This is a genomic window from Flavobacterium sp. B183 (genome assembly GCF_023539155.1).
GTDB classification, from domain to species: Bacteria; Bacteroidota; Bacteroidia; order Flavobacteriales; family Flavobacteriaceae; genus Flavobacterium; species Flavobacterium tructae.
This window is the reverse complement of record NZ_CP097434.1, coordinates 2363241-2478583: the sequence shown is the minus strand read 5'-3', so window position 1 is coordinate 2478583 and position 115343 is coordinate 2363241. Positions and strand designations below refer to the sequence as shown.

The window sequence follows — 115343 nt, the reverse complement described above, 5'->3', positions numbered from 1 at the left end:
CGCATTATTTATCAACCTACCACATTTGAAAAAGAAAGTTTCAACAAATAGCAATAAGAACATTTTAGCTTGGGATGAACATAATTAATGTCAATTTTTTTTAATTATTTTTTTTGCATATGAAAACACCGAAAGAATTATATAGAGAGCTTCAATTATTGAGTTTGGGTTCAATGAGAAGCTATACCTGCATGCTTCTCACTGATACCTCTAATTATAAAGTTCATGGGACAGGTGTATTTATTCAGATTCAAGACCACTATTTTCTTGTTTCAGCTGCCCATGTTTTTGATAGGTACAGAGATTTATTTATTTTTATATCAGAAGACTATGAAACCATTAGACCTGGCGGGACAACTTTTTATATTGGTCCAGCAAATAGGGAAAGGGATGGAGTGGATGTGGCGGTTTTGAAATTAGATGACCATTGGGATGAAAATCTATTATCAAAAATGAAATTCAATTATCCGAATATAAATGTTGAAAAAGAAATCGAGGAAATATGGAACCAAATAAATGTAATAAGATATAGTTAAAACATTCGTACAATTTATAGTTCTGTTACAAATTTATAATCTTAATATCTTTTAATTTGAATAAAAGGTATCTATGAGAATAATATAAATATACCGAGTATTAAAACACAGCGGAATGACAAAAGACAATCAAATTTCGAAAATCATCATTGAACAACTTAATACAGTAGAGTTAAAAGAAAAATATTTAAACTTATTAAGTTCTAGAATTGACGAGAATAGAAAAACTTTAAATTCACTGTTGATAGTTATGGTTTTAATATCTTGTGCTTTTCCATTAATTGTCGAAACAAAAATTAGTGAAATTGCAGTGGGGGCCATTTAAACTTCGTGATAATTTATTTGCTATTTCAATAATACCTTCAATCTTTTCCTATAGCTATTACAAATATGCAGCAATATGGACTGAAGTAATTGAGCAAAAATTCATTCTAAAAAATCTAACATCCAAAATATTCTCAATCAAAGAAAACTCTTATTTAAATGAAAGACTTAAACCATTTTCATTTGCTGATCATATTATAGATCATAGCACAAGAGTTAAATCTAAAAATTGGGGATGCTTTTTAGGTCTTTTCTGGATTCCAACAATAATCGGATTAGTTTTTTTTCCTTTCTTATTTGAATATTACGCTGTAAAAACATTGTATTATAAAAAGGGATTAAATGATATTATTAATTGGATATTTTTTCTAACACCGATAATAACTGGGATATTTACCATTTTAATATATTATCAGGCAGGTAAAAAGTTAGATGAAACAAGAAAAACAGAAGAGTAAAAGTACTTCAATTTTATTCGTTTTTGCTGAAAATTATATAGAGCTTTAATTATAAAAGGTGAAAATTAAAAAGAATATTGTATCAGCTTTTTTCAAAGACAATTATATAAACTATCATAATAGATAATAAATAATATATTTATATGTCCAAAAATTTCAGAAGATTGGTCTGGACAATTTTATACTAGTTAATCTTGAAAAATTAGAACAGATCAGTATAATAAATTACAGTCAGAACCTGTAAATAGAATTTAGCATAAGAATCCTAATTATAATTAATATCCATAAAATTATCCTGATTTAAAATTGAAAAGATTAATAAATATCCGATGCCCACATAGAAGGAGATGCACTTTTGGGATTTAACATTATTAACTTGATTTAAATTAAAAACTTAAGACCTATTTTAAAATGACATTAGAAGAAGCCGAAGAACACAGAGTATTTTAATAGATGAGCTGATAAAGTATGGTTTTTCCTCTATTGTGGAGGAAAGTCCATTCCCAAATGCTTTTAATAAACGCTGGTTGGCTAACGAGTTAATCGAAATAAAAAATGTTATATTTGAAATGCTCAAGACCACCGCATTTTATTTTTTTTTTAAATTGCCATGTCTTCCTAGAATCTATAAAAAAATACAGGGACAGAACTCAATTGCAGATGGTTCGGTTTTAAAAAGAAATCTTTATGCCTTTAGTTACCTATGAACAGCCATTTGTTGCTGCCTTACTAGATGAGAACAAACCGATGTCTCCAGCCAATAAGTCTTTTCCATATAATCAGATAGCGGATCCCCGCCGTTTTGAACAGCTGTTATACTCCTTATACAGCATCCGCATAGGAGAAAGTAACTTTGAAAAGTTTGACAATATTAGTTTAATGTCAGGAGTGAGCGAGAAAGGACGTGACTGCGCTTTGTTTACATGCGGAAAAAGTACTGGACTTATTCAATGCAAAAAGCATAGCTCTAATCTTTCCATTGCCGCATTCGGAGAAGAGATTACAAAATTTGTGCTTTATAGTTTACTAGAACCCACCCTTATTGATGACCCTGATAATTTTACTTATTACATTGCCGTGTCCTCCGGATTTGTGTCAGCATGCAGTGATTTCATTGATAATTTTAACCAAAAGGTTATCCAGGAGCAGCAGGAGCTTCAAAACTGGATTACAAGTAATTTAAAAAAGCCGACCCTGCAGGATCTAAAACCTCAGCAGAATTCTCTGCTCTCCACGCTGCTGGATATTTTTTCGAGAATAAAAGTTAAGAAAATAGGCCCTTCTGATCTGGACTCGCTCCTAACGCTTCCTTCATGCTGCCATTTAATAAATTCTTTCTTTGAAGTCCGCACAGTCTTAAATGAGCAGGCCTCAGAAAAGGTTATCAATTACCTTGACAGAACCCTTGATGAGCCCAAAATAAAAGCTGCGCTGAAAAAAAGCTCTGCAGCTTTATCTTTGGAAAAAAACCATCTTGAGGAGGTAGCTGATTCCCACATTGAAAGAAATGAAACCCAGGCTCTTCTGAATTGGATAACTGAAGACTGCACTAGGGACGATAAAGGCAGACATTTGAATATTTGCCTTCTTGCAGGAAATGCGGGAATGGGAAAAACAGTCATTTTAAAAGATTTATATGACCAGCTTATTGAAGACGGAATTCCGGTTATGGGCCTTAAAGCGGACAGACTTGTAAGTGCCAGTATTGTCGAACTCCAGCATAAAATCGGACTGGCGGTCCCAATGTTGGATTTTATCGAACAGTGTAAAGAAAAATACCCGAAAACAGTAATCTTAATCGATCAGATTGATGCGCTTTCTCAGGCAATGTCTGCAGACCGCAATTACCTTCGGGTTTTTAAAAACATAATTGATTCCTATACTTATGACACCAACATAAGAATTGTGATCTCTGTTAGGATTTTTGATCTCCACTATGATCCTTCATTAAGAATTTACAAGCATTTAAAAACAGTCAATACTGAACTTTTTACTGAAGAGCAAGTAAAAAGCCTACTGGACAAAGCCAGCATTATATATACTGGCCTATCCAATAAACTTTTACAGCTTTTAAGAACACCAAACCACATTAATATATTTACCCGACTGCCCTCAGCGGTAAAATCAGGTAACTCGATTAAAAATCTTCAGGATCTTTACGCTGAACTTTACAAACTTAAAGTACTCTCCGTAGATGCCTCTGTACCTGTGCAACCGGCCGAATTAAAAAAAGTGCTTTTTAAAATCGCGGCAAAAATGTTTGACAGTCAAAGTATAACTGTCAGCGAACTGCAGTTTGAGGACTACAAAAAGCAACTAAATTATCTTGAAAGCGAACGGTTAATCAAAATTGAGGATGCACAGATACAGTTTTTCCACGAGACTTTTTACGATTTTATTTTCGCTAAACGATTTGTCGAAAAATCATTGAGTCTCTATAAATATATTCATAAAGAAGATCAGTCAATTTTTATCAGATCCGCCGTAAAAATGATATTTAATTACTTAAGGCAGTATGCCCCTGATATCTTTATTGATGAACTTCGAAAGATTTTTTGCGATAAAAAGATCCTTTTCCACATCAAGCAATTATGCTTCTCCCTACTACTTTTTCTGGAAGATGTCAACACTGAAGAAAAAACACTGGCATCAAAAATAATGCTCGAAAATACCGATTTTGAGCTTCTATTCTTCGAACACAGCAGATCCGAAAAGTGGCTTGAACTTGCTTTGGAAAAAAATATAATAAACAGTTTTTTAAATGCCCTGAAACAGACAGATTCCACAAAGATCAATGAAGAACGAAATAAAATCTACCAGCATTATGTTTCAGATTTTCTGCAGTCCTATCTTGAAAAAAATAATGCTGATGCGTGGGCATATATTTTGAAACTAAACAATTCTTACATCAAAGAGACTATCCTTAGCAGATTAAAAAACTGGAAAGACCATAATGCTTTTAAGCTTCTGGAGCAGTGCACTGATTTTTACAAAAATGATCCCTTCGGCTATTTTCTTGCCATGGATAAAATCGCTGAAATTAATCCTGAATACTGCCTAAAAATTCTTAAGGAAAGATTTCTTAGAAAAGAATGGATGGAGACAGCAAGGCAGACCGATCATCAAGAAAAAAAAGTATTCAAGACTTTATCGAAACTTATTCCCGAAAAAATCATTGATTTACTGCTTCCTATACTTATTAGGGAATTAGAAGCAAACAAGCATTCTAATTCTGAATTATATGATGATTATTTTTATTCTGATGTTAACCTTAAAAGTGATAATGAGTTACATGACAAAGGATATTATTACTGGCTTTTGGCACGCTGTCTGTGCCAGACAGCAAAGAAGCATGATTCAATGTTCTTAAGATTTGCCCAAGAGCACCGAAATTCGGAATTTGAAGCTGTGCTGCGACTTTTGGTACATGCCTTGAGCGGTTCTGAAAATACCTATCTAGACGAAATTTTTAAGCTTTTTAAGCATTTTTACAATATTAAAAGATTCATGACCTCTAGTGATCTGGGAGTCGAGTATCGTGAATTATTGCAAAAGAGTCTTCCTTTGTTCAGCCAGATACAGCTGAAGGAAATTACAGCAATGATCAAGAGTCTTAAAATCCCGGCAGAGGCAGCAGTTTACAGGGACCGGACTAAATATCTGAATATTGGCCATACTAAGCATGTGCTGCTGCAGCGTTTTCCGGATGAAATGATTGAACAGAATAAAGAACTTAGAATATTAAGACTTGAATTAAACCGGAAATTTAAACCCTACAAAGAAACATATCGTTCCCATAATCTATTGGCAGGTGTCGTGCACAGGCCATTGACAGATATCGCGTACGAGAGGATGTCTGCTGTACAATGGCTGAAATCCTTTAAAAAATATAACTCTGAGAGAGAACCTTTTCAAGGCGATTCAAGAAAAGGCGGACTTTATGAACACGTCAGGGCTTTTAAAGATTTTGCAAAAAAGTACCCAACCCAGGAAAAAGCGCAGATTATTGAAAAAGTAATCCAGGATGGTGAAATCAATCTGGAATACGCCCTATATGGACTTGAAGGTCTATGCGAAGCTGAATTTGACGCGGAAAAAATCCATCAATTGTTCAAAAAAATTCTGCCGTCCAGAGAAAAATTCCTGGATAAATATTCATTTTTGAATATTGCTTATTACCTATTAAAATCCAATATTGAAGATGCAGAAATATTGGATTATGTAATTTTAACCGGAAAGGCTGTTGAAGGAAAAAAAATAGACTATTCAAAATATGCCGAAACTTCTACCAGGGGTCTATTAACAGCAGGCATAAATACAATTTACGGGCGTGCGGCAAAAAATCTTATTTTTCTTCAGATTGATAAGTACGAAGATCTCATCTTCCCTGCGGTTCAAGATATGCTTCAAAATGGCCCTGATGAACAGAAAGCAACTATAGTCCACTATTTTGCATACTTAAACAAAATCAACCGTGAAAGATCTTTCAATATCTTTAGTGACCACTTAAAGAAGGAAGATAATGTTTATGTGCTGGCATCCGCAATCTGGTCGATGCAGTATATGGGCAATCATGATTTTAAAAAATTAGTTCCAATATACCGCAAACTTATTTCATGCAATTCACTTGGCAAGGAAGACTCGCGGTGGCTTTTTTCCATCCTGCATCTTTCTTATCTTCTACAAAAAGAAGGAGCGGAAGAACTGCTGTTTAACTTAATTGCAGTTAATTCTTCAGCAGGAAGTTCATCTTTTAATTTAATCTTTGAGCATTTTTACTTCAATGAAGAATCGCCTGACAGGTCAAATAAAGTGCTGATGTATATTTTAGAGGCTGATAAGGCGGATCCAGATGAAAAACTGCAGATCTTCTATTCAGAATTTGAAACACTAAAACTGGATGATATTTCTGAGTTTTTGGCTCATTACATTAAATCACCAAAATTTCAGTTTTCAGGTTCTCTTGTCCGCTACCTTACCTGGCAGTGTAGCCACAATCCTGTTCTCTGCATCAATCTTTTTAATATGGCCGTAGAATCGGATAACCATAATCTGCATCGCGATAGGGGCTATCAAAGGGATCATGAAACCACCCGATTTATTATTGGCGCCTTTAATTCTTTAAAAGAGTCCGGCAAAGAAAGCAAAAAGCTCAGAAAACAGTTGCTGCAGTCCTTTGATAAACTCCTCAGAGACTACAATTCCAGAAAAACATCTGAAAAAGTACTGGAAGAATTAATTTAGAAAGCACCTGTAATTTAAAATTACGGACGCTTTCTAAACCTGAAAAAAAAACTTGCATTTGCCCTCCTAAAAAGCGGCACAGAATATAGATTATTTTCTTAGAAAGTAAGGTCACCTGATTCTTTTGTTGTCTTAACCTGGATTCCCGGTCTTCTACTAAGACAGTCGATTACCTCCTGATCTTGATGTATGTATCCAGAACTATAGGCAATCGCCGGATTCATAATATCTATAAGCTCTCGTGAAATATTGTTGTTGCTTCCATGATGTGGTACTTTTAAAAATTTGAGATTGCGCAGTGATTCAGGATACCCCTCTGCTGCCTTAAATGATTCGATTCCGGCATCCCCCGTAAAGAGATATCCGCCATCCTCACAGTCAAATTTGATCACAGCGCTAACTTTATTGGTTTTGGTAATGCTGCTGGTCGTTTTAAGAAGTGTGCAGGGGTCAGCGCTGGTTTGTTTTTTTTCCCTTGCATTTTCCAGTATCATATACTCATATTCATCCTGAAAAATCTCTATCATGTTTTTAGGTTTTCCAATAATCTTATTGTAGTATTCCCTTGTCGGCCCTATGACTTTTATTTCATCCCAGCCATCCAGTGAACATTCCCCAGAAACTGGCTCTCTAGTGGATATATTATACTTTTTTATAAGACTAAGAAGGTTATTGAGTTGGTCAACGCTTTCTATAACTAATTTGTATTTATCAAACTGCGGAGCAGCAAGATAACTATGGTAAAGCCCATAGGAGTTCAAATCCAAAATGCTAGTATTATCTTGTATGTGTTCCAACACTAGAGGCGCAGCCCTCAGAGAATCTTTAAGCTGCCCATGGGGCTGGTGTACCCAAACTTGTCCTATTTCGGATTTATAATGTTCGATAAGAGTAATAATCCCTGCAATGTGATCACTGTCGTAATGCGTGCAGACAATCAGGTCTGGTGCCTTCTTGTTCATCTCCTGACAGTACTGTTTGACCTGATCTAATGTTTTGGACTTAAAATCTTTGTCTCCGCCATCAATTACAATCAAAAGTTTTTCTGACCCCTTCTCAGCCTGTATTATAATTGCATCTCCATCTTTTACATTTAGAATTTTCCCTTTTATTTTCATACTGATTATTATTTTTATTGGTTATATTGTTGATACTAAGATATAAAATTGTTAAATTGCTTTATTACAGAATTTTCTTATATATTAGCGGTACTATTTAACTCAACCGCATTTTTCCAGAAAAAATAACAGAAGTCACTTAACAAAAAGGGATTCAGAGAAATCTGCCTCTGCAAGAGACTGGAAGATGATCTTATTATCTTTTGTAAAAAAAATTATAAAGGAGAATACAAAAGATATGACATTTTTAATTTAGAAAACACGACTAAGTGTAGAAAATTTAATTAAAAGCTGGCTGATCTGAAAAGTAATTAATACTGAAAACCAAAATATTAAATTATCTATTACGACGGAAACAATACAGAGCAGCAACTTGTTGAAATGGAAAACTTATAAGCGATAAAACCAATGAATTTTTGCAAATTTTATCAGCCCTTTCTCGATTTTTTTCCTATATTTACGGAGGTTAATAAACCCAAGAATTTCAAGAGTGCCCTATTAGTGACCCTTCATTTTTGAAAAAATATAACACCCAGTGTTTGCTGGTGCTTATGATACAGGTGGCGGAGCCTCTTTCTCCGCGGAAGACAAAACCCTCAACAATGTTGAGGGTTTTGTTGTTTTATTTCCAAAGTGTTTTATTGTATTGTTTGATACTAGGGGCATCAAAACACAACCTCAAAATTTTACTTAATCTACGATCGTCGTATTCTGTTTTGGATCATAAAGCATGGCTGTACATAAACAATTTTTCTTGTCCTTGTTTATCAGTATTGGGCAGTTTACGCAGGATTTACAATTTTCCCAAAACATTTCGTCTGTAGTCAGTTCTGAGTAAGTGACCGGTTCAAAACCGAGTTCATGATTCATTTTCATGACAGCAAGACCTGTGCTCAGACTGAATATACGGGCATTGGGGTATTTCTCACGGCTGAGTTCAAAAATTTTTGTTTTAATTCTTTTAGCAAGTCCGGTGTGCCTGAACTCAGGAGCGACGATTAATCCGGAATTAGAAACATACTTTCCATTTTCCCAAGAGGAGATAAATGAAAACCCTGCCCACCTTCCGTCTGAGGTGAAGGCTATGACTGCCTCTCCTTTTTTCATTTTGGTTTCAAGAAACTCGGGAGAACGACCGGAAATTCCGGTTCCGCGAGCTATGGCAGATGCAAGTGTTACTTCGCAAATTTCTTTTATCCAAAAGGTATGAACAGGTCTGGCTTTTTCAATACTAAAATCCAGAATTTCTAGAGCTTCCTTAAGTGGTAAAGAAGCTTGTTGTTTTTTTAACAGGGTTGAAAACGTAAAATGTCTTTCAATAGGTTCTATTTTATAGGTCAAGGTTCTCATAGTCGTTTAGTGTAGATCTTATTTGTTACTGTTTTTATTCCTCAAAAAGAATAGAAATACAAAACACTACATCCAACTTGTATACCAATAATTCTTTATAATTTTTCAATTGCCATTAAAACCTTGTAAATCTTAGACATTAGATCCTAAATGATCTTTTTTGAGCACAAAAAAAACGCCTCAAAATGATATGTTTTTATCATTTTGAGACCGCTTTAAAAGGAATTTATTTTTCAGGTATTTTTTCATTCTCTACAAAGATCACTTTTGCTTATTACTAAATAGCTTCAATATAAGATTGAATGCAATCAGAAAACAAAGTGCTCCTAAAATAGCGATCCAAAAATTTGCCTTCTCGGTAGTATGTGTAACGATATCGCTTTTCTTCTTGATCGCAGCCATATTCAATTTTATAATGTGAAAAATATCCTGACGAATTTTACTTTTTAAATTTTCATCGTTCCAATTACTTTTTAGAGCATCAAAATTAACCTGAAGATCATATGTCACTTTTTGTTCGCCCACTTCAGTAATATTTTCCATCTGGCGGGCGAGATTATTCTGAAATACTAGTATTGCATTTTCTTTATCAGAATTCATTTTATCCAATGAAAGAAGCATATTTCCGGAATAATCAAGCGTGTTGTAATTCGCCTTCAGAATATCCTTAGTATCGTTTTCAATAGAAAAATTATAATAGGCACTAACCAATGAAAGAATAACGATCATTACTAGAAGTAGAGCTGCTCTGAGATTTAAAAGTATTTTCATTTTTAAGATTATTTAGGTTACACAAGAAACTTCGCTTACTAAATCATAAAAAACTAAATATCAAATATTTACAATTTACAAATTTTCATTTTCAAATCCTAATAAAAAACCTCAGACCTGCTCACTAGAATAATTCAGAACATCTCCATGCCTGCGTTTACTTTATACTGCTCTTGTTCATCCACATATACAAGGGAGGTATTAATATTGGTGCAAAAATTAATGTACTGGTTAATCCGCCAATAATAACTGTTGCTAATGGTCTTTGTACATCTGAACCTATACCGCTGGAAATAGCCGCCGGAATGAGTCCAAGAATGGCTAAAACAAGAATACTAAGAATCGCCCGTAGTTGTTCCTTCGCTGTCTGCTGAATGAGCGATTGTGAAATTGGACTCTTAAATGTTGCTCTGTGAAGTGCTGAAACCAATAACACACCGGCCATTACCGAAATTCCAAAAATGGAAACAAAACCAACTCCGGCAGAAACATTGAAATAATATCCTCTGACTAACAAGGCCATAATACCTCCGCTCAAAGCAAATAAAACACAGCTCGTTGTTATTATTGTATGCTTGAAATTTTTATAGAGCATAAAAAGAAACACAAAAACCATAATTAGTGTAAGCGGAATTGTCAAAGCCAATTGTTTTCCGGCTCTTTCCAGATTTTCATACTGACCTCCATAAACTAGTTCATACCCTTTTGGAATATTCACATCGGTTTTTATTCTCTTTTGCAATTCTTTTACAAAACCGCCCTGGTCTCTGCCTCTAATATTGGTTCTCACGGTCACCATTCGTTTATTATTGTAACGGTAAATGTTTGTCTGTCCCTCAGTAAAATTGATCTCTGCCAATTGTTCCATAGGAATAAGGGCTCCGTTTGCTGATGGAACGAGCAGTTTCTTAATCTCATCAATATTGTCTCTGAATTGTGGCAGGTAGCGGATAACAATATCATAACGTTTGGTACCGTCATACACTGTAGAAATATTTTTACCCCCAATTGCAGCCTCAATCATATTTTGAATTTCGGAAACATTAATGCCATATCGGGCAGCATATTCACGGTTTATCTTTATAGCAAGCTGTTCTTGTGTTCCCTCCTGCTCAATGTTTACTCCTTCACTTCCGGGCATCGATTTCATAATAGAAGCAATACTGTCTGCTTTTTTCCTCATCATTCCCAAATCTTCTCCTACAATAGAAACGGCTAAATCTGCTGCACTTCCGGTAACAATTTCCATTACCTGATCAATAATAGGCTGTCCTGATGTAAATTTCACACTAGGGAGCTCTCTTTCGAGCTCTAAACGGATATCTTTGACAAGTTCTTTTTTTGAAATGGTATCACTCCATAAATGATACTCTTTTAGTCCTACCAAAATTTCGTTTCTATTGGCCGGGAAAGGATCGGTTCCGTCATCATTTCGACCCGTTTGTGTAATCACAAAATCTATTTGAGGATATTTTGAAATGATACTTCTTATTTTAGGCGCATTTTTAGCATTTTCCTGTATGGTGATTCCTGCCGGAAAATTTCCTCTAAGAAAAATAGAACCTTCGTCTAATTCCGGTAAAAACTCTGTTCCTAATTTTAAACCAAATCCAATTAAAAGCAATACCAATCCAAACCCGATTACAACAGACTTTTTATAGTTCGTCAAAATTTTATGCAGGAATTTAGCATATAGCCGTTCAACAAACTCAAGCACCTTATTATTATGTTCCTTGAAAGATTCATCTTTAGCTGAAACTGCTTTATTGTAAACGAAAGAAATCAGAACCGGAATAAAAGTCAGTGCAGCTAACATCGAACCAACCACAGCGAAAGCTAATGTTAATGCCATTGGAGAGAACAATTTACCTTCAACTCTTGTCATTAGCAAAATTGGCATGTAGGCCAATATAATGATGGTAACAGAAAAGAAAATCTCACGTCCTACTTCCTGAGCTGACAGTAAAGTGATGTGCACAATGCCATTTTCTTTTTCTTCGGGTGTTGCTGTCCGGTATTTCCGGATTAGATGTTCTGCCATGACTACCGCGCCGTCTACAATGATTCCAAAATCGATTGCTCCCAACGATAATAAATTGGCCGGAATGCCTGTAAACCGCATGATGATAAATGCAAAAAGCAATGAAAATGGAATGGTCAAAGCTACCACTAAGGCACTCCTCATATTGCCCAAAAAGAAAATCAAAATAATGATGACAATACTTACACCTTCAAAAAGCGTTTTACCAACGGTATGAAGGGAATGGTCAATTAAAAAACTGCGATCATAAAGCGCTCTGATTTTTACTCCTTCCGGCAGTTCTTGGCCTTGTAAGTCTTTGATCTTCTGTTTCAGCTCTTTGAGTACTTCACTCGGATTTTCGTATCTGCGCAGCAAAACAATTCCTTCAACCCCGCTATTCACATTCACTTTCTCATTGGCAATTGTGTATCCCAAAACACCGCTTGGCGGAGGAGGGGCTATTTCGACACTTACGACATCACGAACAAATACCGGTACACCATTGACTGACTTCAATACAATGTTTTCAATGTCTTTCTCGTTTTTGATTGCTCCTAAACCGCGCACGGCAAATCCTTGCCCGCCTCGTTCGATGACATTTCCTCCCGTATTCTGATTGTTGGCTCTAATGGCATTTTCAACGTCAGCAATCGTTAGTTTATACTTTTGCAATTTATCCGGATATGCCAGAATATGAAATTGTTTTAGAGGTCCGCCAAAAGTTACAATATCCGCTACACCAGCGGTCTGCAACAGATAAGGTTTTATAACCCAGTCCTGCAAATCTCTTATCTGCATTGGTGAGAGTGTTGGTGGGGCTTCTACAACATATCGGAAAATTTCACCTACAGCCGTCGAAAGAGGAGCCAATTCAGAAGAAACTCCTTCAGGAAGTTCGGCTGTTGCCAGTCGTTCCATTACCTGTTGTCTTGCAAAATAATCATCGGTACCGTCTTTAAATGTAAGCTGTACCACTGACAAACCAAAAATAGTCCTGCTTCTTCTGTCCAAGACATTTGGGGTGTTCTGCAACGCTCTTTCAATAGGAACTGTAACCTGTTGTTCTACTTCTTCGGCAGCGCGCCCCTGGTACTGCGCCACTACTATAACATTTGTATCTGCGATATCCGGATATGCTTCAATTTTTAGCTGGGTAAAACAGATGTAACCAACAGCCATTAACGCGATGCTGATACCTACGACCAGCCAGCGATTTTTCAGAGAGAATATGAGTAAATTTTTAATCATGATTACCAGAGTTCAACAGAGTGGGTTATAATAAACCCGCCTCGGTATTGCTTTCTTAATTCAGTTAATACTTCTTTTATCTTTTTGTCCTCGTCGATAAACGTGAGGAGCATTGGTGTTTCATCAAATGAGAATTGTTGTCCCGGCTGCTTCAATCTGTTGTGTCTTCCAAAACCGGAATGACCTGTGAAAGAAGTTGCTCCCACAATACCATTTTCCAACAGTAAATGCATTATGAATTGATGTAGAGGCTTTCCTCCTTTCAATTCATCTTTGTCGATATAGATTTGTGCTTGTGTCATTTTTACTTTTTTAATAGCCAAACGATAATCCTTTTAGCTGCATTGCGCCTTCAACGACAACTAATTCATTATTGTTCAATCCTTTAAAAACAATTATTCGGTCTCCTACTTGCTGACCGGTCTGAATTTCTCTTCTTTTAAAGTTATTTTCAGATTCTTTTACAAATACATAATTTTTTCCATTGACTGTAACTAATGATGTTTTGCTTATGCTGATGAAATTCCCTTCCTTCAAACCAAAAGATACACTGGCAAACATTCCGGCTTTCAATTTGTTTGATGGATTATGCACTGAAATTCTAATTTTTATCATTCGTGTTTCAAGATCAACCCTATCTACAACCGCATCTATTCTGCCTTTGAATGTTTCGTTAGGAAATGAATTAAAAGAAATGTCTCCTGTACTGCCTGGTTTTACTTTGCTTATTTGATTCTCGGGAATATCACAAATCAGATAGGCTGTTCCAACTTTTGCATTTCTCAGCATATCCGGAGTGAAACCTGCCGAAATTAATCTCGATTCATGTTCTATCAGGGCTGCCTTTTCATTGGCCAAACTGGTTTGTTCTATGGATAAAGCGGTCTGTGCATTTAGTAAATCCTGACCTGTGGCTGCTCCGTGCCGATTTAAATCTTTAGTGCGCTCTAATTCTGATCGTTTTTGTTTAATATTAATGTTTTGAATTTGACTGATACTAATCCGGCTCTGCATAAGCTGTGTGTAACTGGCTGCCAGCTCAGAATTATCAAACAGCACAACAGGCTGCAAAGCTCCTTCTCCAGATGGTAACACGGTCGCCGCGATTTTTGCCGGTGCCGAAAACTGTGCTGTTATAGCGTTGGTACTGATGGTTTCTGTTTTAAAAAAATCAATCCCTTTTTTATCGGGAAAAAGAATAGACATTCCCTTATCTTTTATAATTGGTGCTGTTTCTTGTTCGGTTAGTTTATTCTCTTTTTTTCCGCAGGAAGTAAATACGATTACTACTGAAAATGCGCAAACTATTTTTTGTATCATAATGCTAATTGATTGATTAAACCCGTTGTATAAAGTAATTGAATGTGACTTTGTTTGTAAGACTGCATCGTATCGTAATATTGCTGCTGTGTCTCTAACCAACTGCGCTGTGCTTCTAAAAAGTCAACAATGGTGGTTCCTCCTTTTAGATAAGAATACTTGACATTATCTAAAATGGTTTTCGACTGTTTCAATAGTGACTCAAAATTTGCAATATTTTGTTTCTGCCTCTCATAGTTTTCATAAGCGATCTTAATTTCGGTTCTGACTTTTACTTCGAGAGCGGATAATTGATTTTCAACCTGATTTTTTACCAAAACCGATTTTTTAATTTCTCCCTGATTTCGATTAAAAATGGGCAAATCAATATTGGCATAAACCCCAAAGTACTGAACGGCATTTTGCGGATTCCAGATAACTCCTAATTCGGGCTGTGGAAAAGAAAGCGATTTCTGTAGTTTAATATTACTGTCAGAAACGTCTATTAATGATTTTACGGACTGTAAATCGCTTCTGTTTTGAAATGCCTTAGCAAGCAGATCATCAATAGTATTGGGCATTGCAAATAAAAAATCATCTGACATGTCGGCACTAACATTCTCCTGCGTACCAAGCAATAATTTCAATTCGCTTTGATGGTTGTTTACCTCCTGAAATGCCGTTTTAAGCTGAATATTGTATTGCTTTGACAGTAGTTCGGTTCTGTATAAATCGGTTTGGGTAATTACTAAATTTTTATACCGGTTTTGGTTTGTAAAAAGCAGACTGTCGATATTACTTTTAGCGGTACTGATAATCTCTAATCTTCTTTTAGCGGTCCAGACTTCCAGCCATTTATTAGCTACATCAAAAAAAAGATTGCGTTCCGTTTCACTATAGTTTTTTTCTGCAAACAAAACATTTTTGCCGGCCAGCTCAATTTTATTTTTACGCTGTCCTGCTATTTGGAAGGGTTTAGTCAATTGCCACCAGACCTGACGATTTTGCTTGTCGTGCCATTGTGTGTTTTCATGAAATCCAGAGGATTGCATCAATTGCAGGGTCTGATTGTTCAGGCTTGGATTGGGACGAAGTTTAGCCGTGACTATATCCGATTCTGCAATCTTTACATTTAATTGCTCTGTTTTAAGAAACGGATTATTGCTTCGTGCGGTTTGAAGTGCTTTTTGCAGCGTACAATTTTCCTGTGCCTGTGTATGAAAACAAAGCCCCAGGGAAAAGAGTAAAAAAATAAACTGTTGTTTTTGAATTTGCATCGCTAAAAATATTTGATGCAAAATTCGTCTGACTATTTATAAAACACCGTTAGAAAACAAATAGAAAAAAATTAGAATTCCATTAGAGACCCTCACAAACTCTCTAATATTATGGTAAAAGTTGTTCCTTTTGAAGGTGTTGAAACTGCGGTAATAGTACCGTTATGCAGCTGAATGATCTTGTGGGTCAGAGACAATCCAATACCGTTGCCTTCTGCGTATTTTTTGTTGTCACCTCTGTAAAAAGGTGTGAAGATGTTTTTTATATCGTTTAGTGGAATACCAATTCCTTTATCTGAAAATTTCAATATGATCTTTTTTCTGTCAAAGGAAACTGAAACCATGCTTTGGCGGTTCTCTGAAAACTTACATCCATTTTCGAAAAGATTGACAAAAGCAGTTTTTAATAAATATTCGTTCCCTTTTACTGAAATTTCACTGTCATCTTCAAATTCCTGTTCAAAATGAATGTCTACTTTATACTCTAAATTTGCCCTCTGTAATTGTTGTCTGGCATCCAAAAGAACCTCATCTATACGCACCTGCTTGAATGCTATTTCAGAAGGGTCATAACTTGCTTTGGCAAAATCCAGCAAACTATTTGATAATCGGGCTAATTTTCGGGCATCGCTTAAAGCGCTTTGTATGGCTAATTGATATTCGCTTATTTCTCTGTTTTTAGTAATCGAAAGTTCTAATTCGGTAATAATCGCAGCAAGCGGCGTGCGCAATTCATGGGATATATTGGAAACAAATTGTTTTTGGGCATCAAAAGAGTTTTCTAAACGATTAAGCATTTCATTAAACGTATTGGCCAATTCTGAAAGTTCATCTTTATTTTCATTATCATTTAAACGTAAATCAAGATTAGTAGCTGTAATATTCTTCATCTGATCTGTCATTTCCTTAACGGGTTCAAATGCTTTCCTGGAGAAATATCTTCCTGCCGCGTAAATGAATAAAATAGATAGTGTAAAGACAAAAATGATATTATGAAGCAGGTTGTTCAATTTACTGTAACCGTATTGATCATAAGAAGTAGCGGTAATAATGTAGCTCTTTTTTTCATAAGTATACCTCAACCCTATCACCTGCCAATCCTGCTGATAAAAACGTTTTTCGCCCTTTTGGTAAATTTCCTTAACCATTTCGGGGGTTTCTTTTACAAAATCAAGATCAACAGCATCATGGTAAAGAAGCTTGAAATTAACATCATAAATCGCAACTTCCACTTCATTAAGCACTTTACGGTTGTTTCGATAAATACTTTGCAGGGTTTTCACCTCTACTTTGGCATTAAAAAACAAATTGGCCTTGGTAATTGCTTCTTTTTTCAGAACGGCATAAAACTCTTTTTCCCGGTCTTCTTTGGCTGAAAAATAAATAATTGCTGCAAATACAAGCAAAATTGCAGCTGTCATGATACTGAATAATATGGTTAAGTGCGTTCTAATCCTCATTATTTAATTTCAGGATAAATCCCATCCCTGATTTGGTATGGATAAGTTTCTGGTCAAAATCTTTGTCAATCTTTTTTCTTAGATAATTGATGTAAACATCAATAAAATTAGTTCCGGTGTCAAAATGAGTATCCCAGACCTTTTCTGCGATTTCTACTCTTGACAAAACTCTTTCAGGATTCAGAAGCATAAACTCCAAAAGATTGAATTCTTTAGGCGTAAGATTAATTTCTTTTCCATTTCTTTTGACTGTTTTTTCATTGAGATTCATTTCAAGAGTGGCATATTTTAAAACATTTCCTGAATTATTTCCTATGTTTATATGTCTTTTGAGTAGGGCTCTTATGCGAACCAATAATTCTCGCATTTCAAAAGGTTTCACAAGGTAATCATCGGCTCCGGCATCAAAGCCTTCCACCTTATCGTCTGTGGTACCCAAAGCGGTCAGCATAATAATAGGCAAATTGGGCTGGTTTTCACGAATGACTTTGCACAAATCTAATCCGTCCATTTTTGGTAAAATGATATCGGTAATCATTAGATCAAACTCATTTTGCAGGGCCATTTTCTTTCCTGAAATTCCATCATAAACTAAAGTACAGATAAACCCCTGTTCTTCCAATCCTCTTCGGATAAGCTCAGCAACTCTTAAATCGTCTTCTACAATTAAAATTTTCATACTTACAAATTTAGATTTTATTTCACTTGCCAGTCCTTTTTACAAAATTTTTCTAATAATCCTCTTAGAAAAGTTCTGTAAATGTGCTTAAATAAACCTGATCGAATAAAGAAGCCGTCACAAAACAAATTCTGTGACGGCTTCTCTATTTTAAAACTTCCTGATGATACAAATTCGTGAAATTTTAAAAGATGTAATGTGATGTCTTTATTCAACAGTGTCTATACTATTTGTGAAATCATTAAAAGTGCAATAAAAAAAATCGTAGTAAATACCATTAAATTGATAACTCTGTCTTTTTGACGAACCGCTTTATTTGATATGCCTAATTTCTTTATTTTTTTCTTTCTTGTTTTATCTTCATTCATGGTTGCTCTAATTTATATTGTTTTACACCTGTTAGTATCGGTATTCCGATTAACATTTTAGAGACAATTGATATGCCAAAATATTTTTAACTAAACAAAACACTGACTAACAAACAACTAAAATAAAAAGCATATTTCTCCACTTACCAATCCCTATCAAAATGATACGATCACCCATCCAAAATGGAAGGATTAAATTACTTTTCTAAAAAAAAATCTCAACCTGAGTAAAATAAATCCCTAAACGGTAAAAACATCAAAATTATGGAGAGGCAATACTTGCAATATTGTTTACCACTTCGTTTATTCCATTTAATTTGTCGGTGGGTATAAACATTCCGTTTGCCAGAAGAATTATGGTCAGTTTTTTGTTGGTGAATTTCCTGAAAGCTGTGGACACGCCTCCGGAAAAACCATACGATACTTCTCCTTTAACTTTTATGAAGTCCAGTCCATAAGTAAAATCCCTTTTGACTTCGTAATCAAAGGGTTTTAACAATTGAACTTTTGTTTGCTCTGAGATAAATTCGTTGCTGTCCAGTTTCCTATTCCATTCTACAAATGCATCAAGCGTTAAATTCAGGGCAGCGGCTCCGTATTCATATTCCGGAAAGTTCCAGTTTCTTTTTAAAATCTGTCCACTATTTGCTGTATTGACATAACCATAGGTTAAATTTTCAACGACTTTTAAATTTTTACCTTCAAAGACGGCTTCTTTTTGTGATAAAGGAAACTGAGTATCCAGGATATATTCACTTAACTTTTTTCCGGTTACTTTTTGAACTATGCGATTTAAAAGCCAAAAGTTGGTTTGATTGTAATCAAATTGCTTTCCAGGGCTGAACTTTATGGTATCGCTATATACTTTTTGTTTTGCATCTTCTTCTTTACTGTCTGTGTACTCGACGATATCCGGTAATCCTGATGAATGTGTTAAGAGATTTTTAATTTTTACCTTCTTCCAGCTATCGGGTAAATCTTCTACAAAATCTGAAATAGTACTCTCCAACGACAGCTTGTTTTGTTCAATCAGTTGATAAACGGCTACAACTGACATTACTTTTGTGGTCGAAAATAAGGGAAATAGCGTTTTATCTGTTACCGGAACACTCATTTCGATATTTGCCAATCCGTAATTTTTTTTGTGAATCAGTACTCCATTCTTTATTACAGCCAAAGCCAAACCCGGAATATTGTACTGCTTTTTGATTTCTACTATATAGGCGTCAATTTTTTTGTTGCTTTTAACTTGTGCCTCTATATTTATTGCCCAAAATGAACCTACAATTAGGGTCAATAAAAATCTGTTTATCATCGGATCTGATTGTTTTTAGTTAGTTTTTGAACTATTTTCGGAGACCTCGTCTCTGTTATTATATAATACTTCCCACTGGTTGCAGTTTGCCCAAATAACGGTTTTCAGAATATTTAACTTTTTAATTTACCCCAATATATTTAATCGAAAAAAATCCTGATTTTTTCATTACCTTATTTGATCAAACTGCGGTTAGCGGATGTTTTTTATGGTTTATTCTTTTTTAGAAATAGCTCTCCAACTGTAGCTTTTATGTACTATTCTCCAGTTTCCTTCGTATTTAAGAATTAGAAAGTAATCTGTAAAAGTGCGCCAATTGGGTACTTTAATTTCTACTTTCGCAATTGCGGCATCTTTCTCCATATCAATCGCAAGAATGCGTCCGATTCTGTTTAATTTTTCCCCAGTTTTTATGTTACCGATATATTGTTTACCGGAACGTGTCCACAGCGTATCATTGGTTACTGTGTACAAATTAAAATTGGGATGGAAGGCTTTTCTAAGTCTTTCTGGCTGTCCTTCTGCCGTACCTTCAATATAATCTAACAGCACTTCGGTGATTTGATCAAAGTCGCTTTTTACCGTATTATTTCCTGTCTCATTATCGTTTTCCCTGATTAATCTGAGTACCTCATTGGCCACTTTCGTTCCTGAAGTAGGATCCTGCCCCGTTACAAACCTGCCATCTGTTACATAAAAAGCGTCTCTTCCTTTTTCTGAATAAACAAAGTTTCCTTTATTTGCTACAATTGCTTTATTCATCGAAAAGGGAAATGTTTTGTAATAGGCCATCTCTTTACTTTCAAATTCATCGGGAAAACCGGTGATTTTTCGTCCCGCATAGAGTGAAACTCCCTTCTCGTCTTTCAAATAAGCAATTCCCGCTGTTCCGTGACAAATCGTGGAGATAATTCCATTTTTTTTATAGATTGCTCCTGCTAATTTCTGAATGGCCTGGTTTTCGGCTACACCAAACATTGCGGCACCTCCACCCGTATAGAATATAGCGGAATAATCATTAGCCGTAACTTCTTCAGGTTTCCTGGTCTGTTTCAATTTACTCATAAACCAGCTGTCGTATAAGTATGTTTTTTGAATACTGTCGGAAGCGTTAATGTATCCAATAGGAATTGCTCCTCCCTTCGGACTTATAAAATCAACCTTGTAGCCTGCCTTTGTGAATATGTCGTACGGAATTACTATTTCTTCAAAGTGATTGGATGTACTTATTTTCGTATTGCCATAAAAATCCTGATTTGAGGTGACAAACAATATATTTTTTGCGCGTGAGTACTTTGCGGATACAGTCCCGTAAAAACTAGTGATAAAACGATTATTTTGAACATTTTTCTGGAGATTATCGGTTTTAGTTTGAACAAAAAGCACTGGATTATCCTTTTGGTTTTACTTCCGTTTCAACCATTTTGTGAGGAGTACGGGTTGAAATTTTATCCACAATAAACCAGCCCTGATCTGTTTTCAGAAGATTGAAATAGTCTACAAACAATAGTTTTGCAGTACTTATTTCTACTTTGGCACTGGCCGCATTATTGGTAAAATCAATAGAAACGATGCGGCCTGACCAATTATCAGGTTTAACATCACGCTTTTTATATCCTACCAGATACTTCGATTTGGGAACGACTACGAATTCTTTTTCTCTGAAGCCTTTCAGCTGCCAGGAACTGTGAAATGCCTGACCTACTTTAACGGAGTCGCCAGTGGCCTGACCGTCTATGTAGAGATTTAGTGTTTTTTGAATCAAACTCCAGTCATCAGTAGTATTTTGACTTTGGGCATTTGATTTAAAAAACAACAGACTTAATCCGATAAACAAAAACACTTTTTTCATTTTTAATTTTTTAGGTTATTAATAATGAATGCAAATGTCCGGTATCGTCTTAGTTTACAGGGTTTAGATTATAAAACTGAAGTCTCATTCTATAAATTAGAACTTATTTGGAGTAGCGTTTTTGATATTCGGTGGGGGTTAATCCGGTTTGTTTCTTAAAGGCGGTGAAAAAAGTTGATTTAGAATTGAAGCCGCTATCATAACCCAAACTTTCAATGGTATAGTTTTTTTCGGTTTCTAATAACTCTTTTGCTTTCTCGATTCTGTATTCTTTAATGAGACTGGAGAAGGATTTGCCTACTACTTCATTTACATATTGTGATAAAATATGTTTGGTTACTTTTAGTTCTTTTGCGGCTTCTTCCAAAGTGAAATTGGAATTTAAAAAAAGTTCTTTTTCTACTATAACAGAAAATTTTTGACTAATCAGATCTAATGTCTCTTTATCGATGCTTTTGTTTTTGTATCTCTCTTTTTCCTGAAAGAAAGTAGTTTCCTGGCTATTTCCGTAAATTAATAGTAAAATGATCAGATATAAAATAAAGGTAAAGGATAATGCTCCGACGATATAAGAAGTGTAAGCAGCGAAAGTATAGGCTGCCCAAACCAGAGCTACTCCAAAATAGATGCTAAGGAACCATACTTCTAACTTTTTTAAATTCTCCTTCTCTTTGATTTTCTTCAGAATTGGCTGAATATATTTAAAAGAAAAACCGATATAAACCAACCATTGAAGATATATAGCTTTTACAATCCACATACGCCAGATCTGAGGGTGCTCGACATAAGAATAAAGACTTCCCAGAATTGCCATGATCACCAAATAAGGTATTGTATGTGTAATCCAGACTGATTTGGAATAGGGACTGTAAGATCGGAGATATAAAAATAGAAAAGGGCCAATAAGTATGCAGGCCGAAAGTCCGATTTGAATAAAAGTATTCGATAAATGAGGATTAAAATAAAAGAAAACCGATTTTATAATTCTGATACTTAATACCAGTAACAGTAAGGATAAATAATAGTTTGCAAAAATTTTCTTTTTGGCATTTACCGCAAAATATAAGGAAAGCAGGAAACCATTAAAAGCTCCTAAGGCACTAAAAAAGAATAACAATTCATGTGATGATAACATTCTTATCTGTTTTTTGGTACGGTTTATTGTTTTATAATCTCTGATTTCAATGAATACCTTCAGGCTCTGTTATCAGCCGGATTTACAGAAGAAACAGACTCTATTTTCTCTGCCAAGATAAAGTTTTTTTGTGAAGAAAAAATGCAATCGCAGTAAAAACCGACAATTAAAAAGAGGCCCTATTTTTTGAATATTACGTCTTTTGAATGGTATTGAAAACTCTTTTTCTGTTCTAAACAATTACTGTTGCTGTAATCGCTTCCGAATAAAACAGATCGCATAAAAATCGTTACTGCGCATAAAAAAACCTCCAGAATCATACGATTTTGGAGGTTTCTATTTATTTTTTTTAGATGTTTCTTTTGGTATAAAAATAACTTTGTGCTGTTTTATTAGGAAGCAAGATTAATGACAATGTTTCCATATTCAACACTATTATCAAGCATTTTTTGATGTGCTAAAGGCAGTTCGTCCCAGGTAAACACATCAGATATAACGGGATGGAATTTTTTCTGTAAAATCAGTTGATTGGCATGATACAATTCAGACAGGGATGCAAAATGAGAGCCTTGTATTCTTTTTTGTCTCATCCAGACGAATGAGGCATCAAAAGACATATTAAATCCTGATGTAGCACCGCAGAAAACGACCATACCTCCTGATTTTACAACATAGGTACTTACGGGAAGGGTTTGTGAGCCAATGTGATCAATAACAATATCAGGATTCACTTTTTTGCCTAATATGTCCCAAATGGCGCTTCCAAATTTCCTGACTTCTTTTAAGTATTCTTTGTATTCTTCTTTATTACCAATGTCCGGTAAAGCTCCCCAACAATTGAACTTTTTTCGATTGATATAACCGACAGCTCCAAGCTCCAGACATTTTTCTCCGCGCTCATCACTTGACGTAACGGCAACCGCATTTGCTCCTGCCAATTTAATTAACTGAATGGCGGAAGCTCCCAAACCTCCACTTCCACCCCACACCAGTACATTGGTTCCGGGCTTCAAATCGTTTGGAGCAAATCCGTAGAGCATTCTCCAAACTGTGGCATAAGTCAGCATATAACCTCCTGCTTCTGCCCAAGTTAAGTGTTTGGGTTTTTGAAGTAATTGTTGTGCACGAACTTTGGTATACTGTGCAAAGGAACCATAAGGGGTTTCGTACCCCCATATCTTCTGAGATTCGCAAAGCATCGGATTACCGCCGTTACATTCCTGACATATGCCACAGGTTTGTCCGCAGTGTACAATGACTTCATCTCCAACTTTAAATTTAAATTCCGGATTATTCTTTAGTCCTTCTCCAATTTCCCATACTATTCCGGATGCATCACTTCCTGCGATATGAAAATCCTTACCGTGAAATGCAGTAGGCGAAGCTGGTTCTCCCAATCCGGCCCAAAGGCCATTGTAATTTACTCCGGCAGCCATCACTTTAACGAGAACTTCATTAAATCCTAATTTAGGGGTTTTAATCACTTCCTGCTGAAACGCCTGATAAGGAGTTCCATGATTTTCCGGTCGTATAACATAGGCATGCATTAAAGCGGGGGTATGTCCTAATGGCGGACATTCATCCATTTCATATAAGTCTTTTAAAAGTATTTCTCTTTCAAGTTCAAGTAATAATTTTTCCATAATTAGGTTCGTTTTTTATTTTTAATTATTTTCTTGCTGTAGTAGTTGTGCAGCCTTAAATTCCTTCTGCGATGACTACCATCAATTCGCAGAAGGTCAATTCTCTTTAAAGGCTGCTAAAAAAGGATGTGGGTTTGTCTGGATTTTATTTGATCGTACTTTGTGGTAATCGAACAAAACTTGTTATCAATTTTAAAACTCTTTGTATACCAGGTATCTTCACCGTAGGTTACATAGCCTTTATTGATTTCAATCTCCGTAAGCGGAATAGACATTCCTTTTCCTATTGCCTTAATTACTGATTCTTTTCTGGTCCAGAATTCATAAAACTTATCCAATCCATCACGATTGATTTCTGCAAATTCCTGAGTGGAAAATACATTTTCGAATAAGGAATAATTGATTTCATTGATTTCTTCAATATCAACTCCTATTTGCTGTTTGCTAAAAACACATACAACTGTATTGCCGCTATGTGAAATATTAAAGTTAAAACTGCTGTCTAACATATAAGGTTTCCCATAAATGTCTTTGACAATTTTATCGAATTCAAATGTGTTGTTTCCCAATATGTGAGATCCCATGCAAACCATTAGTTTTCCAAACAAACAGTTGTACCTGTCATCCCATCTTCTGTATTTAAGTACTTCCTGTCTAAACTTTTGAGGTAAAAATTCCAGGTAGTATTTTAAAATACCCTGATCAAGATTACTATCACTTGAATACTGAAATAAGTAATATTCATCTTCTTTTAAATCTATTTTAGGAATGGATTCAAAATCATTAAAGGCTAAGTAATGTGTCGAATTTTGCATCATACTATTAATGTATATAAAAATTTACAATGAGGTTTCTCACTGCATATTTTGCATTAGACTTTACCAATATTTTATATTTTTTTAATTTCAATGATACCTACGTATAATTGAATATTGCTCTCAGTACTGGTTACAATGCCATCCGTTGTTACTTCTAACAATGACACTATTTTTTTACTGTTTCATATTCTCATGGAATATCTACGGATCTGATTAAATCAAACTATTTTTAAACCTCTAAAAGGCTTTTTATAAACAATTTATTCCATTTTAATTGCCCTCTCCAAGGTCATATGGCGGTTTAAGAAGCAGAACTGAATATTGCTGCTTTTAAAGGACAAACTGCTTTACTTTTTGCCGTAGTGTCAGCTACTGATGCACCTTGTTTGATTAAACTCATCTTAAGTGCGCACATTACTCCATTTTTAGCACAGTTACATTTTGGCTTACTATCTTTCATCTTTTTGGTGTTTTTGGTTGTTAATAGTGTGTTTTTTAGTAAAAGAGTTTGACTTTAGGGTTTGGGTGAATTCTGCCAGCTTTTAAAACTCGTACTCCAATAGATAGCCGTCTCTTTTATAAAGAGACGGTCTGTATCTATCAGGATTGTAATCCTAAATAAAAACTGTCTGACATTGCAGTGCTCTTCAGCTCTTATCCGGCTTGTCTAAATTTTTCAAACTTCATTGAAAGCTTACGCCTGAAGGGCTCTTTTAAGTTTTCTTTCTAAAACCAGTGTACCAATTTTATAACCAAAAAAGAAAAGAATTGCGGTGTTTAAAGCATTAAACAGCGGGAAAAGAACGTAGATAAAAAGACTGGATAATCCGATATTTACGAGAAGTTCTTTTACATATTCTACTCTTGATTCATAGATAAGGAATACGGTAGTAGCTACCACGAGTCCGATTAGAAAGCACTTTAGAAAAACTCTTTTGTTTTCAATTTTAAAAGCTGCAATAAACCCCGTTACAATGGTAAGGATCAATATTACGGTATAGTTGTTTATTAAAAATTGTGCTAGTAATACAACTACATAAGGCAAGTAATTCAGTATATTTTTCATTAGTTAAATTTTATAGTGGTTATAATTTTTTCCAGTTTAGCAGGATTCGCAACAAATTGGCTTTTTTTGTACTCGCCTTTTCTCCAGGATTCGATTTGATCTTTGTAATGTGTAGAATTTATCAAACCGCTCTGACCTCCGGCCAAAATTGTATGTGCCTGTATGTTTCCGTTTTTTACTTCATATACTGCACGGAAGACCGGATGAAACTTTTCTGTATTAATATTAATGGTATTGACATTACCTCCGATATTATCAATTTTTTCTCCCAATCCCGGAATGAACATCATGTTGTTGATATCAAACTTAGATATCTTTTTGTAGGTAACTTTTTTCCATTGATCGCCATAACTTTGCGTTAGGGTGTCAAGTGTTCTCTTGAAAATAGCATCTACAATTTTTTGTTTGTCATCACCTCCCGGAAGGGTGTATTTTTTATCGTTTAAATATTTTAAGAAGTTCTGTAACGACGGCTCTTGTTTTACCTGCAGTCTGTTTTTTGCAAATTGCTTAGCTTCTTTTATAGAAACTTTTCGCAGCATTTCAAAAACTAATCCCTGATTTCCGTCGCCTTTCATATTTCCATCCCAATTTTTTAACTCTTTTACAATGCTATTGTATTTTTCTTTTTGCGGATAGTTATTCATTAATGTTTTAAAATCATTAAGGGAAATATCAACAACATCACTTTGCATTTTCTGAATTTCAGAAACGGACCAGTCTTTCTTTTCTTCTAACACCGAGTAAATACGTTTGGCTCTGTAATCGTCTTTTGAACCATGTGCTCCAAAATAAACATTGTTTTGAATTGGCTGCTGGTTTGCTGAAAACAAAAATCCGTTATCGGGATTGTAAGCCGACCAGAAAGCATCTAAAGCTTTCACTGGAATATACTTTTTGCTGCCGTCTAATACCTGACCGATATAATCGCTGCTTCTTGCCGGTAATTCGCCCGCACATACGATTCCAATATTATTGTCAACATCGCTGTAAGCAAAGTTTTGTGGAGGATAACTGTAGTCTTTTAAAGCTGTTGAGAAGCCATCCCAATTTTTACTTTTCATGACTTCATACATTGCTTTTACAGAGTTACTTTTTTCTGCAGCGTACCAATGCTGTGCATAATACTGTCCATTTTCTTCTTTTATAACTTTTCCATGTACCGTACTTCTGTACTTTTCGATAAAATCAGGTTTTCCTTTTACTTTGATCGTGTAATTTTTAATCTGGAAAGGAATCCATTTTCCTTCATATAAATACAGACTGTCATTTTTTACCTGAAGTTTGTATCTGTCTACCAGATCCCATTCACCATTGGTAATTCCCCACGAAATTTTATCATTGTGACCGCTCGCTATAACCGGAACACCAGGAATTGTGAAACCATATGCTTTAAAACTTCCGGTTACAATGTGAGCTTCATAAAAAGCTTCCGGAAGCGTCAAATACAGGTGAGGGTCATTTGCCAGAATATTATTTTTACTTTTTGTTTTGGTGTTGTTTACCACCCAGTTGTTACTTCCTACACCTTGATAGAACTTATGATTGGTCATCAATTTTGCTCCCAGATCAAATAACGACGGTTCTTTTTGAGCGTTCTCTACTGAGGCTGTCTCCAAAGAATGAGCTCCTAAATGAGGCAGATTAGTAGTAGAAGGTAGTAAACCGGAAGGCAAAATGGTGTTTATACCTTTTGGCTGTAAAGGATAAAAATAAGTGATCTCCTGACCCGGTAGTTTCTCCAAAATTTCCTGCTGATCAATATGGTGATCAAAATAAGTCAATGTATAACTCATATACCAAGTGAAAAGCAATGAATACTCGGTTTTCCATTTTCTCGGTGCTGTGCCTAACGCTTTATACAAAGGATCTGTATTCTCGTTATTGTTTAAGTAAGCATTTACACCGTCAGAATAAGCTTGTAAATAAGCATAAAATTCCGGGTTCTCTTTTTTGTAGGTTGCCAGTATCTCTTCTGATTTTCTTTCGAACTCATACGGCTTCCAGAACTTGTCCGATTTTAAGGTTCCGGACCATAAAAACTCTGATAATCTTCCCTGTACGATTCTTGAGATCATCTCCATCTGAAAGTACCTGTCTTTTGCATGCATGTACCCCAGTCCGTAAGCCGCTGCTGTTTTTGTAGCTCCATAAATATGCGGAATTCCAACATTGTCTACATAGATGTCTAATTTTTGATCACTTTTTATCTTTTGAATTCCATCACTTTGTAAAGGCACAGACAACAGACCTGTTTTATAGGTTGTTAATTTTCCCAGGGAGCCAAATGGACCCAAATTAAAGGTTGTGATAAATATCCAAACTAGGGACAATAACACAAAAGCACTACTTTGATTGTTTTGTTTCTTTTCATTTTTTTCAAGATTATATCTTTAGATAATAGATTTTATACGTTTAGTGGGTCTGTTCCTAATTTTTTCATTTTGTAAAGCATATAAGGCCCCTCTCTCTTTACCGGAAAATAAAAAGAGAGCTGTACGGGGCCAAAAAGGAAATTATTAGGTTATTTTAAACTGTTCTAAAAGATTTCGGCAAGTTCAGAAATGTTTGTTTTTTCTAATTTACCATACTCCATTTTAAGTAAAGTATCTGCAGTATTGTAATATTTGTCATCGTGTGTGATGGCTATGATTGTTTTATCTTCATCGCGAACCAGTGTGGCAATAATTTCGGTATAAAATTTATGTCTGAAATGCGGATCCTGATCTGCAGCCCACTCGTCCAGTACAATTATAGGTCTGTCTTCTAAAAGTGTATTGATTAAAGCGATTCGTTTACGTTGTCCGGTAGACAAGTGAGTGGTCGAAAAATAACCGTCTTTTATGTGCACTTTTCCTTCTAACTCAAACAATTTCAAATATTTATTTATTTTATCATAATCCACATTTGTTATTCCGTAGAATTCATCAAACAAATAAAAATCACTAAAAACGGGAGCAAAAAGGTTTTTTATTTTCTCTAATTCTTTTAGCGGAACTAATTCCCCATCGATATAAGCTTCTCCATTATCTAAATCGTAGAGATTTAAGACGGTATTAATAAAAGTTGTTTTTCCTTCTCCGTTACCTCCGTATACAAAGACAATCTCGTTTCTTTTAATGTCAAAGTTAATTGGCCCGACTGAGAATTGATTTTCTCCAAAAGAAAAGGCATAGTTTCGTATTTTTAAATTTGAAAAGTCTTTGTATTCTTCTTTATCATCAACCTCTTTCAATTTTTCAAGTTCTGTAAGTTCTTTTTTTAGTTTTTCCATTTTTTTCAGGGACACTAAGGCTCTGTTCATTACCGGAATAATAGACATTACACTTACAATTGGTCCCATTAAATACAATAAAACAAAGATGAAACTTATTTTAATTGCTATAGGCGTTTGAAATACTGGTCCTGCAAACACCAGAATAAATGTAATAAGGCTATAAAATAATAACTGACTTATTATTTCGCTATTTAGATATTTTAAAAGTGCCGTAACATATTTGTCTTCTCCGGTTGTGGCAATTTTCATTACTTTCTGATCGTAAATCTGAGTTCCTTTATCGCTGTTGATATTAATTTCTTTAGCTCCGTTGAGAATGCTGTTAAAAATTCCGATAAATACTTTTTCCAATTCTCGCACTTCTTTTATTTGTCGATTACTGGTTTTTGCCCTTAGTGTATATATGCATACTCCTATCGCAATAACAGCAAGACTGACTGCGAATAGTTTTAAAGACAAAAAGGCCATATAAACCAAACAGGCAAGTATTAGAATAATTGAAGAAAAAAAGGTAATAATCATTAAGGAAGCATTTGAAATATGATTTACGTCTGTCGCCAATGTTGTATATACTTCCTCTTTGTATTCCTGAAGTTTTCTGTAAGGTGCTTTAAGAATCAATTTTATTACATCTTTTCTAATGTCCCAGTATATTTTTTGAGACAATCGAATAATCCCTTCCGACAACCATCTGCGCGAAACAAAAAATACAACAATGGTTCCTGCAAAAAGGTACAGATAATTTTGCATGGATACTGTTTCGGTTGAGGTTATAGAATTGCTTATAATTTTATTAATTATGGTGATAAATGCAAATCCCGACAATCCTGAAACTATAGCCAGTAAAGAGTATCCTATCAAGGGTCTTAAAGGTATGAGTTTAAAGTCGCTAATTTCTGATATATTGTTTTTCATAGCTGTTTTTTAATAAAATTGTAAATAGTCCCCGGCCCCACTACGCAGGAGTTTCTATTTTACTGATTTAGTTTCCGGTGGGATGATTTTGCTTTCGCGAAAACAGAGCAATAAGTGTATATTTTAAAACTGCAAATACACACTTATCAGATGGCTTTTATCTTTTTTCTGTTAGGTACACACTGCTGAATAAGCAGCACATTCACTAATAATTTTTGCCAATGTTTTTACCTGATTGTGAATAAAGAAATGATTTCCGGGCAGTACCTGATAGTCAAATTTTCCACTGGTATATAGTTCCCAATTCTGAATGTCTTTGGATGTTTCTTCCTGATCTCCCATCACGGCATAAATTGGAGTGTTAATTACAAGACCTACTTCGGAAAGTTTGTTTTTTTCTAAAATTTCAAAATCGGCTCTCATGATAGGACTGAAATAATTGTAAAGATCTTCATCTTCAAGTATCTCTTCCGGAACTCCTCCCAGGGATCTCAGTTCTTCTTTAAATTCAGAATCAGCTAGGGAGTGCCTCACTTTATCATTATAAGAAGCACCTGGCCCCGGATTACCTGAAACAATTAATATATGGGGCGAATCCAGCTGTTCTTCCATTTTTTTTGTAACCGACAATCCTAAAGTTGCCCCCATACTATGACCATAGATAATATAGGGTTGGTTACTATTTCTCAATCTTTTAATTTGAGATACATAATCATCTACGGCATCTGTCTTTTTATGAAGATGTCTTTCGAGATTTCTTTTTCCTCTACCCGGAAGTTCTAAGGCATGATATTCAAAACTATTCTGAATATAGTTCTTTAGAAAATCAAAAGAGTAGCAACTTCCTCCTGCAAAATGCAGTAAAAATATCTGTATTTTTTGATTTGAATACATAGTTTGTTTTTTTAAGATGTAGCAATGGTAAGGGTGTTATTCTCTGTTACTTTTATGCTCTTTTCTACTTTTAGCTTTGTTAAATCTATAGTTGAAATTAAGGTTCCATCTCGCTGCATTAAAATTGGTCATCTGGTTTACAACAAAATCACTTCCAACGGTTGTTTCTCTTGTTTTTCGGGTATTAAAAATATTACTTACTCCCAGTGTTAATGTTGCATTATTATTAAACAGCGACTTTCCTAAAGCCATATTCAGATAGTAAAATGACTTGGTTCTTGTCTGAGCATCACTTACAGGTGCCTGATATTCGAATTTACTTTGTAATGTAAAGTTTTTAGGAAACTTAACCTGACCTAATAAAGTTGCTGTCCAGGTTTCATTAGAATAATCCAGATTCGTGGTTCCCACACTTCCTTTCTGATCAAAACTATAGGCATTAATTACTGCATTTAAAGACAGCCATTTTGCCGGAGCATACTGTGCTGAAAGCTCTACTCCAAATCGCGATTCTTCATCAAGATTGATTAAAACGGTTTCAAAAACATCGTCTGAATTTTGCGATGTAAAATATTGAAAGTTGTTTTGGGTTTTGGAGTAGTACACAGACGGATTAAGTACCCATTTTTTTGTTTTGCTTAAAAGACCTAATTCAATACCATCTGTTATAGAAGGTACAAGTCTGATGTTTCCAAAAATACGGGAGTTAAAATCCTGAAGTTCCGGAAAAGGGTTTAACTGAAATAAATTAGGCCTGTTGATACGCTGGCTGTAATTTAACTGAGCTGTTGTTTTGTCGGAAAGGGCATAGCTTAAATTTACAGATGGAAATAGTCTTGTATAGGTACTATCGATAAGAATATTTCTTGTGTTTTGATCTTTAATTTCGATACTGGTATACTCTGTTCTTAAGCCTAACTGGTAACTGAATTTGTTTATCTTATTTCCATACTGGACATACGCCCCAAGAATTTGTTCTTTGTAGTCTAATCCATTATTAAAACCATCTATTGGTTTTAAAGTTCCGTTAACCTCTTCATCAGCGGCAAAGTCTGTAGTAATTAATCTGTGTTCGACTTTTACTCCTGCTTCAAGATTTGCAGTTTCGCTTAAAGGGGTTACAAAATCAGATTGGACTACAATATCATCATTTCCTCTGTTGGATTTTGTATCGATAAGAGAACGGTCTCCGTTGTTAGGTGTAATCGTTCTTCTCTCAATGTTAAAGTCTTTTGTACTATTCCAAAAATCATACTGAGCGTCTATTGTAAATTTCCTGCCCGGTTTTTTGAACGTTTTGGTATAGTTAAATTCCAACTGATTGTAACTTCTCTTTTCCTGTGAATCAGCGATGGTTTGAATGTGTGAATTACCAACTCCGTCTCCTGAAAGATAATAGTTAAAAGTATTGGTATCTTTATCTTTGGTCTGATTTCGGTAAAATGCTGCTGTAATCGAATTGTCGTCATTTATAGCATAATCAAGTCCCAAATATACCAATCCACCATCATCATGTCTGTCCTGATCTTCGCGCTGGCTTAAGAAAAGATTCTTTCCGTCTGCAGTAGTCACCTGATCTCTGGTGTTAAGTCCAACGTAATCGGAATAACGAACTCCAAAATTAGAAAACAAATTAAATTTTCCTTTTTTATAATTAAGACTTCCCAATATTCTGTGATCCGCAGGTACTCCGGTTGAAAGGGTCATACTCCCGCTCAGGTCTTGCTTATTGTTCTTTTTTAGAATAATATTGATAATTCCGGCTGATCCGGCTGCATCATAGCGTGACGAAGGATTGGTAATAAGCTCGATCGATTTTATAGATTCTGCCGGAATTTGTTCCAATCCCTGAATCGATGTTAGTCCCGATTTTCTTCCGTTAATAAGAATAAGCACATTATTATTGCCTCTCAGACTGACAGAACCCGAAGGGTCTACTCTAACGGAGGGTACATTGTCGAGTACCTGTGTTGCAGATCCTCCTTTTGAAATCAGATCTTTACCTACATCAAATACTTTTTTATCCAGTTTTAATGCCAACTGAGAAGTCTCAGCGGTAACAACAACTTCGTTTAGAGAGGTTACATTCGACTTCAATTTAATCGTTCCAAGATTAATATGGGATTTAGAACCGTCTACATCTAGTGCCATTGTAGTAGTTTCAAAGCTAAGAAATTGAAATTCGACGGTGTACTTCCCTATTTTCATCCCTTCAACTTTAAAATCTCCTTTATCATTGGTAATCACCGTTTCGACAATTGATGCATCCTTTTTTATGATAACTGAAGCATAAGCCAACTTTTCATTAGGGTCTTCTCCTGTTATTGTTCCTGATACTTGGGTCAAAGATTGGGCAGATACAGAACACATACATAACAATACTAGTGCATATATGAATATTGATTTTATCATGATATTAATTATTATTTGGTTTGTTGATTTAAGAGCTTTTATTAAGCTTTCCTGATTTTTAACTCAGGACAAGATCATTTTTGTATTCGATAATTTTCTCTCCATAAAGTCTTTCCGGATCTATATCATTGGCAAGACAATATTCTAACAGTTTGTTTGACTCTACAATTGGAATAGATTCATCGGTGTATTTGATTGAACTGATATATTTAAGCCAAGGTTCCATTCCCATTGCATATACAAATACTTCGCTAGGTTTAAAAACATCTACCATTGCTTTAGCCTGTTCAAAATTACAGCCGGCCAATCGTCTGGATTCGTCTTTATCTCGTGCTAAAGTTTCCGGCATCAGAGGGCCATATAACCAGGATAATGGTGCTCCTTCGCATTCCATTCCTAAGAAAATAACATTGATGTCTCCCATTACCTTGTGAATACGCTCGTATAGTTTTGGGGATACGTTGCAGGAATCTGCCGCAAACAATATTTTTAATCCGTCTTTATAGGCAACATGGTGACATAATTTACTTCTTACATCCAAATCACAATGTTCTCCCACAAATGGTAATCCTGTAATAGAACAATCGTCAAAATGAATGGTTTCCATTTCTCCCAGCTCTATAATGTTTTTGAATCCTATTCTTTCAAACATTAATTTCAGGTTTGGATCCTGAAGGAAACCTCCGTTGCTTTTTGGAACTATAATGTTTTTGATCTTACGTCGAAGTCTCAGCAAGGTTTCGAAAAGAATATGATCCTGGTGATTGTGTGTTACCAATACATAATCGATAGATTCCGGCAAATCATCATAAGAATAACGTGATATATCCGATTCGTAACCGTAACTAACCAGAGGATCTGCAAGGATTGTTGTACTTTTGGTTTCGGTAAGAATACAGGCATGTCCAAAATATCTTGTTAGAACACCGTCTCCGCTGTAACGCTCGTATTTTTTAGATTTTTCTTTTGTGAAAAACGATTTAAATAAAGGAATGTCTTCTGCCTCAATTTCAAATATTCTGGCAATTTCTCCAAACGTTTTTGGATGGTCTTCCATTTCGAAAAGCTGATCTATTTTCTCGCTTTTCAAAGGCAAGTTTACTCTTAAAATATCCTCTCCCGGCAATTTTGGTGTGCTTAGTACAAATGATCTTGAATCATCGTCATGTACTAAAAATAAATTGAAACTTTGAAGCGACTCATTGTAAAACTCTGTTTCATACAATAAGGATTCAAAAAAGCGAAATGACGGATTGTTATTGATATCATATACCAATTCTACAAGACCTTGCAAACTCTCCGGTACTTTGTTATATAATTCTATAAGTGCATATCCTTTTGCCTCTTTTTTAAGCATGTCGTTAAGAGCGAATACATCTTCTCTTAATTTCAGAAGAGCTGCACATTGTTCTTTGGTGTTATCAATAAGTCCTTTGATTTCATCTACTCTTTTTCCATCATAATCGATGAAAGGTCCGCCTAACATTTTAGGGGTTTTAACTGCTGCTGCGTGAATCATCGGATTCTGAACATAAGAAGTCATAATTTTCAAATGTCTGTCTTTAATGTTCATTGCTGCCGTAGCCGGTGATATTAAGTGAGGCCATGCATACCAGTTGTCTACTAAAGGTTCAATAGCCAAATTCCTCTTAATGTATACTAAATCTTCATTTTGAATTTCCATTTTTTTCCGGTTTTATTTAATTAATTATTGTTGTTATTTGATTAAAAATGTGCATAAAGCAGCCGGGAATAGTATAAAGACTTACCCTAATTTCAGAGGTATTCTTTACCTATTCGCGCTGAGCAAAAAGTATTGCGTTTGTTTCTAAATCTTCTTAGATTAATTCCTGTGCAAGTTCAAACAGGTAATTTTTGAGATTAAAATCTTCAGAGAATAATGTCTTGTATTTTTCTAAGGAGCACGACATGCTTATTTCAACTGCGTTTGGATAGCTGCTGCAGATTAAGTCTATACCCTGAGTAAAATCATTGACCGAATGTTTTTTGTTGTTTTCGGCCACTGCGGCATCCAGCGGTTTTTCGCTTTCACTGCTAATAAAATTTAGCATACCTCCTATTTCACTTTTTACCGAAACCTCATAAATACGCTCTACATCTTCGCAGATCACCTCATAAGGAATCTGCTGATGCATAAGTGTTTCCATATAGAGACTGTAAACTTCTTTTACATACCTGTCTTTTGTGGTTTTTGAAGGATTCAAAACCGGTAAAGGCAGAAAATTATTTACAACCCCCAACACTTTATGACTTTCGATATCATTAGTTCCTAATTCTCTTGCCTGTACCAAAATCAGCTGCAAAGCTTTGTCAGTATGTTTACTAAGTATTAACTGGTGTAACGCTGTAAAGAAAGCCGAAGGAGTCAGACCAGTTGCATTTATGATTTTCGAAAGTGTTGCAAAATCATCGGCTGCTATCGTGGCCGTTTGCTGTACACAGTCGATCAATCCGGCAGAGTTTTCCTCTGTCTGCTCTTTTCGCACAACATCTTTTAAGGTTTCCAGCCAGTATTTTCTATGCTCATTTGCTTCTGCCGAGTGCAAATATGATTTTTGCCAGGCCGCAAACTCATAATACAAAGTATGATTGATTTCTAAAGGCTGCTCATTAAAATAAGCTCTCAGGTTTTTAAGCAAAATCATGTTGGTAAAAGCATCTGTAAGTGCGTGATGTATGCTTATAAAAACATAAGAGTTTTGATCTGACGCATTATTTGCCTCCTGTATCAAAAGTACTTTTACTAATGCTCCCTCTATTACATCAAAAGGCTTAGACAATAAAGCTGTAACCTGTTCTTTGTTTACTTTTGTTTCATAATAAACTTCAATTGGGACTTCTGATGAAGGCAGCATGCGCTGTTTTACATGTTCGTCTTCTTTATAAAATTGAGTTCTCAAAATTGGGAACAGCTCCATAAACGATTTAAACCTTTTTAAGAAATCTTCTTCTGAATCAAATTTAGAAGCGACTATTGGACCTATAATCCCCTGAGACATGGTCTTACTAAGTATAAAATTCTGATTTGGCGTGATCTGAAAATCTGCTGCTGTATTGATTTCAACATCCTCGTTCTGATGTGCCTGACTTTCGCTTAATAAGTTTAAATGATTTACCAGCGTAACCAAATGATTTTTAAAGGCACTGGACAATTCATCCATTGTTTCTTTTTCAAATAACAAAGAAGAATAGCCTATGTTCATTTTGAGTTCTCCGAGTGAGATCATCCCTACAACACTAAATCCAAGATTATTATGATTGGCTGCACTTGAATTTCCACCGATACTTTCCCTTCCATACCTGAACACCGAATCATTTTCTGATGAGACCTCATATCCAAAATCACCCAGGTAATTGTACTCCAAATCAAAGGTAGTACCGAGGTCAACGTCGTCATTTAGAAAATGTAAAACACTGTATCCTATACCTTTGTTCGGAATTTTCAACAAGTCTTCTTTTACTTTAACTAAATTTTCCAATGCATCATGCTTTGATACATTTAATACAAAAGGATAAAACGATGTAAAGTATCCTACAGTGCGGCTTATGTCTACGGTATCAATGATTTCTTCTCTTCCGTGACCTTCCATCTGTACGGTCACTTTGTCTTTATGCAGGGTATCTTTAATAGCCAGTCCAAGACAGGTTAAAATGATATCATCGATTTGTGTGTTCAGCAAAGCATGAGCAGAGGTCTGCAAAAGCGTTGTGGTTTCTTTATCTAAAACCATTGCGGTGGTGGTATCGCAATTGAGTTTGTAAGCTTCATTTTCTTTCAACTCGCATAAAGGGGTACCGCGCTGCCTGCATATTTCCTGCCAATAAGAAAGTTCTTCGGTTGTTTTTAGCTCTTGTGCATGTGCTTTCAACTCTTTTGCCCAGGTTTGATACGAAGTGGTTTTATAAGGAAGCTTATATTCGTTTCCGTCTTTACTATTCGCATACAAATCGGCAAAATCCTGTAATAAAATCCTCCAGGAAACCCCATCTACCACTAAGTGATGAATAATAAAAGCGATACGATCACCATCCTTTAATCTAAAATGAGCGATTCTTACCAAAGGTCCTGTTGCCAGGTTAAAAGAAGACTGTAATGCTATTCCGGTATTTCTGATCGTCGTCAGATGATCCTCATCTTCCCTTAAATCGTAAAAATGTATGGTATAACTTTCTTCTGTACTGCTTTTATTGTATTGCTTTCTGGTATTATTTTCTTCCGGAAAAGCCATTCTTAGTACATCATGGTGTTGCACCAGCTGATCGATACATGATTCTAAAACCTGCGGATCAACCTCATCCTGAGTCTGAAGTAAAACAGTGTGATTGTAATACTCCGGTGCATTAAAAATTTTGTTTCTCACTTTACTGAAGAAAAATTCCTGAATAGGAGTCAAAATCACTTCTCCTGTCACTTCTGACTGATCGAGTATCTGATCGTTCTTTTGTAATAATGGTAAAAGGTCTTCCAGTTTAGGCTTTGATATGATATCTCCTGCTTTAAGTGCAAATCCGTGTTGTTTGAGTTTGGAGACAATCTGAATCGATTTAATGGAATCTCCCCCAACGGTAAAGAAATTGTCCTTAATTCCGATACCTTCTTTCTTTAACACTTCTTCCCAAACACTTACCAATAATTTTTCTTCAAAAGTTGTGGCGGCCACAAAGGTATGATTATCGTCAAGTACCGCATTACTATGCAGTGCAGGCAATGCCTTTTTATCGATTTTTCCATTAATTGTAAGCGGCATCTGTTCGAGCTGCACATACTTTTGAGGAATCATATATTCAGGAAGAATTTTGGAAAGGAAAGATCTTATGTTTCCGGGATTGATGGTTTCCGATGCCACAATATAAGCTACAAGCTCCTTTGCTCCTTCGTATCCTTCTTCCACACCCACAACAGCTTCGAGTATCTGATCGTCAGTTAACAGCTGTTGTTCTATGGCAGAAAGTTCGATCCGATAGCCTCTTATTTTTACCTGTTCATCATTACGCCCTTCGTAGATGATGTTCCCTTCTTTTGTCCACTTGCCTAAATCTCCTGTTCGGTACAGATTCCCTTTCTCAGCAAAAGGATTTTTAATAAACTTACTGTTTGTTAATTCTTCGCGGTTTAAATATCCTCTCGCAACTCCTGTCCCCCCGATACATATTTCTCCTACTACTCCTACCGGAACCAGATTGTTGTGGTGATCCAGGATATGTATTTTAGCATTCGAAATTGGTTTTCCAATTGGAATATTACGGTAGGCCTCTGTATTGCTTTCGGGCATTTTAAAAACAGTTCCGCAAACACTGGCTTCTGTTGGACCATAAGCATTGTAATAGGTTCCGTATTTAAAATATGGTTTCATGATTTCATAATCCGGCGCCTCTCCTGCTGTGATGAGTGTTTCTAATGTCTTTAAATCATCTATGTCAACCAGGGCAATATAAGAAGGCGGTAATGTCGCAATATTAATTTTATTTTCTTTTATGAAAGCAGTAAGGGTATTGGCATCTTTTCGCTGTTCATCATTTGCCATATAAAGACTTCCTCCTGATAAAAGAATCATAAATGTTTCCCATACCGACGCATCGAAAGAGAAGGGTGCAAACTGCAATCCTTTGTTGCTCTCATTCAGTTTAAAATAATCGATTTGCGAAAGGATGGTATTTACGATCTGACCGTGTTCAATCATCACTCCTTTCGGAAGTCCTGTTGATCCCGAAGTATAAATTACATACGCCAGATCAGAAGGGGTTACCTCAATTGCTATCGAATCGCAGTCACTTACATCAAAACCTAAATCTACTGCTATTAAAGCTCCGGTATAAAATTCCAGATCAAACATATAGGAAGTTGTGGTAATGAGCAATTCCAACTGTGTATCGGAAATGATATGCTCTTTTACCTGATTAGGCATTTCAGGAGCAATCGGAACATAAGCACAGCCCTGTTTTAAGATCGCAAGTATAGCAATGATATTCCATTCATTACGGTCTAACTGTATTCCGATGAGTTTTCCTTTTTGAATTTTATAATGTGCCTGAATGTAACGTGCCAGATCATCAGAAGCCTTATCTAAAGCGGCATAGGTAAAGTTATTTTTACCCGCCACAAGAGCCACTCCCTCCGGAGTTTGTTTTACTTGTTTTTCAAATAATGACAACAAGGTTTCGTCTTTAGAATAGTCCAGTGTGATGTCGTTAAAATCCAGTACCAGTTCTTTTCTTTCTTCAGCAGACAGGTAATCAATTTCCTGAAGAGGAATATCGGACTGTAAAACAATTTTCTCCAGTAATTGTTTGAAATGTGTCATCAAACCTGATACAAATTCAGCTTCAAAAACGTCTGTATTGTACACCAGATGGCAGCATAAATGCTCTCCTTCTTCCATAAAATTGATGTCTAAGTCTGTCAGTACTGAAGTTTCTCCCAACTGTTTTATGGTGTCAATCTGACTTTCGTCTACCTTGAATTGATGGCTGTTATCAATCGCATTCTGCAATAGAATCATCACATCAAACAGAGGTGATCTTGACATGTTTTTATTATAGTTGATGAGTTTCAGTACATGATCAAAAGGATAGAACTGACAATCTAAGGCTGATAATGTATTTTCTTTTACGGTGTCAAAAAACGTACTGAATGTCTGTTCCGGATCGATCTGATTGCGCAGTGGCAGGGAATTGATATAACATCCTATCTGTCCTTTTAAATCGGCATGGTCACGTCCGCCAACTGCCGTACCTATAATAATATCCCTGCTATTGGTGTATTTATAAACCAGTACATTCCACACGGCAAGCAATCCCATAAATATACTTCCTTTTTTATCTGAACAAAGCTTTTTAAATTCTGCTGTTGTTTGTTTCGAAAGGTAACTTTTAAGAGCAAAACCATTGACTGTTTTAACGGCCGGTCTGCTTTTATTATTTGTAAAGTTAATTATGGGTAATTCTCCGGAAAATGTGTCTTTAAAATAAGCTTCCTGATTTTTAAAGAAACCACCGGCAAGCTGTTCATTTTGCCAAACCGCATAGTCTTTGTACTGAACATTCAGTTCCGGAAGTTCATGAGGAAGCCCCAGTGAAAATGAGGTATAAAAAGCAAAAATGTCTTTAAACAGTATTTCAAGAGACCAGGAATCGCTTATCACGTGGTGTATGTTGCAGTAAAAGATAAACTCACTTTCTGCTAATTGAAATAAATACACTCTGATCAAAGGACCATTCTGAATATCAAATGGTTCGTTTACATCTTCTCTGGTGAAGTTTTTTACATCTTCTTTCCCTTTATTTGAATTTCTAAAATCGAAAAACTCAATTGTAAAATCTATTTCGTCTTTTTCCAGAATATGCTGTCTGATTTCTCCCTCTTCACTAATTCTGAAAACGGTACGCAATGACTCATGTCGTTCTATGGTGCTTAATACTGCACGTTTAAAGTTTGCAACATTTATATCCTGTTTGAGATAAACCGAATTTGGAACGGCATAATTGAATCCTTTTGCTTCTGTATCTAAAAGTATAGAAGATAACATTCTAAGCTGGCTTGACGAAACTTCGTAGCTGTTTTGTTTCTCTGCTTTCGGAATACTGTTGTGTTTGTTTACAGACGAGTATTTGGTAAGATAGGAGACAATTTCCTGTTTGTTTTCTTTTATCTTTTGAATAAGCACCTCATCTATAACGTCATTCTTAAAACCAAGTTTAAGATCTGTACCTTCTAATGATATTGTAATATTATTTTCATATATCTCGTTTAATAAATTGACCATTTCATTTCGTTTTTGGTTTTACATGATGTTTGTTTACAAGTAATAATGTGTTTCAATCTTCTTTTGTTTTGGTTCGTACAAAAGAAAAGTCAGGTGTTTTTTTTAGATTGTCATTACCGATTTATAGGTACTCTCTTCCTGAAGTGTCACAAGCTTTAATCCCATATCAATCTCTGCGGCCAATTCTTTGATGGTCGATTTTTGGTAGAAATCTTTAATCTTGATTTCGATGTCAAATCGTTTCTGAATTAGTTTAAGCATGGTAACGCCTTTTAAAGAATTGCCTCCTAAGGCGAAGAAATCATGTAAAACTCCAATTTCATCTTTACTAAAAAATGATTTCCACATTTCAACAAGCTTTTCCTCGGTTTCATTTGATGGTGGTACATAGTTTACAAAAGACACTGCATGATCCTCTAAATCATCCTGAAAGGCTTCACTGTCATCATAGTGTTCTGTGGTGAGAGGTGTGGCAATAGCGCCCTCTTCTGATCCTGAAAAATTGAGAAACGCGAATGGATTTACTTTTACAGGCAGTTTTGTTTTATTAAATACATAGCCCGGCATCGACACTCTGTATGGTTTTTGCTCTCCGTAGTAAGTTTCCCAGTTAATATCGATACCATTCATCCACAATTCTCCTAATTTTTGACAAAGATGCTCCTGATCATTAATTTCCTGTTTTGGATGTCTGATCAGATTTATAGCGGTATTATTGGAAGTTTCATTGTGCTGTTGCTGTTGAAACAAAGTGGTCAAGGTATTTCCTGGTCCGACTTCAATAAAAATGCTATCCGATTCTTTTAACAATGTGGCTAATCCGTCTGAGAATCGTACCGTATGACGCAAATGATCAACCCAATATTGCGTTGATACCGCTTCTTCTGAACTGATCAGTTGTCCTGTAAGATTGGATACGAAAGGAATCTTAGGTGTTGAGAATTCGACTTTTTCTAACTCCTCTCTAAATTCATCCAGCACTGAATCCATTAAGAAGGAATGCCCTCCTAATGAAATTCTTAGTTTTGAACATAAAATTTCTTCGGTCTCCAATATTTCTATTAGTGCATCGATAGCAGCATCGGTACCAGATAAAACACAAGATTCCGGAGAATTAACCACTGCCAGACTCACCTGATCATTTAGGTAGGTTTTTATTTTTTCTTCAGAAAGCGATACACTTAACATGCTTCCTCCCGGCGTCTTGTTCATCAATAAAGCACGTTTAGCCACCAATTTTACACCGGTTTCAAAAGAAAATACTTCACTTAAACAAGCCGCAACATATTCTCCTGTACTGTGTCCTATTAATTTGTCGGGAGTGATTCCCCAACGCATCATTAATTTGGCTAAAGCGTATTCAAAAACAAATACGATAGGCTGCGTGAATTCATTTTTATTAATGTCTGTATTTTTTTCCGCAGCTGAATTTTCTTCATACAAAACCTTGGTAACATCTACTCCGGTTAACGCTTTGATAATCGAAAATCCTTTGTCTATGAGCTCTTTAAAATAAGGTTCCTTCTCATAAAGATTTTTACCCATGTTGAGGTATTGTGCTCCGGATCCTGTACACATGAAAACGATCTTTCTCTTTTGACTTAGTTTACCAGAATAAACGGACTTACTTAAAGGATCTTTTAAAGTTTCAATGGCATTTTCTCTGGAGTTGCTTACCAGAAAACGATTGTACTTAAACTGATTTCTGCCGACCTGCAAAGTATAGGCCATATCCTGAAAATTATCTTTTTCATTTTCTTCAAGAAACGAAGTTAACCTTTCCTGATAGGCATTTAAAGCTCCTACAGATTGTGCAGAAAAACGCAATAACTTATAAGAATTGTTTTCAGCGGTTTCTTCCTTCACCGGCGCTTCCTGTAAAATTACATGGGCATTATTTCCGCCTATTCCAAAGCTGCTGACACCGGCTCTTAAAGGCTGGTTGTCTTTCGATGTCCAAGCCGCTAATTCTGTCTGTACTTTAAAAGGTCCCGATTTAAAATTAATTTCCGGGTTTGGATTTTTAAAATGTAAAGACGGCGGAAGCATTTTATTTTTTAATGCCAGTGTTGTTTTAAGAAATCCTGTAATTCCTGCTGCACTGTCCAGATGCCCAATATTAGTTTTTACAGATCCTAAAGCGCAGTGGTGATTGGTATTGTATTCAAAAGATTTATTAAGAGCTTCTACTTCTATAGGATCGCCCAATTTTGTACCAGTACCATGTGCTTCAATATAGGTTATCGATTCTGGTGTTGCATCTGCAATCTGCTGTGCCTGTTTGATGCATTCGTACTGCCCGCTGATACTTGGAGCTGTATATCCCACTTTTCGGTTTCCATCATTGTTTACTACTGAGGCACGTATCACGGCATAAATCTGATCTTTATCGGCTATGGCGTCTTCCAGTCTTTTCAGAACGGCTACTCCGGCTCCTTCTCCGGATACAATACCGGACGAATCTTCATCAAAAGCTTTGCAGTGACCGTCTTTAGAATTGGTCATTCCTTCCTGATACTGGTGGCCTTTGTATACTTTTGAATATACTCTTACTCCTCCGGCAATTGCAATAGAACATTCTCTCATCAATAAAGAACGACAGGCCTGGTGAATTCCAACCAATGAACTTGAACAGGCTGTATCTACATAATAACTGGGACCTCTAAGGTTCATATTGTAAGAGATCAGGGTGCTGATGAAGTTTTTATTGGAGATCTGATTCAGGTAAAATGAATTTACATTATCGTTATTGGTGATCATCGTATAGGCTCTCCAGTTCATATTATCTGAAGCAGACAAGTACAATCCGATTTTATCTTTGTATGTTTTAGGATTGTATCCGGCATCTTCCAGACCAAGCCAAACCAGTTCGTGCATCATACGTACCTGAGGGTCCATTGACATTGCTTCTTGTCTGGTGTATCCAAAAAAAGAATAATCAAAACTATTAGGGTCTTCCAGAGAAGCCTGTGCTTTTATCAAATCCGGATTAGCAAGTTCTTTTTCCGTTACTCCCGCTGCTCTTAATTCATCATCGCTGTAAAAATGAACTAATTCTTCTCCGTTCATTAAATGTTTCCAGAACTCATTAATATTATCTGACTTGGGATATTTACCTGAAATTCCAACAATAGCAATATCTTTTTTTCTAATATTATTTTCCATAGTAATTAAATTGCATCGTATTACATTAAGTTTATAAATTCATCCAGAGCTTCTGATATATCTTCCGGAACTTGTTCTGTTTGTTTTTCCTGTGAATCAACAGCATTTAAGTATTGAAGAAACTCCTCTACATTAGGGTTTTCAAATAAGGATACGACTTTAATATCAAGCCCTAATTGCTTATTGATTTCGTTAAGTATCTTGACAATCTTTATGGAATTGGCTCCCAGATCAAAGAAATTGTCCTGCAGACTTACTCTTCCTGCCTCTTTCCCCAATACTTCTGCAATGATTCCGGTAATCAGTTTTTCTTTCTCTGTTTCGGGTGCTACGTATTGTTTTTCGCTGGCTATTTTAATTCCAGGTGTATTCCCCAGTTCTTTTTTATCGATCTTTCCGTTTATGGTGATCGGTAGCTGTTTTAAGGCTATAAACTCTGAAGGAATGCTATAATGCGGAATTAAGTTTTTCAGGAATGCTCTTAACTGTTCTAACGACAATGTATCATCGGATACCACTACATAGGCAATTAAACTTTTGATATTAAACTGATTGATCTCTACCATTACAACAGCTTCGTCAATTTGATTGTGAGCCAGCAAAGCTTGCTCTACTTCTCCGAGTTCAATTCGATATCCTGAAATTTTAACCTGGTCGTCTTTTCTTCCCAGAAATTCGATAGTACCGTCCGGCAGCCATTTTCCTAAATCTCCTGTTTTGTAAAGACGTTCGTTCTCTGCATACGGATGTTCAATAAATTTCTCTGCTGTAAGTTCCGGTCTGTTTAAATAACCTTTGGCCAATCCGGCTCCTCCTATGCATATTTCTCCAATAACTCCAACAGGTACTATTTTGTGATCCTTGTCCAGAATAAAGGTTTGGGTATTGGCAATCGGTTTTCCTATTGGTATATTTCCTAATGGTAAATCCTCTCCTTTAAGCAAGCCATACATCGCAGAACAAATACTGGTTTCTGTAGGTCCATAGGCGTTATAATAATTTCCTAACTCCAAATATTCTTTTACCTTACTATAAACAGGAGCTTCACCTGCTGTGATTAAAGTTTTTAATCTTCTTAAAGAATTTACATCCATCAGACTCAAATAAGAAGGCGGTATTGTCGCTACGGCGATTTTATTCTCAATAATGTATTTCTCCAGCATTTTTGGATCCTCACGGTGTTCTCTGTCGATTACAGATAAACAGGCCCCTGATAAAAGTGCTGTGAATATTTCAGATATTGAAGCATCAAATGAGAATGAAGCAAACTGCAATCCGTTATCATTATTTGTAATATCGAAAAGTTCGATTTGAGCGAAAATGGTGTTTACAATTCCTTTATGCTCAATCATCACTCCCTTAGGATTTCCAGTAGAGCCCGACGTATAAATGATATAGGCTAAATCATCTGTTGTAAGTTTTACATCTTCCAGATCTTCACTATAATTGTCCGGCTCAAAATCGGTAACCATATCAAACAAGGTTCCTTTAAAGTCATCACTGATCGTAATATGAGATTTATCTGCAATGAGTAACTTTATATTGGTATCGTCATAGATATATGCCTTTCGGGATTCCGGATGGGCTGTGTCTATCGGAATATAAACCGCTCCCGCTTTCATAATTCCTAAAATCGAAATAATGACAGACGCATCTCTTTCTAACTGTACTCCTATAAAATCTCCTTTTACAATATGGTGATCCTGTCTTAAACAATTGGCCAAACGATTCGAAAGTTGGTCCAGTTCCTGATAAGTGTACTTTTGATTTTTAAATGATAATGCTGTATTTTCAGGAGTTTTAGCAGCCTGAAGTACAAACAAATCGATTAAGGTTTTATCAGTCGGATAGGATACTGAATTGGCATTAAAATCAATGATAAGCTCTTGTTTTTCTTCTTTCGATAAGTAATCTATGTTTTTTATCTGTTGATTTGAATCTTGTACCAGTACTTCCAGCAATTGTTTGTAATGGTTTATGATACGTGATACCGCTTCCTGCGAATACAGGTCGGTATTGTAAGTGATGTTAAAAGCGAGATAATCTCCCTGTTCCTGAAACGCAATGTCCATATCAAACTTAGATACTTTATAGCCCTTATCTTCTATCGTATAAAAAGCCGTCTGATCCAGATTTTTGTTTTCAGCAACATCTCTCATGTTTTGTAACATCAGCATCACGTCAAACACAGCACTTCTGCTGGTATCGTTTCGGAGGTCAAGATCGTCTGCCAAATTATCGAAAGGATACATCTGATGTTCATAAGACGAGAGCGTGTTCTCTTTTACTGCTTGGTAAAAAGACTCAAAACTCTGCTCAGGATCTACTGCATTTCGCAACGGAAGTGTATTGATATAAAAACCAATCTGATCATTTAAATCGGCATGCTCTCTGCCTGCGACAGGCGTTCCGATAATGATATCCTTTTCAGCGGTATATTTGTGAAACAGGACATTCCAGGCAGCCAGTAATCCTATAAATAAACTTCCTCCCTGATTTTGTCCGTACTTTTTAAGTCCGTTTGTAACTTCCGGAGTGATATAAGTTCTTAGGCTGTTTCCCGCATAAGTCTTAACGGTCGGTCTTGCTTTTTGATACGGCAGATCTAAAGTAGGAAGTTCTCCTGTCAGCGTTTTTAACCAATATTCTTTATGAACATTGTTTTGTTCCTGTTGTAATTGTTCGTGTTGCCAGACTGCATAATCTCTGTACTGGATTTTTAGTGCCGGTAATTCCGGTTCTTTCTCTTCCAGAAGCTGCTCGTATAGCGCCAGGACATCTTTTGCCAGAACATTCATTGACCAGCCGTCGCAAACAATGTGATGTATGTTATAATAAAAGATATACTCCTCATCTGAAAGCTGTAAGATACTAGCTCTTACTAACGGTCCGTTGGTCAGGTCAAATGCCGCATAGGTATCTTCTTTTAGGTACTGCGCTACGTTGGTATCCTGATGCAGATCGGTTGTGTAATCTATATAATTTACACTGAACCCCAGTTCTTCTGTTGTTTTGACTACCTGTCTTACCTCTCCTTCGGCATTGATTTTAAATACCGTTCGCAAAGCTTCGTGTCTGCTTATAGTAGCTTCTATTGCTTTTGAAAAACATTTTACATCATAAGCGCCTTTTAAAGTCAGATGAAAAGGCATATTGTACACTCCGGCACTGCCGGTAAACTGACTCAACACCCATAATCTGCGTTGTCCTGCTGAAACCGGATAATCTTCGGCATCCTGAACTTTTTGTATCGAGCTGTGTTTTTTTACTTCTGAGTTTCCAATCAAATTGGCATGTGCCTTAATGGTAGTACTTGAAAATACTTCTTTTAATCCCAGTTTTACTTCAAAAGCTTTATGGTATTGGTTGATCAGTTGTGTCGCTTTAAGACTGTGGCCTCCTAACTCAAAAAAGTCATCTTCGGTTCCTACGGTATCCAATTGAAGTACCTCTTGCCAAATGGCTGTAATTTGTGTTTCAAGTTCATTTACCGGAGCCACATACGCTACGCTTGATGATCTGCCTTTGTTTAATGTCAGTAAATATTTTTTATCCACTTTTCCGTTTACGGTTAACGGAATGGCATCTGTTTCTATAATCAAAGAAGGAACCATATACGCCGGTAATTTGCGCTCCAGATATCTTTTAATCTCTTTTGATTCTTCTTTTTGAGAACAAACAATAAAAGCAATAATCTCTTTTTCATTCTCACTTTTACTGTCTACTAATACAACTGCCTGATGGATCCCGGGATGCTGTAGCAGCTGCTGTTCGATTTCACTTAATTCTATTCGGTAACCTCTTACTTTGACCTGGTCGTCTCTTCGCTGTTTGTAAATGATCTCTCCGTTGTCCATCCATCTTGCAATGTCTCCTGTTTTATAAGATAATGAACCATTTTCTGTTGCGATAAAACGTTCTGCATTAAGTTCCGGACGGTTTAGATATCCTTTTGCAACTCCTGCACCCGAAATTATAATTTCACCGTACATTCCAATATCGCAAGGATTACCCTGCTGATCTACAATCGCTATGGTGGTATTGGCAATAGGTTTCCCAATGCGTACCTCAGCCTGATCGCTTGTCATTTCTTTTACGATACAGCCTACAGTCGTTTCAGTTGGGCCATATTCATTAAATATGCGGATGTTTTTGTCGATGTCCCAAACATTCTGCAATTGATTCTGAGTTAATTGTTCGCCACCACAAATAATGATTTTAACGTTTGTTTTATCTATACTCAGCTCTTTCAGTAACGAAAGGTGTGAAGGCGTTAATTTTAAAGTATCAATATTCGGGTTGGTAAAACTTTCTATAAGCAATTCGTTTATTGATTTTTCATCCGATCCGATCCACAATTGCTTTCCTCTGGTTAAACTTGTAAAAAGAGACGTTATGGTAAGATCAAACGAAATAGACGTAATCAATCCCCAGTTTCCTGTCTCCGCATCCGTAAAATAATAGTCATTCGACCATTGTATGTAGTTTAAAAGATTTGCATGTGTGATCAGACATCCTTTTGGATTTCCGGTAGATCCTGAAGTGTAAATGCAATAGGCAATATCTTCCGGAGTGGCTTTATTAAATAGTGATGTACCGCCTTGTGTTTGAAATATCTCTTCTTTAGACGGATCAAGAACGGTTAAATCAGCATAAATTTCTTCCCCAATTATAGCCGGTGTACTGATAAGTAGTTTACAGGCTGCATCTTCCAGAACAAATTGAATTCGGTCTTTGGGATAAGCCGTGTCCATTGGAATATAGTAAGCTCCGGCTTTCAGAATTCCTAAAACACTAATCATAAAATAAGGCGAACGATCCAGTAAAACAGCAACAGGATCTGCTTTTTGAATGCCACAATTCTGAATTAAATAGTGAGCGAACTGATTTGATTTTTCGTCTAACTCCTGATAAGAAATGGTAACATCATTATAAGACAGCGCTGTGTTATTTCCTTGTACTACTGCCTGCTCGTTAAAGATTTCCAAAATAGAATCAAAAGAAGTATATTCTTTAGCAGTATCATTTGACGCCTCTATAATGGCCTGCCCCGCTAAAACATTATTCTGATTGGTAAAGACTGCTTTAAGCTGAGAAGCCATTAGAACTGCTGCCTCATCGGAGTACAAAACCGTATCGTAATACAAATCTATGGTTAGTCTGTCGCCAAAATCTACAGCGTTAATTTTTACTTCAAAAACATCCGTTACGCTAAACAGGTCTCTTATTTTTAAAATATCTGAAGAATAATTGTCATTCAGCTCTGCGTACTCAAACACATAGTTGAAGGTTGTAGCTTCAGTAACTTCCTTGTCATGAATTCTGTTTAGATAGAAATAATCCGACCACATTCCGATTTCGGCTACTGATTTCTTTACCAATGCAATGGCTTCTTTTTCAGATAGTGATGCAAATTCATTCAGACCTACCGGAAGTGTTTTTGCGACTAAACCAAATGTATTTTCAAGTTCGTTATAATATCTTTTAAACGGAAGATATCCGATTGTAAAAGAGTCTTCGTCAAATTTTGACAAATAGGCCGCAAATTGAGATAATAGCAAATGTTCGGCTGAACTCTCTTCCTGAGCCATTTTAGCTTTTAGTTCGGTATAAGCATCTCCGTCAATGGTGCAGATGGATTTCCTTTGAGGACTGAATGTCTCGTTTTTACGATTCTTAAACGGTACAATATCTTTGGTTAAATCTGTCGGATAGTTTTTCCAGAAATTCACCCCTTCTTCTTCCGGATCGCTGAACAGCTGTTGCTGCCAGGCCGAAAAATCCTGATATTCTACCACTTCTCTCTCTTCTTTTTCATACGAAGTTTCGTCGAAGAGGACTTTGGACAATTCGCTGCATAAAAAGGCGGTACTGTAACTGTCTGCCCAAAGTGAAAACAAACGCACTGCCAATACCTGATTACCCTGTGAATCTTTCAGCAGACAAAAACGTATCGCACTATCTTTTAAAGGGTCATACCCGTATCCTAAACTTTCCTGAACAGTCGATGTAATCGTAAACTGATCCAATGCCTGAACCGTTCTTTCGACTATTTCTGTTTGCTTTAATTCAGATACTGCCTGAACCGGGAAACCAACATTTGGCGCCTCGTTCATTTTAAACAATAAGGTTTCATTTTTACTTATTACGAGTGCTAATCCGCGTTTTAACTTTTCTATAGTCACATCACTTTTCAGATCAATAACTACCTGATTAAAATAGTTTTGTATGTTTTTTTCAGCTACACTCCATAAGTTCATTTGATTTATTGAAAGCTGATATCCTTCAACGTTATTTATTGTTTCTTTTTCCATGATTTTAGTATCTGATTAATTAGGTATTCAAACTGTTCCGGCAGAACGCGAACAGTACTTTGTTTTTGGATTAGGTATGTTTAGAAATTAAAATAAGGAGGCTATAATTTGTCTGCTGCCTTCATAAGGGCTTCTTCCGTGCGACATCAGCATGTTGTCCAGGAATAATACATCTCCTTTTTCCCAAGGGAATAAAACGGTAGCTTTTTGATAGGCTGCTCTGATTTCTTCGATTTCTTCTTTCGAGATTTCGGTTCCGTCTCCGTAGAAGGTGTTGTTTGGAAGTTGATCTTCTGAATTTACCAGATCAAAAAAGGAGGCTTCCAAGGCATATTTGTTAAAAAAGTAAGCGTGATTGAACCAAACTGAATCTCCTGTAGCCGGGTGTTCCCAAATTGCTTTTTTAGTCCATGTTAAAACTAAGTTGGTATCGCTTTTCCATTCAAATGAAATGCCTTGTTCGTTGCAGGTTTTCTCTACTTCTTTTTGGTCTTCGGTCTGAAAAACTTCTTTCCAGGACAAACCATAAGCTTCGTTGAGGTTTCTCACGTATTTCACTCCTTTTTCCAAAAACTTAGTTCTTGTTTTTCCGCTTAAATATTCTAGTACTTTTTTGTTATCGGCTATCGGAGTTTCACCTTGTTTGTCGGCCGGATCGATACAGCAAAACACAATATTGCTTGGATGAACGGGCGCATAGGAGCTTTCGCTATGCATTTCTATCGAATATTCTTTAGGATAAGTTGTCGTGTGGTACACGTTCTTTCCAACTGAATATCGAGGTGATGATCTTAAATTATATTCAAGAGGAGTATCAGCATATAATTTGCTGAAGTTCTCAAATTTTTCAACAGTGTTAATATGAAATCCTCTAAAAAGTAGGGCACCGTAAGTATTTACTTTTTCCTGAAATTCAGCTCTGTTCTGAGCTACCCAGTCGTTTAACTGCATTCCGACTGCCGATGGTTTAACTACCAATGGAAATCCTGCCTGACCCGGCCATACTGAATAGTCAACTTGTGCAACATCGGTTACTTTTTGAGCTTTAATCCCTTTTAATTTTTGTATACTATTGATCATAATTTTATTTTTTAGAATACAGCTTTTGACTGTAGTGTTTGTAATCAAAATATTTAGTTCGTAAGATTCAGAGTTTCACCAATCAGGTCGAACCAAAAATGATCTAACCTGATTCGCGGCTCTGTACTCTAATTTGAAAAAGAATTTTATCGCTGTAAATGCGATAAGCTAAAGGCTTTTATTTTTTAACCAGTTTAAATTTATTAGCATTAAGGCTTCTCAGGATTTGCTTGGTTTCTTTCTGGAAATCAATATCATCTATCCTTTCTGCTCTGTTTTCTAAAAGCTGTGACAATAAATACTTAAAGTCGTTCATCAGGATTTCGATAAAACTTTGATTGTACAAATCGGTGTTGTAATTAATGTTATAGTACAGGTGATTTCCTATTTCTTTAACATTAATAAGCATGTCCAGTTTTGATCCTTTTTGATCCTGAACCACAATCTGATCCGTCTCTTCCTGTGTAAGCAGTAAATCTTTATTATTTTCTGCTGCTCCCGTATTGTGATAGGATATCATAATATCGTACAAAGGATTACGGCTGGTATCTCCTTTTATGGTTAAATCGTCCAGCAAGTTATCGAACGGATACATTTGATGTTTCATATTCTCAAACATGGCTTCTTTAACCTTATCAAATATCTGATCAAAATTGTCCTCCGGATTGATTTGATTGCGGATCACAATATTGTTAAAGTAAAGCCCGATTTGATTTTCAAGATCTACATGATCTCTGCCCATAACCGGTGACCCTATGCTAATATCTTTCTGATTGGTATATCTGTAAAACAATATGTTCCAAACCGCTACTACTCCTGTAAATAAGGTTCCTCCTTTTGTTTTACAGTAAGTTTCAAATTTTCTGGTGACCGTATCAGAAAGAAATGTTCTTAACGTTTGTCCATTATTGGTCATCACTTTTGGTCTTGCTTTCTGACTAGGAAAATCTAATACTCCTCTGTCTCCGGAAAGCGTTTGCAGCCAGTATTTTTTGTGGGGATCAAAAGCATTGTTTTCCAATTGCTGCTTTTGCCATACCGCAAAATCTTTGTACTGGATAGACAGGACCGGAAGCGAAGGCACCGTGTTATTTTTGAATGCGTTGTAAAATGCCAGTACGTCTCTCTTTAAGATGTTTATGGAAACTCCGTCTCCGATAATGTGATGCATGTTATAATAAAAAACATGTTTCTGATCGGATACCTGCAGTAATGCTATTCTTAACAAAGGCCCTTCTGCAAGGTTAAAAGGCTGTAAAGTATCCTGCAGTATATAATCTGCTACAGCATTTTCAATATTTGCCTCTCCTCTGAAATCCTCTTCCTGGATGGTAAAGTCAATTTCTGAAGGGGTAATAATCCATTGTCTGACCTCAGCATTTTCTCCTTCTTTGAATATGGTACGCAACGTTTCATGACGCTCGATAACAGCATCAATAGCCTTCTTTAAAAGCGGAATATCGTATCCTTCTAAAGTAAGCTGCGCAGGCATATTGTAGGAAGTATTATTTTCTCCCGACTGACTCAGCACCCACATGCGATACTGACCGCTCGAAAGCGGATAATTCGCTTGTTTAGCGACAGGGGTGATTTTTTCGATTTCATTGCTTTCAGCTGCAGCACCAAATAATAGTGGACAATGTTCCTCGATTGTTTTGTTGACAAATAAATCTCTAAGTTCTAACTTGATTCCGTACTCTTTATGGTATCGGGTAATAAGTCTTGTCAGTTTTAAACTGTGTCCCCCAAACTCGAAGAAATTATCGGTAACTCCTATACGTTCTCTGTCTAAAATTTCTTTCCAGATGGTTACCAACTGCTCTTCATTAGTATTGCGCGGCGCAACATAACCGCTGGCATCTGTTCCTTGTGATGCCAGTTTTGGCAAAGCTTTTTTATTTACTTTTCCATTAGAAGTCAGTGGCATTTCATCCAGAGGGATGCATAAAGTAGGCACCATATATTTAGGAAGACTTTCTAAAAGATATCCTTTAAAATCTTCCAGTGTATAATTGTCTTTAAGGACTACATAAGCGACTAATTCTTTCGAATAAAACTGATCTTCATGTACAATAACCGCGGCATGATTGGCATATGGGCAGATGTTTAAGGCTGCTTCTACTTCGCCAAGTTCGATTCTGAATCCTCTGATTTTTATCTGTTTATCGTTTCTTCCCAAATATTCTATATCTCCGCTTGAAAGTCGTTTTGCAACGTCTCCGGTTTTATAGAGACGTTCTCCAGGATTGAATGGATTAGTCATGAATCGTTCTTTTGAAAGTTCAGGACGATTTAAATATCCTCTTGAAACTCCGGCTCCTGAAACAAACAATTCTCCGGCAACTCCCATGGGTACTAATTCCATATTTTCATCCAGAATATAGCAGCTCATTGTTGGGATTGGTCTTCCGATATCGCTTACATTAAGGTTAATTTCACGTGTTCCGATCTCTTTAAAGGTTACGTGCACCGTTGTTTCGGTAATACCGTACATATTGATCAGAGCACAATCCGGATATTGAGCCGCCCATGGTTTAAGAACTCCCGGTGTAAGCGCCTCACCTCCAAATATTACATAACGTACTTTCAAAGGATGTTTTTTGTCGATTACCTGCTCTTGTAAAGCATTGAATGCAGAAGGGGTCTGATTCAATACGGTTACTTCCTGCTCCGCTAAAAGATCTGCAAATGCTTCTGTATCTTTTGCAACCAGCTCAGGAACAATCACCAGTCTGCCTCCGTATAACAAGGCACCAAATATTTCCCAAACCGAAAAGTCAAAACTATAAGAATGGAACAGGCACCATACGTCTTTTTCGTCAAAATCAAACAAAGGTTTTTCCGTAAAGAAAAGTCGCACTACGTTGCCGTGTTCAATCATTACCCCTTTAGGCACTCCGGTAGTTCCTGATGTGTAAATAACATAAGCCAGGTTGTCTAAAGGTAAGTCCAACTCTAAATTGGTCGCTTCATAAGCAGAAAGAAATGTATCTGCATGATCTAAATTTACCAGCTGAACAGGAATATCCAGTTTTACGGTTTCACTGCTTTTTGTGCTGACAAGTACTATATTTGACTTACTGTCATTTAGTATAAAACTGATACGCTCCGTTGGATATTCAGGATCAATAGGCACATACGCTCCGCCCGCTTTTAAGATTCCAAGTATTCCGATGATCATCTCAAAAGAGCGGTTGATACACATTCCTACCATGACTTCCGGACCTACACCCTGCTCTTGTAAGTATCTGGAAAGCTGATTTGCTTTTTCGTTCAATACTTTATAGGTCATGTGTTTACCGTCTATAGTCAAAGCAACGGCGTCGGGAGTTTTTGCCGCTTTTTCTTCAAAAATCTCTACTATATTCTGATCTGCCGGATAATCTACTTCAGAGGCGTTGTAAGCTTTGGTAAGCACTTCGATTTCTGCTGCACCCAGCATATTGAAATCTCCTATTGTAGTAAACTGCTCTTCGGCCATTTGACACAAGGCTGTTCTGAAATGTTCTGTAATCATCTGAACAAAAGCAGCCTCCATTATCGAACTGTTGAATGTAAAATCGATAACCAGTCTGTCTTTCAGCATAGGCTGAATCGAAAGTAAATAGTTGTTGTTTTCTTTTACATTTACACTCTCTATTTCTAAAACCGGTTTTTGCTTGCTGTCACTGCTTTTAGACGGATAGTTGGTAAACGATAATAAAGTATCAAAACAATCTCCTTTTATTTCGTTCCATTGCTGAATTTTATTAAGAGACGTATGTTGGAAATTCCTAGCCGTTACAGATGTTTTCTGAAGCATGGCCAGGAAATCAGTTATCGTTTGATTCTGATCTATTTTTGCTCTTAACGGAATGGTATTGATATACAATCCTACTTTGCTGTCGTAATTGAGTTCAGCCGGACGTCCGGAAACGGTAACACCGTACACAATATCTTTAAACCCTGTGTATTTTGACAATAAAATAGCCCAAACCGCCTGTGTTAAAGTATTAGGGGTAACATGCTGTGCTTTAGAAAAATCATTTATTTTTTGCGTTAATTCCGCATCAAAATCAATGGTAATGCGCTCGTATTTTCCTTTTCCTTTGTTACGTTCGTGTAATGCTTTACAGAAAGGCAGTAATGAAGGTTCGTTAAAGTCCTGCATATAATTCTGCCAGAATTCTTTTTCTTCAAAGGCATCTATCGCTTTGATATAATTGATAAAATCTTCGTATCGGTCTTCTTCCTGTGCCTCAGGTTCTACACCGTGCATTAAATTTGTGTACGCACGTATCACTTCCTGAATGATCACTTGTCCGGACCATCCGTCCCATAATACGTGATGTTTCGTCCATATCATTTTATAGGTACTCTCTCCAAACTTAGCCAGCGTGATACGCATTAGAGGCGGATTTGTAAAACTAAAATCTTCAAATCGGTCTTCGTCTTTTAGTTTTTTAAAGGTTATGTCCTTCTCCTCATCAGTACTGTTGGTTAAATCAATCAATCGTAAAGGAACTTCTACCTCCTTGTTTACAAACTGAATCGGAATATTTACTTTGTCGTAAATAAAACCGGTTCTCAGAATGGTATGATTGTTAATGACATGCTGCCAGGCTTTTTTAAAGCGAACTACATCCAGTTTAGACGAAAAAGTAACGTCAAACTGGGTATGATAAGTGGTATTTTCTTTTGCTCCGGTACTGTACAAATAGGTACTGTGAAATAAAATCCCTTCCTGAACAGGGCTTAATCCGTACATAGAAGAAATGTTTTTTCGGTCCAGTTTAAAATCTTCTTTCTTTAAATAAGCAATAATATCGGCTTTGTTTTCTTTAATGAACGAAGTTATGTCCTGACGTTCGGTGATAATCTTAATATCAGAAGGTGTAAGTTTTCCTTCTTTTCCCAATAAAACTAAATCCTGTCCGTTAATTTTAAGCTGAAATCCAAGGTCTTTTAAGTTTTTTATGAATTTTTCCATGATTTTAAAAATATTTTCTTGTAACGTAGTCACTCTTTGCTGTTAATATGAAATAATACGGTGCGTTATCGAATGGTAATCAGAATACGGCAATTCCTCTTAAGGTATCTTCGTGTTCCGTAGCCATTGTAAGGATACTTTCTATGCTTTCTAAAAAGGAAGTGATGGTTTCAGCTTTAAAATAAAGATCATTGTAGGTGAGTATAAAGTCAAAACTATTTTCTCTTTCCTGTACTAAAAGATTAAGATCGTATTTTCCTAATCCCTGATTTTTATAGTTAAAAGGTTTTCCTTCTTCTTCTGTAACAGCATCGTATCGGTCGTATAAATACAAAACATCAAAAAGTGCTGTTCTGCTCATGTCTTTTTTAGGATTGATTTCTACAACCAGCTTGTCAAATGGAATTTCTTTATTGTTGTATGCTGTCTGCCAGGTATTGGCAACCACTGTACAGGCATCGGCTAGTGTTGTGTTTTTGTCCAGTACAGATCGCAACACTACCAGATTTTCTATAGGTCCCACCGTTGATTCTGTAAGATGGTTGCGCATGTTCATCAAGGTACCGATCACGATATCCGAAAGTCCTGAAAACTGAGCCAAAGCCATCTTATAAGCAGCCAAAGTCACCATTTGCGGACTAGTGCCATTAACTGCTGCAAAGGATTGTAAACCATCTTTATTAAAAGAAAAAGAACTCGTTGCAGTTTGATAAATATGAACCGGAACGCGTTCTGAATCCGTAGGAAGATACAGTACCTGATTATCGGTTAACTGTTTTCTCCAAAAAGCAACCAAGCTTTCTGTTTCGTAAGGATCGACAGCTTGTTCCCATTCTGAAAAATCTTTGTATTGCATAGTAAATCCTAAAGAATCTTCTGGACTCGAAACGAAACTTAAAAAATCTTCTTTGAGAATCTTAAGACTATAACGGTCTGCCACTACATGATGAAGTACAAATAGTATCCTGATCTGATTTTCCAAACGTTCAAAATAGGCTTTTACCAATACTCCATTTTCAAAATCAAAGGATATTTTGCGTAATTCTTCCTGATTTTCTTTCAGATTAAGCTGTTCTTTAAGCAGCTTTTTTATATCCGTTTCTTCAGGGGTTGTTATGACTTGAAAAATCTGATCACCCTCTCTTACGATTTTGGTTCTTAAAACATCATGACGGTTGATCAATTGTGTAAAGGCACGATAAATTTCTTCGGTACTTACCTCTTTTTCTATTGTAAAACTCAATGGTATATTATGGTAAACTGGTCCTCCTTCGTAGAGATAATCTCTTTCGAAATGGTCGATGAACCACATCCTTTGCTGGTGATAGGATACAGGTAATTTCATATGTTATGGTATTAAATAGTGATAGTTATTAGGGTTCGTTATGAATTTAGAATCTTAGCACACTTTCATCCTGAGATTCTTCGGCAATTTCAGATTCAAACAGAGCATCAAACTCTTTAAAATCTAATGAATCGCTTAATCCAAAATCGGAAGGAGTTAGTTCTCGGTCTTCTTTACTAATACAGTGTTCGATAAGCTGGGTTAAATATTCTACATACTTATCAGCCAGATTCTGAACGGTTTCTGATTGGTATTGTGCTTCGGAGTAATCCCAGGAAATTCTAAGTTCATTGGCCACAATAATGGCTTTTACAATAAATTTTTCTTCCAGTATAGAAGTTGGACTGATATGATCTCCCGCATATTCCGGAGCTGATGAAAAGACTGCACTTTGATTCAGCACATTATCGATCTGTCCCAAATAATTAAAGACAACATCCCATCCGCAATCTTTTAAAGAATGGCGTATTTCTTCAGACGAGTGTAAATAACGTAAACAACCGTAGCCCATTCCTTTGGTTGGAATCCTGCGCAATGCTTCTTTCACCGATTTAACAATATCGCCTTCCGTTTCGGCATTTTCTTTTGACAGGATCACCGGATATTTATTGGTAAACCATCCTGTAGTACCGCTAACATCAATGTCTTTCAGTACATTTTCTCTTCCGTGGCCTTCAAATCCCAATGCCAGTCGTTTTGTTCCCAGAACATCTTCAAAAGTCATTTGAAGTGCGCTTAACATCAAATCGTTGATTTCTGTATTATAAGCTGAATTGGCATCTTTCAACAGGTGTTTGGTATATTCCTGATTTAGAATTCCGATCTGAGTTTTCTTTGTCTGTCTGGTAGGTTTATTGGCCGAAAAATCGGTTGGAAGCGGCGTATAGTCGCTATTAATTTGCTGCCAGTACTCTAACTGAGATTCTATTTCTTCGGTCTCTGCAAAGTTTTTCAACTTATTGATCCAGTCTCTGAACGAATTGTTTTTATTTTCCAGATACAGCTTTTCGTCTGTTGTTTCTTCTGTCAGCAGTGTTTCCAGATCATCGATGATAAACCTCCAGGAAACTCCGTCTACCGCTAAGTGATGTGATACCATGAAAAATCGGTTGTAGGGTACAGCGTCCGGTGTTTCAATAAGAACAAAACGCGCTAAATCTCCTTTTTCAATATCCAGTGATTGTTGGTATTTTGCACAAATTGCCGTCACAGCTTCTGCAACATTCTTTTCGTCATCGATCGTTTCTGTTCGATAGAAATTAACCGATTCTCTGTAAAACTGTTTCCATTCTTCCTGTCCCTGAACGACCTCTTTTTTGTATATTGATCGAAGTGAATCATGGCGTTTGGCTATTAATTCAACTGTTTTTTCGAGTTTTTCTTTCGGGATCTTTTTATCGATGCTCAATAAAACGGCCTGATTGAAATGTGACAATACGGCTTCATTTCTTTCAAAAAACCATTGCTGAATTGGGGATAGAGGTACTTCTCCCTCTAAAATTCCCTGCTCGGCAGTACTAAACTCTTTGCTATTTCGTTCTGCAGCAACCGCCAGTTCTGCAATCGTTTGATAGTCAAACAAATCCTGAACCTGAACCTGATAACCTTTTTTCTTGGCACGGCTTACTACCTGAATGACAATGATAGAGTCACCTCCGAGTTCAAAGAAATTATCCGTCACTCCTATTTCGTCAACATTAAGCAGGTTTTGCCAAATGGTAACCAAATCCTCTTCTGCTTTTGTGGTTGGTGCGACATAAGTACGTCCCGTTGCAGCTGTAGGCTCCGGCAATGCTTTTCTGTCGATTTTTCCGTTTGAAGTAAGCGGCATCTGATCCAGTACAACATACACCTGAGGAACCATATAATCCGGAACAACTCCTGATAGATAGGTTTTCAAATCAGATTCTGAATACCCTTCTTCAACAACCAGATAACTTACCAATCGTTTAACTCCTGAAGCATCTTCTCTAAAAGAAACTTCATTCTGTACAACACCAGGATACCCTTGTATCACACGACTGATTTCTTTTAACTCTACACGGTATCCACGAATCTTGACCTGATCGTCTACACGGCCTAAAAATTCGATTTCTCCCAATGAATTTCTGCGAACTAAGTCTCCCGTTCTGTATAAAACAGCGCTTTTACCTGCTGCAAATGGGTTGGCAATAAATTTCTCCTGCGTTAAATCTTCACGATTCAGATAACCTTTCGAGATTCCTTTACCTCCCAGTAATAATTCTCCTGAGACTCCAATTGGACATAAAGACATATCACTGCTTACAATATAAGCTTCACTGTCTGAGAACAACTTCCCAACCGGAATGGTAACGTAATCAAAAGCAGGATCTACTTTGTGAAGTAATTTTCCAATCGTACTCTCGGTAGGACCGTAATGATTTACAATCATCACATTTGAATCTTGTGCCGCGATCTCTTTTACATAAGACACCTGAAGTACGTCTCCTCCAAATATTATAGTACGTGCCGGCAATAACAAATCAGTATCGATGCGTAAAGCCTGCCAGTGACTTGGTACTATTTTGATACAATCAATTGGGTTGGCGTTAAAATACGCTTGTAATTTAACCCCATCCATTAAAGTATCTTTATTGAATAAGTGCAAACATCCTCCGCTTAATAGAGAACCATACAATACAGTATTCCCTAAATCGGCAGAAAGTGAAGACATTAAGCCGAAACTTTTGTTGGCACTGATCGAAATCTTAGCTTCTAATCCTTCGTAATAATCTACCAAATTCTTGTGACTTACCTGAACTCCTTTTGGCTGACCTGTGGTTCCTGATGTGTACACCACATAAGCAGTAGTCTCCTCTGTTGCCAATGTTGAGAACGTAACCTCCTGCGGAAGTGCCTGGATATCGGCATACTGAATATCGATAGAAAATACCGGAACTGAAAAATCAATTACATCAAATAAACTGCCGGATTCGATCAACAAACATTTTACATTGGCTTCCTGTACCATGTACAACTGACGCTCTTTTGGTAAGGAAAGATCAATTGGAACATAACCTGCTCCTGATTTTAAAATAGATACCATCGCCAATAAAGACCAGTTTGAAGTATCCATCATCATGGCGATCAAATCCCCCTGTTTTAAATCATACGTTTGTTGATAGTAATACGCCAATTTGGTAGAAGCTTCATCCAGCTCCTTGTACGTCATACGGCTATCATTATAAACAAATGCCAAAGCATCCGGAGTTTTGGCTACCTGCGCTTCAAAGTGAGATAATACCGTTCCTTTTCCTGATAATACATACTCAGGGGTGTTATAATCAACTAAAAGTGCCTGCTCTTCTTCGGCGCTAAGCATGGCCAGATTTCCTATTGATGAGGTATCGTCTGCTAAAATAGTGTCCAGCAAATTCTCGTAATGAGATCGGAAACCTGTAATCGTAAACGAATTGAAAAGTGCGCTGCAATAGTTGAATGAGAAAGAAATTCCTTCCGGACTGTCTTCTGCAAAAATGGTCAGATCAAACTTCGAAATGTCATAATCCATTGGTACAGCCTCAATCGTAATATCACTAAATTCAGCAATTTTAGCTTCCGGATTGTTGTTTAAAACAAACAATACCTGGAATAAAGAACTTCTGCTTTTGTCTCTGGCTTTCTCTACACGATCGACTACTTTTTCAAACGGAACTGCGATATGATTGTACGCTTCTAAAGTGGTTTGTTTTACCGATTTCAGCACTTCATTAAATGTTGGATTACCGGATAAATCAGTACGTAGTGCCAAAGTGTTGACAAAAAATCCAATCATCGATTCTAATTCCTGCTGCGGACGATTGGCTACTGTAGTTCCAACACAGATATCGGACTGACCGCTGTAACGGTACAACGCTACTTTGTAAACACTCAGCAATAACATAAATAAGGTTACGCCCTCTTCTTTGGCATAAGCTCGTAAAGCCTCACTGCGATCGCGATCTAATTTAAAGTTTATGTAGTCTCCTATACTGCTTTGAACAGCCGGTCTTGCATAATCTGTTGGAAGTGCAGAAGGTGCTACTCCTGTTAATTTAGACTCCCAATACTCTAATTTCTCCGCCAGATAATCTCCGGAAACCTCAGAACGCTGCCAGACTGAATAGTCGGTGTATTGGAAACTAAGAGCTGGCAATACCGCCTCTTTTCCTTCTGCATAGGAAGCATATAATGTTTTAAATTCATTAACGATAAGTGATGTCGACCATCCGTCTGTTGCGATATGATGACGAACCAATAATAAAATATGCTCTTCCTCTGATACCTTGATAATTGTAGCACGTAACATATAATCTTTAGACAGATCAAAAGAACGGCTTATTTCGTCTTTGATAAAAGCTTTCTGATCGGCTACAGAAGTAAGAACATTAAGATTCCAATGCTCTGAAGACTGAACTTTTTGATACGCTATTCCTTCTTTTTCTAAGTAAATAGTACGCAATGCCTCATGACGCTCTACAATTGTTTTTAAAGCTTGTGATAAATAATCAGTATTAAGAGCTCCTTTTAAGTTTAATAATACCGGTACGTGATAATTCTCACTTCCTTTTAATTTATCAATAAACCATAAACGTTCCTGAGCATAAGACAATGGAATGTCTGCCGGCAAGTCTTGTTTGACAACCAAAGGAAGTGCAAGCGTATTGTCCTGACTTTCGATAAAAGAAGCCAAAGCAGCAATATTAGTATGATCGAATATATCGGTAATATTGATGGCTACATTAAGTGTCGTTTTAATCGCTGATAGTAAACGAACGGCAAGCAAAGAATGTCCTCCCAATTCAAAGAAATCATCCGTAACTCCTATCTGTCCTACATTCAATAAATCCTGCCAGATCGCAACCAGACCTTTTTCGGTTTCCGTTTCAGCTGCAACATATACACGTCCTTCTGTAACTGTAGGCTCCGGCAATGCTTTTCTGTCGATCTTTCCGTTTGAAGTAAGCGGCATCTGATCCAGTACAACATAGACCTGAGGAACCATATAATCCGGAACAACTCCTGAAAGATAGGTTTTCAAATCAGCCTCTGAATACCCTTCTTCAACAACCAGATAACTTACCAATCGTTTAACTCCTGTAGCGTCTTCTTTGAATAAAACCTCATTCTGTACAATTCCGGAATACCCCTGAATTACACGACTGATTTCTTTTAATTCTACACGGTATCCACGAATCTTCACCTGATCGTCTACACGGCCTAAAAATTCGATTTCTCCCAATGAATTTCTGCGAACTAAGTCTCCCGTTCTATATAAAACAGCGCTTTTACCTGCTGCGAATGGGTTGGCAATAAATTTCTCCTGCGTTAAATCTTCACGATTCAGATAACCTTTCGAGATTCCTTTACCTCCCAGTAATAATTCTCCTGAGACTCCAATTGGACATAACGACATATCACTGCTTACGATATAAGCTTCACTGTCTGAGAACAACTTCCCAACCGGAATGGTAACGTAATCAAAAGCTGGATCTACCTGGTGCAATAATTTTCCAATCGTACTCTCGGTAGGACCGTAATGGTTTACAATCATCACATTTGAATCTTGTGCTGCGATCTCTTTTACATAAGACACCTGAAGTACGTCTCCTCCAAATATTAAAGTACGTGCCGGCAGCAATAACTTGTTATTTATGCTCAGCGCCTGCCAGTGGCTTGGTACTATTTTGATACAATCAATTGGGTTGGCGTTAAAGTACGCTTGTAATTTAACCCCATCCATTAAAGTATCTTTATTGAATAAGTGCAAACAGCCTCCGCTTAATAAAGAACCGTACAATACGGTATTTCCTAAATCGGCAGAAAGTGAAGACATTAAGCCGAAGCTTTTGTTAGCACTGATCGAAATCTTAGCCTCTAATCCTTCGTAATAGTCTACCAAATTCTTGTGACTTACCTGAACTCCTTTTGGCTGACCCGTGGTTCCTGAAGTGTACACCACATAAGCTGTAGTATCTTCTGTTGCCAATGTTGAGAAGGTAACCTCCTGCGGAAGTGCCTGGATATCGGCATACTGAATATCGATAGAAAATACAGGAACTGAAAAATCAATTACATCAAATAAACTCGAAGATTCAATAAGCAAACATTTTACATTGGCTTCCTGTACCATGTACAACTGACGCTCTTTTGGTAAGGAAAGGTCAATCGGAACATAACCTGCTCCTGATTTTAGAATGGATACCATCGCCAATAAAGACCAATTTGAAGTATCCATCATCATGGCGATCAAGTCACCCTGTTTTAAATCATACGTTTGTTGATAGTAATACGCCAATTTGGTAGCAGCTTCATCCAGCTCCTTGTACGTCATACGGCTATCATTATAGACAAATGCAATCGCATCCGGAGTTTTGGCTACCTGCGCTTCAAAGTGAGATAATACCGTTCCTTTTCCTGATAATGCATACTCAGGTGTGTTATACTCTACTAAAAGTGCCTGCTCTTCTTCGGCGCTAAGCATGGCCAAATTTCCTATAGCTGAGGTACCGTTTTCTAAGATAGCAGTTAATAAGTTCTCATAATGTGATCTTAAACCTGACACTGTTGCAGCACTGAAAAGATCTGTACAATAGTTGAATGAAAAAGAGATTCCTTCCGCGCTGTCTTCTGCAAAAATGGTCAGATCGTATTTGGCAATATTATAATTCATTGCCATTGGTTCGATGGTAATATCACTAAATTCAGCAACTTTTGCCTCCGGGTTGTTGTTTAAAACAAACAATACCTGGAACAAAGAACTTCTGCTTTTGTCTCTTGTTTTCTCTACACGGTCTACTACTTTTTCAAACGGAACTGCGATATGATTGTACGCTTCTAAAGTGGTTTGTTTTACCGATTTCAGAACTTCATTAAACGACGGATTACCGGATAAATCAGTGCGAAGGGCTAAAGCATTGACAAAGAATCCAATCATCGATTCTAACTCCTGCTGCGGACGATTGGCAACTGTGGTTCCGATACAAATATCAGACTGACCGCTGTAACGGTACAATAATACTTTGTAAACACCCGATAATAGCATGAATAAGGTTACGCCCTGCTCTTTCGCATAAGCACGTAAAGCCTCACTTTGATCGCTGTCTAACTTTAAACTGATATGGTTCCCGCGACTGCTTTGAACAGCCGGTCTTGCATAATCTGTTGGAAGTGCAGAAGGTGCTACTCCTGTTAATTTAGACTCCCAATACTCTAATTTTTCTGCCAATACCTCTTCCGACAACTCGGTACGCTGCCAAACGGAATAGTCTGTATATTGAAAGTTTAACGCTGGTAAATTAGCTTCTTTTCCTGTTGCATAGGAAGCGTATAATTCTTTGAATTCTTTAACGATTATAGATTCAGACCATCCGTCTGTTGCAATATGATGGCGTACCAATACTAAAATATGTTCTGCATCTGATACCTTGATAATCGTAGCACGTAACATATAATCTTTCGATAAATCAAATGGTTTGTTTATCTCTTCGGCTGTAAATTCTTTATAATCTGCGACACCCGAAACAACATTCAACTCCCAACGGTCTGAGGATTGTACCACCTGATAAGCAACACCTTCTTTTTCTATAAATATAGTACGGAGTGCCTCATGACGCTCTACAATTGTTTTTAAAGCTTGTGAAAGATAGTCGGTATTAAGAGTTCCTTTTAGCGTTAATACCGTAGGCATATGATAATGTTCACTGCCTTTTAATTTATCAATAAACCATAAACGTTCCTGAGCATACGACAATGGAATATCTGCAGGTAAGTCTTGTTTACTTACCAAAGAAAATGTTGAAACAGTATCTTGTTTTTCTATAAAAGAAGCCAGCTCTGAGATCGTCGGATTACCGAATATGTTTGTAATGGTAAGGCCAACGTTCATTACTTTCTTTATTGCCGATATTAAACGTACTGCTAATAAGGAATGTCCTCCCAGTTCAAAGAAATTATCGGTAATACCAATTTGCGCTACATTTAGCAGATTCTGCCAGATCGCCACCAATTCCTCTTCTGTTTTTGTTCCTGGCGCTACATATTCATATTCCCTGCTAAATGTTGGATCCGGTAATGCTTTTCTGTTTACTTTACCATTTGATGTCAATGGAATTTCATCCAGTTGTACCATTATTCCCGGAATCATATACCCTGGAATGTGTTCTTTTAGATAAGCAATAAGATCTTCTTTTGTTTTATTCTCTTTAAAAACGACATAGGCTACCAATTCATTTACTCCGTAAGCATCTTCTTTAGCAATAACAACTCCCTGATGTACAAACGGACAGCTGTTGATAACGGTATCCAATTCTCCCAATTCAATTCTGTACCCTCTGATTTTTACCTGGCTGTCTTCTCTTCCCAAATATTCTATAGTACCATCCTGAAGCCACTTTGCATTATCACCGGTTCTGTATAATTTTCCTTCCCCAAAAGGATTTTGCACAAATCGGTAAGCATTAAGTTCAGGAAGATTGATGTACTCTCTGGCTACCTGAACACCACCTATGTACAGTTCTCCTGTAACACCTTTAGGCTGTATGTTCATTTCGCTGTCCAGAATATAAATCTGAGTGTTTGCCACGGGAACTCCTATCGTAACACGTTTTAAATCTACCGCATTAAAAGGAACAATCCAGCTTGTCACATCGATCGAAGCCTCTGTAGGTCCGTATAAATTGCTCAAAACAACATTTGGCAATACTTTTTGAAAGTCTTCTACCTGGCTTATTTTTAAAGCCTCTCCACTACATACCACATTTTTCAGACTGCTGCATTTAGAAACATCAATATCCAGTAAAAATGCACTTAACATAGAAGGTACAAAGTGAATCATTGTTACCCCGTGTGCTGCAATCAACTCTCTTAAATAATCGCTGTCTTTATGTCCTTCCGGTTTTGGAATTACTAATTTACACCCTGCCAATAATGGAAGGAAGAACTCCCAAACCGATACATCAAAACAGAAAGTAGTTTTTTGTATCAATACATCGTTAGCCGTTAAATTATAATACTCCTTCGCCCATAACAGACGGTTCACCAAACCTCTTTGTTCGTTCACAACTCCTTTAGGATTTCCCGTAGATCCTGAAGTGTAAATTACATAAGCCGCATTTGTAACCGGTATTGCTACAGCTAGATTAGTTTTGGACTGATTGACAAGTACTGAATCCTGTTGATCAAGATTAAGTATCGTAGTACCTTCCAGAAAATTAACTTTGTTGATACTGTCGTTATTTACCAATACCACTTCTGCTTTAGTATCTTTAATAATGTACTCTATTCTTTCAACCGGGTAATGAGGATCAATAGGTGCATAAGCTCCTCCGGATTTCATAATACCCAACATTCCAATAACCATTTCAAAAGAACGTTCCATACACAATCCTACTATAGATTCTGTTGTAGCATTGATACTGCGTAAATAATGAGCCACCTGATTGGCTTTTTCATTTAAAGCTGCATAAGTCATTTCTTCTCCTTCAAAAGCCAAAGCAACTCCTTCCGGATTATTAGCAACTTGTTCTTCAATGAGGTCTATAAGCGTAAGATCAACAGGGTAATTCGTTGCCGTAGCATTAAAATCCTGCACTAATTCTTTTTCTTCTTCCTGACTGATGTAGGTTAGTTTTCCAATAGGAGTTTCCGGTTGAAATAATACTTCTTCCAGAATTTGTTTATAGTGTCGTATTAATCCTTCGATCATTTGATGTTCGTACACCTCGGTATTATAAGCAACATCTAAAACCAGGTGCTCTCCGGCTTCTCTGAAATTAAGCTCTACATCAAATTTTGAAACTGTTTCTCCTAAATCAAGAATTGCATCGGTTTTTGATGTTGGTATTTCGATCGTCACCTCATTTGCTGATGTATTCTGAAGCACTAACAAAACATCAAACACACTGCTTCTTCCTGCATCTCTTTTAATGTTTAAGTTTTCTACTAAACTGTCAAAAGGATACATTTGATGGTTAAACGCCTCCAGTGTCTGCTCTTTAATTCGCTTATAAATTGAAGTAAAATTCTCCTCGGCCTCCACGGTATTGCGCAAGGCAAGAGTATTTACATAAAAACCAATCTGATTGGCTAAATCTGCATGGTCACGTCCTGCAACCGGACTACCTATAATAATATCTGTATCTGAGGTATATTTATGAAACAGAACATTGATCGTGGTTAGTAAACTAATAAAAGTACTGCCATTGTTCTCTTTTGTAAAATGCTGAAGCATCGCTGTTGTTTCCTTAGAAATATAAGCTCTTAAGCTTCTTCCTTTATGTGTTTTCACAGAAGGACGACGTTTTTCTGAAGGAAGATCCAGGATTGGTAACTCTCCTGAAAGACTTTCCATCCAATACGCTTTATCCTTGGTAGAAACCGCTGAATTTATCTGTACTGCCTGCCAGTTTGCATAATCTTTATATTGAATGGCAAGAGGTGCAAGATCAGGAGTAATCCCTTTTACAAAAGACTCATAAAATGCAAATACATCTTTTGATAATACATTCATCGACCAGCCATCACCTATAATGTGGTGCATGTTGTAATAAAAAACATAAGTATCCTCTTCAGTCTGTAATAAACTTAGACGAAATAATGGTCCTTTTTCTAAATCAAACGGAACGAATGAATCTTCTTTGATATAACCGGATACACTGGCATCTTTATCTGCAACATTTCTGAAATCAACATAAGACAGCCCGAAGTTTACGTCTGTTGTTGGCTGCACGTACTGTCTCACATCACCGTTTTCATCCATTTTGAAAGTAGTACGCAAGATCTCGTGACGCTCTATAGTAGCGATTATCGCTTTTTGAAAGTATCCTATATCATAATTACCTTTTAAAATGGTACGCATAGGCATATTGTACACCTCAGACCCTCCTTCAAACTGGCTCAAAGTCCAAAGACGGCGCTGTCCGGCCGATACTTCGTAACTTTCAGATTCAGAAACTGCAGAAATTGACTCAAAATTAAATTTTGCACTGTTTTTACTGCTTTTAAGTAAGGCGATAAGACGATCTTTATTGGTTGAAATATCATTTTTATCCTCTGCAGTAAGAGCTGCTGTATTTCCTGTTACTCTTAAATTTTCTTCTGAATCATCAAGAAAAATTTGTACTTCTTTATGGGATAAGCCGGTAATTATTGATTTGATATCTTTCATCGTAATAGTGTTTTCTAAATGCTTTATTTTTGAATTAATAACTGATATATTTAAAATAACCTATGTACAACACCAAACACATTGTTCTAAAAGACAATGTGTTGTGATGATTTACCAGGTAGTAAAACTAGATTTTGATGTGTAAAAAAGGATTGAGATAAGAGATCTTTTACACTTTATAACAAGTACAAAAATCACTTTAATGATTAGCTCCATTATATAGGAGGCGATAATCTAATTGAAAAGAAAATCTAAAACCTATGCCTTTGCAAAGACGTTTTCTTCCGGATTGGATAGATACGACAAAGGTATTATCGCTGATATATTCTGGCGCAATGAACTTAATCGTACGCTGATTCTGTGCTGATTGTCGACTCTGAAAACTTCACATTCCAAACCTGATAGTTCGCCATGCTCGATTTTAAGTTTATCGCCTATTTTTGGCAGTGCCGATTCGACTTGAACATCGGTGATGTCTTTTCCCTGGGTGAAGAGTTTGATATAAGCGATTTCTTCTTCGGAAACTTTGCCGTATTCTTTGCCGAAAGACAAGTAGGAACAACCGCTCTCTACATTTAAAGCATCATGAAAGTCTTTGTTGTTTTTAATGTTTACAAAAACATAACTGGGAAATAAGGGAATTTCAATTTTCTTAGTTCGGTCACTCCATTGTCTAATGCTGGTGGCCATAGGTAAAAAAGCTTCTAATTTTTTTTCCATTAATTCTTTGTAGACTTTACTTTCATGTCTGTACTTGACGTAAAGAACATGCCAACCTTGTTTTCGATCCATATTATTTGGTTTTTTTCGTCACCGGGCATAGCTGCGCTATTACCAGTCACATGGTTATTTTTTTTAGATACGTTTTTTGGTTTAATAGCTTTACCTTTTTTACTCTAAAGTAATTTTGGTAATAATGTTTTTGTTGGAACTCTCAAGGTAAATTTTGATGCCTTTTGAGTGTGGTGTAAAAATCTGAAAGTTGTGAATCCAACTACTTATTTTTACTGAAGTAAATTTACAATATAGGTTTTCAAATGCTACTACACCAAAGTGTAGTTCAATTGGTTAGCGTTAAATACTACCTTATTGGGTAGTTTATCGTTTACAGAAGAAAGCTCAAAATCTTCCGGTGTAACCAAATGTTTGTTCTCGTTGTAGAAAGTAATAAGACCATTATAGGACATCGATACAGGTATTGTTTCTGATCCCAGGTATTCGATTGATTTGCCCACAATTTTTGCTTTGATGCCCATTAGGGTTAATACGCGAAGCAGTTTGGCATCGATTTCGGCGAAGGCCATATTGTCTTTGTGTTTGCAAACCGGTGCAATGGCACAAACCAATAGTTTTTTTAGCAGGTTAACATCACGAACGCCTTTTTTAATGGCAAAACGTCCAATGTGCCAGATTTCATTGATGGCATCTCCTTCTGCACATAAGAAAGGATTGATACCAAACATTTTTTGAATAGGAAGCGGGGTAATGAAGTCCCATTTTAAAACTCTGATGGTACCGGTAAAGTCTCCCAATTCATTTTTAAATGCGAATATTTTGGAGTTTTCAAGGAAGTTCATTTCTTCTTTGTAAACGGCATCAATATCTTTTTGATAGTGGCCCGGAAAAACTTCATTAGAATGGTGATTGAAGTTTTCTGTGACTACAAATTTAGACATACGAAAGATGTCATTTTGACTAATTGCTGTGTGGTTGTTTTTGGCGAGTTTCATAGTATTTGTTTTCTCCAAAACTATCACCACAATTTACGCTTCATATTACACAAAATACTAGTTTACAGTATTTTAATCAAAAACTACCCTTAAGTGTAGTTTTTAAAAATGAACTTTAAAAGAAAAAAAACGACCAAAAACCCAAATATCATTTTTATTGAAATGAAGTTAAATTCGTATAGAAATAAAATTAATTTAACATCATATCTCCAATTTTTCCTATATTCACAACCTGTTAAAAAACTATTAAAATATGGTAATTGAAAACGACTTTTTTTCCTCAAACAACACCGTTCAAAAGATCTCTGAAGATGAGAAAGGAAGACTGGGAAATTATTTAGAACTGGTCAAAGCATTTGCCAGAACAACTTACAGTAGTATTTATATTATTGATTACGAAAAAAAAGGGTTTGAGTACGTATCCGAAAATCCATTATTCTTATGTGATCACACTCCGGCAGAAGTTCAGGAACTCGGATATGCCTTTTATTTTAAGTATGTGGTCAAAGAAGATCTGGATTTATTACTAAAAATCAACACCATAGGTTTTGACTTCTATCAAAATATTCCTGTAGAAGAACGTCTGAATCATACCATCTCCTATGATTTCAGATTGAAGAATCCTAATGGAAAGACTTTTTTGGTGAATCAAAAACTGACTCCTGTTTTCCTGACCAATGACGGTAAAATCTGGAAATCGATTTGTATTATCTCACTTTCTTCTGAATTGCAGTCGGGGAATATTAAAATTTATAAAAAGGGAGAAAATAAGATCTTCAGTTATGACCTTGAGGGAGACTTTTGGAAGGTGCTAAAAAAGATAGAACTGACCAGCCGTGAGAAGGAGGTTTTGCAATATTCTATAAGGGGTTTTACCATTGCCAACATGGCCGAAAGTATGTTTGTATCGGCTGATACGATTAAGTTTCACAAGAGAAAGTTGTTTACCAAACTGGGGGTAGGAAATATTGCTGAGGCCATCGCTTATGCCACCAGTAATAAACTGATTTAATATTCTTTTATTCTTATAAAAACTATGTTTCTATGCGTGGAGTATTTCCACGCAGATTTTTTCTGTCGTATCTTTTCTGTGGCTAAGGTTTAAACACATAGAAACATAGACTTTACAGCCTAAAATAAGGCGTTTCACTTTTAATAAAACACAGAGTACCAGACAAGAAAAACATGTTTCTTTTGTACATAGTTTTTACATTTTATATCTTAAAACCTATCTCCTTATGCGATATTTTTTTTCTCGCAGATTTCGCAGATCGTGCAGATTTTTGAAATCCTTATACTCTGTAGCTATGTCTTAAACACATAGAAACATAGACTTTTACAGCCTAAAATAGGGCGTTTCACTTTTAATAAAACGCAGAGTGCTAGACAAGAGAACATCTTTCTCTTGTACATAGTTTTTACATTTTATATCTTAAAACCTATCTCCTTATGCGATCCTTTTTTTCTCGCAGATTTGGTAGATTGTGCAGATTTTTGAAATCCTTATGCTCTGCGGCTCTGGTTTAAACACATAGAAACATAGACTTTTACAACCTAGAATAAGGCGTTTCACTTTTAACAAAACACAGAGCATTATAATAGAGAAATGTGTTTCTATGAGACACTCTTTACTCTTTACTCTTTACTCTTTACTCTTTACACATCTCTTAAAACCTATCTATCCATGTGTTGAATGTTTTTCTCGCAGATTTCGCAGATTGTGCAGATTTTTGAAATCCTTATGCTCTCTAGCTATGCTTTAAACACATAGAAACATAGATTCTCCGGATAAAATTAAGACGTTTCACATTTTATATTTCACATCTAACACTCCAAAAATCTATGTCTCTACATGGTAAATTATCATTGCTAAAAGCCCAAAAAGGGATTCTATAAATCTTCATCTATAATTGCGGATAAATAAAACTCAGGGAATTTTTTGAATTTTTTACCGGTCGCAATATTAAAAAGCAAATGAGTACACAGAGCTGCTACCGACCATGATGCAATGGCCATTTGTGGAGGGGACTGACAGCCTTTTTCGATTTTGTATTTTTCAATAATACTGTCCATCCATTTTTGCGGATTTCCCCAAAATCTCAAATAACTTGAAGCGTAATCCATCATAGTCGATTCATTGAATTCTTCTTCTCCATTTGCCAGTGCGTTTAAAAGAAGGCCATCTCTGGCAATAACAGTTACCAGACTTCCCCATCCGATATTATAAGGATGCAGCACCGGAATGTCTAACTTTTGACAAGCGGTATCGAATATCAACGGTACCGGAGAAGAAAAGTCCAGCGTATTAATTGCCGCTTTGTGACCTTTAATATGATCCCCTATGTTTTCGACCGTCAGGAAAAAATCAATGCAATTGATTTCTGCATTTTTATTGATTGATTTCAATCGTCTTGCCAAAGCATCTACTTTGTTAGAATCGATATCATCTTCTGTATAGTTCTGTCTGCTCAAATTAGACCGCTCTACCTGATCACCATCTACAATAGTGATTTTTTCAAAACCAAAACGCAGCGCACATTCCGCAATTACGCTTCCAATACCGCTTCCTGCCAGCAAAATTGGAAAATCTTTTATAATCTCTTGTTCTTCATCGCTTAGATAAAGTTTATTCTTTGAATAACGATCATCCATAGTATTATTTTTTATTCAAAATTAAACAGAAACAACCAGTACCCTTTTAACCTAAAGGGTAGTTTTTATCGTTTGATCCCCCAGTATCACTGATTTAACCACCTAAAAAACCATTACAAACTGTAAATCAACACACTAGACATAAAACAGAAAAAACAATTAAAGCACTTCAGTCAAAAAACAATTGAAATACAGCAAATTACAATAGCTGTAAAACAAAAAAACAGTTACAAGAATACTCCTGTAACTGTTTTTTTATACTCTTTTTTTAGATGAACTGTGGCTCTAAAAAACCAATTCTTCCCCAACAACAGAAGGAATCAACTGTTGTTTGTTTAAAATTTGTATGGATTCTATGTAACCGGCCAAGTTGGTAATTGTCGGCTCTTTATACAATTCCTTAAGTTCAATTTTAATATTGAATTCTTTCTGAATCTTAGAAATTACCTGAGTGGCTTTCAGACTGTGTCCGCCAAGCGCAAAAAAGATATCACTTACTCCTATTTTCGTTTTTTGTAAAACTTCCTCCCAGATGGCGACAAGCTTTTCTTCTATTTCATTCGAAGGAGCAATATACTCCTGTTGGATAACATCCTCTGTGCTTACCGATGGTAATGCTTTTTTGTCGATCTTACCGTTGGGTGTCAGAGGGAATTTATCCAGGAAAACATAAAAGCTCGGTAACATATATTCCGGTAATTCTCTCGAAAGTGATTGACGAAGCTGTTGTTTGTCAATAGTTGCAGTGCTTACCAAATAACTAACAATGACCGGATCTCCATTTACAGTTGCTGTGATGACCACACACTGATCGATATCTTCCTGTGATTGCAATACCTGCTCGATTTCTCCGAGTTCAATACGATGTCCTCTGATTTTAACCTGACTGTCTTTTCGGCCTATGTAAGCGATGGTACCGTCAGGTAACCATTTACCTAAATCGCCTGTTTTGTACAATTTAGTAGTATCGTTAAATGGATTTGTAATAAACTTTTCTGCGGTGAGTTCCGGCTGATACAAATACCCTCTGGACAAACCGTCTCCTGAGATACAGATTTCTCCAATTACCCCTACAGGCTGCAATGCCAGCTCTTCTGAAAGTACATAAAACTGGGTGTTGTCTAAGGCTTTTCCAATAGGCACGGAATTTTCGTAAGTCCCTTCTACTCGGTAATAACTGCTGTAGGTGGTGTCTTCTGATGGTCCGTACAGGTTTCTAATAGCAATGCCGGAGTCTGTAAAATAGTTGGCGATACTCACCGGGAATGCTTCTCCGGCAAGGTTGATTCCAACAGCATTCTCAAAAGTGGTTCCTTTCTCTATCAGGGTATGAATTACCGATGGCACGGTATTGATTAGTACGTTTTTGTCACTCTGAATATAATCTCCTATCGATAATCCATTGGCCAATAAACGTATTTGTTTTCCGATACTTAAAGGATAGAAAAATTCATAAACAGACAGATCAAAACAATGTGAGGTTACGGCGTATAAAGTATCAAAATCGGTATCGCTAAATTCTCTTTGCGACCAGTATAACATGGCTACAGCATTCTGGTGGGTGATCATAACTCCTTTTGGTTTTCCTGTGGATCCTGAGGTGTAAATGATGTAGCCCAAGTGCTCAGAACTGAAAGAAATCTGTGGAAGAGATTTTGATATGGATTCTGCTTGTTTAAAACTTTCGATAAAACTATCGTCTATAGTGATTTTACATTTACTGTCTTGCTCGATGTACTCAATTCTTTGCGCCGGATAGTTGGGGTCGATCGGAACGTAAGCACATCCTGATTTTAAAACGGCCAATAGTGCAATAGGCAACCATTCGCTGCGGCCCAGCTTTACACCTACTAAATCTTCTACGGCTAAGTTGTAATTACTTAACAGATAGTGTGAAAGCTCGTTAGAAATCTCATCGAGTTCTTGGTAGGTCAAGCTTTTTGTATCGGTCACCAGAGCAATCTGCTCCGGTGTTTTTTTCGCCTGATTGACAAATAAGTCAACCATAGTGTGATCCTTAGGATACTCTACTGCTGTGTTGTTAAAATCCTCTAGCAATTGTGTGGTCTCGGCTTCGCTCAGGTAGTTAAGCGTGGCTACTTTTTGCTCCGGATTCTGGATGGCTTTGGTTAAAAAAGTATCTAAATGATTCGCTAAACAAGCTACAAATTCTGATTCATAAATATCAGTATTGTATTCGATGTATAGGCCTAGTTCTCCTTGATATTCCGCGAAAGCAAAGGTTAAATCAAATTTGCTGAAGGGTCTCTTCAACTGCTTGTAGGATGTTATTTCAACACCGTTTATGGTTAGGTTTTCAGACGCCAATAATTCCCGTTGATTTTGAAATACCACTAAAACATCAAACAAAACCGAACGGCTTAAATCTCTTTTAAGATCAAGCGCTTCTACCAAACTATCAAAAGGATAATCCTCGTGAGAATAGGCTTTTAATAAGGTTTCTTTTTGTATCTTGAGTAACTCTTCAAAACTTGTTTTTTCTTCAAAAGCGGTTCGAATGGCCAGCGTATTTAAATACAACCCAACCTGGTTTTCCAGATCACTGTGTTTTCTTCCCGCTATCGGTGTTCCCAAAATGATATCCCTGTTGTTAGCATATCTGGACAGTACTCCATTTATTCCTGCCATTAAAAGCATAAAAAGTGTTACCCCATTTTGCTGTGCATGAGTGTTAAACTGAGTAGTGATTTCTTTTGAGAAGGAATGTTTTATCCCTGAACCGTTATACGTTTTAAGCTTCGGTCTTACTTTATTGGAAGGCAGTTCCAAAACCGGCAAATCTCCTGAAAATGTCTCTAGCCATAAAGCTTTAGATTTTTCCAATACTGCTTGTCTGGACGGGCTGTTTTGCCATTCTGAATAATCTTTGTACTGAATAGGCAAGTCCGATAATACAATCTCATTTCCTATAACCAATCCATTATAAATGGTTATAAATTCTTTACTCAATATCCCCATCGACCAGCCATCGCCAATAATGTGATGCATATTGAGCATTAGAATATGATGATCTGTAGCTGTCTTTACGATCTCTCCTATAAAAAGAGGTCCTTTTTCTAAGTCAAAAGCATGTCTTTGAAGTGTATTAGTATGATTGCTCAGAGCTTCAGCTGTAGCATTATTTAAATCTGTAAACTGTAAAGCTTCACTGTATTGAGCCATCGGAACAATATACTGTCCCAAATTACCCTGATCATCTTCTTTAAAAATGGTACGTAAGCTCTCATGTCTCTTCACTAAAATTTGAAAGGCTTCGGCTAATTTTTCAAATTCCAACACTCCTTTAAACTCAAAGGCATTAAATAGATTATAAGCTGAATTACCCGTCTCAAACTGACTTAAGGTCCACAAACGGTGCTGAGACGAAGTAAGTGCATAAGATTCTTTTATGGCAGCTTTGGGAATAGACTCTGACGATGAAAGTAATTTGGTCAGTTCGTTTTTATGTGCTTTAATCTCTTCAATAATTTCAGGAGTTAAAGCCCCCTTCGGAGCAGTAATTTTCAAATCCCCATTTTCAACCCGAAGTCTGATATTCAAGGATTGTAACGTATGTAGTAAATTTTTTATCACGATATCATTTTTTAAATAAATTAAAAAGCATCTCTGTTTTTCAGAATCATTATATTCTCATCTCACTAGTTAGCATCAAAAAATACTATCGGCTGAATTGAGATAACTTTATATCATAATTTCATCCAAATCATCAACCGACTCTCCGGCCAATTCATTCTGAAACACAATAAATTTCAGTTTTTCCGAAACTCCAATAACATTCTGAGTTTCATACAAATCCTCAATAGAAAATCTCGTATCAAAAGCCTTGTTTATTCTGTTGATTAAAACGGTAGCTTTTAAACTGTTCCCTCCCAATTCAAAGAAATTATCCGTAATGCCAATTTTCTCCAGTTTTAGAATGTCTTCCCATATGGCTACCAGTTTTTCTTCGATTTCATTGGTCGGAGCCACATATTCTTGTTGGATGACATCCTCTGTGCTTACTGATGGTAATGCTTTTTTGTCGATCTTACCGTTGGGAGTCAGAGGGAATTTATCTAAAAACACATAAAAGCTCGGTAACATATATTCCGGTAATTCTTTCGAAAGTGATTGACGAAGCTGTTGTTTGTCAATAGTTGCAGTGCTTACCAAATAACTAACAATGACCGGATCGCCATTTACCGTTGCAGTAACTACCACACACTGATCGATATCTTCCTGTGATTGTAATACCTGCTCGATTTCTCCGAGTTCAATACGATGTCCTCTGATTTTAACCTGACTGTCTTTTCGGCCTATGTAAGCGATGGTACCGTCGGGCAGCCATTTACCCAAATCGCCAGTTTTGTAGAGCTTTGTGTTCTCGTTAAAAGGGTTAGTAATAAACTTTTCTGCGGTGAGTTCCGGTTGGTACAAATACCCTCTGGACAAGCCATCACCTGAGATACAGATTTCTCCAATTACCCCTAAAGGCTGCAATGCCAGCTCTTCTGAAAGGACATAGAACTGGGTGTTGTCCAGTGCTTTTCCAATAGGTACGGAATTTTCGTAAGTCCCTTCTACTCGGTAATAACTGCTGTAAGTGGTGTCTTCTGATGGTCCGTACAGGTTTCTAATAGCAATGCCGGAATCTGTAAAATGGTTGGCGATACTTACCGGAAACGCTTCTCCGGCAAGGTTAATTCCAACAGCATTCTCAAAAGTGGTTCCTTTCTCTATCAGGGTATGAATTACCGATGGCACGGTATTGATTAGTACGTTTTTGTCACTCTGAATATAATCTCCTATCGATAATCCATTGGCCAGTAAACGTATTTGTTTTCCGATACTTAAAGGATAGAAAAATTCATAAACAGACAGATCAAAACAATGTGAGGTTACGGCGTATAAAGTATCAAAATCGGTATCGCTAAATTCTCTTTGCGACCAGTATAACATGGCTACAGCATTCTGGTGGGTGATCATAACTCCTTTTGGTTTTCCTGTGGATCCTGAGGTGTAAATGATGTAGCCCAAGTGCTCAGAACTGAAAGAAATCTGCGGCAATGATTTTGATATAGATTCTGCTTGTTTAAATCTTTCGATAAAGCTATCGTCTATGGTGATTTTACATTTACTGTCTTGTTCGATGTACTCAATTCTTTGCGCCGGATAGTTGGGATCAATCGGAACGTAAGCACATCCTGATTTTAAAACGGCCAATAGTGCAATAGGCAACCACTCGCTACGGCCCAGTTTTACGCCTACTAAATCTTCTACTGCTAAGTTGTAATTACTTAACAGGTAGTGTGATAATTCATTAGAAATCTCATCGAGTTCTTTGTAAGTAAAACTTTTTGTATCGGTTACTAGAGCGATCTGCTCCGGGGTTTTCTTCGCCTGATTGACAAATAAGTCAACCATGGTATGATCCTTAGGATACGCTACTGTTGTGTCGTTAAAATCTTGTAACAATTGTGTGGTCTCGGCTTCGCTCAAGTAGTTGAGTGTGGCTACTTTTTGCTCCGGATTTTGAATGGCTTTAGTTAAAAAATTTTCTAAATGAGCCGCTAGTCGTACCACAAATTCTGATTCATAAATATCAGTATTGTATTCGAAATCTAAAGCCATTTCTCCCTGATATTCTGAAAAAGCAAAGGTTAAATCAAATTTACTAAATGACTTTTTCAGATTTTTATAAGGTTTTATTTCAACACCGTTTATCGTTAAACTTTCAGACCCTAACAATTCCTGCTGATTTTGAAATACCACTAAAACATCAAACAAAACCGAACGGCTTAAATCTCTTTTAAGATCAAGCGCTTCTACCAAACTGTCTAAAGGATAGTCCTGATGCGAATAGGCATTGAGCAGGGTTTCTTTTTGTAGGGTCAGTAACTCTTCAAAACTTGCTGTTGCTTCAAATGTGGTTCGAATGGCCAGCGTATTTAAATATAACCCAACCTGATTTTCCAGATCACTGTGTTCTCTTCCGGCTACGGGAGTTCCTAAAATAATGTCTCTGCTGTTGGTATATCTGGACAGTAATCCGTTTATTCCGGCCATTAAAACCATAAAAGGAGTTACGCCATTTTGCTGGGCATAAGTGTTAAGTGCGGTGGTACTCTCCTTTGAGAAAGAATGTTTTATGCCTGAACCGTTATACGTTTTAAATTTGGGTCTTACTTTATTGGAAGGTAATTCCAAAACCGGCAAATCCCCTGAGAATGTCTCTAACCATAAAGCTTTGGATTTTTCCAGCACTGCCTGTCTGGACGGGCTGTTTTGCCATTCTGAATAATCTTTGTACTGAATAGGCAAGTCTGGTAATACGATCTCATTTCCTATAACCAATCCATTATAAATGGTTACAAATTCTTTACTCAATACCCCCATCGACCAGCCATCGCCAATAATGTGATGCATATTGAGCATTAGAATATGATGATCTGCAGTTGTCTTTACGATCTCTCCTATAAAAAGAGGTCCTTTTTCTAGATCAAAAGCATGTCTTTGAAGTGTATTAATATGATTGCTAAGGACTTCAGCTGTGGCATTACTTAAATCTCTAAACTGTAAAGCTCCAGTGTATTGAGCGGCCGAAACAATATACTGTCCCAGATTCCCTTGTTTATCTTCTTTGAAAACGGTACGTAAGCTCTCATGTCTTTCTACCAAAATTTGAAAGGCTTCGGCTAATTTTTCAAATTCCAGCGCTCCTATAAATTCAAATGCAGCAAATAAGTTATAGGCCGAGTTACCGCTCTCAAATTGGCTTAAAGTCCACAAACGATATTGTGAAGAAGTAAGTGCATAAGATTCTTTTATCGCTGCGTTTGGAATTGATTCTGACGATGACAACAAGGTAATAAATCTATTTTTATGGATCTTAATGTCCTCAATAATTTCAGGAGTTAAAGTCCCCTTTGGAGCATTAATTTTCAAATCGCCGTTTTCTACCCGAAGTCTGATATTTAAGTTTTCTAATGTATGTATTAAGTTCTCTATCATGATATTATTTTTAAAGTAAACTTTAGCAGTGCATACTCCATTTTTAGAATGACTGCACAATTGTATTAGTAAAATGGTGATAAGTGATCATTTATTTTGTTCTGTAAACTCTGATTCATTTCGGTTTTAATCAAGATAGCACGACTGTAAAGTGTAATCCTGCTTAAGCTATAAAATGAAACTCGCGATTAGATTTTATAGTAAACCGTTGGGGTAAAAAATAGTAAACACTATAAATTATATCAATATCTCATCCAGATCATCAGCTGTTTCTACAGTTAATTCATTTTGAAACAGAATAAATTTTAATTTCCTGAAAACCCCTGTGATGTCTTGAGTCTCATATAAGTCCTGAATAGTAAGTCTTGTATCAAAAGCTCTGTTTATTCTGTTGATTAAAACGGAAGCTGTTAAACTGTTTCCTCCCAATTCAAAGAAATTATTGGTGATTCCTATTTTCTCTCGTTTTAGAATGTCCTGCCATATGGCTACCAGTTTTTCTTCGATTTCATTGGTCGGAGCCACATATTCCTGTTGGATGACATCCTCTGTGCTTACTGATGGTAATGCTTTTTTGTCGATCTTACCGTTGGGTGTTAGTGGAAATTTATCTAAGAACACATAAAAGCTCGGTAACATATATTCCGGTAATTCTTTCGAAAGTGATTGACGAAGCTGTTGTTTGTCAATAGTTGCAGTGCTTACCAGATAACTTACAATTACCGGATCGCCATTTACGGTTGCCGTGATGACCACACACTGATCGATATCTTCCTGTGATTGTAATACCTGCTCGATTTCTCCGAGTTCAATACGATGTCCTCTGATTTTAACCTGACTGTCTTTTCGGCCTATGTAAGCGATGGTACCATCAGACAGCCATTTACCTAAATCGCCTGTTTTGTACAATTTAGTAGTATCGTTAAATGGGTTTTTGATGAACTTTTCTGCGGTGAGTTCCGGTTGGTACAAATACCCTCTGGACAAGCCATCACCTGAGATACAGATTTCTCCAATAACTCCCACAGGCTGCAAGGCCAGCTCTTCTGAAAGTACATAAAACTGGGTGTTGTCTAAGGCTTTTCCAATAGGCACTGCGTTTTCGTAAGTCCCTTCTACTCGGTAATAACTGCTGTAGGTAGTGTCTTCTGATGGTCCGTACAGGTTTCTAATGGCGATGCCGGAATCTGTAAAATGGTTGGCGATACTCACCGGGAAGGCTTCTCCGGCAAGGTTAATTCCAACAGCATTCTCAAAGGTGGTTCCTTTCTCTATCAGGGTATGAATTACGGAAGGCACGGTATTGATCAGTACGTTTTTGTCGCTCTGGATATAATCTCCTATCGATAATCCATTGGCCAGTAAACGTATTTGTTTTCCGATGCTTAAAGGATAGAAAAATTCATAAACGGACAGATCAAAACAGTGTGAGGTTACGGCGTATAAAATATCAAAATCGGTATCGCTAAATTCTCTTTGCGACCAGCATAACATGGCCACAGCGTTCTGATGGGTGATCATGACTCCTTTTGGTTTTCCTGTGGATCCTGAGGTGTAGATGATGTAGCCCAGGTGCTCTGAACTGAAAGAAATCTGCGGAAGAGATTTTGATATGGATTCTGCTTGTTTAAAACTTTCGATAAAGCTATCGTCTATGGTGATTTTACATTTACTGTCTTGTTCGATGTACTCAATTCTTTGCGCCGGATAGTTGGGATCGATCGGAACGTAAGCACATCCTGATTTTAAAACCGCCAATAAGGCAATAGGCAACCACTCGCTGCGGCCCAGCTTTACGCCTACCAAATCTTCTACGGCTAAGTTGTAATTACTTAACAGGTAGTGTGATAATTCATTAGAAATCTCATCGAGTTCTTTATAGGTAAAACTTTTTGTATCAGTTACTAAAGCAATTTGCTCAGGAGTTTTCTTCGCCTGATTGACAAATAAGTCAACCATAGTGTGATCCTTAGGATACGCTACTACTGTGTTGTTAAAATCCTCTAGTAATTGTGTGGTCTCAGCTTCACTCAGGTAGTTGAGTGTGGCTACTTTTTGCTCCGGATTTTGAATGGCTTTGGTTAAAAAGTTTTCTAAATGAGCCGCTAGTCGTGCCACAAATTCTGGTTCGTAAATATCAGTATTGTATTCGATGTGTAAGCTCAACTGTCCTTCTTTCTCTGAAAAGATGAAGCTTAAATCGAATTGACTTACTTTTCTTGGATTGGCTTTATAAGGTTTTAAGGTTAAACTTTCTATTTGTTCTGCATTTGAGTCAAATAAATCTTGTTGATTTTGCAAAACTACCAGTACATCAAAAAGTGCTGATCGGCTTGTATCTCTACCTAAACCTAGTTGTTCTACCAGGTTGTCCAGCGGATATTCCTGATGGGAATAGGCATTGAGCAGGGTTTCTTTTTGTATTTGCAGCAGGGTTTCAAAATCTGCTGTTTCTTCAAAACGGGTTCGAATGGCCAACGTATTGAGATAAAGCCCTATTTGATTTTCCAGATCACTGTGTTCTCTTCCGGCAATTGGTGTCCCTAAAATAAGGTCTCTGGTGTTGGTATATCTCGAGAGTAGTCCGTTTATTGCTGCCATCAGGGTCATAAAAAGACTGCTGTTGTGTTGCTCTGAGAATGTTTTCAGGGTGACACTTGCCTCTTTGGTAAAGTTATGGGTGATGGAATTTCCGGCATAGGTTTTTATTCTTGGTCGTATTTTCTCTGTCGGAAGTTCTAATACAGGCAGGTTACCGCTAAAGATATCCAGCCAGTAGGCTTCTGATTTTTTTAGTTTAGTGATTTGTTCTTCACTTCTCATCCAGGTGGCATAGTCTTTATATTGTATGCTTAGCTCCGGAAGATTAATGGTTTTATTTTGGATTAAATGATCGTAAATCGTGATAAGTTCCTGGCTTAAAATTCCCATAGACCAGCCATCACTAATGATGTGATGCATATTGAAAAGTAACAGGTGTTTGTTTTCTGATTGTCTGATGAGTTTCAGATGTACCAAAGGAGCTTTCTCTAAATCAAATTGATGCTCGTAACTTTGGGCAACGCTGTGTTCCAGGACTTCTTCTTGGTTTTCGATTGTGCTGAAATCTTCATAATCTACTTTGAAGTCAATGTCTTTGGCATCAATTACAAACTGACGCACTTCTCCCTGATCGTCTCTTTTGAAGTAGGTTCTTAGGGTTTCATGTCTGGCAATAAGAAGGTTGAAAGCTTCTGTTAATTGCGCTGTATTTAAATTTCCTTCTAATTCAAACGAACCGGGAATGTTGTAGGCCTGATTCCCCCCTTCAAACTGACTAAGGATCCATAAGCGGTGCTGAGAGGAGCTTAAAACGTAGCTTTCCTGCTGCTCTGCTTTGGGTATAGCGGTGAAGGTTCCTTCCTCAAGTTTGCTGATGATTCCTGAGATGGTTGGGTTCAAAAAGACATCTTTTACGCTGATCTGATAGCCTAATTGTCGGTTGATTTTATTGGTTACTAAGATGACTTTCAGGCTGTGTCCACCCAATTCAAAGAAGTTGTCTGTGGTTCCAATGGTATTTATGCCCAGTATTTCTTCCCAGATTGCAGCGAGTTGTTTCTCTAAAACGGTCTCCGGAGCGGTATATTCTTGCTGAATTTTATCGTTTACATCTACTTTAGGCAATGCTTTTAGATCCACTTTACCATGGGAGGTTAATGCAATGGCGTCTAATTGTACATAGTAACCCGGAAGCATATAATCCGGTAAATATTGGCTCAATTGGGCACGAAGTTCTTGTTTGTCAAGTTCTTTTTCTCCTACCACATAGGCTACTATTGCGGGTTCTGTCTCTATGTTTTGTACGGTTACAACACACTGACTGATGCTGTCTTGTGTTAATAAGGCATGTTCGATTTCACCGAGTTCTATTCGGTGGCCTCTTACTTTTACCTGCTGGTCTTTTCTACCTGTGAGTTCGATGCTGCCATCGGGTAACCATCGGCCCAGATCGCCTGTTTTGTAGAGTCTGGCTCCTGTAATGAAGGGATGGGCGATGAATTTTTCTTCGGTGAGTTCTGCATTGTTTAGGTATCCTCTGGACAGGCTGTTTCCTGAGATACAGAGTTCTCCAAATACACCGATAGGCTGTAATTCCAGGTTATCGGACAGGATATAGATCTGACTGTCTTTTAAGGGTTTGCCAATTGAGACAAGATTTCTTTGCAGATCGCTTTGTTCTACTCTTCCCATAACAGCGCTAATGGTGGCTTCCGTTGGGCCGTACTTGTTGTAGAAGTCGGCTATTTTGATCATTTTTTCGGCCAGATTTTTTGGGCATACTTCTCCTGCTGCAACGATTCTTTTCAGGGTTTTACAGGTAGAAAGGTGCTCTAAATGTGATAAATAACCCGGGGTGGCATGCAGGTGGGTTACACTGTGTTCGTTCAATAAGTTTACAAAATCGGTCGGATCAATGATACGCTCTTTTGGAGCACCTATCAGGGTGGCTCCACTAAGCAAAGCCAAAAAGATCTGTTCCATTGACGCATCAAAGGCGTTGTTGGAGAATTGTACGATACGATCGGACGCATCAAACCCGAATTCTTCTTTTTGGTTTAGGATATAATTCACCAAACTTTTGTGCTCGATCATTACTCCTTTGGGCTGTCCTGTGGAACCTGAGGTATAAATGACATACATGAGGTTCTCCGGAGTCAAAGAAATAACAGGTAATGTGGTTGGATAATTGTCCTGACGGGAGATGAAATTCGCCAATAACTTCTCGTCAATAACAACTTTACATGTACTGTCTTGCTCGATATAAGCAATTCTTTGCTCCGGATAACACGGATCTATAGGGACATAAACACCGCCGGTTTTCAATACGGCTAAAAGTGAGATGTAAATCCACTCGCTGCGCTCTAATTTTACAGCAATAAGGTCTTCTGTTTTTATCTCATACTCATTCAATAAATAATGCGCCAACTGGCTGGAAAGCTCATGGAGTTCTTTGTAAGTCAGCGATCTGTTTTCAAAAACTACTGCTACGGCATCAGGGGTTTGCCCGGCTTGCTGTTCGAACATTTCAACGGCTGTAGCTTCTACTATTGCTTCTGCTTTTGAAGTGCTAAAATCTTCCAAAAGGATCGCTTTCTCTGAGCTTGAAATGTAATCCAAACTTGCCAGTGATTGCGCGGGGTTTTCAACAAGAGCCTCTAAAACTTTAAGGTAAGCTTTCAGTACACGTTTCATTGTGGCATACTTAAAGATCCCTGCATTGTAATCCCATTCTACCGAAATTCTTCTGTCCGGTTTATTATCTGTTAAAGAATCGATTTGTTCGTATACGGTATTGACAACAACACTAATATCAAATCGTGATGTTTTATTATGCCCGTTCAAAATTTCGATGTCCGCATCCAGCAAAGACATGCTTTGTACCGGAACGTTCACAAAACTAAACATGTATTGAAATAACGGATGCAGATTTAAACTCCTTTCCGGATTTATTCTTTCTACTACTTTTCCAAAAGGGGTATCATCATAAGAATAAGCATCCAGACAGGTTTCTTTCACCTCGTTAAGTACCTCCGTTAAGGAATTTTCATTGCTAAACGTAGTACGTAATGCAATTGTATTTACAATCATACCTAAAACTTCCTGAAATTCTTTATAACGTCTGTTGGCTACAGCTGTCCCCACAGAAATATCGGTTTGATTGCTAAATTTATGCAGCACTATTTTAAAGGCTGCGAGCATTGTGATAAACAACGACACATCTTGTTTTTCGGAAAACTGACGTAATTTTTCGGAAAAATCTAAGGAAAATACATGCTCTATCGTACCGCCTTTTTTCACAGTAGTTTCCTCTCTTTCGAAATCTAATGGCAACAACAATCCGTTAGAAAAACCTTCAAATTTGTTTTCCCAATAATCCAATTTTTCGCTGATAACACTTTCGTTCAGACTATTTCTTTCCCAATACGCATAGTCTTTAAAAGTAACTTCAGGCTTCTCTGCCACAAAATCAGGATCTCTTTTTAATTCATTATAAATATCAACGAAATCTCTAAACAGGATTCCCTGAGTCCATCCGTCTAAAATTAAATGATGCTCACAAAATACAAGTACACTTTCCTGATCGGAGAACTTTAATAATTCTATTCTAAAAAGCGGTCCTTCTTCAATTTGAAAAGCACGGCTCTCTATTCTTTCCAGACTATCGGCAATTACTTTCTCTTTATTTTCTTTATTTTTTATTCCGGTATAATCTACAACCGGAATGGTATACCCAAATGGAGGTAGTATTTTTTGATAAGGCTTACCTTCCTGATTCACAAAAACAGTTCTTAAAATCTCATGTTTTTTGATCAATTTTGCAAACGTTTCTTCGAGTGCGGCAACCTCAACAAAACCTTTTAATTTCATTGCTCTTGATACGTGATAAGAAGTATCGGCACTATTCAGCTGATTTAAAAACCATAATCTTTCTTGTGAAAAAGACAATGGATACAACTCCTGCTCAGGAGCTTTAATATTTTGAACTTCTTTTTTGTTTAAAGTAGGAACCAGTTCACTGATTTCTTTAATGGTAGGAGATTTGTAAAAATCTCTTAACGACAATTCAATTCCTTTTTGATCACGTAAACTGCTTATAAACTGATTGGCCAATAAAGAGTGCCCTCCTAATTCGAAAAAACTCACGTTTACATCAACCTGATCAAGGCGTAATAATTCCTGCCAGATTGAAGCGATCTCTTTCTCTTCGGGTGTTACCGGCAATTGAACTGCTTCTGCAATGTTTATAGTTTTAGGTTCCGGCAAACTCTTAATATCAATTTTTCCGTTAGGAATTAAAGGAATAGCATCTAAGATTACAAAATGCGTCGGAATCATAAATTCCGGTAAATGAGCTTTTAAATCAATTACTAAAGAAGATATATTGATAAAAGACTCGTTTGCTACTAAATAGGCAATCAGAATAGGCATTCCTCCAACTTCATTAATACACACATAACTGTCCACCACATATGCATTTACTTTTTGTATGGCCTGTTCTATTTCTCCTACTTCAATACGATATCCTTTGTAACTAAGCTGACTGTCTTTTCTGCCATAAAAAATCAAATTATTGTCTAAGCTCCACTTTCCTAAATCTCCGGTTTTGTAGATACGCTCTCCATTTATATGGATAAAGGCATTATCTGTCAATTCTTTTTTGTTGAGATAAGAAACTGCCAAACCTAAACCGGAAAGTCCAATTTCTCCAATGGCACCTTTTGGTAATATTTTTGTTCCGTCTAACAGGTATACTCCTCTATTGGTAATTGGTTTCCCGATAGGAAATGAAGTATCTGTTTCATTCACTTTATAATAGGTCGCACATACTGTACTTTCTGTAGGACCATAGGTATTGTAGATATCATAACTGGCTGTAAGCTGATCTACCTGGTGTGGTTTTAACGTATCGCCTCCACTAATAATGGTTTTAAAATTAAAATTGTAATTTTTATGGTTGTCATTAAGATACTGAAGCACAAAAGGATTCGTACTCAATAAAGTAATTCCAAAACGCTCGCAATCTTTCAATAATTCATTAAAATCTTTTGTATCATGAGCAATCACTAAATTCCCTCCCACCGATAAAATCGGGAAAATTTCTTCTACAGAAGTATCAAAAGCAGTAGAAGCCTGCTGTAATACAATATCTTCTTCAGTAAGATTAAAATAAGTACCGAATGTAAGTACATAATCGTATAAAGAAGCGTGATTGATAACAACACCTTTAGCATCTCCTGTTGAACCGGAAGTATAAATAATATAAGCTTCATCTTCAGGTTTCAAAGCAACAGGAATATAGTTTTCCGCTATTTTATGCTCTTCCAGAATACGATCTATATTGTATTCTTTGTCTTCTGAAATAGAATTGGAAAATGAATCTGTTAAGATAAAACCTAAGCCGGCATCTTTTATAATATAGTGTTTTCTTTCCTCCGGATATGCATTATCAATAGGTACATAAACAGCTCCCGTTTTTAAGGCTGCCAAAATTCCAATAATACTTTTCTCAGATCTCGAAAGCATCACTCCTACCTTATCTCCTTTTTTAACGCCGTTGGACTGTAAATAGGAAGCGATGATATTAGCACGTGCATCAAGGGTTTCATAAGTTAAAAAATTAGTTTGACAAGAAACCGCTGTTTTTGAACTATAGGCCGCTACAGCAGCATTCCAAAGATTTAAGAAAGTCTGTTCCGGTCTTTTTACAACAGGTCCTTTTGAAATCGCTTGTATTTCTTCTAACTGTTCTTTACTCGAAATTTCAATCTCGGCTATAGCAGTATGATTGGTCTGCTGTAATTCTGTCAATACTTTTCTGAAAGAGGCAATCAGCTGATTGGCTTCAAATTTTGACACATATTTTTCATTGATATCAAATCTAAAACTAAGATCTCCGTTGATCCCTTCAAAAACATGAATAGAAATAGGATCTTCTTCACTGTCATTAGACAATGGATGTATGCTGGCTTTATTCCCCGAAAATTCAGATTCGTATTGCATGCGCTCGTATGACAATCGTACATCATAAAGCTTTGAGGTTTCCTGTGGCAGATTTCGCAGGATGTCGGCCTGCTGGAAACGCTGATGCCTGTAACAGGTAAAAAGTGTGGTTCTGATTTCTTTTATAAAATCGCTTACAGATGCTGTTGTTTCTAACGTCAGTTTTAACGGTAACATGCTCAAAAACGGTCCGAAAGTATTTTTTTCGGCAGCATTTTTTCGGTTCAAAATAGGCATCCCTAAATTAATTTCTTCTCTGTTGTAATATTTAGACAATACGATAGAGAAACAGCCCAGGAGTAAATGAAAAATACTCAGTCTTTCTGTTTTTACAAACGACCATAAGGCTTCGTTCTCTTCCTCTGTAAGTGCAATTTCGATATTACAGTGGCCTGCTGATTTATTGGTACCCGTGTAGATCAAAGAAGGCAGATCTTCGTAACGGCCTAACCAGAAGTTTTTATCAATAGAAAAATCTTCCGAAGCTCTGTACGCATTGTCTAATGCGATAAAAGATTCGTAAGACAGTTTGTTTTTTCCGATACATAAATCATCATACACCACAGTGGTGCCCAATTGCTCGTAAATTCGTTTTACTTTATTGAACAATAACTGAAATGAAAAACCGTCAGAAATGATATGGTGAAGTTTAGAATACCAGATATACGATTCAGGAGCCACTTTAATAAGCCACATTTTGTACAGATGTTTGTCCTTTTCGATATCAAAAGGAATTACAAAATCTTTCCCGATCATCTCAATCGCTTTTGATTCTTCCCAATCTTCGATACAGGTCAAGGCCAAATCACTGTTTGCTTCCTGAATGGAATATACAGGAAAACCACTCTTTTCTTCAAAAACAAAAGAAAAAATATCGTTTTCTTTAATCAGAATATTGAATGCTGTTTTAAAACGCTCCACATCAACACTTCCGTTAATAAATGCATAACCGCCAATATTGTATTTTGGTGATTCATTGTCAAGTATCTGATCAAGCCAGATATATTTCTGAACATTTGTGACATTATTTTTCATAAGTCTGCTTTTTATAATTTGAATAAATACCGAAAACGTAAGGTTATCGTACCATTTTGATTTGTAGTATGGATAAAAACAACCACCCCCCGATTTCACTACGGAGGGTAATTGATAGTATAATAAGATTTATAGGGTGTTTTTCCTTTGAGAACAAGGAAATGAGGAGTTTAAAACCTATGCCTTTGCAAAGACGTTTTCTTCCGGATTGGATAGATACGACAAAGGTATTATGGCTGATATATTCTGGCGCAATGAACTTAATCGTACGCTGATTCTGTGCTGATTGTCGACTCTGAAAACTTCACATTCCAAACCTGATAGTTCGCCATGTTCGATTTTAAGTTTATCGCCTATTTTTGGCAGTGCCGATTCAACCTGAACATCGGTGATGTCTTTTCCCTGGGTAAAGAGTTTGATATAAGCGATTTCTTCTTCGGAAACTTTGCCGTATTCTTTGCCGAAAGACAAGTAGGAACAACCGCTCTCTACATTTAAAGCATCATGAAAGTCTTTGTTGTTTTTAATGTTTACAAAAACATAACTGGGAAATAAGGGAATTTCAATTTTCTTAGTTCGGTCACTCCATTGTCTAATGCTGGTGGCCATAGGTAAAAAAGCTTCTAATTTTTTTTCCATTAATTCTTTGTAGACTTTACTTTCATGTCTGTACTTGACGTAAAGAACATGCCAACCTTGTTTTCGATCCATATTATTTGGTTTTTTTCGTCACCGGGCATAGCTGCGCTATTACCAGTCACATGGTTATTTTTTTTAGATACGTTTTTTGGTTTAATAGCTTTACCTTTTTTACTCTAAAGTAATTTTGGTAATAATGTTTTTGTTGGAACTCTCAAGGTAAATTTTGATGCCTTTTGAGTGTGGTGTAAAAATCTGAAAGTTGTGAATCCAACTACTTATTTTTACTGAAGTAAATTTACAATATAGGTTTTCAAATGCTACTACACCAAAGTGTAGTTCAATTGGTTAGCGTTAAATACTACCTTATTGGGTAGTTTATCGTTTACAGAAGAAAGCTCAAAATCTTCCGGTGTAACCAAATGTTTGTTCTCGTTGTAGAAAGTAATAAGACCATTATAGGACATCGATACAGGTATTGTTTCTGATCCCAGGTATTCGATTGATTTGCCCACAATTTTTGCTTTGATGCCCATTAGGGTTAATACGCGAAGCAGTTTGGCATCGATTTCGGCGAAGGCCATATTGTCTTTGTGTTTGCAAACCGGTGCAATGGCACAAACCAATAGTTTTTTTAGCAGGTTAACATCACGAACGCCTTTTTTAATGGCAAAACGTCCAATGTGCCAGATTTCATTGATGGCATCTCCTTCTGCACATAAGAAAGGATTGATACCAAACATTTTTTGAATAGGAAGCGGGGTAATGAAGTCCCATTTTAAAACTCTGATGGTACCGGTAAAGTCTCCCAATTCATTTTTAAATGCGAATATTTTGGAGTTTTCAAGGAAGTTCATTTCTTCTTTGTAAACGGCATCAATATCTTTTTGATAGTGGCCCGGAAAAACTTCATTAGAATGGTGATTGAAGTTTTCTGTGACTACAAATTTAGACATACGAAAGATGTCATTTTGACTAATTGCTGTGTGGTTGTTTTTGGCGAGTTTCATAGTATTTGTTTTCTCCAAAACTATCACCACAATTTACGCTTCATATTACACAAAATACTAGTTTACAGTATTTTAATCAAAAACTACCCTTAAGTGTAGTTTTTAAAAATGAACTTTAAAAGAAAAAAAACGACCAAAAACCCAAATATCATTTTTATTGAAATGAAGTTAAATTCGTATAGAAATAAAATTAATTTAACATCATATCTCCAATTTTTCCTATATTCACAACCTGTTAAAAAACTATTAAAATATGGTAATTGAAAACGACTTTTTTTCCTCAAACAACACCGTTCAAAAGATCTCTGAAGATGAGAAAGGAAGACTGGGAAATTATTTAGAACTGGTCAAAGCATTTGCCAGAACAACTTACAGTAGTATTTATATTATTGATTACGAAAAAAAAGGGTTTGAGTACGTATCCGAAAATCCATTATTCTTATGTGATCACACTCCGGCAGAAGTTCAGGAACTCGGATATGCCTTTTATTTTAAGTATGTGGTCAAAGAAGATCTGGATTTATTACTAAAAATCAACACCATAGGTTTTGACTTCTATCAAAATATTCCTGTAGAAGAACGTCTGAATCATACCATCTCCTATGATTTCAGATTGAAGAATCCTAATGGAAAGACTTTTTTGGTGAATCAAAAACTGACTCCTGTTTTCCTGACCAATGACGGTAAAATCTGGAAATCGATTTGTATTATCTCACTTTCTTCTGAATTGCAGTCGGGGAATATTAAAATTTATAAAAAGGGAGAAAATAAGATCTTCAGTTATGACCTTGAGGGAGACTTTTGGAAGGTGCTAAAAAAGATAGAACTGACCAGCCGTGAGAAGGAGGTTTTGCAATATTCTATAAGGGGTTTTACCATTGCCAACATGGCCGAAAGTATGTTTGTATCGGCTGATACGATTAAGTTTCACAAGAGAAAGTTGTTCACCAAACTGGGGGTAGGAAATATTGCTGAGGCCATCGCTTATGCCACCAGTAATAAACTGATCTAATATTCTTTTCTTCTTATAAAAACTATGTTTCTATGCGTGGAGTATTTCCACGCAGATTTTTTCTGTTGGATCTTTTCTGTGGCTATGGTTTAAACACATAGAAACATAGACTTTACAGCCTAAAATAAGGCGTTTCACTTTTAATAAAACGCAGAGTGCTAGACAAGAGAACACCTTTCTCTTGTGCATAGTTTTTACATTTTACATCTTAAAACCTATCTATCTACGTGTTGAATGTTTTTCTCGCAGATTTGGCAGATCGTGCAGATTTTTGAAATCCTTATACTCTGTGGTTATGGCTTAAACATATAGAAACATAGACTTTTACAGCCTAAAATAAGGCGTTTCACTTTTAATAAAACGCAGAGTGCTAGACAAGAGAACACCTTTCTCTTGTGCATAGTTTTTACATTTTACATCTTAAAATCTATCTCCTTATGCGATCCTTTTTTTCTCGCAGATTTGGCAGATTGTGCAGATTTTTGAAATCCTTATACTCTGTAGCTATGCCTTAAACACATAGAAACATAGACTTTACAGCCTAAAATAGGGCGTTTCACTTTTAATAAAACGCAGAGCGTCACAATAGAGAAATGTGTTTCTATGAGACACTCTTTACTCTTTACTCTTTACTCTTTACTCTTTACTCTTTACTCTTTACTCTTTACTCTTTACTCTTTACTCTTTACTCTTTACTCTTTACTCTTTACTCTTTACTCTTTACACATCTCTTAAAATCTATTCTACCAAAACTGCACAGCTAATTTTACCAGATCTATTGGGCTCTACCAGCAATCCAAACAACAAAGCATTGTCTTGTTAAAAAATTGTAATTAACTTAAAAACAAGTATTTATACTCGCTTTAAAAAACCATATTTTATCTAATATTGTATGTACCAAAAACAGTGGAGCCAGAACCCACTTACAAAAAAACGAGGCGGATTCCGAAAAGCCTTATGAGTAGGAAACACAAACAAACAAATAAATTATGGCAACTTACCCGTATTCACAAGAAGCACTTTTAGTGAACAGTATCAAAGCAACAACAGTAGTTTCTATTGTGTCAGGAATGCAAGTATCTGTTACTACTTTTACTTCATCAGCAGGAAATTTAGGCTCAATCACCCTTTCTCCTGTACAGCCAACAGCTACAAATGTAGAGTTTAAAGCTGGGGCGCAAAAGCTACAAATCGACCTTATCAGTTTCAGAGCTCAATTCGGCCTTGACAGTGGTCAGGTTACAGCAAGCGGGCGTGCAACGGATCAGGACGGAAACAACGAAACTGCTTTTGCGAAACAAATCGCAACTTGGTCTTAATTAAAAACAACCAGGATATTTTCCTGGGATAAAATTATATTTATGAAGTAGGAAACTGCTTGTATAGACCCCAATCTACACTATAAATATTATATCGATAACAGTCTTTACTGGTTTATCCCATACTTCCTAACTATTCATTAGCCCAGGAAATCTCCTTTTATCCTACTTATACCAGAAAACATTGGACTACAATAGAAATAAAACTAGTATTAAAATTATGGTAACTTATCCTTACCCGGAAGATGCGATATTAGTAAACAGCATCAAAGCATCTACCCTTGTTTCAGTTCTTGAGGGCATGGAAGTATCAACAACAACCTTTACTTCTGCACTGGGAGGCGAAACTTCAACTGTAGTTCCTCTTTCAGGTCCCGGGCCTGTGATACAAAATGGGATTTTAGGATCGGTGCCACTTTCTCCTGTACGGTCAAAAGCCTTGTCATGGAAAAATCACTGACTTGAACAGCGAAAACGAAGTTGTGTTTGCCAAACAAATCGCGGCCTGATCTTAACTAAAATCATGAGACAAATCCCTCCGGAGTCAATTCTATTTATGAAATCAAAAACAGTCTATAGCCATTTCATTTGTAATAAAAATATCCTTTTAAAAGTGATATTAATTCTGATGTTTGTCACATTACCTATGGCTGCGCTGGCTCAGGATACCCTACCGTTACCTCTTGAAAAAATAGCTCCGCCTATAGTCGCAAGCGGAACTACAGGAGAACGTTATTTTGGCGATTTATTAATACATTACGCTATTGATCCCACAGGCAAAATTGTAGTCTGTACTTTATATTTATCCACCGTTTTGGTAGGAGTAGAATCTTTAACTCCCACTAATCCAATTTATCAGTTTGACCTAAAATCAGGAGCAAGTGCTACCAGCGGAAGCCTCAGTATTTACCTGAATTTCTCTCCGTTAGTTTCAACCCTGAAAGCAGATTTGACCTACACGGTCAAAGAAAATAATACCAGTTATCCTTTTAAGGGTGACTTAGTAGGATGGTATGTTTATGAGTAACCAGTTGTGGGATGTGAGATGGAACTATAAAAAAAAGTTGCAGTTTTCAGTCGCAGTCTCACTTGAAACCTGAAACTTGAAACTTGAAACCTGAAACCTGAAACCTGAAACCTGAAACCTTCAGCCTTTGAACTTTATGACTTTTAACCTTTGACCTTTAGACAAAAAAGATATGGCAACCTTACAATTCACAAATACTTCGTCGGGCAATTCTTCCTTGTATCTGGCAGCAAAAGATAACAGTTGGTTCGCCTATTTACTGGCAAATGGAGTTACAGGACCTGCAAGTGGTTCAATAGGTCTGGATGAACTTTCCGGTTACAATGGTTATTTTTTATTTTCTTTAAATGCACCCACCATTGACATCAATACGTTTGTAAACAATGTATATTCATTTCTTGGTCCGCTGCAAACTTATCAGTCGGCATCGGTTGTTTGGTTTGAAAATCCCAATACAGCGCTGACTGCAAACAACACTACCCAACTAATTTTAACAGGAGGCGCCAATGGGGTCTATTCTGTTCTAACGGGGTTCAACTACAGTTTCGGGAATGATTTTGCAACGCTTTTTATAAGCAACAACAATGTCTTGCTAACACTCGATACTACCAATAACACGATGATAATATCCGGTCAGCAAGGATCGGCCAACTATAGTTTCAGACCCAATAATATTGCTTCTTCAAGTCAGATTCAAAGTACCATCGAAATACCTCTTACGGGTGTCGGACAAGGTCACATCAGGTTTGTACTTGGTTTTGATGCCGCTTCAGACTTTATCGGTTTTAATGTAAGCAATCAATATAGTTTTAACAACAATGCGAACAGCGGTGTATTGACAAGGGTTACTTTCGCCTTGATCGAAGCAGGAAGTCTGAACGATTTAATCACCATGCAGAGTAGTATTTTCCCCTGTGATTTACTGAATAAGGCCGGAGTAAATACTTATTTTGCCTATTTGGGATTAACCTACAATACCTTTACTCAACAAAGCAGACTTTCAGCATTGTCTTCTTATTATCTGACTAATTTTGGATATCCGCTCATTTTAATTCCATATACGAATTTTACAAACAATGGTGTTTCTATAAATTACCCAACACAAAACAGTTCGATGCTGGTTTTTAGCGAGCAGACTCCGGACGACCCAAATGCCGTTTGGTACATGACACCTCAAGGCGCATCATCTCTAACACTTGACATTTCGTACCAAAACAATGTAGACACCAACGATCAGGTGCAATTGATGTGCGGACTGGGTTCTACAGAAACCATCAGTTTTACGCCTCAGTTTATCGATATCAACAATACCATTACCGGAACGGGAGACTGGCTCTACTACCAGACCAATCAGAATGCATTTGCACCACAGTTCCCTATTCAGGCTACGCAAAATGTTGTAGGCAGTAATACCACTCAGGAATGGCTGGCGAACAGCTATATTACAGCATGGAATGGTGTAGTTTTAGCTAATTCTGAACAAACACCGGTCGTTTACCATGCTCAGCCTCAAGGGTCTCCTCTATTCTCTCCGGATAAAGATGCACAATCTCCACTGTTCAGTCACCTGACCACCGGATCAGGCGTCTTATCTGCTGCTAAAGAAACTATATTTTTCCCTTTAGTACCCTACGGAGCTGTAACGGCTACTCCGTCTAAAAATGTTGATTTCTCCTTGTTCGAAAAACAAATACTTAACCCAACAAGAAAAGCAATTATTGCTAATGTAGTAAGTTCTGAAAATCTTCCACCTACTGCCAGCCGATTATTAAATGCCAGAGCAAGCGTAAACGACAACGAAAGTGGAATATCCTCGACCAGCCCACAAGGATTTTATGTAAATGTAAATCCTAACGATGGCAAATGGAATACGTTACAATTGGCCAGCAATCAATTTTTGACATCAAACGGCACTCTTTCTAAAATATTTAATTTACAATTTACACCGCCAAGTTCAACATTACAAACCGCCTTACAGTCCAATCAGCTGTTTTTGGTGATCTCATACAATCAAAAACTGAGCGACGGAACTTATGTCCTGGATAATTTCAGCAATGAAATGGAGATTGCGGAATGGCCTTTTATATTGAATGTCCCTAAAGAACCTGCCAACGGAAAATACAAAAATGTCATCATCTTTAAATTCTGCACCGGGAAGCTAACCGATAAAGTTCAAAACATTCAGGGATGGAATTCTCCGGATACTTTTAATGATACCAGCAGTAATGGGCTGCCTAATCTGAGTATGTGGCTACAACAGTACATCCAAAGCGGAATGGACAAGTATACGGTACAGCACGATAATGATTATCTAAATTTTTACAACATCGCGACCAATCCTAACTGGCAGGGAATTATCGCACTAGGCGTTGATATCAGTGTACAGGATTTTCCAAAAGAACTACAGGGGCTACTTGCCGGTATCGATTTAGATAATTTTTATGCACATCATTTTGGGGTTGACATTAGTATTGTAAACAATGACAAAGGTAACGTTTCTATGCAGCCTACCAGCTCGATGTTTGCTTTGATCGATTATGAAGATCCTACTTTTGAAAGCATGGGCTCCGATCCTGTGGTTTATAAAAATACGGCTCCAATCAACGGTACGGTAGATTATGATTTTGTGGTATTGCAATTAAAGATTGTATTTACCAACAGCAAAATATACAACTACAACAGTTATCTGGCGCTTACTGTCAACAAACTCTTTGGAGAAAAAATTGATGCCTCTAACCGTGCCAATTTAATTGTACTGACAGGTACTTACGAAAACAACAATGGAGTTCCGTCGTATGCTTTTACCAATACCTCCGATAATGTTCTGAATCCTGTAAATACCAATATTATAACTGATATTGAGTTTATCAAAACTGCTTTTGTTACCGTGGTATCTCAAAACGATGTGACGAGCGATACGGTTAATGCTAAGTTCTCTTTCTGGGGTTTTATCAATTACAATGATCTCGAAGGTTTTGATTTATTCTCTTTCGGAACGGAACCCGAGAGTACCACAAACAATTTCAGAGGACTTTCTTATTCTAATATGTATGTTGATCTTAGCTTTCAGTTAGAAACTCCCACGACCAAAACTTTCGTGTTTGACATCAGTCAGATGTCATTTGATGTGGGACAAAGCACTCCAAGGAAAGACAGTTTGTATTCTCATTTTCCTTTACAATTGTCGGGTATAACCAACGGAGATGCCACTAATAGTCCAACTTCTCAGGGCTATCTGAATGTAGCCATCCCCTCTTTACAGCAACAGCAAAGCGTAAGCGGTCAATGGTATGCATTGGTATTTAACCTGAATATGGGAACACTGGGGTCACTGGCAAGTTCAGCCGGATTTACCTCAACTTTTATGATGGCCTGGTGCGTGGGTGCAAAAGGTGCCTGGGCAGGAGTAAAATTACCGGGAGTTAATCCGCAAGCTCCTTCTTTTAGTTTGCAGGGCGTTCTTAAGCTAAATATTGGCTCCATCATGCTGCAAAAAGCAACCGGTACAGCAACTACTGCTTATCTGATGAAGATTAATAATATTGCTTTAGAGGTATTCAGTTTGTCTTTTCCACCGGGAGGAAATATATGTTTTATGCTATTTGGCAACCCAGCCGCCAATGCAAAACCTGAGAGTTTAGGCTGGTACGGATCATACGTAAAAAGTTAAAGATATGCCATTTAGTTCTACCATAACAAAATTACTTGATGAAGCAGCCCAGATAAACGATGCGACATTTGACAAAAATCTGGCTGCATTAAAAGCGTTTTTAAAGGATCCTAAGACTGAGGACCAGCTACGGTTTATAATTTTTTCCAGTGGGGGTTTGGGCCATCAGTCTACCGCTGCCAATATTATATACCGAATGGTTTCTCTGGGATTAAAAGGAACCTACGAGGTGATTTATTTCCCTAATGATATCAAAAAAATAGCGATATTATTTCCTCAATTCGATCCCAAAAATCCTTATACCCCTGTAGTCATGGGGGATGCAACTTTTATTTTTGTTGATGAAACTACATTCAGGTCATCAGGACCACCTATTTATAAGATAGGTATAACCGGAGGAGCAGATCTTGTGAGCCAGAACATAGCAACGTACTTTTATGTTCAGTATTTATTAATATTACAGCCTTATCAATGGAAACAGGCTCCCAGTCTGATACAATCTGCAGATGAAATCCCAACATTAAATACATCCCTTGATAATTCAAGAGCATTAAGCCCTTTGTCGTTTGCTAAAAGAGGTTACTATATAGCTGATCCGGTTATGGATGCTACAAATATTGACTATTTTTTGAAATCTGAATATGCTGGTAAATACCCTATTTACAATCAAATCACTACTTCATTGCTAGCAGAAAAGACTAATATGATGCCGGTATACGGAATAGACTCTCTTAGTTTCCAAGACATTAACATCGCCACAGCACTCTTTAATTTAGCAACCAGTATAGCCATCGCACAGGACAAAACAGCTTTAGTTGGCGGTCAGGTTAAGGGAACTGTCATGGTTGTTATTTCAACATTATCCAATGAAACTTATGAAGAATTCAATGGATTAATCGAAGGAACAAATCCTGAATTGGAAAATAATCCGTTAAGAGATTGGATTATCGAAAATAAGATCCCCACAAGAATCAAAACTTACAACTATAATGACGCAGCTTTACCGGATGCTATTACAGCATTAGAGGGTAAACCGAACAACATTGTAGTTGTAAATATGGGATCTTTACCTCTATACGCTTTTAACTATCTCTACTTTATTGCTGATATGCCTCCCGTTTTTGAAGGGGCAGCAACCAACAGTCTAGTATTAAACTTCGGTAAAGATTATCTCGCACTAACCAGTCAGCTTAATGATACTTTTACCCTATATCCTACACTTCCTCTTAATGCAGTAAATGCTGCCGAGGATCCTGAATCGATGAAAGACGTAAGTACTATTATCGGATCTACCCTCCTCAACTGGAAAAGAGATCTTGAAGATGGCAGCTATGATGTACCAGCAGAAATATTAGCTTTTGCTATACTTATTGCATTTGAAGACGCAGACACTTCCGGTCAGATCTATTTTCGTTCATTAAGAACATTTTTTCACAATCAACGTGAAGATAAAATGCTTATGGGAGTATTTTATCTATTACAGTATTTAAAAAATAAATAAGCATGGCACAAGATAAACTGACATTAAAAAGCTTGTACGAATCCATTCAGACACAGATCATAAATGGAAGTGGTACTTTTTACCTTGTACCTGATGTATTTAATACAGATAGAATTGGTACTTTTTATTCCGGTATCATCGACGGAACTAATTTTACCATTAGCGAAGCAGCATTACAACCAGACCAATGGAATGATACTCTTCTGGAGTTTACGCTTACAGGAAACAGTAATTCAATAGGTGGCATGGCCATGCAAACCTCATTTATCTTCAGTGATTCAGATATTGGAATTCTTTCAAATCTAACTGCAACGCAGCATAACGGTTCATGGGAAATTGCCGGAATAAATTGGTTCTCATTTTCCAATCCTTTTATCGGTGTTCAGGTTTACGAAAGTGACGCGACCGTTTTTGGATTCATAGGAGGAACAATTAACACAGGGGTGAGTCTGACTTTACAGATGAGCTATCCTGTTGTCGATAATACCTGGTTGTTTCAAGGAAGTTTTAATGCTCCATTACCCAACATATCCAACTTTTTTCAATTAGTAGGAGGTGTAAATTTAAGTGCTGCACTTCCACAGCCTTTTAGTACATTAACTGACTTAGGGTTACAGGAAATAGATATCATGTATGACGCAACGGGTCAACAGGTAAATTACATATCGGTTGGTATAGGTACGGCCCCCACCTATGTCTGGCAGATCCTGCCTAAAATGGCAATAACTAATATTAGTATAATTGCCATGATTCAAAACCCCGGCAATTCTCAATCTATTTCCACTTCTTTTACTATTACAGGTAGTTTTACCATTGGTCCGCCCAATTCAAACCTATTAACCTTAACTGCAACAACAGCACCCAGTTTTAAAGCGCAGGTGAGTCTCGATTCAGGTACGATACAGTTAGGTGATTTGTTAAGTATGTTCTGGAGTGGTACTTCGCTTGATTTAAATTCAGAAATTACGATCTTAAATGTGCTGATTGCTCCTACATCACAAAACTATTCTGTAAACTGCAATGTTGTTTCAGACTGGACCTTTTTCTCCCTAACCAATCCGGATTTAAGTTTTACCATGACCGGTTTAACATTAGACATCAACAGTCGACAGGGAGCAACCACGGGGCAGATAGCGGGGACTTTTCACATAGGCCCTTCTACTCCCGATTCCGGAGTTGATTTAAACATATATGCAGGCTATGATGCCGAGGCCTGGACTTTTGGTGCCAGTACCGGAACCGATCAGGTAATTTCTTTAAGTGATATTGCAGTTACTTTTCTACAGGCCTTTGGTATGGGGTACGACACCATTCCGAGTTGGGTAAAAGACAATTTACCGAGCATCAGCAATGTGAGTTTTAAAGATGTTCTGCCTAATGATAAAGCAAAATCTTCGATCTACAACATAAAAGGTGATGTCGCCTGGCATTTACAATACAGCTCTTTCAATCTGGATTTGAGTGCCAATGTTGACATTACTTACACCGATGGTAAAACATCGGGAACCATTACCGGTACAGCCGATGCCCGACAAATGCTCGGACTGACTTTTATCGTGGGATACAAATTTGGCACACCTGATACCGAAGTATATTTAAAAATACCGGAATTTGCCAGCACAATTACCTACACCAGTGGTGCACAAAACGATACTATCGACATTAGATTTGATAAAATATCACTGGGTGAAATTATCACAACACTGGTCGGCACTTTTAGCCCCGGTTTCAGTTTATCGGCTCCATGGAATTTACTGGATAGTATCGATCTTTCCGGTTTCGAGTTTAAATATACCCGCTACAAAGATTCAGCTAAAAGTACTATTGTAGCCAGTATTCCGGTTAATGTAGATTTAGGCTTTATCAATATAAAAGCACTCAAAATCACCAAAGATGAATCGATTGCCAATAGTGGCGTTTATATCTATATTGACGGTACTTTCTTAGGATTGCCTATCGAAAGTGATTCGCCCTTACAAAAAGACGGTAAAGGAAGCGATGCTACTAAAATGCCTGCTGTACCGGGAATGGGAAGCGAGTTTTTCGACCTGAAACTACTCGCTATGGGACAGCATGTTACGATGTACGACGTTCCAAGTCTGGACTCCGTTGATGCCGCCATCACAGCATTATCTACTGCATTTACCAGCTCGTCTGACGAAAGTTCCACTGCGATACCCGTACCGGCAGCAACCTCCACCACCAAACCGGGAACACTTGTTTTTGATCAGGACAGCAACTGGCTGATCGGAACTGACTTTACAGTGGCTAAATTTTATCGAATCGCAGCTGTATTCAACGACCCAAATATGTATGGATTGTTAGTTGGAGTAAGTAAGGAAGCAGGTGCATTCAAGAACCTTCAATTTGAAATTCTTTATAAAAAAATAAACGACTCTATCGGAATGTATCAGATTGATCTGCAATTACCGGATCAGTTCAGACATTTAGAATTTGGAGCCGTTTCAATTACCCTTCCGATTATTGGTGTAAAAATATACACCAATGGAAACTTCTTTCTGGATTTTGGATTCCCGGCCAGCATTACTGATTTCTCCCGTTCCTTCTCGGTACAGGTATTTCCGTTTGTAGGTTTCGGAGGGTTCTATTTCGGCTACCTAAGCGGAGCCACTTCCAGTAGTGTTCCGACCACCACTTGTGGTGTGTTTAATCCTGTGATCGAATTTGGTTTAGGCCTTTCCTTAGGAGTAGGTAAAACTGTCGATCAGGGTATTTTAAAAGCAGGACTTTCCCTGACTGCTGTGGGGATCTTTCAGGGAGTTCTCGGCTTTTTCAGCGCCAATACTTCTCTGAGTACGCACGATGAAACGTACTTTAAAATTCAGGGAACTTTTGGTTTAACCGGACACATTTACGGCGAGATCAATTTTGCGATTATTTCGGCCCGACTTGATATTATGGCCTATGCCTATATCACCATGATCATCGAAAGTTACAAACCAATACCAATTACTTTTGAAGCCGGTGTCTCAGTAAAACTGACTGTAAAAATCAACTTAGGATTCTTCTCTATTAAAGTATCCTTACACTTTAGCGCTACAATCACGGCTTCGTTTATCATTGGCAGCGATACCTCGGCTCTTGCACCATGGAACTATTGTCCGGTAAAAGGATCAGGACAGCGAGCAGCATTAGATATGACCAGCAGCAATCTAAGCATGATGAGCCTTAACGCCGCACCGGTATATTTAAAATGGCAGCCGATACAGCCTGCTACAAAAGTCCCTTTGGATTTACTGTTCTTCCCACAACTAACCGTATCTTCAGCAGGACCGCAATATGCCTCGATGTTGTATATCAACACAGATCCTAACGATAACAGTCTTGCGGCTTTAACCGAAGGAGTACTCTATTGGGCTATTAATGCCTTAATTGAAAATACAAGCGAAAATACCGGTCTGGACTGGCTAAAAGAACAAACCCTGACTGCCGATCAAATCAGTACACTGCTTTGCTACTTCAATACAAGACCTAATCATGTAGCACCATTCAACTATATCAATACGTCGAACAACGACATCAGAACCTTTTTCAGTACTTATTTCCAGTTAAACATTCGTGCTGTTGACGCTTCGCAAAACGAAAGTATGGACGCAGCAGTTTTCCCTGTGGTTCCTGAATTGATTTTAAACACTGATCTCAATGGTACTGCGGGGACCCCGATTAATTTTGCGACCCAGAGCATGACGGGAACTCAAAATTACATTAGCGATATCACCGTATTACTTGCCTCATCTGCAGTAGAATATCAATCCAGCATTACGGCAGAATATTACGATTCTACTGATTGCGGCAATGTAAGTGATCCAACGTATGAAGATCAGCCAAACTTATCGTTCCCTACATTTATGTTTACCGATTTTGTAGCGTTACTGGCTAAACAGGCCCTACAGGCAGCGGCTGATTATCTGGACAAACAGGAAACACTTTCAGCCAAAGTAAGCGATGTGGTTTCTAATGCAGTTACAGACAGCGTACAGGGAATTGGCGGTATGGCATCGCGCTTTATGCTTCACGGATTAAGATTGCCACAGCCACCGGATGCAGCTAAAGGAACAACACAGCCTCTATATGTTTTAACAGGTCAGCAGATTGCAATTCCTTCGACTTTAAAAGCAGGTGATAAATATTCTGTACTGTTACAAAATCCTAATGTAAGCTGGATTACGATGGTATCAGGTACCAATAATACTTTAACCATAACGATTGACGACAGTGAAATTCAGCACATACAGGATGTGGCATCGATTACCTTATCACCAACTCTTACTTATGGTCCAACCGCGCTTATCAACTACAATGATACTCCGCAGACCTTCTCATTAGGAGCTCCTGCGCTATGGCAATATCCGGGGGATTATTATTCCGGTATTACCAACAAACCGGTCATCTGGAAATTACCGTCTAACTTAACTACCATTTTTGCAGAGGAAGGAAACTGGCAATTTGACGTTAAAACCTTAACCACAACCAGTACAGGAACCACTAAGGCAACGGTAAAAAACTATACCTGGGGTACAGTTGTTAATTTTTCTTTACAAAAAATAACAGCAATAGACGGTCAGGTTACTCCTCTGTCCAACAACATGTACAATCTGGTAGGTGCCGACGATGCAGGAACTGTTTATTTAGAGGAATTACTGACCTATCTGAACACACACGGTGACAGCGACGGAACCAAAACCATACAGCAAATTCAGATTCTGTATCAACCTGATCCGACTCAAAACTCAGATGGAGGCTATATTTCAGATGCCAACGGAGGCTATAAAACCGCCATTGTACAAGCAAATTTGTCTACAGAAACGAATCCTGTAGAAGGAATGCTGGCAAGAAGTTTTGTCCTTGAAACTCCCGAACGAAATTACAATACCCTGAACAATGCAGGAGATTTTATTAAATTATTGTGGGAGTGCAGTATTGTTCGCAGTGGCGGTTTCTACTTCTATTACAACAACAGCGAGAATAAAGGTTTACCGGATACACTATTTGCAGGTACCGGAATGGCAACTATCGCATTAGTCATAACTTATGACAATTTGATCTTAAGTCCGTTTGTAAACAGCGTTGTGATTGGCGATACTATTGACACTACAAATACCTCTGTTTATGTTCAGTCTCCGGACACTGCTCCTGTCGCTCAGCAATATACCACACGTGTAGCTACTCTGTTACCGGGAACAGTTGGTTACGAAGTTTCCCGTAAAAATCCGGGGGATTATGTCCCTACACAGCCTGTACCAACCTTAGCCGAAGATCAAATATACCTGCAGACTCAGTTCAACCTTATTGGATTAACGGTACCTTCTATTCCCGCCTATATTAACCCAATGCCCGCAGGTCCGGTAGATTCTATGGACGACGAGGCCATTCAAAATACCAAAAACGGAAATGCTTCCGCCAATGATGATGTTGAAGACTGGAACTACAGCGCCGTTGTACCTTATTACAAATATGTACAACAGCAAGGCACTGATCCTAAATATCCAAACCCATATGCCGGTATTGGAACTACAGTACAAATGGTAATGAACTGGCAGGACATGTTCGGAAATATCCCTCCAAGCGGTACAACTCCGTTGAATGCGTCTATGCAGCTGCTATATTCTGATGCCATTATTGCGCTCAGTCAATGGCCATCGGTATCGGTATCGTATTTGTTCAGTCCCGTAAGTGGTAAACCTAACATCAGCCTGAACTTTAATTTCAATACTGTTCGTTATGTGGGCGACGGAGCTCAGAATAATGCTCAGATTGATATTATTACGTTTATGAATCTCTATTATCAGCTTAGCAGCAGTGATATGGTTATTCATTACACCACAACTGTAGAAGATCAGTCCAATGCACAAGGGGTAATTACTCCAACAGACCATAGTATAGCTAACAGTGATTTACTGACCAATTTTATCAATCCTATCATCGTATATTTAAATGCAATCATTGCAGGACAGCAGCCCGCAGCGATTCAAACCTATACCATAAATGCGGTAGTAAATACTGCTAATATTACGACTTTGGCCGAAATTTCATTGGTTGCGACAAGTTTAACCATGAAACGTATCGCAAACTTAGATCCTAATTTCGCTAATGTAGCGGGAGTCGCTTCATCCAATACCGTTATACAGCCTCTATCAGAAAACGGTGTGAACGGTATGCTGGCACTGACCTATTTTGCCGAACAATTTGAAGCTGCTTTTATCAATCAGCCAAATACTGGTATTGTAATTAAAGCAGCGACCGGAGCCAATCTTACCAAAGGCAATAGTGACACCACTGCAAATGCACCGCTTTGGATGGTTCGTTTTGACAGTACCGGAGCAAATGGTCTTAAATTCGGGTTCAACAATCAGCAAGTATACTATTTCGCCCCGATTCCGTTGGCAACCAGCTTACAATCGTTCTCTGCTAAAATAAACACGTATCAACAAGGCAAACCTTATCCAACCGATAATGGTGTGACTAAAAATTACACCAGTATTGATATGGACAGTTGGGGCTTGCAGTTTTTACAAGCCGTTGATAAATTCCTAAGCCCAACCTATTCAGTTCCTGCATTTTTACTGACCGCAGATGAAGTATTTACCGGAGATCCGGATTACCTGCAATTGATTTTGGATGCCAAACAAAAACTGGCCGAAGCGATTGAAGGAACTATAGACTTTATTATTGAGCCAAATGCCGGAAAAGGTCCTTCGAATATTGGTAATGCACAGGAAAAATGGAAACAGCAAATTTTGATTCAGCTGGCGAATGCTTATCGTTATATTGCTTCTGTACAGACTACGGCGAGTATAAGTTCGGCCTATAAAGGCAGTGAATATGCGAATTCAAACAATGTCCCTCCGCAACCGCCTTATGTTCCTAATTTATACGGAAAAATGCTAGGTATTGATCCGGTTGCTGACGGTTCCGATACCATTCTGAAATCAACAGAGTACTCTTTATCTACCGCAAAAGTTCCAACGGCTAATGGCAATTCCTGGTTAACTTATATGTTTGAAGCCAAAGATGCTGCCGACAGCCGTAGCTTCTCTTTTGGCGATATGGAATACAAAGTGAGCCATCTGGAATTTGACATTACACAAGTACCTGATTTAGCAGATTATCTTGCTTCTTCATGGCTTACCTTTATTGTACCTCTGGATGCCGAAATAGATCACAAAGAGAGCCCACTTGCCGGCATGAGTGATGTTGGTAAAACCACTATACCGGTACCGTTGCGCGCCTATCCGACACCACCGTCGATATCGGCACAGAACTTTGATTATCCGGTAAATGATACTGGCCAGCAGCAGCCAATTACCATACAGGAGGCCCGTATATGGGAGTATTACTATACGTACCAAAATCCTTCTGCGGCGCAGGATACTATTGTAACCGAAATCCAGTTTAACGTTACCGACGAAAATCAAAGTTTTAATGCCAATGCCAACACCTCAAATTTAGGTTTATATCAGGCATTTGCTCAATTCATCGATTCCTATCCGCTAATCAATGCCGATTTCGATAATTGCCTTGCCATGCTAACCCCTGCAACTCTAAAAGCCGATTCCACTTTGGCTATTAATGCCCGTTATGCCATGCTTGCCTTTATTGATATTGTTAATGAGGTAGCGACACAATGGTCAATAACCAATCAGGTTAATCCGAGAAAGGTAAGCTTTAATGCAAGAGCTTTCGATGCCGCGCCGGCTCCGCCATTTACATTGGCTTATACCATCACCGAAAGTCCGCAAGAGACCACCGAATACTTAATTGTGACTATTGATTCTACCAACCAGCAATCGGCTAATGTGACCATTAATGTTACGATTGCAGGTTATACCAGCGAACTTATCGAAGGTAAAACCAATGAATTCCTCTATTATAATCTCGACAATGACGGAAATCAGGTATACCTTCTTTATGAAAACCGAAATAACGATCCATCCAGAACGGTTCTGCTCAATGGTTTAGATATTTTAAGCGCACAAAATGCCTGGAGCAGCGTAGCAGTAATCAGAAACGAAGAACTGTTAGAAAATGAGGACGGAACCTGGCAAACCACCAATCCGCTATTTATCTACCAAACACCACAGGTGATGTTCTACAACAAGCTAATTCCGTTGCTCAATGCAAACAGCGCAATAGATATTAATACCATTGGAACAGCAACTTACCCGGTACAGCCAACCCGTACCCTTAATGTTCAGTTATTGGCATTGTTTGATGCTTTAACCGAAAATATAAACAGTGCTATTACAGAATTTACCATTAAAATGCAGTGTGATTATACCTACATTATTCCGGGAACCACTTTCCCTATAGATGTGCCAGTCTTATTGGTAACCCCAACCACACTGACCGTTGCCGATCATGGAAAAGATATTGCTGATATGATCACGGAAGGAATAAACAGCTGGATGCAAACCAATAATCCGCAAACCAATGCAGGAACATTTGCCTTCATGCTGACGGCTTATTCCGTAACCGATAACTATGTCCCGATATTACAAATTCCGTTTACCTTGTTATTAGAAGATATTACTATATAACGATAAACAAAACAATTACTTATTCATAAAAGATAAAAAAAGCCAAAACGAACAATCGTTTTGGCTTTTAAATTTATTAATTGTATTCTACTTACTTCTATTTTTTTCTTTTAAAGCTTTATTTTCTTCCTTTAGAATCGTAATATCTTTTTTCATCTCAATCATGTATAAAGTCAGCTCTTCTACTTTTTTGAGTAAAGCCATATTCATCTCTGCCAGCAAAACACCATTTTTCTCAAATTCTTTTGCAGAAGGAATTTCCGGCAAGTGGTTATTCTTTTTTACATAATCTTCAACTTCCTCCAGACTTCTTAATTTATAATCATTGGAAAAAACATAATCCGGAGCGGGAAAATCAAGATCTATTTTTACTTCTTTGGAATGAATCCTTCCATTTACATCCAGTTTGTAAACCGGATTCGTCATCCCAATTCCTATATTGCCTTCAGAACTTATGCTGAGAGCCTGTTTATCTACTCCTGAAGAAGAAATAACATTGAACAACATCGAATTATCCAATAATCTAATATACGATCCCCCTCTCGCTGTGTTCAATAAACTCAGCCCTCCCAAACCAGTCTTAAAATTATGCACATTATTACCTATTCCTACACCTGAATATGTCCATCCGGGTTCACTTGCCCAAAGCATTAGATCTGCCTGTCTGGCATCGTCTACTCCTCCTACGGAATGCAAGAGAATTCTGGAATCTCCATGACCTCCATTAATATGTAATTTATGTACAGGGGTTATTCCAATCCCCACAAGACCGTTTACACTTTGATCACCATCAAAATCATTCCTGGCCTTAGTTGCCAATTCAATCCAAGGATTCCATATATTCGAGTCTCCATTTTTAGTCCTAAACGAAATATGATTTCCTCCATTTGGCCCGTAATCTGAACTTATCTGAGTATCATAATTATTTACAGAAAATCCCCCATAACTAATAAGTGATCCGTTCCAAGGAGTTCCCGCAGTTGCATAAGAAAAAGTGTAACCCGCCTTAAAAGCATCCGCTGTACCAGGAGCCGAAATATGAGAAGTTGGGGTTAAACTTTGCGCATTCGAAACTAAGTAAGACATCCCAAACAATACTATTAAGCTGATTTTTTTCATTTATTTTTATACTTTAAAGTTCTTTCTAATTTTTCAAATCTTTTATCCAGATCACTCAACTTTTTATTTTGTTTTTCGAGATCATTTATCTTTTTATTTTGTTCAATGACATATAAAGTCAGCTCCTCTACTTTTTTCAATAAAGCCATATTCATCTCTGCCAACAAAACGCCATTTTTCTCAAATTCTTTTGCAGAAGGAATTTCCGGTAAATGATTATTTTTATTTACATAATCTTCAACTTCCTGCAAGCTTCTTAATTTATAATTATTGGAAAAAACATAGTCCGGAGCTGGGAAATCAAGGTCTACTTTTACTTCTCCGGAATGAATATTTCCATTTACAGTTAATTTAGCATCTGGCGATTTTGTACCAATACCAACATTGCCATTTCCGTCAATTCGCAACCGCTCTGAACCGGAGGTACCAAAAACAATATTCATGTTCATATCTGGTACGATTGAATAACCAGACAAATCAATAAATGATTTAACAGATGAAGTTGTTCCGCCTCCTGCAGATAATCTTAAGAATCCATCATCAGAAGTATTTCCATGACCACTGTAACCTCTAATTTCACCTTTAGACAAAGTCATTGCTGAGATTAAGGGCCTTGGTAAGGTGTTGTTTAACCCTCCGTCTATGGTTAAGGTTCCGGGTACTGTTACAGATCCATTATCATTAGTAATTAATACTTGTCTCCAATTACCCCACTGAGAATCCATTGGATATGCAGTTCTATAAAACACACCACCATCATTAAAACTCAACTGATGATTCTTACCACCGCTATTCTCATTATTTGCCCATGGTAAAAGCGTTAAATTAGTCGAATAATATCCGCTTCCCGGGGCACCTATAATACTTCTTTCTTTAAAATCTGCTCTAATGTTTCTGGAAGAGAAATTAGGTAAATCATTTATCATTCTTGTATCCTCAATCGATAATGAGTTCCCTGATTGTGCCTGAATACTAATACTTGATATAACCGCTAATGCAACAAATATTTTTTTCATCATCTTTTATTTGTTTTCAATTTTCTCAAGCCTTTTTTTTATTTCAGCGTTCTCCTTTTTCATCTCAATCATATACAAGGTCAGCTCCTCTATTTTTTGCAACAGTTTGATATTCATTTCAGATAAATTAATCCCTTCTTTTTCCATTTCCTGAGCAGAAGCAATTTCAGGAAGATGTTTGTTTTCTTTTATGTATTTTTCTACAGAATCGAGAGATTTCAGATTGTAATCTTCCTCAAAAACAAAATCTGCCCCTGCATCTACAGTTACTTTTACTTCGCGGGAGCTGATGTTTCCAGCTACTGTAAGTTTTGCATTTGGATTCGCTGTACCAATACCTACATTGCCATTTGCCTGAATTCTCATCATCTCAGTATTTCCTGTGGCAAAAGCAATATTACCAGAAGAAAGACCCGACGATTGTATAGTCATTGTGGTAGACTCCGCAACCGGAGGCCAGGTTCCATTTAATTTTTGATTTGTCAAAAAACTCAACACCTGATTGTTATCTTTTAAAACCAACTTTGACTCTGGTTTAGACTCTCCCACACCAATATTACCAGTATCGGTTATGGTAAAACGATTCGTGCACATTCCTCCAGGTACTCCACAACTTAAATTATCGTACGCCCAAAATTGCAAACTATTCCCATATCCTCCTGTCATGTTATAAATCATCCATGCACTTGCACCTCCGTTGCTATTTTTAGAAGGATTTAATAGCTGTATGTGTCCACCTGTATCATTAAATGCAGTACTTATTAGAGCACCTCTGAAAATGGCATTACCATGCACATCAAGTTTATGAACAGGGCTTAATGTTCCAATTCCAACATTACTCCCATCAGTAGGGAAAACACTTTGGGCAAAATTGATCTGTGCAGCAAATGCCACAATGAAGACAAGAGTCTTTTTCATAATATTTTCTCTTTAATTTAATTAATAATCTGGGCTAAGCTCCCTTATTTTTTTGCATAATGACTTCAACAAATAATTCATCTGTATTGGTCTTATAATTTTTTTTCTTGATAAAGTTTAAATGCCTAATGGTTCCTAAGGCAGGATTGTTTTCAACTTTATTGAGTAAAGCCAGGCATCCATTAAAAGAACCCTCTAAAGAAAAAATATAACTAGTTACTGTAAATCCTTTTTGCATGACAGCATGAGGCTCCTGGAAATCAGTAATTTTTAGTTTATAACTATCACTATAAGAAGTAAGCTGTTTTAATAAATCATTCTGAAATGATTCTGAAACACTTACATCATACTTTCTCAATGCCTGATCTAATTGCTTTTCTTTTTGAGCCATTTGACCTACCAATCTGGGCATGTTACTATCTGCAGCTATCTGCTCCTGTTTGATTTGATACTCTCGATAATAGTGCAGCGTATTTGATATTGCAAGAGAATAACTGAAATAAAGTACCAGCAAAAAACCGACAATAAGCAGTTTATTTTTTTTGTTCAGCTTCATTTTATCTTAAGGTTAATTTAATCGAAAATGCCGTTTCATTAGCTTCATTTTTTCCAAAATGAGTAATCAAAACTTTATCTACCCAATTTAGTTTCTCTATTTCCTCAACCCAACGTGTAAAAGCCTCATTCGCGATCGTTGTTCCCGAGATTGTAATTGTTCTTTCCTGAACAAGAATGGGCTCTTCTAACTTTACTTTCTTCTCAAGAGGATTAAAAGCCAATTCTGTCAGTACAATAGAAGATGGAACTTTTCTGGCAATTTCATTGATCATTAATGAGCTTTGGGAAGTAGTTTTTCCCAAAATACTTTTAACTTTTTCCTCTTTTACAATAATTCTTTTCTTAAGTTGATTCACATCTTCAACAGATGATTTATTCACTAATAGTGTTTCTGAAGTTTCCTGAGCCAATTTGTAATAATGAGAGAAAAAAAGAAAATTAAGTACTAAAATAACAAACACAACTGCAACCATAACTTTTAAGCCTTTGCTAAAAAAAACTTTCTGGTTATATACATCATACAATTCTTCGCTGTAAGACACTACCGAACCAGTATTTGGGGTATTATTCATTATCATTCTCAGTATACCCGAAAATGCTAATAACTGTCTGTTTTCTAACTGAAGGTCATTGATATTGTAAATTACGGCTGATTCCAGAGCCTCCGAAGTAATAATTTGATTTTGCTCCTGTCGGGATACAGCCTGGTGATTGGTATAAAATTCTGTTTCGGTGGTATAATCAACAATTTCAGCAATCGAACAAATACCAAGACTAATTCCTGCAATACTTATTTTTTGAGCTACGTAATTGGCCAACATTTCATCCAGATACGATTTTCTGGTAATAGCAATTATAGATTTTGTTTTTAATCGCCAAATCTCAAAATAAAACTCTTCCCAATTGGTATTGGGAAATGCCTTATGCAATAATTTTTCATCCGAAGGGTCAATGCCTGAGACCTCTTTCTGGATGACCTGATTGGTATTAACAATTAAAAAAAAAGGCAATTTAGAATCCCATTTCTCCGCTATCTTTCCATTATAATTGACTCTGTCTTTTTTCGCAATTACTAATCCTTCTTTCTTATTTTCAACTAGCAGCAACGAAACTTTGTCTTCACTATTTAAAGTGAAGTGCTCGATGCCTATATATTGTTTGCCAAGTAAAAGGCTGTTTATTGATGGTAAGCCCATTAGTAAATAACAGTCGGTTTAATTAAAACGCTTAGTTTTTTCTTAGAATCTTCTCGTTTGCGAGAACTGAATATCCACTTAATAATTGGAATTCTGGACAGCAAAGGCACTCCTGATCCCGAATCATTTTTTGCCGATTCTTCAAGACCTCCTAATACAATTAAATCCTGATCTTTAACTCTGATTATCGATGTAAACTCTCTGGAATTAATTCCCGGAGGTGCATCCTTATCTACTTTCTGTCCGTTAAAACTTGATTGTATCACTTTGATATCCATTGTAATTTGTCCGTTACCGGAAACTAAAGGCATAATGGTTACAGATAATTCCGCATCAATAGGTTGATAATTTTTAACCTCAGAAGCCTGTGGAATCTGTGATCCGTAAAAATTTTGATTAGTCACGACATAATAAGTCGTTTCTCCTATAGACAAATAAGCTTTATGTCCGTTTAATGTTGATAATCTTGGGGAAGACCTGATTTTTAAATTTCCATTTGTTTCCTGAGCCTTTAAACTTAAGTAAAAATTCGGAACTACTTTTCCAATATTTAAAGAACCAAAACCGCTAAAACTATCAATTATACTGTTAATTGTTGATGCACCTAAATTAATGTCTGCACCAGGAAACACAGTACCCGATGTCTTAACAGGTTTATCTCCTATTCCGGCTTTAATTCCTGTTTCGACAGTAGCGCTTCTGTTGACTTCCAACAGCATAACTTCTATTAAAATTACCGGAACCGCTTTGTCAATATATTGTATAAAAGATTCAAATCTCTCAATGTTTGCAGCCGGACCATTTACCAAAAAGCTATTTAATTCTTTATCAATTTTGATATCAAGATCTTTCTTAATTTCATCGGGAATAATTGTCAAAATTGATTCAGAAGGACCGCTGTTTGAAGAGGAAGAGCTGTTGTTGTTTGCATTATTAAAATTACTGTTTTGATTCTGGAAATTAGAATTCCCCCTGTTATCAAGCGAATTGGAATTAAAATTGGAGTTAGAATTGGAACTATAATTAGAAAAATTATTAGTATTATTTAATCTTCCGGCACTTCTGCCTTCTTTTGACGGATCGCTTAAGATCTCGATAGAGCGATGCATTAAAGGAATAGATTTTATATTTCTTACCACCAATTGATCTTTTGTCCCAAAATAGTAGATCGACCCGTTTTTCATAAAAGTATAACTCCCTCCGGACGAGGACGAAATCGAAACTCCTGAATTATTATTATTAAATGATTGGTTATTATTATTTGAAGAATTACTGTCTGTTTTAGTTTGAAAGATTTTAACCAAAAGAGCATCAAACGTAATATTTTTCGCTTTAACAGTTGCATTACCCGCTCCTTCTAAAGGGCTTGAAATAAACATGTCAATATCTAATTCACGACCTATATCATAGACGATACTTGAAATTGCCGTATTTTCAAAATCTACATCCAATATTTTTTTTTCAGCATCAACAACCGTAAAGAAAAAGTTAGATTTTCTTGCTCGCTGTGGTCTATTTTGTC

General features: G+C 36.9%; 56 protein-coding genes (1 of these 56 only partly in view). 12 read left to right on the top strand and 44 right to left on the bottom strand.

From position 1 onward, the window contains the following. Positions 1 to 119 precede the first annotated feature (119 nt). From M4I44_RS10615 to M4I44_RS10600, 4 genes are all read left to right on the top strand, one after another. On the top strand, positions 120 to 536 hold the full coding sequence (locus M4I44_RS10615) for a hypothetical protein (protein ID WP_249967268.1): 417 nt from the start codon (positions 120 to 122) through the stop codon (positions 534 to 536). 115 nt (positions 537 to 651) lie between these two features. Beyond that, positions 652 to 861: a hypothetical protein gene (locus M4I44_RS10610; RefSeq protein WP_249967267.1), complete on the top strand. Its 210-nt coding sequence runs from the start codon at positions 652 to 654 to the stop codon at positions 859 to 861. Next, the gene (locus M4I44_RS10605) at positions 836 to 1318 is read left to right on the top strand and encodes a hypothetical protein (RefSeq protein ID WP_249967266.1); all 483 of its coding nucleotides are present in this window, start codon (positions 836 to 838) and stop codon (positions 1316 to 1318) included. Before M4I44_RS10610 ends, M4I44_RS10605 begins: the two co-directional genes overlap by 26 nt. A gap of 687 nt (positions 1319 to 2005) precedes the next feature. Next, a complete protein-coding gene (locus tag M4I44_RS10600; RefSeq protein WP_249967265.1) occupies positions 2006 to 6562 on the top strand; it encodes an ATP-binding protein in 4557 nt (1518 codons plus the stop codon). Between the two features lie 98 nt (positions 6563 to 6660). Here the strand turns inward: M4I44_RS10600 and M4I44_RS10595 are convergent, their stop codons facing one another. The 32 genes from M4I44_RS10595 to M4I44_RS10440 all read right to left on the bottom strand — a co-directional run bounded on the left by M4I44_RS10595 (position 6661) and on the right by M4I44_RS10440 (position 71036). Further along, positions 6661 to 7680: a ComEC/Rec2 family competence protein gene (locus tag M4I44_RS10595; protein WP_249967264.1), complete on the bottom strand. Its 1020-nt coding sequence runs from the start codon at positions 7678 to 7680 to the stop codon at positions 6661 to 6663. A 690-nt stretch (positions 7681 to 8370) separates the two neighbouring features. Then, complete coding sequence (locus tag M4I44_RS10590; protein ID WP_249967263.1) at positions 8371 to 9030, bottom strand: GNAT family N-acetyltransferase; 660 nt, start codon at positions 9028 to 9030, stop codon at positions 8371 to 8373. A gap of 261 nt (positions 9031 to 9291) precedes the next feature. Next, entirely contained in the window at positions 9292 to 9801 is a 510-nt protein-coding gene (locus M4I44_RS10585; RefSeq protein ID WP_249967262.1) for a hypothetical protein, read from the bottom strand. Positions 9802 to 9958: 157 nt separating this feature from the next. Next, a complete protein-coding gene (locus tag M4I44_RS10580) occupies positions 9959 to 13072 on the bottom strand; it encodes an efflux RND transporter permease subunit (protein WP_249967261.1) in 3114 nt (1037 codons plus the stop codon). Between the two features lie 2 nt (positions 13073 to 13074). Beyond that, the gene (locus tag M4I44_RS10575) at positions 13075 to 13374 is read right to left on the bottom strand and encodes a DUF190 domain-containing protein (protein WP_026109881.1); all 300 of its coding nucleotides are present in this window, start codon (positions 13372 to 13374) and stop codon (positions 13075 to 13077) included. Positions 13375 to 13384: 10 nt separating this feature from the next. Further along, positions 13385 to 14392 carry an efflux RND transporter periplasmic adaptor subunit gene (locus M4I44_RS10570; protein WP_249967260.1) on the bottom strand — a complete coding sequence of 336 codons (1008 nt, stop codon included), beginning with the start codon at positions 14390 to 14392 and terminating at the stop codon, positions 13385 to 13387. After that, the gene (locus M4I44_RS10565) at positions 14389 to 15648 is read right to left on the bottom strand and encodes a TolC family protein (RefSeq protein ID WP_249967259.1); all 1260 of its coding nucleotides are present in this window, start codon (positions 15646 to 15648) and stop codon (positions 14389 to 14391) included. Before M4I44_RS10565 ends, M4I44_RS10570 begins: the two co-directional genes overlap by 4 nt. A 92-nt stretch (positions 15649 to 15740) precedes the next feature. Next, positions 15741 to 17108 (bottom strand): HAMP domain-containing sensor histidine kinase, encoded by a 1368-nt coding sequence (locus M4I44_RS10560; RefSeq protein ID WP_249967258.1) that lies wholly within the window; start codon positions 17106 to 17108, stop codon positions 15741 to 15743. Continuing rightward, positions 17098 to 17787, bottom strand: coding sequence for a response regulator transcription factor (locus tag M4I44_RS10555; RefSeq protein ID WP_017495525.1), 690 nt, complete (start codon positions 17785 to 17787; stop codon positions 17098 to 17100). Before M4I44_RS10555 ends, M4I44_RS10560 begins: the two co-directional genes overlap by 11 nt. 221 nt (positions 17788 to 18008) lie before the next feature. Continuing rightward, a complete protein-coding gene (locus tag M4I44_RS10550; protein WP_017495526.1) occupies positions 18009 to 18155 on the bottom strand; it encodes a hypothetical protein in 147 nt (48 codons plus the stop codon). A gap of 262 nt (positions 18156 to 18417) precedes the next feature. Further along, entirely contained in the window at positions 18418 to 19470 is a 1053-nt protein-coding gene (locus M4I44_RS10545) for a serine hydrolase (protein ID WP_249967257.1), read from the bottom strand. Between the two features lie 213 nt (positions 19471 to 19683). Beyond that, positions 19684 to 20856, bottom strand: coding sequence for a nuclear transport factor 2 family protein (locus M4I44_RS10540; RefSeq protein ID WP_249967256.1), 1173 nt, complete (start codon positions 20854 to 20856; stop codon positions 19684 to 19686). A 4-nt stretch (positions 20857 to 20860) separates the two neighbouring features. Continuing rightward, positions 20861 to 21322, bottom strand: a complete 462-nt coding sequence (locus tag M4I44_RS10535) for a nuclear transport factor 2 family protein (RefSeq protein ID WP_249967255.1) — start codon at positions 21320 to 21322, stop codon at positions 20861 to 20863. 103 nt (positions 21323 to 21425) lie between these two features. Beyond that, on the bottom strand, positions 21426 to 22457 hold the full coding sequence (locus M4I44_RS10530) for an AraC family transcriptional regulator (protein ID WP_249967254.1): 1032 nt from the start codon (positions 22455 to 22457) through the stop codon (positions 21426 to 21428). A 392-nt stretch (positions 22458 to 22849) separates the two neighbouring features. Beyond that, on the bottom strand, positions 22850 to 24100 hold the full coding sequence (gene ccrA / locus M4I44_RS10525) for a crotonyl-CoA carboxylase/reductase (protein WP_017495531.1): 1251 nt from the start codon (positions 24098 to 24100) through the stop codon (positions 22850 to 22852). Positions 24101 to 24216: 116 nt separating this feature from the next. Continuing rightward, positions 24217 to 24918, bottom strand: a complete 702-nt coding sequence (locus M4I44_RS10520) for a 4'-phosphopantetheinyl transferase superfamily protein (protein ID WP_249967253.1) — start codon at positions 24916 to 24918, stop codon at positions 24217 to 24219. Between the two features lie 301 nt (positions 24919 to 25219). Next, on the bottom strand, positions 25220 to 25378 hold the full coding sequence (locus M4I44_RS10515; protein ID WP_157495779.1) for a hypothetical protein: 159 nt from the start codon (positions 25376 to 25378) through the stop codon (positions 25220 to 25222). Positions 25379 to 25612: 234 nt separating this feature from the next. Then, positions 25613 to 25984, bottom strand: coding sequence for a hypothetical protein (locus M4I44_RS10510; RefSeq protein WP_017495533.1), 372 nt, complete (start codon positions 25982 to 25984; stop codon positions 25613 to 25615). Continuing rightward, the gene (locus M4I44_RS10505; protein WP_249967252.1) at positions 25984 to 28224 is read right to left on the bottom strand and encodes a penicillin acylase family protein; all 2241 of its coding nucleotides are present in this window, start codon (positions 28222 to 28224) and stop codon (positions 25984 to 25986) included. Before M4I44_RS10505 ends, M4I44_RS10510 begins: the two co-directional genes overlap by 1 nt. Positions 28225 to 28523: 299 nt before the next feature. After that, complete coding sequence (locus M4I44_RS10500) at positions 28524 to 30176, bottom strand: cyclic peptide export ABC transporter (RefSeq protein WP_249967251.1); 1653 nt, start codon at positions 30174 to 30176, stop codon at positions 28524 to 28526. Between the two features lie 171 nt (positions 30177 to 30347). Continuing rightward, positions 30348 to 31070 (bottom strand): thioesterase II family protein, encoded by a 723-nt coding sequence (locus M4I44_RS10495; RefSeq protein ID WP_017495537.1) that lies wholly within the window; start codon positions 31068 to 31070, stop codon positions 30348 to 30350. A 36-nt stretch (positions 31071 to 31106) separates the two neighbouring features. After that, on the bottom strand, positions 31107 to 33482 hold the full coding sequence (locus M4I44_RS10490; protein ID WP_249967250.1) for an outer membrane beta-barrel family protein: 2376 nt from the start codon (positions 33480 to 33482) through the stop codon (positions 31107 to 31109). A gap of 58 nt (positions 33483 to 33540) precedes the next feature. After that, positions 33541 to 35166: an MBL fold metallo-hydrolase gene (locus tag M4I44_RS10485; protein WP_249967249.1), complete on the bottom strand. Its 1626-nt coding sequence runs from the start codon at positions 35164 to 35166 to the stop codon at positions 33541 to 33543. Between the two features lie 154 nt (positions 35167 to 35320). Beyond that, entirely contained in the window at positions 35321 to 41266 is a 5946-nt protein-coding gene (locus M4I44_RS10480; RefSeq protein WP_249967248.1) for a non-ribosomal peptide synthetase, read from the bottom strand. A gap of 102 nt (positions 41267 to 41368) precedes the next feature. Beyond that, complete coding sequence (locus tag M4I44_RS10475; RefSeq protein WP_249967247.1) at positions 41369 to 44431, bottom strand: type I polyketide synthase; 3063 nt, start codon at positions 44429 to 44431, stop codon at positions 41369 to 41371. Positions 44432 to 44451: 20 nt separating this feature from the next. Next, the gene (locus M4I44_RS10470) at positions 44452 to 50745 is read right to left on the bottom strand and encodes a non-ribosomal peptide synthetase (protein WP_249967246.1); all 6294 of its coding nucleotides are present in this window, start codon (positions 50743 to 50745) and stop codon (positions 44452 to 44454) included. A gap of 87 nt (positions 50746 to 50832) precedes the next feature. Next, a complete protein-coding gene (locus M4I44_RS10465) occupies positions 50833 to 51825 on the bottom strand; it encodes a TauD/TfdA family dioxygenase (protein WP_249967245.1) in 993 nt (330 codons plus the stop codon). A 178-nt stretch (positions 51826 to 52003) separates the two neighbouring features. Further along, on the bottom strand, positions 52004 to 56794 hold the full coding sequence (locus tag M4I44_RS10460) for a non-ribosomal peptide synthetase (RefSeq protein ID WP_249967244.1): 4791 nt from the start codon (positions 56792 to 56794) through the stop codon (positions 52004 to 52006). A 79-nt stretch (positions 56795 to 56873) separates the two neighbouring features. Further along, entirely contained in the window at positions 56874 to 58139 is a 1266-nt protein-coding gene (locus tag M4I44_RS10455; RefSeq protein WP_249967243.1) for a condensation domain-containing protein, read from the bottom strand. Between the two features lie 46 nt (positions 58140 to 58185). Beyond that, complete coding sequence (locus tag M4I44_RS10450; RefSeq protein WP_249967242.1) at positions 58186 to 69306, bottom strand: non-ribosomal peptide synthetase; 11121 nt, start codon at positions 69304 to 69306, stop codon at positions 58186 to 58188. Between the two features lie 258 nt (positions 69307 to 69564). Continuing rightward, positions 69565 to 70098 (bottom strand): UpxY family transcription antiterminator, encoded by a 534-nt coding sequence (locus tag M4I44_RS10445; protein ID WP_017495544.1) that lies wholly within the window; start codon positions 70096 to 70098, stop codon positions 69565 to 69567. A gap of 251 nt (positions 70099 to 70349) precedes the next feature. Continuing rightward, complete coding sequence (locus M4I44_RS10440; protein ID WP_249967238.1) at positions 70350 to 71036, bottom strand: hypothetical protein; 687 nt, start codon at positions 71034 to 71036, stop codon at positions 70350 to 70352. A 253-nt stretch (positions 71037 to 71289) separates the two neighbouring features. On the opposite strand from M4I44_RS10440, the gene M4I44_RS10435 reads away from it, so the two are divergent. Further along, positions 71290 to 72048: a response regulator transcription factor gene (locus M4I44_RS10435; RefSeq protein WP_089077184.1), complete on the top strand. Its 759-nt coding sequence runs from the start codon at positions 71290 to 71292 to the stop codon at positions 72046 to 72048. An 878-nt stretch (positions 72049 to 72926) separates the two neighbouring features. Here M4I44_RS10435 and M4I44_RS10430 read toward each other — a convergent pair. The 6 genes from M4I44_RS10430 to M4I44_RS10405 form a co-directional block, all read right to left on the bottom strand. Then, the gene (locus M4I44_RS10430; RefSeq protein WP_017498831.1) at positions 72927 to 73688 is read right to left on the bottom strand and encodes a ThiF family adenylyltransferase; all 762 of its coding nucleotides are present in this window, start codon (positions 73686 to 73688) and stop codon (positions 72927 to 72929) included. A gap of 285 nt (positions 73689 to 73973) precedes the next feature. Further along, the gene (locus M4I44_RS10425) at positions 73974 to 77282 is read right to left on the bottom strand and encodes an amino acid adenylation domain-containing protein (RefSeq protein ID WP_249967241.1); all 3309 of its coding nucleotides are present in this window, start codon (positions 77280 to 77282) and stop codon (positions 73974 to 73976) included. Positions 77283 to 77390: 108 nt separating this feature from the next. Further along, positions 77391 to 80699, bottom strand: a complete 3309-nt coding sequence (locus M4I44_RS10420; protein WP_249967240.1) for an amino acid adenylation domain-containing protein — start codon at positions 80697 to 80699, stop codon at positions 77391 to 77393. A 237-nt stretch (positions 80700 to 80936) separates the two neighbouring features. Then, positions 80937 to 90278, bottom strand: coding sequence for a non-ribosomal peptide synthetase (locus M4I44_RS10415; RefSeq protein WP_249967239.1), 9342 nt, complete (start codon positions 90276 to 90278; stop codon positions 80937 to 80939). Between the two features lie 177 nt (positions 90279 to 90455). Further along, the gene (locus tag M4I44_RS10410; protein ID WP_017495544.1) at positions 90456 to 90989 is read right to left on the bottom strand and encodes a UpxY family transcription antiterminator; all 534 of its coding nucleotides are present in this window, start codon (positions 90987 to 90989) and stop codon (positions 90456 to 90458) included. Between the two features lie 251 nt (positions 90990 to 91240). Beyond that, positions 91241 to 91927 carry a hypothetical protein gene (locus M4I44_RS10405; RefSeq protein ID WP_249967238.1) on the bottom strand — a complete coding sequence of 229 codons (687 nt, stop codon included), beginning with the start codon at positions 91925 to 91927 and terminating at the stop codon, positions 91241 to 91243. Between the two features lie 253 nt (positions 91928 to 92180). Between M4I44_RS10405 and M4I44_RS10400 the strand changes: the two genes are divergently transcribed. The 7 genes from M4I44_RS10400 (at position 92181) to M4I44_RS10370 (ending at position 109014) form a co-directional block, all read left to right on the top strand. Continuing rightward, positions 92181 to 92939, top strand: coding sequence for a response regulator transcription factor (locus tag M4I44_RS10400; protein ID WP_089077184.1), 759 nt, complete (start codon positions 92181 to 92183; stop codon positions 92937 to 92939). A 989-nt stretch (positions 92940 to 93928) separates the two neighbouring features. Next, positions 93929 to 94258 carry a hypothetical protein gene (locus M4I44_RS10395; protein ID WP_017498718.1) on the top strand — a complete coding sequence of 110 codons (330 nt, stop codon included), beginning with the start codon at positions 93929 to 93931 and terminating at the stop codon, positions 94256 to 94258. A gap of 220 nt (positions 94259 to 94478) precedes the next feature. Next, positions 94479 to 94718 carry a hypothetical protein gene (locus M4I44_RS10390; RefSeq protein ID WP_249967237.1) on the top strand — a complete coding sequence of 80 codons (240 nt, stop codon included), beginning with the start codon at positions 94479 to 94481 and terminating at the stop codon, positions 94716 to 94718. 63 nt (positions 94719 to 94781) lie between these two features. Further along, positions 94782 to 95285 (top strand): hypothetical protein, encoded by a 504-nt coding sequence (locus M4I44_RS10385; protein WP_157495927.1) that lies wholly within the window; start codon positions 94782 to 94784, stop codon positions 95283 to 95285. A gap of 172 nt (positions 95286 to 95457) precedes the next feature. Beyond that, a complete protein-coding gene (locus M4I44_RS10380; RefSeq protein WP_249967236.1) occupies positions 95458 to 98955 on the top strand; it encodes a hypothetical protein in 3498 nt (1165 codons plus the stop codon). A 4-nt stretch (positions 98956 to 98959) separates the two neighbouring features. Then, positions 98960 to 100456: a hypothetical protein gene (locus M4I44_RS10375; RefSeq protein ID WP_249967235.1), complete on the top strand. Its 1497-nt coding sequence runs from the start codon at positions 98960 to 98962 to the stop codon at positions 100454 to 100456. Positions 100457 to 100458: 2 nt separating this feature from the next. Beyond that, positions 100459 to 109014 carry a hypothetical protein gene (locus tag M4I44_RS10370; RefSeq protein WP_249967234.1) on the top strand — a complete coding sequence of 2852 codons (8556 nt, stop codon included), beginning with the start codon at positions 100459 to 100461 and terminating at the stop codon, positions 109012 to 109014. 87 nt (positions 109015 to 109101) lie between these two features. Here M4I44_RS10370 and M4I44_RS10365 read toward each other — a convergent pair whose 3' ends face one another. The 6 genes in view from M4I44_RS10365 to M4I44_RS10340 are tightly spaced (at most 34 nt apart) and all read right to left on the bottom strand, a layout consistent with a single transcriptional unit that may run on beyond the window. Beyond that, positions 109102 to 110133: a hypothetical protein gene (locus M4I44_RS10365; protein WP_249967233.1), complete on the bottom strand. Its 1032-nt coding sequence runs from the start codon at positions 110131 to 110133 to the stop codon at positions 109102 to 109104. Continuing rightward, positions 110130 to 111152 (bottom strand): tail fiber protein, encoded by a 1023-nt coding sequence (locus M4I44_RS10360; RefSeq protein ID WP_249967232.1) that lies wholly within the window; start codon positions 111150 to 111152, stop codon positions 110130 to 110132. The genes M4I44_RS10365 and M4I44_RS10360 overlap by 4 nt, the downstream gene beginning before the upstream one ends. 3 nt (positions 111153 to 111155) lie before the next feature. Next, the gene (locus M4I44_RS10355; RefSeq protein WP_249967231.1) at positions 111156 to 112067 is read right to left on the bottom strand and encodes a tail fiber protein; all 912 of its coding nucleotides are present in this window, start codon (positions 112065 to 112067) and stop codon (positions 111156 to 111158) included. Between the two features lie 34 nt (positions 112068 to 112101). Further along, positions 112102 to 112623, bottom strand: coding sequence for a general secretion pathway protein (locus M4I44_RS10350; protein ID WP_249967230.1), 522 nt, complete (start codon positions 112621 to 112623; stop codon positions 112102 to 112104). A gap of 1 nt (position 112624) precedes the next feature. Continuing rightward, complete coding sequence (locus M4I44_RS10345; protein WP_249967229.1) at positions 112625 to 113821, bottom strand: PilN domain-containing protein; 1197 nt, start codon at positions 113819 to 113821, stop codon at positions 112625 to 112627. Next, on the bottom strand, positions 113821 to 115343 hold the 3' portion of the coding sequence (locus M4I44_RS10340; protein ID WP_249967228.1) for a type II secretion system protein GspD. The gene runs 679 nt beyond the window's last position; only the last 1523 of its 2202 coding nucleotides appear in the window; the start codon falls outside the window, past its right edge; its stop codon occupies positions 113821 to 113823. The genes M4I44_RS10345 and M4I44_RS10340 overlap by 1 nt, the downstream gene beginning before the upstream one ends.

Excerpts from the sequence above, each read along its gene's own strand:
- M4I44_RS10615 (WP_249967268.1), top strand. The coding sequence starts at position 120 with ATGAAAACACCGAAAGAATTATATAGAGAGCTTCAATTATTGAGTTTG.
- M4I44_RS10610 (WP_249967267.1), top strand. The coding sequence starts at position 652 with ATGACAAAAGACAATCAAATTTCGAAAATCATCATTGAACAACTTAAT.
- M4I44_RS10600 (WP_249967265.1), top strand. The coding sequence starts at position 2,006 with ATGCCTTTAGTTACCTATGAACAGCCATTTGTTGCTGCCTTACTAGAT.
- M4I44_RS10595 (WP_249967264.1), bottom strand. The coding sequence starts at position 7,680 with ATGAAAATAAAAGGGAAAATTCTAAATGTAAAAGATGGAGATGCAATT.
- M4I44_RS10590 (WP_249967263.1), bottom strand. The coding sequence starts at position 9,030 with ATGAGAACCTTGACCTATAAAATAGAACCTATTGAAAGACATTTTACG.
- M4I44_RS10585 (WP_249967262.1), bottom strand. The coding sequence starts at position 9,801 with ATGAAAATACTTTTAAATCTCAGAGCAGCTCTACTTCTAGTAATGATC.
- M4I44_RS10580 (WP_249967261.1), bottom strand. The coding sequence starts at position 13,072 with ATGATTAAAAATTTACTCATATTCTCTCTGAAAAATCGCTGGCTGGTC.
- M4I44_RS10575 (WP_026109881.1), bottom strand. The coding sequence starts at position 13,374 with ATGACACAAGCACAAATCTATATCGACAAAGATGAATTGAAAGGAGGA.
- M4I44_RS10570 (WP_249967260.1), bottom strand. The coding sequence starts at position 14,392 with ATGATACAAAAAATAGTTTGCGCATTTTCAGTAGTAATCGTATTTACT.
- M4I44_RS10565 (WP_249967259.1), bottom strand. The coding sequence starts at position 15,648 with ATGCAAATTCAAAAACAACAGTTTATTTTTTTACTCTTTTCCCTGGGG.
- M4I44_RS10560 (WP_249967258.1), bottom strand. The coding sequence starts at position 17,108 with ATGAGGATTAGAACGCACTTAACCATATTATTCAGTATCATGACAGCT.
- M4I44_RS10555 (WP_017495525.1), bottom strand. The coding sequence starts at position 17,787 with ATGAAAATTTTAATTGTAGAAGACGATTTAAGAGTTGCTGAGCTTATC.
- M4I44_RS10550 (WP_017495526.1), bottom strand. The coding sequence starts at position 18,155 with ATGAATGAAGATAAAACAAGAAAGAAAAAAATAAAGAAATTAGGCATA.
- M4I44_RS10545 (WP_249967257.1), bottom strand. The coding sequence starts at position 19,470 with ATGATAAACAGATTTTTATTGACCCTAATTGTAGGTTCATTTTGGGCA.
- M4I44_RS10535 (WP_249967255.1), bottom strand. The coding sequence starts at position 21,322 with ATGAAAAAAGTGTTTTTGTTTATCGGATTAAGTCTGTTGTTTTTTAAA.
- M4I44_RS10530 (WP_249967254.1), bottom strand. The coding sequence starts at position 22,457 with ATGTTATCATCACATGAATTGTTATTCTTTTTTAGTGCCTTAGGAGCT.
- ccrA (WP_017495531.1), bottom strand. The coding sequence starts at position 24,100 with ATGGAAAAATTATTACTTGAACTTGAAAGAGAAATACTTTTAAAAGAC.
- M4I44_RS10520 (WP_249967253.1), bottom strand. The coding sequence starts at position 24,918 with ATGATGCAAAATTCGACACATTACTTAGCCTTTAATGATTTTGAATCC.
- M4I44_RS10515 (WP_157495779.1), bottom strand. The coding sequence starts at position 25,378 with ATGAAAGATAGTAAGCCAAAATGTAACTGTGCTAAAAATGGAGTAATG.
- M4I44_RS10510 (WP_017495533.1), bottom strand. The coding sequence starts at position 25,984 with ATGAAAAATATACTGAATTACTTGCCTTATGTAGTTGTATTACTAGCA.
- M4I44_RS10500 (WP_249967251.1), bottom strand. The coding sequence starts at position 30,176 with ATGAAAAACAATATATCAGAAATTAGCGACTTTAAACTCATACCTTTA.
- M4I44_RS10495 (WP_017495537.1), bottom strand. The coding sequence starts at position 31,070 with ATGTATTCAAATCAAAAAATACAGATATTTTTACTGCATTTTGCAGGA.
- M4I44_RS10490 (WP_249967250.1), bottom strand. The coding sequence starts at position 33,482 with ATGATAAAATCAATATTCATATATGCACTAGTATTGTTATGTATGTGT.
- M4I44_RS10485 (WP_249967249.1), bottom strand. The coding sequence starts at position 35,166 with ATGGAAATTCAAAATGAAGATTTAGTATACATTAAGAGGAATTTGGCT.
- M4I44_RS10480 (WP_249967248.1), bottom strand. The coding sequence starts at position 41,266 with ATGGTCAATTTATTAAACGAGATATATGAAAATAATATTACAATATCA.
- M4I44_RS10475 (WP_249967247.1), bottom strand. The coding sequence starts at position 44,431 with ATGGAAAATAATATTAGAAAAAAAGATATTGCTATTGTTGGAATTTCA.
- M4I44_RS10470 (WP_249967246.1), bottom strand. The coding sequence starts at position 50,745 with ATGGAAAAAGAAACAATAAATAACGTTGAAGGATATCAGCTTTCAATA.
- M4I44_RS10465 (WP_249967245.1), bottom strand. The coding sequence starts at position 51,825 with ATGATCAATAGTATACAAAAATTAAAAGGGATTAAAGCTCAAAAAGTA.
- M4I44_RS10460 (WP_249967244.1), bottom strand. The coding sequence starts at position 56,794 with ATGGAAAAATTCATAAAAAACTTAAAAGACCTTGGATTTCAGCTTAAA.
- M4I44_RS10455 (WP_249967243.1), bottom strand. The coding sequence starts at position 58,139 with ATGAAATTACCTGTATCCTATCACCAGCAAAGGATGTGGTTCATCGAC.
- M4I44_RS10450 (WP_249967242.1), bottom strand. The coding sequence starts at position 69,306 with ATGAAAGATATCAAATCAATAATTACCGGCTTATCCCATAAAGAAGTA.
- M4I44_RS10445 (WP_017495544.1), bottom strand. The coding sequence starts at position 70,098 with ATGGATCGAAAACAAGGTTGGCATGTTCTTTACGTCAAGTACAGACAT.
- M4I44_RS10440 (WP_249967238.1), bottom strand. The coding sequence starts at position 71,036 with ATGAAACTCGCCAAAAACAACCACACAGCAATTAGTCAAAATGACATC.
- M4I44_RS10435 (WP_089077184.1), top strand. The coding sequence starts at position 71,290 with ATGGTAATTGAAAACGACTTTTTTTCCTCAAACAACACCGTTCAAAAG.
- M4I44_RS10430 (WP_017498831.1), bottom strand. The coding sequence starts at position 73,688 with ATGGATGATCGTTATTCAAAGAATAAACTTTATCTAAGCGATGAAGAA.
- M4I44_RS10420 (WP_249967240.1), bottom strand. The coding sequence starts at position 80,699 with ATGATAGAGAACTTAATACATACATTAGAAAACTTAAATATCAGACTT.
- M4I44_RS10415 (WP_249967239.1), bottom strand. The coding sequence starts at position 90,278 with ATGAAAAATAATGTCACAAATGTTCAGAAATATATCTGGCTTGATCAG.
- M4I44_RS10410 (WP_017495544.1), bottom strand. The coding sequence starts at position 90,989 with ATGGATCGAAAACAAGGTTGGCATGTTCTTTACGTCAAGTACAGACAT.
- M4I44_RS10405 (WP_249967238.1), bottom strand. The coding sequence starts at position 91,927 with ATGAAACTCGCCAAAAACAACCACACAGCAATTAGTCAAAATGACATC.
- M4I44_RS10400 (WP_089077184.1), top strand. The coding sequence starts at position 92,181 with ATGGTAATTGAAAACGACTTTTTTTCCTCAAACAACACCGTTCAAAAG.
- M4I44_RS10395 (WP_017498718.1), top strand. The coding sequence starts at position 93,929 with ATGGCAACTTACCCGTATTCACAAGAAGCACTTTTAGTGAACAGTATC.
- M4I44_RS10390 (WP_249967237.1), top strand. The coding sequence starts at position 94,479 with ATGGTAACTTATCCTTACCCGGAAGATGCGATATTAGTAAACAGCATC.
- M4I44_RS10385 (WP_157495927.1), top strand. The coding sequence starts at position 94,782 with ATGAGACAAATCCCTCCGGAGTCAATTCTATTTATGAAATCAAAAACA.
- M4I44_RS10380 (WP_249967236.1), top strand. The coding sequence starts at position 95,458 with ATGGCAACCTTACAATTCACAAATACTTCGTCGGGCAATTCTTCCTTG.
- M4I44_RS10375 (WP_249967235.1), top strand. The coding sequence starts at position 98,960 with ATGCCATTTAGTTCTACCATAACAAAATTACTTGATGAAGCAGCCCAG.
- M4I44_RS10370 (WP_249967234.1), top strand. The coding sequence starts at position 100,459 with ATGGCACAAGATAAACTGACATTAAAAAGCTTGTACGAATCCATTCAG.
- M4I44_RS10365 (WP_249967233.1), bottom strand. The coding sequence starts at position 110,133 with ATGAAAAAAATCAGCTTAATAGTATTGTTTGGGATGTCTTACTTAGTT.
- M4I44_RS10360 (WP_249967232.1), bottom strand. The coding sequence starts at position 111,152 with ATGATGAAAAAAATATTTGTTGCATTAGCGGTTATATCAAGTATTAGT.
- M4I44_RS10355 (WP_249967231.1), bottom strand. The coding sequence starts at position 112,067 with ATGAAAAAGACTCTTGTCTTCATTGTGGCATTTGCTGCACAGATCAAT.
- M4I44_RS10350 (WP_249967230.1), bottom strand. The coding sequence starts at position 112,623 with ATGAAGCTGAACAAAAAAAATAAACTGCTTATTGTCGGTTTTTTGCTG.
- M4I44_RS10345 (WP_249967229.1), bottom strand. The coding sequence starts at position 113,821 with ATGGGCTTACCATCAATAAACAGCCTTTTACTTGGCAAACAATATATA.